This window comes from Lysobacter sp. cf310, from assembly GCF_900114355.1.
Lineage (GTDB): Bacteria > Pseudomonadota > Gammaproteobacteria > Xanthomonadales > Xanthomonadaceae > Lysobacter.
In genome coordinates this window covers 1-113,375 of record NZ_FOSS01000002.1, presented here as the reverse complement: position 1 = coordinate 113,375, position 113,375 = coordinate 1, and the positions used below count along the sequence as shown (strand labels likewise).

At 69.1% G+C, this 113,375-nt stretch carries 100 protein-coding genes and 4 tRNA genes (1 of these 104 running past the window's edge); 65 read left to right on the top strand and 39 right to left on the bottom strand.

The genetic code is table 11. The annotated features are described in order from the left end of the window. The 4 genes from BMZ45_RS07165 to BMZ45_RS07150 form a co-directional block, all read left to right on the top strand. A protein-coding gene (locus tag BMZ45_RS07165) for an acyl-CoA dehydrogenase family protein (protein ID WP_091634420.1) crosses the window boundary here: on the top strand, positions 1-253 show its final stretch. It extends 911 nt beyond the left edge of the window; only the last 253 of its 1,164 coding nucleotides appear in the window; the start codon falls outside the window, past its left edge; its stop codon occupies positions 251-253. A gap of 253 nt (positions 254-506) precedes the next feature. Continuing rightward, positions 507-1,064 (top strand): GNAT family N-acetyltransferase, encoded by a 558-nt coding sequence (locus BMZ45_RS07160; protein WP_091636301.1) that lies wholly within the window; start codon positions 507-509, stop codon positions 1,062-1,064. After that, positions 1,061-1,702: a glutathione S-transferase family protein gene (locus tag BMZ45_RS07155; protein ID WP_091636298.1), complete on the top strand. Its 642-nt coding sequence runs from the start codon at positions 1,061-1,063 to the stop codon at positions 1,700-1,702. The genes BMZ45_RS07160 and BMZ45_RS07155 overlap by 4 nt, the downstream gene beginning before the upstream one ends. A gap of 69 nt (positions 1,703-1,771) precedes the next feature. Beyond that, positions 1,772-4,087 (top strand): thiamine pyrophosphate-dependent enzyme, encoded by a 2,316-nt coding sequence (locus BMZ45_RS07150; protein WP_091634417.1) that lies wholly within the window; start codon positions 1,772-1,774, stop codon positions 4,085-4,087. A gap of 186 nt (positions 4,088-4,273) precedes the next feature. On the opposite strand, the gene BMZ45_RS07145 is transcribed toward BMZ45_RS07150, so the two are convergent. Then, complete coding sequence (locus BMZ45_RS07145; RefSeq protein ID WP_091634414.1) at positions 4,274-5,143, bottom strand: CAF17-like 4Fe-4S cluster assembly/insertion protein YgfZ; 870 nt, start codon at positions 5,141-5,143, stop codon at positions 4,274-4,276. 29 nt (positions 5,144-5,172) lie between these two features. Here BMZ45_RS07145 and BMZ45_RS07140 point away from each other — a divergent pair, with 29 nt between their 5' ends. The 12 genes from BMZ45_RS07140 to lolD all read left to right on the top strand — a co-directional run bounded on the left by BMZ45_RS07140 (position 5,173) and on the right by lolD (position 13,559). Continuing rightward, positions 5,173-5,349: a DUF1674 domain-containing protein gene (locus BMZ45_RS07140; protein ID WP_082611105.1), complete on the top strand. Its 177-nt coding sequence runs from the start codon at positions 5,173-5,175 to the stop codon at positions 5,347-5,349. A gap of 78 nt (positions 5,350-5,427) precedes the next feature. Continuing rightward, a complete protein-coding gene (sdhC, locus tag BMZ45_RS07135) occupies positions 5,428-5,823 on the top strand; it encodes a succinate dehydrogenase, cytochrome b556 subunit (protein WP_091634412.1) in 396 nt (131 codons plus the stop codon). Continuing rightward, on the top strand, positions 5,820-6,212 hold the full coding sequence (gene sdhD, locus BMZ45_RS07130; RefSeq protein ID WP_091634409.1) for a succinate dehydrogenase, hydrophobic membrane anchor protein: 393 nt from the start codon (positions 5,820-5,822) through the stop codon (positions 6,210-6,212). Before sdhC ends, sdhD begins: the two co-directional genes overlap by 4 nt. A gap of 41 nt (positions 6,213-6,253) precedes the next feature. Next, the gene (sdhA, locus tag BMZ45_RS07125) at positions 6,254-8,008 is read left to right on the top strand and encodes a succinate dehydrogenase flavoprotein subunit (RefSeq protein WP_217643186.1); all 1,755 of its coding nucleotides are present in this window, start codon (positions 6,254-6,256) and stop codon (positions 8,006-8,008) included. Positions 8,009-8,086: 78 nt separating this feature from the next. Then, positions 8,087-8,869 carry a succinate dehydrogenase iron-sulfur subunit gene (locus BMZ45_RS07120; RefSeq protein WP_091634404.1) on the top strand — a complete coding sequence of 261 codons (783 nt, stop codon included), beginning with the start codon at positions 8,087-8,089 and terminating at the stop codon, positions 8,867-8,869. Positions 8,870-8,989: 120 nt separating this feature from the next. After that, positions 8,990-9,412, top strand: a complete 423-nt coding sequence (locus BMZ45_RS07115) for an MAPEG family protein (RefSeq protein WP_091634402.1) — start codon at positions 8,990-8,992, stop codon at positions 9,410-9,412. A gap of 74 nt (positions 9,413-9,486) precedes the next feature. Beyond that, positions 9,487-10,104: a hypothetical protein gene (locus BMZ45_RS07110; RefSeq protein ID WP_091634399.1), complete on the top strand. Its 618-nt coding sequence runs from the start codon at positions 9,487-9,489 to the stop codon at positions 10,102-10,104. Continuing rightward, positions 10,097-10,801 (top strand): hypothetical protein, encoded by a 705-nt coding sequence (locus BMZ45_RS07105; protein WP_139215424.1) that lies wholly within the window; start codon positions 10,097-10,099, stop codon positions 10,799-10,801. The genes BMZ45_RS07110 and BMZ45_RS07105 overlap by 8 nt, the downstream gene beginning before the upstream one ends. A 149-nt stretch (positions 10,802-10,950) precedes the next feature. Beyond that, positions 10,951-11,199 carry an FAD assembly factor SdhE gene (locus tag BMZ45_RS07100; protein ID WP_056174303.1) on the top strand — a complete coding sequence of 83 codons (249 nt, stop codon included), beginning with the start codon at positions 10,951-10,953 and terminating at the stop codon, positions 11,197-11,199. After that, positions 11,150-11,596, top strand: a complete 447-nt coding sequence (locus BMZ45_RS07095; protein ID WP_091634394.1) for a hypothetical protein — start codon at positions 11,150-11,152, stop codon at positions 11,594-11,596. Before BMZ45_RS07100 ends, BMZ45_RS07095 begins: the two co-directional genes overlap by 50 nt. Positions 11,597-11,602: 6 nt before the next feature. Then, a complete protein-coding gene (locus BMZ45_RS07090; RefSeq protein ID WP_056174306.1) occupies positions 11,603-12,847 on the top strand; it encodes a lipoprotein-releasing ABC transporter permease subunit in 1,245 nt (414 codons plus the stop codon). Between the two features lie 13 nt (positions 12,848-12,860). Then, positions 12,861-13,559 (top strand): lipoprotein-releasing ABC transporter ATP-binding protein LolD, encoded by a 699-nt coding sequence (gene lolD, locus BMZ45_RS07085; RefSeq protein WP_091634392.1) that lies wholly within the window; start codon positions 12,861-12,863, stop codon positions 13,557-13,559. Positions 13,560-13,596: 37 nt separating this feature from the next. Here the strand turns inward: lolD and BMZ45_RS07080 are convergent, their stop codons facing one another. From BMZ45_RS07080 to BMZ45_RS07060, 5 genes are all read right to left on the bottom strand, one after another. Continuing rightward, positions 13,597-13,851: a CPCC family cysteine-rich protein gene (locus BMZ45_RS07080; RefSeq protein ID WP_091634389.1), complete on the bottom strand. Its 255-nt coding sequence runs from the start codon at positions 13,849-13,851 to the stop codon at positions 13,597-13,599. Between the two features lie 34 nt (positions 13,852-13,885). After that, positions 13,886-14,305, bottom strand: coding sequence for a hypothetical protein (locus BMZ45_RS07075; RefSeq protein ID WP_091634386.1), 420 nt, complete (start codon positions 14,303-14,305; stop codon positions 13,886-13,888). Positions 14,306-14,426: 121 nt separating this feature from the next. Beyond that, on the bottom strand, positions 14,427-14,894 hold the full coding sequence (locus BMZ45_RS07070; protein WP_139215423.1) for a hypothetical protein: 468 nt from the start codon (positions 14,892-14,894) through the stop codon (positions 14,427-14,429). 100 nt (positions 14,895-14,994) lie between these two features. Next, the gene (locus BMZ45_RS07065) at positions 14,995-15,456 is read right to left on the bottom strand and encodes a hypothetical protein (RefSeq protein WP_139215422.1); all 462 of its coding nucleotides are present in this window, start codon (positions 15,454-15,456) and stop codon (positions 14,995-14,997) included. Positions 15,457-15,497: 41 nt separating this feature from the next. Next, positions 15,498-15,887: a GFA family protein gene (locus tag BMZ45_RS07060; RefSeq protein WP_091634378.1), complete on the bottom strand. Its 390-nt coding sequence runs from the start codon at positions 15,885-15,887 to the stop codon at positions 15,498-15,500. A gap of 174 nt (positions 15,888-16,061) precedes the next feature. Between BMZ45_RS07060 and BMZ45_RS07055 the strand changes: the two genes are divergently transcribed. The 17 genes from BMZ45_RS07055 to BMZ45_RS06975 all read left to right on the top strand — a co-directional run bounded on the left by BMZ45_RS07055 (position 16,062) and on the right by BMZ45_RS06975 (position 35,700). Beyond that, a complete protein-coding gene (locus BMZ45_RS07055) occupies positions 16,062-18,449 on the top strand; it encodes a DNA internalization-related competence protein ComEC/Rec2 (protein ID WP_091634375.1) in 2,388 nt (795 codons plus the stop codon). A gap of 28 nt (positions 18,450-18,477) precedes the next feature. Then, positions 18,478-19,140 carry a MotA/TolQ/ExbB proton channel family protein gene (locus BMZ45_RS07050; RefSeq protein ID WP_091634373.1) on the top strand — a complete coding sequence of 221 codons (663 nt, stop codon included), beginning with the start codon at positions 18,478-18,480 and terminating at the stop codon, positions 19,138-19,140. A gap of 12 nt (positions 19,141-19,152) precedes the next feature. After that, positions 19,153-19,602, top strand: a complete 450-nt coding sequence (locus tag BMZ45_RS07045; protein ID WP_056174316.1) for an ExbD/TolR family protein — start codon at positions 19,153-19,155, stop codon at positions 19,600-19,602. Continuing rightward, entirely contained in the window at positions 19,599-21,347 is a 1,749-nt protein-coding gene (gene msbA, locus BMZ45_RS07040; protein ID WP_091634370.1) for a lipid A export permease/ATP-binding protein MsbA, read from the top strand. The genes BMZ45_RS07045 and msbA overlap by 4 nt, the downstream gene beginning before the upstream one ends. Before the next feature lie 3 nt (positions 21,348-21,350). Further along, positions 21,351-22,370, top strand: coding sequence for a tetraacyldisaccharide 4'-kinase (gene lpxK / locus BMZ45_RS07035; RefSeq protein WP_091634368.1), 1,020 nt, complete (start codon positions 21,351-21,353; stop codon positions 22,368-22,370). Positions 22,371-22,547: 177 nt separating this feature from the next. After that, positions 22,548-23,315, top strand: coding sequence for a 3-deoxy-manno-octulosonate cytidylyltransferase (kdsB, locus tag BMZ45_RS07030; protein WP_091634365.1), 768 nt, complete (start codon positions 22,548-22,550; stop codon positions 23,313-23,315). Positions 23,316-23,318: 3 nt separating this feature from the next. After that, positions 23,319-23,804 carry a low molecular weight protein-tyrosine-phosphatase gene (locus BMZ45_RS07025; RefSeq protein ID WP_091634363.1) on the top strand — a complete coding sequence of 162 codons (486 nt, stop codon included), beginning with the start codon at positions 23,319-23,321 and terminating at the stop codon, positions 23,802-23,804. Between the two features lie 386 nt (positions 23,805-24,190). Then, positions 24,191-26,083, top strand: coding sequence for an excinuclease ABC subunit UvrC (uvrC, locus tag BMZ45_RS07020; protein WP_091634360.1), 1,893 nt, complete (start codon positions 24,191-24,193; stop codon positions 26,081-26,083). Beyond that, a complete protein-coding gene (pgsA, locus tag BMZ45_RS07015; protein ID WP_091634358.1) occupies positions 26,080-26,655 on the top strand; it encodes a CDP-diacylglycerol--glycerol-3-phosphate 3-phosphatidyltransferase in 576 nt (191 codons plus the stop codon). Before uvrC ends, pgsA begins: the two co-directional genes overlap by 4 nt. Before the next feature lie 128 nt (positions 26,656-26,783). After that, positions 26,784-26,859: transfer RNA gene (locus BMZ45_RS07010), tRNA-Gly, on the top strand. Between the two features lie 119 nt (positions 26,860-26,978). Continuing rightward, positions 26,979-27,052: transfer RNA gene (locus BMZ45_RS07005), tRNA-Cys, on the top strand. Between the two features lie 162 nt (positions 27,053-27,214). Next, positions 27,215-27,301: transfer RNA gene (locus tag BMZ45_RS07000), tRNA-Leu, on the top strand. A gap of 431 nt (positions 27,302-27,732) precedes the next feature. Further along, positions 27,733-32,763, top strand: coding sequence for an RHS repeat domain-containing protein (locus tag BMZ45_RS06995; RefSeq protein ID WP_217643167.1), 5,031 nt, complete (start codon positions 27,733-27,735; stop codon positions 32,761-32,763). Beyond that, entirely contained in the window at positions 32,760-33,149 is a 390-nt protein-coding gene (locus BMZ45_RS06990; protein WP_091634353.1) for a hypothetical protein, read from the top strand. The genes BMZ45_RS06995 and BMZ45_RS06990 overlap by 4 nt, the downstream gene beginning before the upstream one ends. Positions 33,150-33,375: 226 nt before the next feature. Then, positions 33,376-34,458, top strand: a complete 1,083-nt coding sequence (locus BMZ45_RS06985; RefSeq protein ID WP_175488972.1) for a sensor histidine kinase — start codon at positions 33,376-33,378, stop codon at positions 34,456-34,458. Continuing rightward, complete coding sequence (locus BMZ45_RS06980) at positions 34,455-35,180, top strand: LytR/AlgR family response regulator transcription factor (RefSeq protein WP_091634349.1); 726 nt, start codon at positions 34,455-34,457, stop codon at positions 35,178-35,180. The genes BMZ45_RS06985 and BMZ45_RS06980 overlap by 4 nt, the downstream gene beginning before the upstream one ends. Positions 35,181-35,244: 64 nt before the next feature. After that, positions 35,245-35,700 carry a hypothetical protein gene (locus BMZ45_RS06975; RefSeq protein ID WP_217643166.1) on the top strand — a complete coding sequence of 152 codons (456 nt, stop codon included), beginning with the start codon at positions 35,245-35,247 and terminating at the stop codon, positions 35,698-35,700. 31 nt (positions 35,701-35,731) lie between these two features. Here the strand turns inward: BMZ45_RS06975 and BMZ45_RS06970 are convergent, their stop codons facing one another. The 4 genes from BMZ45_RS06970 to ligD form a co-directional block, all read right to left on the bottom strand. Then, positions 35,732-36,211, bottom strand: coding sequence for an MgtC/SapB family protein (locus BMZ45_RS06970; protein ID WP_254776575.1), 480 nt, complete (start codon positions 36,209-36,211; stop codon positions 35,732-35,734). A 16-nt stretch (positions 36,212-36,227) separates the two neighbouring features. Beyond that, the gene (locus tag BMZ45_RS06965; protein WP_139215421.1) at positions 36,228-37,061 is read right to left on the bottom strand and encodes a hypothetical protein; all 834 of its coding nucleotides are present in this window, start codon (positions 37,059-37,061) and stop codon (positions 36,228-36,230) included. Beyond that, positions 37,058-37,939 carry a non-homologous end joining protein Ku gene (locus BMZ45_RS06960; RefSeq protein WP_091634340.1) on the bottom strand — a complete coding sequence of 294 codons (882 nt, stop codon included), beginning with the start codon at positions 37,937-37,939 and terminating at the stop codon, positions 37,058-37,060. Before BMZ45_RS06960 ends, BMZ45_RS06965 begins: the two co-directional genes overlap by 4 nt. Before the next feature lie 101 nt (positions 37,940-38,040). Then, the gene (gene ligD / locus BMZ45_RS06955) at positions 38,041-40,599 is read right to left on the bottom strand and encodes a DNA ligase D (RefSeq protein WP_091634337.1); all 2,559 of its coding nucleotides are present in this window, start codon (positions 40,597-40,599) and stop codon (positions 38,041-38,043) included. Between the two features lie 490 nt (positions 40,600-41,089). On the opposite strand from ligD, the gene BMZ45_RS06950 reads away from it, so the two are divergent. From BMZ45_RS06950 to BMZ45_RS06940, 3 genes are all read left to right on the top strand, one after another. Continuing rightward, a complete protein-coding gene (locus BMZ45_RS06950; RefSeq protein ID WP_139215420.1) occupies positions 41,090-41,428 on the top strand; it encodes a hypothetical protein in 339 nt (112 codons plus the stop codon). Beyond that, positions 41,422-41,694: a hypothetical protein gene (locus BMZ45_RS06945; RefSeq protein ID WP_091634331.1), complete on the top strand. Its 273-nt coding sequence runs from the start codon at positions 41,422-41,424 to the stop codon at positions 41,692-41,694. The genes BMZ45_RS06950 and BMZ45_RS06945 overlap by 7 nt, the downstream gene beginning before the upstream one ends. A 67-nt stretch (positions 41,695-41,761) precedes the next feature. Beyond that, entirely contained in the window at positions 41,762-42,100 is a 339-nt protein-coding gene (locus BMZ45_RS06940; RefSeq protein ID WP_056174353.1) for a hypothetical protein, read from the top strand. A gap of 10 nt (positions 42,101-42,110) precedes the next feature. Here BMZ45_RS06940 and BMZ45_RS06935 read toward each other — a convergent pair whose 3' ends face one another. Further along, positions 42,111-42,887 (bottom strand): LytR/AlgR family response regulator transcription factor, encoded by a 777-nt coding sequence (locus tag BMZ45_RS06935; RefSeq protein ID WP_091634328.1) that lies wholly within the window; start codon positions 42,885-42,887, stop codon positions 42,111-42,113. Beyond that, positions 42,884-43,993, bottom strand: coding sequence for a sensor histidine kinase (locus BMZ45_RS06930; protein WP_091634326.1), 1,110 nt, complete (start codon positions 43,991-43,993; stop codon positions 42,884-42,886). The genes BMZ45_RS06935 and BMZ45_RS06930 overlap by 4 nt, the downstream gene beginning before the upstream one ends. A 206-nt stretch (positions 43,994-44,199) precedes the next feature. Here BMZ45_RS06930 and BMZ45_RS06925 point away from each other — a divergent pair, with 206 nt between their 5' ends. Then, positions 44,200-44,568, top strand: a complete 369-nt coding sequence (locus BMZ45_RS06925) for a hypothetical protein (protein WP_091634323.1) — start codon at positions 44,200-44,202, stop codon at positions 44,566-44,568. Positions 44,569-44,595: 27 nt separating this feature from the next. On the opposite strand, the gene BMZ45_RS06920 is transcribed toward BMZ45_RS06925, so the two are convergent. Beyond that, positions 44,596-44,835 carry a hypothetical protein gene (locus BMZ45_RS06920; protein WP_091634319.1) on the bottom strand — a complete coding sequence of 80 codons (240 nt, stop codon included), beginning with the start codon at positions 44,833-44,835 and terminating at the stop codon, positions 44,596-44,598. A 192-nt stretch (positions 44,836-45,027) separates the two neighbouring features. On the opposite strand from BMZ45_RS06920, the gene BMZ45_RS06915 reads away from it, so the two are divergent. Together BMZ45_RS06915 and BMZ45_RS06910 are read left to right on the top strand one after the other, a co-directional pair. Then, positions 45,028-45,471 carry a MarR family winged helix-turn-helix transcriptional regulator gene (locus tag BMZ45_RS06915; RefSeq protein WP_091634316.1) on the top strand — a complete coding sequence of 148 codons (444 nt, stop codon included), beginning with the start codon at positions 45,028-45,030 and terminating at the stop codon, positions 45,469-45,471. Positions 45,472-45,692: 221 nt separating this feature from the next. Continuing rightward, positions 45,693-47,219 carry an aldehyde dehydrogenase family protein gene (locus tag BMZ45_RS06910; protein ID WP_091634312.1) on the top strand — a complete coding sequence of 509 codons (1,527 nt, stop codon included), beginning with the start codon at positions 45,693-45,695 and terminating at the stop codon, positions 47,217-47,219. Positions 47,220-47,229: 10 nt separating this feature from the next. Here BMZ45_RS06910 and BMZ45_RS06905 read toward each other — a convergent pair whose 3' ends face one another. After that, on the bottom strand, positions 47,230-48,363 hold the full coding sequence (locus BMZ45_RS06905; RefSeq protein WP_091634309.1) for a fatty acid desaturase family protein: 1,134 nt from the start codon (positions 48,361-48,363) through the stop codon (positions 47,230-47,232). Positions 48,364-48,368: 5 nt separating this feature from the next. Then, positions 48,369-49,484 carry a ferredoxin reductase gene (locus BMZ45_RS06900; RefSeq protein ID WP_091634307.1) on the bottom strand — a complete coding sequence of 372 codons (1,116 nt, stop codon included), beginning with the start codon at positions 49,482-49,484 and terminating at the stop codon, positions 48,369-48,371. 85 nt (positions 49,485-49,569) lie between these two features. On the opposite strand from BMZ45_RS06900, the gene fabR reads away from it, so the two are divergent. Next, positions 49,570-50,223 carry an HTH-type transcriptional repressor FabR gene (gene fabR, locus BMZ45_RS06895; RefSeq protein WP_091634304.1) on the top strand — a complete coding sequence of 218 codons (654 nt, stop codon included), beginning with the start codon at positions 49,570-49,572 and terminating at the stop codon, positions 50,221-50,223. A gap of 162 nt (positions 50,224-50,385) precedes the next feature. Here the strand turns inward: fabR and BMZ45_RS06890 are convergent, their stop codons facing one another. Further along, complete coding sequence (locus BMZ45_RS06890; RefSeq protein ID WP_091634302.1) at positions 50,386-50,658, bottom strand: hypothetical protein; 273 nt, start codon at positions 50,656-50,658, stop codon at positions 50,386-50,388. A 355-nt stretch (positions 50,659-51,013) separates the two neighbouring features. Here BMZ45_RS06890 and BMZ45_RS06885 point away from each other — a divergent pair, with 355 nt between their 5' ends. Together BMZ45_RS06885 and BMZ45_RS06880 are read left to right on the top strand one after the other, a co-directional pair. Further along, a complete protein-coding gene (locus BMZ45_RS06885) occupies positions 51,014-52,291 on the top strand; it encodes a nucleotide sugar dehydrogenase (protein WP_091634299.1) in 1,278 nt (425 codons plus the stop codon). Between the two features lie 70 nt (positions 52,292-52,361). Next, positions 52,362-53,984 carry an FMN-binding glutamate synthase family protein gene (locus BMZ45_RS06880; RefSeq protein ID WP_091634296.1) on the top strand — a complete coding sequence of 541 codons (1,623 nt, stop codon included), beginning with the start codon at positions 52,362-52,364 and terminating at the stop codon, positions 53,982-53,984. A 154-nt stretch (positions 53,985-54,138) separates the two neighbouring features. Here BMZ45_RS06880 and arsC read toward each other — a convergent pair whose 3' ends face one another. The 3 genes from arsC to BMZ45_RS06865 form a co-directional block, all read right to left on the bottom strand. Continuing rightward, positions 54,139-54,498, bottom strand: coding sequence for an arsenate reductase (glutaredoxin) (gene arsC, locus BMZ45_RS06875; RefSeq protein ID WP_091634293.1), 360 nt, complete (start codon positions 54,496-54,498; stop codon positions 54,139-54,141). A gap of 123 nt (positions 54,499-54,621) precedes the next feature. Then, positions 54,622-54,696 (bottom strand) — tRNA-Val (locus BMZ45_RS06870). 74 nt (positions 54,697-54,770) lie between these two features. Next, positions 54,771-55,625 (bottom strand): hypothetical protein, encoded by an 855-nt coding sequence (locus BMZ45_RS06865; RefSeq protein ID WP_091634290.1) that lies wholly within the window; start codon positions 55,623-55,625, stop codon positions 54,771-54,773. A gap of 148 nt (positions 55,626-55,773) precedes the next feature. Between BMZ45_RS06865 and BMZ45_RS06860 the strand changes: the two genes are divergently transcribed. Continuing rightward, positions 55,774-56,178 carry a phasin family protein gene (locus tag BMZ45_RS06860; protein WP_091634287.1) on the top strand — a complete coding sequence of 135 codons (405 nt, stop codon included), beginning with the start codon at positions 55,774-55,776 and terminating at the stop codon, positions 56,176-56,178. Between the two features lie 150 nt (positions 56,179-56,328). Here BMZ45_RS06860 and BMZ45_RS06855 read toward each other — a convergent pair whose 3' ends face one another. Then, positions 56,329-56,955, bottom strand: coding sequence for a TetR/AcrR family transcriptional regulator (locus BMZ45_RS06855; RefSeq protein WP_056174384.1), 627 nt, complete (start codon positions 56,953-56,955; stop codon positions 56,329-56,331). Between the two features lie 54 nt (positions 56,956-57,009). Further along, a complete protein-coding gene (locus BMZ45_RS06850; protein WP_091634285.1) occupies positions 57,010-57,267 on the bottom strand; it encodes an acyl-CoA-binding protein in 258 nt (85 codons plus the stop codon). Between the two features lie 152 nt (positions 57,268-57,419). Here BMZ45_RS06850 and BMZ45_RS06845 point away from each other — a divergent pair, with 152 nt between their 5' ends. Further along, positions 57,420-59,408 carry an SDR family oxidoreductase gene (locus tag BMZ45_RS06845; protein ID WP_091634282.1) on the top strand — a complete coding sequence of 663 codons (1,989 nt, stop codon included), beginning with the start codon at positions 57,420-57,422 and terminating at the stop codon, positions 59,406-59,408. 364 nt (positions 59,409-59,772) lie between these two features. On the opposite strand, the gene BMZ45_RS06840 is transcribed toward BMZ45_RS06845, so the two are convergent. From BMZ45_RS06840 to BMZ45_RS06830, 3 genes are all read right to left on the bottom strand, one after another. Further along, positions 59,773-60,726, bottom strand: a complete 954-nt coding sequence (locus tag BMZ45_RS06840; RefSeq protein ID WP_091634279.1) for a restriction endonuclease — start codon at positions 60,724-60,726, stop codon at positions 59,773-59,775. Between the two features lie 299 nt (positions 60,727-61,025). Continuing rightward, positions 61,026-61,619 (bottom strand): phasin family protein, encoded by a 594-nt coding sequence (locus tag BMZ45_RS06835; protein ID WP_139215418.1) that lies wholly within the window; start codon positions 61,617-61,619, stop codon positions 61,026-61,028. A 323-nt stretch (positions 61,620-61,942) separates the two neighbouring features. After that, complete coding sequence (locus tag BMZ45_RS06830; RefSeq protein ID WP_091634276.1) at positions 61,943-63,193, bottom strand: patatin-like phospholipase family protein; 1,251 nt, start codon at positions 63,191-63,193, stop codon at positions 61,943-61,945. A 118-nt stretch (positions 63,194-63,311) separates the two neighbouring features. On the opposite strand from BMZ45_RS06830, the gene BMZ45_RS06825 reads away from it, so the two are divergent. Next, positions 63,312-64,034: an FFLEELY motif protein gene (locus BMZ45_RS06825; RefSeq protein WP_091634273.1), complete on the top strand. Its 723-nt coding sequence runs from the start codon at positions 63,312-63,314 to the stop codon at positions 64,032-64,034. A 266-nt stretch (positions 64,035-64,300) separates the two neighbouring features. Here BMZ45_RS06825 and BMZ45_RS06820 read toward each other — a convergent pair whose 3' ends face one another. Further along, positions 64,301-64,576 (bottom strand): polyhydroxyalkanoic acid system family protein, encoded by a 276-nt coding sequence (locus tag BMZ45_RS06820; RefSeq protein WP_091634270.1) that lies wholly within the window; start codon positions 64,574-64,576, stop codon positions 64,301-64,303. 104 nt (positions 64,577-64,680) lie between these two features. Between BMZ45_RS06820 and BMZ45_RS06815 the strand changes: the two genes are divergently transcribed. Further along, on the top strand, positions 64,681-65,499 hold the full coding sequence (locus tag BMZ45_RS06815) for an FHA domain-containing protein (protein WP_254776574.1): 819 nt from the start codon (positions 64,681-64,683) through the stop codon (positions 65,497-65,499). Here BMZ45_RS06815 and msrQ read toward each other — a convergent pair. Together msrQ and msrP are read right to left on the bottom strand one after the other, a co-directional pair. Continuing rightward, the gene (msrQ, locus tag BMZ45_RS06810; protein ID WP_091636290.1) at positions 65,468-66,085 is read right to left on the bottom strand and encodes a protein-methionine-sulfoxide reductase heme-binding subunit MsrQ; all 618 of its coding nucleotides are present in this window, start codon (positions 66,083-66,085) and stop codon (positions 65,468-65,470) included. The two genes, BMZ45_RS06815 and msrQ, sit on opposite strands and share 32 nt — an antisense overlap. 67 nt (positions 66,086-66,152) lie before the next feature. After that, positions 66,153-67,121 (bottom strand): protein-methionine-sulfoxide reductase catalytic subunit MsrP, encoded by a 969-nt coding sequence (gene msrP, locus BMZ45_RS06805; protein WP_091634267.1) that lies wholly within the window; start codon positions 67,119-67,121, stop codon positions 66,153-66,155. A 182-nt stretch (positions 67,122-67,303) separates the two neighbouring features. On the opposite strand from msrP, the gene serC reads away from it, so the two are divergent. From serC to BMZ45_RS06780, 5 genes are all read left to right on the top strand, one after another. Continuing rightward, positions 67,304-68,389: a 3-phosphoserine/phosphohydroxythreonine transaminase gene (serC, locus tag BMZ45_RS06800; RefSeq protein ID WP_091634264.1), complete on the top strand. Its 1,086-nt coding sequence runs from the start codon at positions 67,304-67,306 to the stop codon at positions 68,387-68,389. 282 nt (positions 68,390-68,671) lie between these two features. Beyond that, a complete protein-coding gene (pheA, locus tag BMZ45_RS06795) occupies positions 68,672-69,871 on the top strand; it encodes a prephenate dehydratase (RefSeq protein WP_091634261.1) in 1,200 nt (399 codons plus the stop codon). After that, positions 69,868-71,037, top strand: coding sequence for a histidinol-phosphate transaminase (hisC, locus tag BMZ45_RS06790; protein ID WP_217643165.1), 1,170 nt, complete (start codon positions 69,868-69,870; stop codon positions 71,035-71,037). The genes pheA and hisC overlap by 4 nt, the downstream gene beginning before the upstream one ends. After that, positions 71,034-72,353, top strand: a complete 1,320-nt coding sequence (aroA, locus tag BMZ45_RS06785) for a 3-phosphoshikimate 1-carboxyvinyltransferase (protein WP_091634258.1) — start codon at positions 71,034-71,036, stop codon at positions 72,351-72,353. The genes hisC and aroA overlap by 4 nt, the downstream gene beginning before the upstream one ends. A gap of 278 nt (positions 72,354-72,631) precedes the next feature. Beyond that, a complete protein-coding gene (locus BMZ45_RS06780; protein WP_091634255.1) occupies positions 72,632-74,122 on the top strand; it encodes an O-antigen ligase family protein in 1,491 nt (496 codons plus the stop codon). A gap of 136 nt (positions 74,123-74,258) precedes the next feature. Here the strand turns inward: BMZ45_RS06780 and BMZ45_RS06775 are convergent, their stop codons facing one another. Both BMZ45_RS06775 and BMZ45_RS06770 read right to left on the bottom strand, forming a co-directional pair. Next, positions 74,259-74,834 (bottom strand): energy transducer TonB, encoded by a 576-nt coding sequence (locus tag BMZ45_RS06775; protein ID WP_091634252.1) that lies wholly within the window; start codon positions 74,832-74,834, stop codon positions 74,259-74,261. Positions 74,835-74,938: 104 nt separating this feature from the next. After that, a complete protein-coding gene (locus BMZ45_RS06770) occupies positions 74,939-75,595 on the bottom strand; it encodes an energy transducer TonB (RefSeq protein ID WP_091634249.1) in 657 nt (218 codons plus the stop codon). Positions 75,596-75,747: 152 nt separating this feature from the next. Here BMZ45_RS06770 and serS point away from each other — a divergent pair, with 152 nt between their 5' ends. Then, entirely contained in the window at positions 75,748-77,040 is a 1,293-nt protein-coding gene (serS, locus tag BMZ45_RS06765) for a serine--tRNA ligase (RefSeq protein ID WP_091634246.1), read from the top strand. 289 nt (positions 77,041-77,329) lie between these two features. Here serS and pgl read toward each other — a convergent pair whose 3' ends face one another. The 4 genes from pgl to BMZ45_RS06745 all read right to left on the bottom strand — a co-directional run bounded on the left by pgl (position 77,330) and on the right by BMZ45_RS06745 (position 81,918). Beyond that, a complete protein-coding gene (gene pgl, locus BMZ45_RS06760; RefSeq protein ID WP_091634243.1) occupies positions 77,330-78,019 on the bottom strand; it encodes a 6-phosphogluconolactonase in 690 nt (229 codons plus the stop codon). An 87-nt stretch (positions 78,020-78,106) separates the two neighbouring features. Then, positions 78,107-79,093, bottom strand: a complete 987-nt coding sequence (glk, locus tag BMZ45_RS06755) for a glucokinase (protein ID WP_091634240.1) — start codon at positions 79,091-79,093, stop codon at positions 78,107-78,109. Next, positions 79,090-80,514 (bottom strand): glucose-6-phosphate dehydrogenase, encoded by a 1,425-nt coding sequence (gene zwf, locus BMZ45_RS06750; RefSeq protein ID WP_091634238.1) that lies wholly within the window; start codon positions 80,512-80,514, stop codon positions 79,090-79,092. The genes glk and zwf overlap by 4 nt, the downstream gene beginning before the upstream one ends. A 30-nt stretch (positions 80,515-80,544) precedes the next feature. Further along, positions 80,545-81,918, bottom strand: a complete 1,374-nt coding sequence (locus tag BMZ45_RS06745) for a GH1 family beta-glucosidase (protein WP_091634235.1) — start codon at positions 81,916-81,918, stop codon at positions 80,545-80,547. Between the two features lie 122 nt (positions 81,919-82,040). Between BMZ45_RS06745 and ugpC the strand changes: the two genes are divergently transcribed. The 3 genes from ugpC to BMZ45_RS06730 are packed head-to-tail and all read left to right on the top strand — an operon-like array spanning position 82,041 to position 84,112. Further along, positions 82,041-83,153, top strand: a complete 1,113-nt coding sequence (ugpC, locus tag BMZ45_RS06740) for an ABC transporter ATP-binding protein (RefSeq protein ID WP_091634233.1) — start codon at positions 82,041-82,043, stop codon at positions 83,151-83,153. 29 nt (positions 83,154-83,182) lie between these two features. Continuing rightward, positions 83,183-83,677, top strand: coding sequence for a hypothetical protein (locus BMZ45_RS06735; protein WP_091634230.1), 495 nt, complete (start codon positions 83,183-83,185; stop codon positions 83,675-83,677). Between the two features lie 27 nt (positions 83,678-83,704). Next, positions 83,705-84,112 carry an SMI1/KNR4 family protein gene (locus tag BMZ45_RS06730; protein WP_091634228.1) on the top strand — a complete coding sequence of 136 codons (408 nt, stop codon included), beginning with the start codon at positions 83,705-83,707 and terminating at the stop codon, positions 84,110-84,112. A gap of 19 nt (positions 84,113-84,131) precedes the next feature. On the opposite strand, the gene BMZ45_RS06725 is transcribed toward BMZ45_RS06730, so the two are convergent. The 4 genes from BMZ45_RS06725 to BMZ45_RS06710 all read right to left on the bottom strand — a co-directional run bounded on the left by BMZ45_RS06725 (position 84,132) and on the right by BMZ45_RS06710 (position 92,406). Beyond that, positions 84,132-85,397 (bottom strand): MFS transporter, encoded by a 1,266-nt coding sequence (locus tag BMZ45_RS06725; protein WP_254776572.1) that lies wholly within the window; start codon positions 85,395-85,397, stop codon positions 84,132-84,134. 216 nt (positions 85,398-85,613) lie between these two features. Beyond that, complete coding sequence (locus tag BMZ45_RS06720) at positions 85,614-88,013, bottom strand: TonB-dependent receptor (RefSeq protein WP_091634223.1); 2,400 nt, start codon at positions 88,011-88,013, stop codon at positions 85,614-85,616. Between the two features lie 61 nt (positions 88,014-88,074). Continuing rightward, positions 88,075-91,092: a beta-phosphoglucomutase gene (gene pgmB / locus BMZ45_RS06715; protein WP_091634221.1), complete on the bottom strand. Its 3,018-nt coding sequence runs from the start codon at positions 91,090-91,092 to the stop codon at positions 88,075-88,077. Between the two features lie 300 nt (positions 91,093-91,392). Beyond that, positions 91,393-92,406 (bottom strand): LacI family DNA-binding transcriptional regulator, encoded by a 1,014-nt coding sequence (locus tag BMZ45_RS06710; RefSeq protein WP_091634217.1) that lies wholly within the window; start codon positions 92,404-92,406, stop codon positions 91,393-91,395. Between the two features lie 299 nt (positions 92,407-92,705). Here BMZ45_RS06710 and smc point away from each other — a divergent pair, with 299 nt between their 5' ends. From smc to BMZ45_RS06665, 9 genes are all read left to right on the top strand, one after another. Then, positions 92,706-96,209 carry a chromosome segregation protein SMC gene (gene smc / locus BMZ45_RS06705; protein WP_091634214.1) on the top strand — a complete coding sequence of 1,168 codons (3,504 nt, stop codon included), beginning with the start codon at positions 92,706-92,708 and terminating at the stop codon, positions 96,207-96,209. A 200-nt stretch (positions 96,210-96,409) separates the two neighbouring features. Continuing rightward, positions 96,410-97,165, top strand: coding sequence for a cell division protein ZipA (gene zipA / locus BMZ45_RS06700; RefSeq protein WP_091634213.1), 756 nt, complete (start codon positions 96,410-96,412; stop codon positions 97,163-97,165). A 622-nt stretch (positions 97,166-97,787) separates the two neighbouring features. Next, on the top strand, positions 97,788-100,154 hold the full coding sequence (ligA, locus tag BMZ45_RS06695) for an NAD-dependent DNA ligase LigA (protein ID WP_091634210.1): 2,367 nt from the start codon (positions 97,788-97,790) through the stop codon (positions 100,152-100,154). Further along, on the top strand, positions 100,151-101,137 hold the full coding sequence (gene epmA / locus BMZ45_RS06690) for an EF-P lysine aminoacylase EpmA (protein WP_091634207.1): 987 nt from the start codon (positions 100,151-100,153) through the stop codon (positions 101,135-101,137). The genes ligA and epmA overlap by 4 nt, the downstream gene beginning before the upstream one ends. A gap of 104 nt (positions 101,138-101,241) precedes the next feature. Then, entirely contained in the window at positions 101,242-101,979 is a 738-nt protein-coding gene (locus BMZ45_RS06685) for a DUF3011 domain-containing protein (RefSeq protein ID WP_175488971.1), read from the top strand. Positions 101,980-102,191: 212 nt separating this feature from the next. Beyond that, positions 102,192-102,956 (top strand): DUF3011 domain-containing protein, encoded by a 765-nt coding sequence (locus BMZ45_RS06680; protein ID WP_091634202.1) that lies wholly within the window; start codon positions 102,192-102,194, stop codon positions 102,954-102,956. Between the two features lie 114 nt (positions 102,957-103,070). Further along, entirely contained in the window at positions 103,071-104,126 is a 1,056-nt protein-coding gene (mtnA, locus tag BMZ45_RS06675) for an S-methyl-5-thioribose-1-phosphate isomerase (RefSeq protein WP_091634199.1), read from the top strand. 213 nt (positions 104,127-104,339) lie between these two features. Beyond that, complete coding sequence (gyrA, locus tag BMZ45_RS06670; RefSeq protein ID WP_091634196.1) at positions 104,340-107,081, top strand: DNA gyrase subunit A; 2,742 nt, start codon at positions 104,340-104,342, stop codon at positions 107,079-107,081. Between the two features lie 397 nt (positions 107,082-107,478). Then, positions 107,479-108,393, top strand: coding sequence for a hypothetical protein (locus BMZ45_RS06665; RefSeq protein ID WP_091634194.1), 915 nt, complete (start codon positions 107,479-107,481; stop codon positions 108,391-108,393). Positions 108,394-108,463: 70 nt separating this feature from the next. Here the strand turns inward: BMZ45_RS06665 and BMZ45_RS06660 are convergent, their stop codons facing one another. After that, the gene (locus BMZ45_RS06660) at positions 108,464-110,629 is read right to left on the bottom strand and encodes a M4 family metallopeptidase (RefSeq protein ID WP_139215416.1); all 2,166 of its coding nucleotides are present in this window, start codon (positions 110,627-110,629) and stop codon (positions 108,464-108,466) included. 825 nt (positions 110,630-111,454) lie between these two features. Between BMZ45_RS06660 and BMZ45_RS06655 the strand changes: the two genes are divergently transcribed. Then, positions 111,455-112,939 carry an FAD-binding oxidoreductase gene (locus BMZ45_RS06655; protein WP_091634191.1) on the top strand — a complete coding sequence of 495 codons (1,485 nt, stop codon included), beginning with the start codon at positions 111,455-111,457 and terminating at the stop codon, positions 112,937-112,939. A 97-nt stretch (positions 112,940-113,036) separates the two neighbouring features. On the opposite strand, the gene BMZ45_RS06650 is transcribed toward BMZ45_RS06655, so the two are convergent. Continuing rightward, the coding region (locus BMZ45_RS06650) for a proprotein convertase P-domain-containing protein (RefSeq protein ID WP_175488970.1) at positions 113,037-113,375 on the bottom strand (339 nt) is incomplete at its 5' end.

Genomic DNA, 113,375 nt, shown 5'->3' with positions numbered 1-113,375 from the left:
CCAGCTCGGCCGCCTTAAGGACGCCGGCCAGATGCAGCCCACCCAGGTCTCGCTGGCGAAGTGGAACAACTGCCGCATGGCGATCGACATCGCGCGCGAGTGCCGCGACCTGCTCGGCGGCGCCGGCATCACCACCGAGCACGCCGCGATCCGGCATGCGCTGAACCTGGAGTCGGTGATCACCTACGAGGGCACCGAGACGATTCACCAGTTGGTGGTCGGTCGCGAGCTGACGGGCATCAACGCGTTCTAACGAGTTTCCCTACTCCCGCATCGCGGGAGTAGGTGGCCCGAAGGGCCGGATGAGGGCGCGCCATTGCAACAGCGACGCATGCCGCGACGCTCGCGCGGCCCTCTCCGCAACCCGCGGCCCGGCCCGACCGCATGGCGGTCGGACGTTCGCGACAGCGCGAGTCGGTGGCTCGCAAACGCGTTCCTTTAGCCCGCAAGCGGTAGAGGGGCTCATGGAGCGGGATTCGAATGCGCAGGAGGAGTACGCGGCCGTGATGACCATCCCCGACATCGAATTGGAAACGCCGCGGCTGCTGTTGCGTCCGCCGCGTCTGGACGACTTCGAGGATTGGGCGGCCTTCATGTCCGGCGGCGGCGACTACCTGCGCTACATCGGCGGGCCGCAGGCGCGCTCGCCGGCCTGGCGCGCACTGATGTCGGTGATCGGCTCCTGGGCGGCGCTGGGCTATGGCTTCTTTTCGGTGTACGAGAAAGCCTCCGGGCGCTGGATCGGCCGGCTCGGCCCCTGGCAGCCCGAGGGCTGGCCGGGTCCGGAAGTGGGCTGGGGCATCATCGAAAGCGAGGGCGGCAAGGGCTATGCGAGCGAGGGCGCGGCCGCGGCGATCGACTGGGCCTTCGAGCACCTGGGCTGGACCGAAGTGATCCACAGCATCGACACCGGCAACCTCGGCTCCAAGGGCGTCGCGGCCAAGCTGGGTTCGCGCTACCTGCGCCAGGACCGGCTGCCGGCGCCGTTCGACGACAAGGACATCGAGATCTGGGGCCAGAGCCGCGAGCAATGGCGCGCGCGCCGCGCGGGAGCCTCGGCATGATCGCGATCCACGGTTTCTCGCCCTCGGGCAATTGCCACAAGCTCAAGCTGCTGCTGGAGCAGCTCGGCCGGCCGTATCGCTGGGTCGAGGTCGACAGCAGCCGCGGCCAGACCCGCACGCCGCAGTTCCTGGCCCTGAATCCGAACGGCAAGGTGCCGGTGCTCGAACTCGAGGACGGGCGCACGCTCAGCGAATCGAACGCGATCCTGTACTACCTGGCCGACGGCACGCCGTTCCTGTCCGACGATCGTTGGCAACGCGCGCAGACCCTGAGCTGGATGAACTTCGAGCAGTACAGCCACGAGCCCTACGTGGCTGTCGCGCGTTTCATCGCCGGCTGGACGCCGCTGGACTCGCCACGCCGCGCCGAGCTGCCGCGCCTGCGCGAGCGCTCGCACCTCGCCCTGCAGGTGATGGAAACCCACCTGCGCGAGCACGACTGGTTCAGCGCCGGGCGTTACGGCATCGCCGATATCGCGTTGTTCGCCTACACCGATGTCGCCGGCCACGGCGGCGTCGACCTGACGCCGTACCCGGCGCTGCGGTCCTGGCTGGCGCGCGTGCGTGCGACGCCGGGCTTCGTCGCCTTGCCCGAGCCCGACGCGATCGCCGCCGCGCTCATCGCGCAGACCCCATGAACCCGATCCACGCCTAAACGACCCGATCCCCCTACGACTAGCCGGCCCCCGGGGCGGCGGAGCCTCACGATGTCAGCGCAAGCGCAGTCTTCGATCTTCAGCAGCGTCCCCCACTTCAACGCCGTGCCCAGCCCGATTCCGGCCCGCATGAAGGGCCTCAACCGGGCCGAGATCTGCGACCTCAACTTCGTCGAGTTCGTCAAAGCCTGGAGCGGCCGCGCCGACGCGCGCCCGGCCGCGCACGAGGCGGTGCTGGACGGCAGCGCGTTGGACGCGCAGGGCTTTCGCGAGCTGTTCGAATCGCAGCTGATCAGCCGCCATCTGGACCTGATGGCGCGCGTGCTGCGCGTGCAGAACAAGGTCTTCTACACCATCGGTTCCAGCGGCCACGAAGGCAATGCGATGGTCGCGCGGCTGACCCGCCATACCGATCCGGCCTTCCTGCACTACCGCAGCGGCGGCTTCATGGCCGAGCGCTTCCGCAAGCTGCCGGGCATGGACCCGGTGATGGACTCGGCGCTGTCGTTCGCGGCCAGCAAGGACGATCCGGCTTCCGGCGGCCGTCACAAGGTCTGGGGCAGCAAGCCCTTGTGGGTGCTGCCGCAGACTTCGACCATCGCCTCGCACCTGCCCAAGGCGCTGGGCACGGCGGTCGCGATCGAAACCGGTCGCCGCCTCGGCCACGCGCTGCCGATCCCCGACGACAGCATCGCGATCTGCTCCTTCGGCGACGCCTCGGCCAACCACGCCACCGCCCAGACCGCGTTCAACGCCGCGGCCTGGACCGCCTACCAGAAGCTGCCGGCGCCGGTGCTGTTCGTGTGCGAGGACAACGGCATCGGCATCTCGGTGAAGACCCCGGGCGGCTGGATCGGCAACCGCTTCCGCAACATGGACGGCCTGGATTATTTCGCCGCCGACGGCCTCGACCTGGCCAGCGGCTACGCCGACGTGCAGCGCGCCGTCGAACACTGCCGCCGCAGCCGCCGTCCGACCTTCCTGCACCTGCGCACCACCCGCATCATGGGCCACGCCGGCACCGACTTCGAGATCGAATGGCGTTCGGTCGAGGAGCTGTGCGCGGTCGAGGCCAGCGACCCGCTGTTGCGTTCGGCGGCGATCGCGCTGGAATCGGGCCTGATGTCGCGCGACGAAGTGCTCGAACTGTACGAGGCCACGCGCAAGCGCTGCTTCGCCGCGGCCGAGGAAGCCGACCGCCGGCCCAAGCTCGACCAACTCGCCGAAGTGATCGCGCCACTGGCGCCGTACACGCCGGCCGCGGTCGCGCAGGAAGCCCGGCGCGCCGACTACGCGCCGCGCCGCCTGGAAGTGTTCGGCGGCGAAGCCAAGCTGCCCGAGAACCAGCCGCCGCGGCATCTGGCGATCCAGATCAACAACGCCCTGCACGACCTCTTCGCCAAGTACCCCGAGACCCTGTTGTTCGGCGAGGACGTGGCCCAGAAGGGTGGCGTCTACACCGTCACCAAGGGCTTGCAGAAGGCCTTCGGCCCGCGCCGCGTGTTCAATACGCTGCTCGACGAAACCATGATCCTGGGCATGGCCCAGGGCTTCGCCAACGTCGGCCTGCTGCCGATTCCCGAGATCCAGTACCTGGCGTACTTCCACAACGCCTGCGACCAGATCCGCGGCGAGGCGGCGTCGCTGCAGTTCTTCAGCAACAACCAGTACCGCAATCCGATGGTGGTGCGCATCGCCGGCCTGGGCTACCAGCGCGGCTTCGGCGGCCACTTCCACAACGACAATTCGATCACCGCGCTGCGCGACATTCCGGGCCTGGTGGTGGGCTGTCCGTCGCGCGGCGACGACGCCGCGACCATGCTGCGCACCCTGACCGCGCTGGCCAAGGTCGACGGGCGCGTGGCGGTGTTCCTGGAGCCGATCGCGCTGTACATGACCAAGGATCTGTACGAGCCGGGCGACGGCGCCTGGCTGACCGCGTACCCGCAACCCGACGAAGCGATGACGCTGGGCGAGGGCAGGGTGTACGGGGAGGGCGACGATCTGGTGATCTTCAGTTACGGCAACGGCGTGCCGATGAGCCTGCGCGCGGCGCGCGCGATCGAGGCCAAGCACGGCTGGAAGACGCGCGTGGTCGATCTGCGCTGGCTGGTGCCGCTCAACGACGCCTACATCGCCGAGCAGGCGCGCAACGCCAAGCGCATCATCGTGGTCGACGAAGGCCGGCGCAGCGCCGGCGTGGGCGAGGGCGTGATCACCGCGATCGCCGAAGGCGGCTACGGCGCGCGCCCGTTCCAGCGCGTGGTCGGCGTGGACACCTACACCCCGCTCGCGGGCGCGGCCTTCCTGGTGATTCCGGGCGAGGACGACATCGTGGCCGCGGCGGACACGCTGGCCGCGGGCTGAGGCATCGGTGGGCGGAGCGACTCGCTCCGCCCGCTAGCGTCGGCGCTTGGGCGTAGGAGCGGCGTCGCGCAGGGATTTCCTACGCTCACAAGCCGCGACCTTGAGGCATGGCATCGCCGCCGCACGCGGCAGTGCGGTCGCGGCTTGCGCCGCCTCTACCGGAGGTTGCCGCGCGGCATTGGGCGGCTAGCGCGCCAAGCCGTCCAGCAATGCGATCTCGGCCACCGCGTGGCCGTCCAGGCTGAGTCCGCCTTCCGCACGCTCCAACGGCGCGACCGCGAGGGCCAAATGGCGGTCGCCCGCGCTGGCGCTGGCCGCGATCGTGCCCAGCACCGCATCGTGCGAGCGCAGCTCGGCGCCGACCGCCACCGAGTGCGGCGATTCGATCAGCGCCAGCCCGCGTTTGGCCTTGCCCAGGAAATGCGTGCGCGCCACGATCTCCTGGCCCGGATAGCAGCCCTTCTTGACGCTGAAAGCGCGCAGTCGCTCCAGCGACAGCTGCTGCGGGGTCCATTGCTCGGCCTGGGACGGGCCCAGGCGGGGCAGGCCGTGGCGCAGGTCGTCCAGGGCCCAGCGCGCGGCCAGGTCCGGATCTTCCGCGCCCGCCGTGGGCGCGATGCGCAGCGCGCGCGCGCCGCCGTCGCCGCTGCAGTCCAGTTCCACGCCCGTCGCCTCGTCGCCGGCCAGGCTCGCGCCCGCGGCGGCCTGCGGCGCTGCGTAATGCCCAAACGCGCGCAGATCCTCGCGTACGACGATGGTCGTCTTGCTTCTGAACAAGAATCGTTTCAGCGCAGTCGCGACCGATTCCGGGTCGGCATCGGGCAGCAGCAGCCAGATCCGCTCATCGGCCAGACGCAGCAAAGCCATCAGCGCGATCAGCCGTCCTTTGGGCGTCAACCAGCCGCTCCATTGCCACTGGCCGGGGGCCAAGGCGTTGACATCGTTCATGAACTGCGCCTGCGCGAACGTCGCCGCGTCGCGGCCGGAAAGCTCGATCACGCGGTGGCCGGGCAGGGCGAACGCCTGTCCGGACGAAGGCTGCGGGTTGTCATGCATGGGGGCGGGACTTAAGATTTAACGCTGTGATGATAGGCGAAACCACCCCGGAAGCAGCGCCCGACCCCCAGGTCGAGGCTCCGACGACTTCCGTTCCGGCCACCGGCAGCGATGCGCCACCGGGCAAGGAGTACGGCGGCCGCGAGGGTCCCGAACCGACCCGCTACGGCGACTGGGAAAAGAACGGCCGCTGCATCGACTTCTAGCTACGCCCCGCCTTCACGACACCTCACCGATCCTTCCTGCCACGCGGCGCCGCCGCCCAGCCGAGACAGCCATCGCTCATGGCGAACCGCGAACGCCCCTTGTCACCGCATCTGCAGGTCTACGCCTGGCAGATCCAAATGGTGACCTCGATCGTGCACCGGACCACCGGTATCATCCTTGCCGTCGGTGGTCTCCTGATTGCCTGGGCGCTGGTCGCCCTGGCGGCTGGTCCTGACGCCTGGGCCCAGTTCACCGCCTGCGCGCGCTCGCCGCTGGGCTTCCTGATCCTGTTCGGCTGGACCTGGGCCTTCGCCTTCCACCTGATCAACGGCATCCGTCACCTGGTCCAGGACGCCGGCTACGCCTACCGCGTGGCGAGCTTCGTGCGCAACGGCTGGATCAGCGTGATCGGCAGCCTGGTGCTGACCGCCGTCATCTGGCTGGTCGCGATGATGCAGCGGGGTGGCGCATGAGCGGCCGCGGCAAGTTGCGCAATCCGCTCAAGACCGCGCGCGGCCTGGGCTCGGCGAAGGACGGCACCCACCACTTCGTGGTCCAGCGCGTCACCGCGGTCGCCTTGATCTTCCTGAGCCTGTACGTGCTGGGCCTGGTGATTTCCTGGATCGGCGGCGATTACGCCACGGTGCGCGCCTCGGTCGCCCACCCCTGCAACGCCGTGCTGCTGGTGGCGTTCCTGATCGCGATGTTCTGGCACGCCAAGCTCGGCCTGCAGGTGATCATCGAGGATTACGTGAGCCACCACGGGCTGGCGCTCGCCTCGCAGCTGGCCGTCGTTTTCATTTGCGTCCTCGCTGCGCTCGCTAGCGTGCTCGCCGTTATCCGCATCGCGCTGGGAGCCTGACCGTGGCCGCTGCTTACAAGATTCAAGAACACAAGTTCGACATGATCGTGGTCGGCGCCGGCGGCGCCGGCCTGCGCGCTACCTTCGGCCTGGCCCAGAAGGGCCTGAAGACCGCCTGCATCACCAAGGTGTTCCCGACCCGCTCGCACACCGTCGCCGCCCAGGGCGGCATCTCGGCCGCGCTGGCCAACATGGGCGAGGACGACTGGCGCTATCACTTCTTCGACACCGTCAAGGGTTCGGACTGGTTGGGCGATCAGGACGCGATCGAGTACATGTGCAAAGAGGCCATTCCGGCCATCATCGAACTCGAACACCAGGGTGTGCCGTTCTCGCGCACCGAAGAGGGCAAGATCTACCAGCGCCCGTTCGGCGGCATGACCACCAAGTACGGCGAAGGCCCGCCGGCGCAGCGCACCTGCGCCGCCGCCGACCGCACCGGCCACGCCATCCTGCACACCCTGTACCAGCAGTCGCTGGCGCACGATGCGCAGTTCTTCATCGAATACTTCGCGCTCGACCTGATCATGGACGCCGACGGCGCCTGCCGCGGTGTGCTCGCCCTGGACATGGCCGAGGGCACGCTGCACCTGTTCCGCGCCCAGGGCACGGTGCTGGCGACCGGCGGCTACGGCCGCGCCTACTTCTCGGCGACCTCGGCCCATACCTGCACCGGCGACGGCGGCGGCATGGCGCTGCGCGCCGGCCTGGGTCTGCAGGACATGGAGTTCGTGCAGTTCCACCCCACCGGCATCTACGGCGCCGGCTGCCTGATCACCGAAGGCGTGCGAGGCGAGGGCGGCATCCTGCGCAACAGCAACGGCGAACGCTTCATGGAGCGCTATGCGCCCAGCGTGAAGGACCTGGCGCCGCGCGACATGGTCAGCCGTTCGATGACCATCGAAATCCGCGAAGGCCGCGGCGTGGGCGAGCACAAGGACCACATCCTGCTCGACCTGACCCACCTGGGCCCGGAAGTGATCCACGAGAAGCTGCCGGGCATCGCCGAGTCGGCGCGCATCTTCGCCAACGTCGACGTCGAGAAGGAGCCGATCCCGGTCATCCCGACCGTGCACTACAACATGGGCGGCATCCCGACCAACTACCACGGCGAAGTCGTGCAGCTGAAGAACGGCAACCCCGACGCGGTGGTGCCGGGCCTGTACGCGATCGGCGAAGCGGCCTGCGTGTCGGTGCACGGCGCCAACCGCCTGGGTTCGAACTCGCTGCTGGACCTGGTGGTGTTCGGTCGCGCGGTCGCCAACCGCTGCGCCGAGACCGTCAAGCCCGACGCCCCGCAGCCGCGCCTGGCCGCGGACGCCTGCGATGTCGCCCTGGCGCGCCTGGACAAGCTGCGCAACGCCAATGGCGGCACGCCCACCGCGGTCATCCGCGACAAGATGCAGCGCACCATGCAGGCCGACGCGGCGGTGTTCCGCACCGGCGAGACGCTCAGCGACGGCGTGCGCAAGATCCGCGAGATCCACGCATCGTTCGCCGACGTCAAGGTCAGCGACCGTTCGCTGATCTGGAACTCGGACCTGATCGAGACCTACGAGCTGTCGAACCTGCTCGGTCAGGCCCTGGCGACCATCGTTTCGGCCGAGAACCGCACCGAGTCGCGCGGCGCCCACGCCCGCGAGGACTTCCCGACGCGCAACGACGCCGAGTGGCAGAAGCACACCCTGTGCTATGTCGACGAGAGCGGCAAGACCAGCATCGACTACCGCCCGGTGCACAACTACACGCTCACCGACGACGTCGCCTACGTCCCGCCCAAGGAGCGTAAGTACTGATCGGCCCCGCGGCGCGCGCCCGCGCGCGCCGGCACCTCATCCGACCCCAGTACCGACGCTAGCCGAGAGATTGCCAGCATGGCCCAATTCGTCCTACCGAAGAACTCGCAGATCCAGAAGGGCCGCCATTGGGCGACGCCGGGCGCCAAGCAACCGCGCACGTTCAAGGTCTACCGCTGGAACCCCGACGACGGCATGAACCCGCGCGTGGACACCTACGAGGTGGACCTGGCGACCTGCGGCCCGATGGTTCTCGACGCCTTGATCAAGATCAAGAACGAGATCGATCCGACCCTGACCTTCCGCCGTTCCTGTCGCGAAGGCATCTGCGGTTCCTGCGCGATGAACATCGACGGCACCAACACCCTGGCCTGCACGCGCGCGATCGCGGACTGCGGCAAGGCCGAGGTGCCGATCTATCCGCTGCCGCATATGGACGTGGTCAAGGATCTGGTGCCGGACCTGACCCACTTCTACGCCCAGTACGCCTCGATCAAGCCCTGGCTGCGCACCCAGAGCGCGACCCCGTCCGATCGCGAGCGCCTGCAGTCGCCGGAAGACCGCAAGAAGCTCGACGGCCTGTACGAATGCATCCTGTGCGCCTGCTGCTCGACCAGCTGCCCGAGCTACTGGTGGAACGGCGACCGCTACCTCGGCCCGGCGATCCTGCTCCAGGCCTACCGCTGGATCGTCGACTCGCGCGACGAGGACACCGGCGCGCGCTTGGACGATCTGGAAGATCCGTTCAAGCTCTACCGCTGCCACACCATCATGAACTGCGCGCGCACCTGCCCGAAGGGTCTGAACCCGGCGCAGGCGATCGGCGAGATCAAGAAGCTGATGCTGGCGCGTCGCGTCTAAACGCGGCGCCACCGGCCCGTTCGCGGCGACGTGCCCTCTCTCCCGCTTGCGGGGCGAGGGCAGCGCGGCTCCACCAGCCCGGCTACCATCCCCATCTAGCCCGACACCGACAGGCGAGCGATGGACCCCAAGCAGTTGTTCCTGCCCGCCGCCGCGATGGCGGCGCTGACCTGCCTGGTCTGGATCCGCATGTACGTGGTCCGCATCGGCCAGATGCGGCGCGAGCGCATCCATCCGCAGGCGGTGGCGACCTCGGCGCAGGCCAGCGCCAGGCTCACCCACAGCGCGGCCGCCGACAACTTCCGCAATCTGTTCGAACTGCCGGTGCTGCTGTACCTGGCGCTGACCGTGGCGGCCGCGACCTCGCTGGGCGATCGGGTCGTATTGAGCCTGGCCTGGAGCTTCGTGGCGCTGCGCGTCGTCCATAGCGCCATCCATTGCGGCTATAACCGGGTCATGCACCGGTTCGCGGTCTACGTCGCTGGCGCCTTGGTGCTGTGGTCGCTGTGGGCTTATCTGGCCTGGGGGCTGTTGCGCGCATGAAGACTCCGATCCCAAGTTCGGATGCGGGCGCGACGTCGACGCGACCGGGCCCTAGCTGGCGAAGAGGGTGGCTGGTGCTCGCCCTGAGCGCAGCGCTCTGGAGCCTGGCCGCGCCGGCCGCCGACAACGCCCAAACCGACAGGCTGGCGCTGGCGCGCGAGTACGTTGCCAACGCCAAGCCGCACGGCTTCCTCGAGCATCTGCCGCCGCCCGATCCGGATGCCGACGCCGATCGGCAGCGGCTCGCGCGCGCGGTGCGCGCCATGCCGCGCGAGGTCCTGGCGCAATCCCTGGCCGCGGCCTTGGCCGAACGCGCCAGCCTAGAGCAACTGCGCGAGGCCGCGGCCTACGCCCGGTCCGACGCTGGCCGTTTCGCCGCCGACTGCTTCGCGCGCATGCCTTTCGCCGGAGCGCGCGGCGAGGGCTGCTTCGGCAGCGACGAAGACCAGCAGCCCTTGTTCGCGCAGGTGGTAAAAGCCCAGGTGGGCGTGCCCGGACAGGTGTACCAACTGGCGGCGCAGGGCATGCAGGGCGCCATCGCCGATGCGCTGCGCGCCCTGATGGCCAGCGACGACGATACCCGCCGCTTCTTCGACGATTACTGCGCTCGCCAACCGCAAGCCGGTCCATGTCCATCCTTGCGCGCGCCCAGCGGGGCGACGCCCACCGCCGAGAGCCGCATCCATGACTGACCGTACCCAGCCACGCCGCCCGCGCACGCGTCGCGCCAGGATCGCGCTGTTGAGTCTGCTCGCGGTGGCGCTGCCGTGGTCGCTGTCGGCCGCGCCTGCGGCACCGACGGCCGAGCAGTTGGGCGTGGCGCGCGACTACGTCGTGACCGCGCGCTTCGTCGACCTGCTGGACGGCATGGTGAACTACATGGCGGAGAACTCCGCCGGTTCCGACAGCGAGAACGATCTGGCCATGAAGCGCCGCATCGTGCGCGACATGTCGCGCGAAGTGATGACCGATTCGCTGGCGCGCTCGCTCGCGAGCAATGCCCCGATCGAGGTGCTGAAAGCCGGGCTCGCCCACGCCAAGAGCGATATCGGCCGCATCGAGTTCGCCTGCCTGTCGCGCTGGCCGCAGCCGGCCGAAGGCTATCAGGGATGTATCGAGGCCGGCGCAAACAAGACCCAGATCCTGCGCCTGGCCGAACACGGCGAAACCGAATCCGGCTGGCCTCTGGTCGGCAAGCTGCTCAAGGGCGACGCCATCGTCATCGCCTTGACCGCCGCCACTCGCGACCTGGTCGCGCGCGATCCCGAAATCGCCGCGCAGCTGAGCGAGTACTGCCAGCGCAAGCCCGGCGAAGGCATGTGCGGCGCCATCGTCGACAAGGCGCCCGCCACGCCGCCGGCCGCGGGAGGCAGCGATGGCCTACCGTGAAGAGGGGGAGGCGGTCGCCGGCCGCGCCGTGGCCCCTGATGCCGTCGTTATGGCCGGCTACTGCGGCCCCGATGCGGACGCCGGCCTGCGCGCAAGTTCGCACACACCGACCGATGCCAGGACGACACCGTCCCAGGAGGCTGCCAACCATGACTGACGACGTCGAACTGCGGCGCCTGCGCTGGCGCAGCCGTCGCGGCATGCGCGAGCTGGATCAGCTGTTCGGCCGCTACCTCGACCGCGCCTGGGCGCAGGATTCCGAGGCCCAGCGCGGCGTTTTCCTACGCTTGCTGGATTGCGAGGACGATAAGCTCTGGCGCTGGTTCATGGGCTACGACGCTTGTCCCGATGCCGAACTCGACGCGCTCATCCAACGCATCCGCGCCATGCCGGCTTGAATGGCGGCCTTCGCGCTCGCTCGCCTGCGCGCTGGTCGCGATCGGCCTGCTCGCGGCCGGTGCGGTCCTGAGCAGCGAATTGCCGGCGCCCTGGTCGCTGCCCTTGGCCGCGGGCGCCGCGCTCTACGGCGCCTGGCTGGCGGGGAGGGAGCTACGCCGCGCGCCGCAGCAACTGGTGGTCTCGGCTGACGCGGTCGCCCTGGACGGCGCGCCTCTGGACCAGCCGGCCCTGCAATGGCGTGGTCCGCTAGCGTTTCTGCGCTATCGCGACGGCTCCGGCCGGCTCCGGCACCGGATCTGGTGGCCCGACACCCTGGATTCCACCGGCCGTCGTGAACTGCGGCTGGCTTGGCCGGTCCAAACGCCTACGCCCGATTCGCTTTCGATGGCACCATAGCCGGATATGTTCAAACCTATTCCTGTCGCCATCGGCCTGCGCTACCTGCGCGCCAAGCGCCGCAACGGCTTCATCTCCTTCATCTCGCTGGCCTCGATCGCGGGCATCGCCTTGGGCGTGACCGCCCTGATCACCACCCTGGCGGTGATGAGCGGCTTCCAGCGCGAAATCCGCGACCGCATGCTGCAGATGGCCGCGCACGCCACCGTCAGCGCCTATGGCGAGCCGCTCACCGACTGGCAGCGCGCCGTCGACGCCGCCATCGCCGATAAGCGCGTGGCCGGCGCGGCGCCCTACATCGAGAAGGAGACCCTGCTGTCCGGCGCGCGCAACCAGCCCGCGATGGTGCGCGGCGTGCTACCGGCCGAGGAGGGCAAGGTCTCGGTGCTGGCCGAAAAGATGGTCCAGGGCAAGCTCGATTCGCTGACCCCCGGCAGCTACAACATCGTGCTCGGCAAGGAACTGGCGGCGTGGCTGGGCGTCGGGGTTGGCGACAGCGTGGTGATGATGACCTCCGACTTCCGCAGCACCCCGATGGGTGCGCTGCCGCAGCTCAAGCGCTTCACCGTCAGCGGCATCTTCGAGGCCGGCTACAACGAGTTCGACAAGGGCCTGGCGGTGGTCAACCTGCGCGACATCCAGCGCGTGCTGCGCATGGGCGACGGCGTCACCGGGGTGCGCCTGAGGCTGCACGACATGGACCTGGCCTGGGACGTGGCGCGCGATCTCGCGATCGGCCTGGGCGGGCCCTACAACGTCAGCGACTGGACCAGCGACAACGCCAACATGTTCCGCGCGCTGAAGATGGAAAAAACCATCATGGCGATCCTGCTGTCGCTGATCATCGCGATGGGCGCGTTCAACCTGGTGTCCTCGCAGGTGATGCTGGTCACCGACAAGCAGGCCGACATCGCGATCCTGCGCACCCTGGGCCTGACCCCGCGCGGGGTGATGCAGGTGTTCGTGGTACAGGGCACCCTGATCGGCGTGATCGGCACCGTGCTGGGCGTGATCGGCGGCATCGTCCTCACCCTCAACCTCGAACACATCCTCAAGGCCATCGAGAAGGTGCTGGGCGTGCAGTTGTTGCCCGAGGACGTCTACTACATCACCGGCCTGCCCACCGACCTGCAATCCGGCGACGTGGTCGCGATCGCCGCGGTCGCGCTGGCGATGGCCTTCGTCGCCACCATCTATCCCGCCTGGCGCGCCGCGCGCACGGCTCCGGCGGAGGCGCTGCGCTATGAGTAATCCGCAAGCCGAAATGGCCGACGACGCGGTGATCCGCTGCTCCGGCCTGGCCATGACCTACGCCGAGGGCAAGATGCGCACGCCGGTGTTCGACGGCCTGGACCTGGCGGTGGAGCGCGGCGAGACCGTCGCCATCCTCGGCGCGTCCGGCGCCGGCAAGAGCACCCTGCTGCATTTGCTCGGCGGTCTCGACACCCCGACCGCGGGCGAGGTCTTCGTCGCCGGGCGGCGCATGAACGCCTTGTCCGACGCCGCCCGCGGCGCGCTGCGCAACCAGGCGCTGGGCTTCGTCTATCAGTTCCACCACCTGTTGCCCGAGTTCACCGCGCTGGAGAACGTGATGCTGCCGGTGCTGTTGGCGGGCGCGGCCGTGCCCGACGCCAGCCAGCGCGCCAAGGCGCTGCTGGAATCGGTCGGCCTGGGCCATCGTCTCGAACACAAGCCCGGCGAGCTGTCCGGCGGCGAGCGCCAGCGCGCCGCGGTCGCGCGTGCCCTGGTCAACAAGCCCGCCTGCGTGCTCGGCGACGAACCCACCGGCAATCTGGACGAGAAGACCGCCGCGACGGTGTTCGAGCTCATGCTGGCCTTGAACCGCGAGCAGGGCACCAGCCTGGTTCTGGTCACCCACGACCGCCGCCTCGCGCGCCGTCTGGATCGCGTGCTGGAGCTGCACGAAGGTAAGCTGCGCCAGCTGGCCGCCAGCGAGGTCTGATCGCGGATAGGTCCAGTCCGCCGGACCTGAGCTTCGCTCAGATTTCTTCGGGACGCGGCGCGCGCACGCGCGGCAGGAAGCGCCTGTGGCACGCACCGAACTGGCCGTAGTTGAGTCTGGCCAGGCTCAAACTGAGCTCGCCATTCGGCCCGCCGCGGACCTCATCGGCGTTGGTGGTGTCCTGGCCGTCGTCCTCCCAGCAGCACACCGCGCAGATCTCGTAGGCGCGACGCTCATCCAAGGTCTTGCAGCCGCAGCAGGGGCAGCGCAGCGGTAACTCGTTTGCGGCCATGCGGGTGATCTTGGCTCTAAGCGTGTGCTGGATTCTAGCTGTCCGTGTCCCGCCGGTGCTCCAGGGCGTTCATCGCCGCGCCGGCGCCGACGAAGGCCAGCAGGCCCGCCAGCACCAGTTCCCAGGCTTCGCTGCCGGCGATGCCGTTCCTGACGAAGAAGATCGCGCCGCCGATGCAGAACAGCAGCAGCACCAGGTCGGCCCAGGGCAGGGGCTTGCGGCCTTGCCCGGACTGTTCGCCGTAAACCCGATCCATCCGCCGCCCGACCGCGGCCCGCACCCGATTCGTGCGCTCGTCCGTCTCGCCGAACAGGTGCCTCGACTTTTCGAGGATCTCCAGGTCGAGCTTGATCTTGTCGCGGCGCGACTTGGTGCGCAGCTGATGCAGCCAGGCGATCGCGCCGCCCAGCAGGGCCAGCGCGGAGAGAATCGCTTCCATGTTGACGTCGGACAAAGAGCCTCCTCGATGCTGCGCGCGTATCAAACGGAATCGTCGGCGAGGTCGGCGCGACCCTGTCGCCACGGAGCGGTGTTCGAATCTTCGGTTTGCCGTCGCCGACGGGTGGCCTGCGCGCTCATATCTCGTAGCGATAGTGGCAGGACATCTTGATGTCGCGTACGTAGTCGTCGTAGAGGTAGCTGGCGCCGGCGGCCGCATGGCGCGAGGGACGCAGCGCGGTCAGTTTCGCGACGAAGCGGGCGTCGGTGCCGTAGGGCAGGGGCGTGGCCTTGACCGTGGCGGGAATGGCATACAGCGTGGTATCGAAGCCGCGCGACCTGATGTTCAGCGCGAACACGCCCTCCGCCAGGGACTCGATCACCGTGGTTTCGGAGCCCGCGTCGCTGAGCGTGTAGCGGTGTTCGCGGCTGGAAACGACCAGGGACAGGGTTTCCTCGCTCGCCGGAATCGTGCCGTCGAGCTGCATGCTCGATCCCTTGGTCAGCGGCGTGCAGGTCAGGCTGGCGGGGGCAGAGCCGGCGAGGGCTTGGCCGTGGCAGGCGTATGCGAGTAGCGAGAATGCCAACAGACTGCCAAAACGCATGGTGTATCTCCGGCTGACGACGAACTCGTGTCGGCTGCAAGGATTCGCAATTCGGTCAAATCGTCGTCCGACCAGATCCTGGAGAGCGAGATCGCGCCGCTCATCCATTCGAGCCGGAGGCGGGATCGCCATCGCCATCGCCACGAATCTCCTTTAGCAGCTGATTGCAGCTATTGGTCTGCTGTTCCTTCGGCGCCGCGCGCAAGCGTTCGTCCAGCCAGATCTGGTTGTCGCGAATCATGCCGATGGTGTCGACGCCGGTGCGTCGCCCCTCTTCGGCGATGATGCCGCGGCCGGCCTTCACCTTGTCGACGTTGGCGGCCTTCCATTCCTTCAAGGCGGCGTCGTAGGCGTCGCTGTGTTCGGGAAACAGCTGTTTGCAGGTCTTCATCCCGAGCGGATACGAGGTCGAGTTGCCGAAAGCGATGACCGAATCCAGGTTCGAGTCGGGCGGCAGGCCGCAGGTTGCGGCGGCCAACAGAATCGGGAGCAACATGCGGGTTCCCCTGAGCGATCCGGCATTCTGGCGCAGTGTAAGCAACGCGAACAGGGCTGCGGGCAACGGCGTCGCCGGCTAGCCAGGCAGGTCGATCCGCACATCGGCTAAGTCGTTTGCGATCCGCCGCGCAGGGCCCGCGCGGCATCCTCCCAGTGCTCGCCATCGAACCCGTGCACGGGCAGCGAGGCCAGGTCCACGCCTTCCAGGCAGCGGATGTTCACCACCCACACGCTGGGGTCCAGGCGCGGGCGCGAGAACGGCGAGATGCCGCAATGCCGGCACGAATAGTGCTTCGCGGTCATGGTGTTGAACCGATACAGGGTCAGCTCGGACTCGCCGCTGAGGATGCGCAGGCTGGCGTCGGCGGTGCCGTGCCAAAGCGCGCCCTTGCGGCGGCAGATCGAACAGTTGCACTCGATCGCGTATTTCACCTCGCCGTCGAGCTCGAAGCTCACGCGGCCGCAATGGCAGGAACCGCGGTAGGTCTGCTGCATGGTGTCTGCTCTCCTTGGCCGCCCCGCCGCCAGCGCCGTTCATGGCGATCATACGGGAGGCTGCGATGCCGTCGGCATTCGGATTAATCCTAGGTCGCATCGGGCATGACGCCGATAGTGGCGCGCCGACGCGCTTCCTAAGCTGGGTGCCGACGATTCGGTGCGGACGAGGCGATGGCGAAGGGCGATGGGACCCGTGCGACGACGGTAGCCGCCTTCGGCCCGGCCGCGGCGATCGGCTTGCTCGCGGGGGGCGCGCTCTGCCTCTCGGCGCCCGCTCTGTGGCCGGTCCTGCTGCTGTTGCCCCTGCTCGCGGTCGGCGCGCTGGTCTGGGGCCGCTGCGGCGGCGCGCGGCGTCTGTTGGGTGTCGCGCTGGTGGGATTCGCCTGGACCGGACTGCACGCGGCTTACGCCTTGTCCCGGCAGTTGCCGCCGGAGTGGGAACGGCGGCAGGCGACGGTGTCCGGGCGCATCGTCGAAATGCCCGTGCACGAACTCAGGCGTACGCGCTTGCTGTTCCGCGTCGACGATAGCGACGATCAGGTACCGCCCTTGCGCGGACGCCTGCTGCGCCTATCCTGGTACAGCGACGATCGCGTCGAGCGAGAGGTGCTGCGCGCGGGTCAGCGCTGGCGCTGGAAACTGCGGTTGCGCGCGCCGCGCGGCTTGCGCAATCCAGGCGGGCCCGACGCCGAGAAGTACGCGCTGATGCAGGGCCTGAGCGCGAACGGCTATCTGGTCGCCGCCGAGCGAGCGCAACTGCTGGCGCCGGCGGGCGGGCTGGAGGCCTTGCGCGAACGCTTGTCCGACCGCATCCGCGACGCGGTGGCGGTGCCCTCGTCGCGCTACGTGCGCGCGCTCGCGTTGGGCGACACCCGCGCCTTGGGCGAGCGCGACTGGGAGGTGCTGCGCGCGAACGGGCTCACCCACCTGATCGCGATCTCCGGCTTCCACGTCGGCCTGGTCGCGGGCTTCTTCGCCTTGATCGTGCGCGGCCTGTGGCGCCTGCGGCCGGAGTTGGCGCGGCGTTGGCCGCGGCCGATCGCGGCGGCGTCGGCGGCCGCTGTCGGTGCCTTGCTGTACGCCGCGCTGGCGGGGTTCGCGCTGCCCACGGTGCGTACTTTGCTGATGATCGCGGTGGTCGCCGGCGTGCGCCTGTCGCGGCGACCGTTCGAGGGCGCCGGGGCGCTGGCGCTGGCCGCGATCGCGGTGCTGCTGGTGGATCCGCTGGCGGTGCTGGGCGCGGGCTTCTGGCTGAGCTTTCTGGGGGTGGCCTGGCTGCTGTGGTGCCTGCCGCGCAGCGGACCACGGCCTTCGCCGCTACGCGAATTCCTGTCCGCGCAGGGCGTGGCCACCCTGGGTCTGTTGCCGGCCTGTGTGGCGCTGTTCGGCCAGGCCTCGCTGGCCGGTCCGCTCGCCAATCTGCTCGCCGTGCCCTGGTGGAGCCTGGTAGTGGTGCCGCTGGCCTTGATCGGCACCGGCCTGGACCTGCTGTGGACGGGGGCGGGCGAGGGCGCCTGGCGGCTGGCCGCGTTCTGCTTCGACCTGAGCTGGCCCTGTTTCGAACGCTTGGCCGCCGGCCGCCTGGCGCTGTGGTGGTTGCCCGAGCCGCCCTGGTTCGCCCTGCCGCTGGCCCTGCTCGGCGCGTTCTGGCTGTTGCTGCCGCGCGGGGTGCCCGGCAAGCCCTTGGCCCTGCTGCTGTGGCTGCCGTTGCTGTGGCCGGACCGGCACTTGCCGCAGCCCGGCGAGGCCGAGCTGACCGTGATCGACGTCGGCCAGGGTCTGTCGGTGCACCTGCGCACCGCGCACCACGAGCTGCTGTACGACTTCGGACCGGCTGTGGCCGACGGTTACGACGCCGGCGAACGCGCGGTGCTGCCGACCCTGAGAGCGCGCGGCGTGCGCTCGCTGGACCGGCTGATCGTCAGCCACGGCGACAACGATCACGCCGGCGGGCTGGAGGCGGTGGCGCGGGCCTTTCCGGGCGGCGAGCGGCGCGCGCCTGAGGGCGCCGGAATCGCGCAGGCCCGGCCCTGCGTCGCCGGCGAGGCCTGGACCTGGGACGGGGTGCGCTTCCGCTTCCTGCACCCGCCGCCTCATTTCCCGTACCTGCGCAACGAGTCCAGTTGCGTGCTGCGGATCGACACGGCGCACGGCGCCGTGTTGCTCACCGGCGACATCGGCGAAGTGGTCGAACGCGATCTGGTCCGTCGCGACCGCGAAAGCGGCCGCCGCGACCTGCGTGCGGAGGTGGTCCTGGTCGCCCATCACGGCAGCCGCAGCTCCTCGGATCCTGCTTTCGTGGCCGCTACCGGCGCCCGCCACGCCCTGATCTCCAGCGGCTACGGCAACCGCTACGGCCACCCCAAGCCGCAGGTGCTGGCGCGCTGGCGCGCGGCCGGCGCCCGCGTCTGGGACACCAGCCGCGGCGGGGCCCTGCGGCTGCGGCTGGCGGCGGGCGGGCCCGCGCTGGAAACGCGACGCCAGGCACATCCGAGGCTGTGGGACGCGGCCAGGCGGGTGGAGGCCGCGCCGCCTGGGCTATCCTATCGGCCAGATTGACGCGGCCGAATGGGCCGGAGGTTCGCGAGTGCTGGAACTGATCAAGGCCGGCGGTTGGCCGATGATCCCGCTGTTGCTGCTGTCGGCCGTCGCGCTGGCGATCATCATCGAGCGGTTGTGGACGTTGCGGCGCAAGGCCGTGCTGCCGCCCGAACTGGGCAAGGAAGTCCGTGCCTGGGCCGGTCGCGGCAAGCTGGACCCGGCCCACATCGAATCCCTGCGCGCGACCTCGCCGCTGGGCGCGCTGCTGGCCGCGGCCCTGGACGTGCGCGGGCGCCCGCGCGACGAGATCCGCGAGCGCATCGAGGACGTGGGCCGCCACCTGGTCCATCGCATGGAGCGCTACCTCAATACCCTGGGCACGATCTCGGCCGCCGGTCCGCTGCTGGGCCTGTTCGGCACCGTCGTCGGCATGATCCAGATGTTCCTGGGCATCCTCGATCACGGCATCGGCGACGTGAACCAGCTCGCCGGCGGCATCGGCAAGGCCCTGGTCTGCACCGCTGCCGGCATGATCGTGGCGATCCCGGCGCTGATCGCGCACCGCTGGTTCCGCGGCCGAATCGCCGAGTACATCGTGGCGATGGAGCACGAGGCGATCCAGCTGCTGGACACCCTGGATACGCGCACGCCCGCGCGCCCGGTCGCCGCCACGCCGGCGGCGCCGGTGCAGCAGCAGGCCGCGGGCTGAGGCAGGGCCGGCATGCGCATACGCGACCACCGCGCCGACGACGAGCCGGAGATCAACCTGGTCCCGTTGATCGACGTGATCCTGGTGCTGATCATCTTCTTCGTGGTCACCGCCACCTTCGACGCGCGCTCGGTGCTCAAGCTGGAGCTGCCGCGCGCCAGCGGCGAGCCGGTCAGCGACGCGTCCAAGGCGCTGATCGTGCTGGTCAACGCCGACGGCCGCTACTTCGTCGACGACCGTGAAGTGCTGCGCGACGACCTGGAATCGCTGAAGACGACCATCGCCGAAGTCGCCGGCAGCGACCGCGAGCGCCCGGTGATGCTGCGCGCCGACGCGCGCACGCCCTACCAGGCGGTGGTGACCGTGTACGACGCCCTCGGCCAGCTCGGCTTCCGCCGCATCATGAGCGCGACCGCGCCGCCGGCCGGCACGGGCGCCGCGCCCAGCGAGGGCAAGCGGTGACCGCCCAGGTCTCGCCCTGGCAGACCTACCGCCGCCTGCTCGGCTTCGCCCGTCCCTACGGCGGGCTGTTGTGGCTGGCCCTGATCGGCATGCTGGTCGAGGCCGCCGCGGCCGGCATCTTCACCACCCTGATGACGCCGATCATCAATCTGACCTTCATCGAGAAGGAAAAGAACCTCAGCACCTTGCTGCCGCTGGCGATCGTCGGCCTGTTCCTGCTGCGCGGCGTGGCCGGCTACGTCACCGACTACCACATGGCCAAGGCCGGCCGCAGCATCGCGCGCGACCTGCGCGTGAACGTGCTGGGCAAGTACCTGCGCCTGCCGGGTCTGCGTTTCGACACCGAGCCGGTGCCGTCGATGCTGGTGCGCCTGGGTTCGGACAGCGACCAGGTCGCGCAGGCCGCGGTCGACGCGATGAAGGTGATGCTGCAGCAGAGCTTCCAGGCGATCGCGCTGCTGGGCGCGATGCTGTTCGCGAGCTGGCAGGTGACCCTGGCGGTGCTGTTGATGGCGCCGCCGCTGGCGTTCGTGATGGACAAGATCGGCCGCCGCTACCGCCGCATCAGCCACCGCATCCAGGAAAGCGCGGGCGCGCTGCTGCAGTCGGCCGACCAGGCCCTGGGCAATCATCAGGAGGTCAAGGTCTACGGCGCCCAGGACGTCGAGCTGACGCGCTACGGCGCGATCGCCGACAACCACCTCAAGCTGAGCATGAAGGTCGAGTCCACGCGCAGCATCGCCTCGGCGATGGTGCAGCTGATGGGCGCGGTCGGCCTGGCGCTGCTGCTGTTCGTGGCCGGGCGCGAAGCCCTGGCCGGGCGTCTGGACGCGGGCAAGTTCGTGACCCTGATGACCTCGATGATCGCGATCATCCCGGCCCTGCGTCAGCTCACCAACGTGCAGAACATGCTGCAGCGGGGCGTGGCCTCGGCCGAGCGACTGTTCTCGGTGCTGGACGCCGACGACGAGCCCGACAACGGCAACCGCCCGCTCACCCGCGCGCGCGGCGAGCTCGAATTCCGCGACGTGGTCGCGCGCTATCCGGGCCAGAAGGATCCGGCCCTGGCCGACATCAGTTTCAGCGCCCGCCCGGGCACGGTCACGGCCATCGTCGGCCGCTCCGGCAGCGGCAAGTCCACTCTGATCAAGCTGATTCCGCGCTTCTACGAGCCCGAGTCCGGCCAGATCCTGCTCGACGGCCACCCGGTGCAGGACTATCGCCTGCAGGATCTGCGCCGCCAGATCGCCCTGGTCGGCCAGCAGGTGATGCTGTTCGACGGCACCGTGGCCGCCAACGTCGCCTACGGCGAGTTGCAGGAAGCGGCGCCGGAGGGCCTGGAGCGGGCGGTGCGCGGCGCCAACGCGATGGAATTCGTCGAGCGCCTGCCCGAAGGCGTGCAGACCCACATCGGCGCCAAGGGCGGCAAGCTCTCCGGCGGACAGCGCCAGCGCCTGGCGATCGCGCGCGCGATGCTCAAGGACGCGCCGATCCTGATCCTGGACGAAGCCACCGCGGCGCTGGACACCGAGTCCGAACGCCTGGTGCAGGACGCGCTGGACCGCCTGATGCCCGATCGCACCACCCTGGTGATCGCGCACCGGCTCTCGACCATCGAGCACGCCGACCAGGTGCTGGTGCTGGATCAGGGCCGCATCGTCGAACGCGGCACTCACGCGCAGTTGCTGGAGCAGGGCGGCTTGTACGCGCACCTGCACCGCATGCAGTTCCGCGAGGCGGAGTAGGGCATGGCCGGCAGTTCCCACGAACGCCGCGCGCGCCTGCCGGCGTATTGGTACGGCGACGCTCCGATTCCGATCGGCGCACGCCTGCTGTCGGCGCTGTACGGCAGCGTCAGCGGCCTGCGCCGCGCCCTGTACCTAAAAGGCTGGTTGCGTCGTCGCCACCCCGGCGTGCCGGTGATCGTGGTCGGCAACATCACCGCCGGTGGCGCCGGCAAGACCCCGATGACGATCGCCCTGGTCGAGCGCCTGCGCACCGAGGGTTGGAATCCGGGCGTCGCCAGCCGCGGTTACGGTCGCGAGCGTGCGGCGCCGCCGATGTGGGTGGAAGGCATCACCGACCCCGCCGTGGGCGGCGACGAGCCGGTGCTGATCGCCGCGCGCACCGGCGTCAAGCTGCGCGTCGATCGCGACCGTTACGCCGCCGCGCGTGCGCTGGTCGAGGCGGGCTGCGACGTGGTGGTCTGCGACGACGGCCTCCAGCACTACCGCTTGGCGCGCGACATCGAAATCGAGGTGGTCGACGGCCGCCGCCGTTACGGCAACGCGCAACTGCTGCCCGCCGGCCCGCTGCGCGAGCTGCCAGAGCGCGCCGCGCGCTGCGACTTCCGCGTCGTCAACGGCGGCGAGACCGGTTTCGGCGAGTGGCCGATGCGGCTGGTCGCCGACCAGGTTCTGCCGGTGCTGGGCGGGCGCGGGCGCAAGCTCAGCGGCTACTCCGGCCAGCGCGTGCATGCGGTCGCCGGCATCGGCGATCCCGAGCGTTACTTCGCCATGTTGCGCGGCTTCGGCATCGCCGTGGTGCCGCACGCGTTTCCCGACCACCACCGCTACAGCGCCGCCGATTTCGAGTTCGGCAGCCAGCTGCCGGTGCTGATGACCGAGAAGGACGCGGTCAAGCTGGCCGGCGTGGGCGAGGGCTCCTTCGTCACCGAACAGTTCTTCAGCGTGCCGGTGCGCACCGAACTGCCGGAAGCGTTCTGGGTGTCGCTGCTGGCCAAGCTGGCGGCGCTGAAAGGGCGATAGACGCGCGCAGCCGCACGCGATCCGGCGATCGAGCGCCGTGGGCTTGGCGACCCGCAGGCATGCCGGCCGACCGCCACGCGCCTGCGCCGGCTCCGCCGTAAGATGCGGACAGCGCCGCGGCTCCGGATTCGCGGCTCGGCCCCCAGCCCCGCGGCCCGTCCGCGCATCGGAACGCCCATGTCCCAGGATTTCGTCGTCGCCATTCCCGCCCGTTACGCCGCCACGCGTCTGCCCGGCAAGCCGCTGCGCCTGCTCGCCGGCGAGCCGCTGGTGCTGCATGTCGCGCGCCGCGCGCTCGCGGCCGGTGCGCGCGAGGTCTGGGTCGCGGCCGACGACGCGCGCATCGCCGAGGCCTTGCGCGACAGCGGCGTGCGGGTGGCGATGACCTCGACCGAACACGCCTCCGGCACCGATCGCCTGGCCGAATGCGCGCGCATCGCCGGTTGGTCGGACGACACCGTGGTGGTCAACCTGCAAGGCGACGAGCCGTTCGCGCCGGCCGCGGGCGTCCGCGCCTGCGCCGAGGCGCTGCGCGCGAGCGGTGCCGAGATGTCGACCCTGGCCGCGCCGGTGACCGAGGTCGAAACCCTGCTCGATCCCAATGCGGTCAAGCTGGTGCGCGCGGCCAACGGCGACGCGCTGTACTTCAGTCGCGCACCAATTCCGTGGCCGCGCGACGAGTTCGCGCGCGACCGCGAACGCATGCCCGAGCAGGGCCAGTGGCTGCGCCATATCGGCATCTACGGCTACCGCGCCGGCTTCCTGCAGCGTTTCGCGGCGATGCCGGCGGGGCGGCTGGAACGGATCGAATCGCTGGAACAGCTGCGCGTGCTCGAGGCCGGCCATCGCATCGCGGTCGCGCTCACGCCAGAGCCGTTCCCGCCCGGCGTGGACACACCGGAAGACCTGGCGCGCGCCGAGGCGCGCCTGGCCCAGGGCGCCTGAGCCGTGCGCCTGCTGGTGGTCTGCCTGGGCAACATCTGCCGCTCGCCGGTGGCCGAGGGCGTGCTGCGCGCGCGCATCCAAGCCTCGACCCTGGCCGGCCAGGTCGAACTGGATTCGGCCGGCACCGGCGACTGGCACGTGGGCCAGCCCCCGGACCGGCGCGCGATCGCCAACGCCGCCGAGCACGGCATCGATATCTCCGGCCTGCGCGCGCGCCAGCTGCAGGCCGCCGACTACCGCGACTTCGACTGGCTGCTGTGCGCCGACCGCGCCAACCTGCGCGACGTACAGGCGCGCGCGCCACGCGGCGCGCATGCGCAGGCCGCCCTGCTGCTGGATTGGACTGGCGTGGAAAGCCAGGGCGAGGTGCCCGATCCCTACACCGGCGGCCCCGCTCAGTTCGAGCACGTGTTCCGCCTGCTGGACCGCGCCGCCGACGGCGCGATCGCGCGCTTGCGCGAGGAACTGGGGCTGCGGGGGCGCCAGTAGCGAATCCCCGCGATCCGTCCCGCCGGCGCGCACCACCGGCGTTCAGGCGCGCGCGCCCCCTGGGTTCGTAAACGCATGCCTACACAAAAGGGCGGCACCGTCGGTCGCGTCGATGTGCATCGCCGCCGTATCGAGCCGCAACGCGCGCGGATCCGCCCGCTCGGGCCGCTCCCCATCGAATGGGCGGCGGTGGGATTTGCTTCACCGGTCCGCAACCCCCATTCCAGCGCCGCCATCTTGCCTTCACGCATAATCGGCCCAATCCAGTAGCCGATGTTCGCGACCGTGACCGCCCGCACCCCGCCTGCCGTTCCGCCCGCCGTGCGTCCCGACGGTTCGCGCACGGCCGCGCGCGTGCGCGGCCCGATCGCGGTGGAGCGGGGCGCATGAGCGCGCCGCCGCCGCCGTTCGACGGCAAGTCCTTCGTCAAGAAGCTCAGCACCGCGCCGGGCGTCTACCGCATGATCGGTGCCGACGACGGCGTGCTCTACGTGGGCAAGGCCGGCGCTCTCAAAAACCGCGTCTCCAGCTATTTCAACGCCACGCCGAAGTCGGCCCGGATCATGGCCATGCTGGCGCAGACCGCGCGCATGGAGGTCACGGTCACGCGCACCGAGGCCGAAGCGCTGATCCTGGAAAACCAGCTGATCAAATCGCTGAAGCCGCGCTACAACGTGCTGCTGCGCGACGACAAGAGCTACCCCTACGTGCTGATGACTCAGGAGGCCTGGCCGCGCATCGCCATGCACCGCGGCCCGCGCGCGATTCCGGGGCGTTATTTCGGGCCCTACGCCAGCGTCGGCGCGGTACGCGACAGTCTCAACCTGATGCACAAGCTGTTCCGCCTGCGCAGCTGCGAGGACAGCGTGTTCCGCAACCGCTCGCGGCCCTGCCTGCAGCACCAGATCGGCCGCTGCAGCGCGCCCTGCGTGGGCCTGGTCGGCGCGCGCGACTACGCCGAGAGCGTGCGCCGCGCCGGGCTGCTGCTGGATGGTCGCAGCGACGAGCTCACCGACGAACTCGGTCGCGCCATGGAGGCCGCCAGCGCGCGCCTGGATTTCGAGGAGGCCGCGCGCATGCGCGACCTGGTCACCTCGATCCGCACCCTGCAGGCGCGCCAGTACGTCGACGGCCGCGCCGCCGACCTGGACGTGCTGGCGGTGGCGATGCAGGGCGCGGCCGCCTGCGTGCTGCTGCTGGCCTTCCGCGACGGCCGCAACCTGGGTACCCGCGCCTTCTACCCCAGGACCAACGGCAGCGACAACGCCGAGGAAGTGCTGGCCGCGTTCGTCTCGCAGTACTACGCCGAGCAGACCCCGCCGCGCGAGATCGTGCTCGACCGCGATATCCCCGACCGCGAACTGCTGGAGCAGGCGCTGTCGGCCGCCGGCGAGCGCAAGGTCCAGATCCGCAGCAACGTGCGCGGCGAGCGCGCCGGCTACCTCGACCTGGCGCGCCGCAACGCCGAACTGTCCCTGGCCGCCGAGCGTACCAGCCACGCCGCCCAGCACGCGCGCGCCGCGGCCCTGCGCGAGATGCTGGGCATGGCTGCGATCCCGGCCCGGATCGAATGCTTCGACATCAGCCACACCATGGGCGAGGCCACGGTGGCCTCGTGCGTGGTGTTCGACGCCGAAGGCCCGGTGCGCGGCCAGTACCGCCGCTACAACATCGCCGGCATCGTCGAGGGCGACGACTACGCGGCCATGAACCAGGCCATCGAGCGGCGTTTCCGGCGCGCGGTCGAAGAGAACGGAGTGATGCCGGACGTGCTGTTGATCGACGGCGGCGCGGGGCAGGTCGAGCAGGCGCGCGCGGCCCTGGACGAACTCGGGGTCGAGGGCGTGATCCTGGTCGGCGTGGCCAAGGGCCCGGCGCGCCGTCCCGGCGACGAGGAACTGCTGCTGCCGGACGGGCGCGTGCTGCACCCGGGCGCCGAGTCGCCGGCCCTGCAGCTGGTCCAGCAGGTCCGCGACGAGGCCCACCGTTTCGCCATTACCGGCCACCGCGGCCGCCGCCAGAAGGCGCGCAATACCAGCCGGCTGGAGGACATCCCGGGCATCGGCCCGCGCCGCCGCGCCAGCCTGCTGCGCCATTTCGGCGGCCTGGGCGGCCTGAAAGCGGCCGGAATCGAGGAAATTTCGCGGGTCGAGGGCGTGAATGCCGCCCTGGCCGAGCGCATCTATGCGACCCTGCACGGGCTGGAGACGCCGGATCCCGGCGCCCCGGCCAAGGCCAACCCGAAAGCGGCCAACGGCGGCACGCGGAGCGAAGGATGAAGTTGACGATACCCACCATGCTCACCCTGGCGCGGATCGTGCTGATCCCGGTACTGGTGGTGGTGTTCTATCTGCCGTTCCAGTGGACCAACTTCGCCGCGGCCTTCATCTTCGCGTTCGCCTCGGTCACCGACTGGCTCGACGGCTGGATCGCGCGTCGTTACAACCAGTACTCGGCCTTCGGCGCCTTCCTCGATCCGGTCGCCGACAAACTCATGGTCGCGGTGGCGCTGCTGCTGATCGTGCAGAAGCATCCGACGGTGTGGATGACGCTGTGGGCGGCGGTGATCGTGGGCCGCGAAATCGCGGTATCCGCGCTGCGCGAATGGATGGCCGAACTGGGCCAGCGCGCGGCGGTGAAAGTGGCCACGATCGGCAAGATCAAGACCATCGTGCAGATGGTCGCGCTGGTATGCCTTTTGTATCAAGAACCTGTATTCGGTTTGCCGATCTTCCGCATCGGCGAATGGCTGCTGGCCGGCGCCGCGCTGCTGACTTTGTGGTCGGGGCTAGCGTATTTGCGCGCGGCATGGCCTATAATGCGCGAGGACGCGAAGGGGCCCTCGGGCTGATCGCGGTATCCGTCTCCGGGGCACTGGGGGCCGGATGCACCGGGGCTGAAGCCCGGGTCCGGGGCTGTAAGGAAAACGAAATTGGGTGTTGACAGTTTTGTTTCCATGCCTAAAATGTTGGTTCCTCTGCGGGAATAGCTCAGTTGGTAGAGCACTACCTTGCCAAGGTAGATGTCGCGAGTTCGAGTCTCGTTTCCCGCTCCAAATTCGAGGAGTCATCCTCAGAAACAAAGCCCCGCATGCGGGGTTTTGTTTTTTCGGCGATAGCCCACGCGCGACGTGTGCAATCGCCACCGCAAGCGGTATGCTTGCGACCAGTCACCGGCCGGGTGGCAGAGTGGTTATGCAGCGGACTGCAAATCCGCGTACGCCGGTTCAATTCCGACCTCGGCCTCCAATTTCGGACCCTGCTTGCAGGGTCCGGCTTTATCGGAACTCCGAAGCCCCGCGCAAGCGGGGCTTTCTTTTTTGCGCGCGCGACGCGTCGATGCTCCGCGCCGCCGGGACTTTCCGCGCGGCCGGCGCCGTGTCGTAAGCTATCGCCGCAGTCGCGATCCAGGCCCGGGTGGCGAAATCGGTAGACGCATCGGACTTAAAATCCGCCGGCCGCGAGGCCATGCCGGTTCGAGTCCGGCCCCGGGCACCACCACCACCTGATTCGGGCGATCCGCCCATAGCCGCCTTCGGCGCGCCCTTGGCTGCGCCGGAACAGGCGACCCGCACGCGCTTGCCCCCAGCAAGAATCGCCGCCGCCCGTGGCCCGTGTATCGCGGCGATTCCGCGCGGCCGCGTACGTTCGCGTACCCATTCGTGCGCTTCGCCCCTGCGCCGTTGTCGCGGTGGGGGCCTTGGCATTGACTGAGCCTGGGGACTCCCGTGGTCGAACCCGTGTCGCGACGCCTGGCTGGCGCCGCGCCCGGGCGCGCGCCGCCGGAGATCGAGCCCACATCGCACAGCCCCGAGCGTCGGGGCGGGGTCAGGAGGCCGGATATGCGTGCTGTTGCAACTAGGCTGTCGTTGTTGAGATTCATCGCCGGATCGAGCACGGTTCGAACGCCGAACCATGCGCTCGCATCCTTGCTCTGCGCGATCGCGCTGGCGGGCTTGTGCTTCGCTCCGGGCCTGAGCGCGCAGACGGCGAGAACCGAAGTAGAGGATTACGACAACGCCATCAAGGGCGCCCAGAGCCTGAGTCGCTCCGGCCCCGACCAGTTCGGCGAATCCGTCGATCTCAAGGACGGCGCCACCGCCTTCGACGCGACCGATATCGAACTGCGCACCAACAGCGGCCTGGCGCTGGCGGTGAAGCGTTCGCTGCGCATCAACTCCCGGGACGCCGGCCAGTACGCCGATCCGGCCAACGACGGCGAGTTGTTCGGCAACTGGCAACTCGACGTGCCCTACATTTCCGGGGTGTTCGACGAGCGCACTGGCTGGGTGTCCAGCATGCCCAACGGGCAGCAGCGATGCAGCATCTCCGGATGGGGTGCGGCGGGCCCGCCGACAGTCAAGAGCGCCTACACGTCTTGGAATACCTACTACCTGCCGGAGGAATACTGGAGCGGCAACAACGTGAATATTCCGGATGTCGGGCGCTATCCCTTGCTGTATCTGCCGCCCGAGCGCTCGCGTCCCACCGATGGCCGCGCCTACTACTGGACCACGCGGGGCGATTGGCGCGTGGCCTGCGTCCCGACGCTGAAGAACGGCACCGGCGAGGGCTTCCTGATCGTCCTGCCCGACGGGACCAGGTACACCTTCGACTGGATCTCCTCGCGCAAGTCGGCGCCGCTCAAGAGCAGCAACTGCGTGTCGACCGCCTTGTACGAAAGCCTGTTCGCGCAGCGCCCGTCGGCGCCGGCGACCGTGCAGTTCGGGCGTCCGCCGCTGACCTGGGAGAGCGGCTTCAATACCCACTACGCGCATGCGTTCGAGGGCGGGGGCGGGTCGCTGGGAGGCTGCGCCCTGAGCAAGCAGATCGTCGTCAACCGACGCGAGTACTTCCTGCACGCGACCAAGGTCGAGGACCGCTTCGGCAACTGGGTCGCGTACCAGTACGACCCGGCGCGGCCGCGGCGTTTGACCTCGATCACGTCCAACGACGGCGTGTCGGTATCGTTCCAGTACGGCGTCAACGGCAAAATCGTGTCGGCCACGACCGGCGATCGCAGTTGGCAATACCAGTACGCCGATGCCGGCGGTCGCGCGCTGGCCGCGGTGGTGCAGCCCGATGGTGGCCGCTGGACGTATCAGTACGGCGACCTGGAGCGCATGCTGAATCCGGAGAATCAACGGGTCGTGTGGATCGATTGCGACCCCGTCATCCTGGCCGACGCGACCCAGTCGGTGACGATCGGGCATCCCGCTGGAGCCAAGGGCGTCTTCACCTTCAAGACCTTGCTGCACGGCACCGACCGCACCCCTGGCTCGTGCTCGGTTCCCAATCCGAACCGGCCGCTGCAGGTCGATCTCAGTCCGACCCTGATGGTCTACAAGGTCGCTTCGTTGATATCCAAGCAGGTCAGCGGCCCGGGGCTGGCCCCGATGGCATGGAGCTATCAGTACCAGCCCAGTTGGAGCTGGAACCCGACCGGCTATTCCGACGACTGCACTTGGGCCGGCGCGAGCTGCAACGCGACCTCGTCCACCCAGGTCGTGGGCCCGGATGGAACCGTCACGCGTTCGACCTTCGGAAACGACTATTACCGCAGCGCCGGCCAATTGCTGCGCGTGGATGTCGTCAGCAACGGCACAGTCCTGCGCAGCGTCGCCCACACCTACATGGCCGACGCCAACGGACAGGCGTATCCAGACCGCGTGGGCTGGGACCCGAACCTGACCAACAACCGCTACGAGACCGAGCGCTTGCGTCCCCTGCGCGCTACCGCAATCACGCAGGATGGGGCCACGTTCGCATGGGAAGTGGAGGCCTGCGCCGGCGCGGCTTACTGCTTCGACGGCTATGCACGGCCCACGGTGGTCAAGAAGCACAGCAGCCTGGGCTACAGCAAACGCGAGGAGATCGCCTACCACGATGATCCGGCGCTGTGGGTGCTGGGCCAGATGCGTCGGCGGGCCGACCTGGGCACCGGCATGCTCGAGTTCGATATCCGCTACAACGACCGTGCCTTGGCCGCCGAGGTCTATTCGTTCGGAGCGCTGCAAAGCTCCATGACTTATGCGGCCGACGGCACCCTGGCCGCCAGCTCGGACGGGCGCGGCAACACGACCTCCTTCGAGAGCTACCACCGCGGCATTCCGCGCCTGACCCGTTATCCTGCGACGCCCGAGGCGCCGTCGGGCGCAGTCAAGTCGGCGTCAGTGGACGACAACGGCCGGATATCCTCGTTGACCGATGAGATCGGCGCGAAGACCTGCTACGGCTACGACGCGATGGGGCGGCTGGCCAGCATCACGTATCCGTCCGAGACCGCTCTCGGCGTCTGCGACGCCTCGCGTTGGCAGCCGGTCACGCTCGCGCTTCAGTATGTCGATTCGGAGGAGCACGGAATCGCGGCGGGCCACTGGCGCCTGGCCAGGCGCATCGGCACGAACGCGCACATCAACACCTACTACGATGGACTCGCGCAGCCGCTGCTGGAGGAGTCCATGGACGCCAACGATGTCGCCGGTACCCTCAAGCAGGTGGTCAAGCGTTACGACGCCGACGGGCGCATGACGTTCGAGTCCTATCCGACCCGAGGCGTCGGCAGTTTCGCCGAGGTGACCGAAGGCACGCGTACCTACTACGACGCCCTGAATCGCGTCACCAAGGTGGAACAGCACAGCGAGCTTGGCCCGCTGAACACTGTGACGGAGTACTTGCCCGGCTTGCAGACCCGGGTCACCAATCCGCGCGGCGCGCAAGTCAGCAATCGCTACATGGCCTGGGACCAACCGCGCTACGACCTTCCGGTGCAGAGCCTGCAGCCGGAAGGCAAGGTCGTGGAAATCTCGCGCCACGCGCAATTTGGCTGGCCGCTGCAGCTCAAGCAACGCAGCGCCGACAATACGTTGCAGGCCAGCCGCTACTACGCTTACGACGGCAATGCGCGGTTGTGCAAGACGGTCGAGCCTGAAACCGGCGCGACGGTGATGGGTTACGACGCCAGCGGCAATCTGGCCTGGTCCGCATCGGGCCTGGACACGACGGCCTTCGGCCCGTCCTACGACTGCCAGCACGTCGCTGCCTGGAACGCGGGGCGTCTCGCACTGCGTAGTTACGACGCGCGCAATCGGCTGTCGCGTTTGAGCTTCCTGGGCGACGGCCGCGGCAACCAGGTATGGACCTACACCCAGGACGGGCTGCCGGCCACGATTACCGCCTACAACGAGGCCAACGACACGGCCGCGGTCGTGACCGGCTACACCTACAACAACCGACGCCTGTTGGAAGGCGAATCGTTGACCCAGCCTGGCTGGTACACCTGGGGCATCGGCTATCACTACGACGCCCGCGGCCATATGGATTGGCAGACCTATCCGGGCGGGGTGGCGATCGACTACGCCCCGAACGCGCTGGGTCAGGCGACCAAGGCCGGCGCGTTCGCCGGCGGCGCCAGCTACCACCCGAACGGTGCCCTCAAGCAGTTCACCTACGGCAACGGCCTCGTCTACACGATGACCCAGAACGCGAGGCAGCTGCCGCAACGCATCGCCAGCAGCGCAGGCGTGCTGGACCTGGGCTACCACTTCGACCAGAACGGCAATGTCACCCAGATGGTCGATGGCCTGCGCGGCGACCATTACGGGCGTTGGATGAGTTACGACGGCCTGGATCGCCTCACCGACGCCGGCTCGTGTTCTTTCGGCGGCGACTGCTGGCATCGCTTCCGCTACGACGCGCTGGACAACATGAAGTCGTGGAAGCTGGCCGGGGTCAAGGACTATGCCGAGTATCTGTACGACGGCCGTAACCGCCTGAGCAATATCCGCAACAGCGCGGGCGCTTCCGTGGTCGGTATCGCCTACGACGTGCACGGCAACCTGGAGAACAAGAACGGTCAGACCTACGAGTTCGACCAAGGCAATCGTTTGCGCGGCGTGACAGGAAAGGAGTACTACCGTTACGACGGCCTGGGGCGCCGGGTGACGAGCTGGCGCCCGGTGGCTGCGGACGGCGCGGATCTGTTGGTGTCGCACTACAGCCAGAACGGTCGGCTGATGTTCCAGCACGAAGCTGGAAAACTCGATCTCTCGCACATCTACCTGGGCGACCGCGTGGTAGCGACGTTGGACGGTGCGGGTCAGGCCAAGTACCGGCACACCGATGCGCTGGGTAGCCCGGTGGCGACGACCAACCAGGCCGGAGCGGTGATCGAGCGCCAGGAGTACGAGCCTTACGGTGCGATCGTCGGTCAGCCTAGTCCCAATGGCTTGGGCTATACCGGCCACCACATGGACGGCGCCACCGGCCTGACCTACATGCAGCAGCGCTACTACGATCCGCAGATCGGGCGATTCCTGTCCGCTGACCCTCTGGCGGTCCGGCCGGCTGGCGACAATTTCAACCGCTATTGGTACGCGAACGATAATCCGTATCGATTCAAGGACCCGGACGGACGCGATTGCGTTTCCGCCAACGGGAGAACCAGGTGCACCATTAAGGGGGCTGACGGAAAGGGCCTGCCCACTGTATCGTTCCCAACGCCGCGAGGGTGGCCAGCGCGGATGAACAGTGGCAGCAGTTGGTTTCACCATTCGTATAGAAAGGCCGCTTCGATAGGAAGCAAGTCCGCGGACAGCGTGCGGACGTCCGTAGTCAACGACCCGACCCCAAACGACAAGGACAACCCGGCGACTCCGGCCGGCACTCCCAACGACGCCACCCCCTCGACCGGTGCAAGATCTCTCGTCGCCGCGCGCGTCAACAACGACGTGTTCAGCTACTCGGTGACCGACCAAAGCGGCAATGCCTGGGTTGTGAATGTCACCCGGCCCTCGCATACGCTGTCTCCCGGTTATGTCATTCGCGGAGTTGTGGGCAACGAGTTGATAAGCGCAGGCGAAGGATTGGCCAAAAAGCAGGGCATATGGGGCTTCTCGGACGTAACGATCAATGACGCATGGCTGGATCAGAATCAAAAGAACGTAGAAGAGGCGGAATGAGGCATCTTGGAAGAATTGCCGTCGGCGTACTGGCTGTCCTGGCCTTACTGCTGCCATCCGGGCTGCAGGCCATGGTATGGACTCCAATCAACTTGTGGGTCGCGCTGACGGCGATCCTGGTGTTCGTGGTCCTGGCTGTTCTTGTCCCTGGGCTGAAATGGCCAAGCGCAGCGGTCGCTTCGCTTCCCATTGCCGTTGCGCCTTACCCGAACTGGATTTGGGCCAGCAACGGCAGAGGGTGGCATTTGCACATTGGCTACAAGTTGCAGCACCTGCAAGACTACGCAATCGAGTTTCTGGTTCTCTATCTCATCGTGCTTATGCTCTTCTTGAGTCTCTTTTGGGCCGTCCGAAAACGGCCCGATGGGACCAAAGGCGAAAGCTGAGGCATGCCAACGTACAAGCTGTCGCGGGCAGGGGGTGCCGTCGGTCCGCGGTCGAAAAGATATAAGCGGACTCATCGGTCGCCGAGGCCGAGCGTTGAGCCAGCCAGTCGCAGGACTGGCTGGCTATCGGCCTTCAAATGCAGGGGAAACCTGGCAGACTCGCTATGCAAAGCACGGCCATCTCGCCGCATTGGCAGTCGTCGATATGTTTAGACGCATTCCCTCGGTGTTCTGGATCATCCTGTTCTGGTGGGCGTTCTGTTCTCTCGTTCTGAGCGGCCAGACCGTGCGCATGAATCAGGCGCTGGGCACGCCCGTCAGTTGGGCCGACTCCTTGGTCAGCACCTTCGCGGGCTGGATGACCTGGGTGCCTCTGACGCTGGGCCTGTATTGGCTGATTCGGCGCTATCCCGTCGAGCGCGGTCGGGTCCTGCGCTCGGGTCTGGTGATGGCGGCGGCGGTGGCGGTGATCGTGTTTCTGCGCGCCGCCTACGTCTACTCCACCGACTCGATCTTCGACTGGTACGGCGACAAACCGCTGCCCGATTTCGGCGGCGTGCTGTTGGCCAGCGTGGACAGCAATTTTTTGATGTCCTGGATCGTGGCCGGCATGGTGCACGCCCTGGTCTTCTACGAGCGCATACGCGAACGCGAGAAAAAGGTGGCGGAGCTGGAGACCAGCCTGGCGACGACGCGGTTGGAAGCGCTGCGGGCCCAGCTCAATCCGCACTTCCTGTTCAACGCCCTGAACTCGGTGGCGGAGATGGTCCATCGCGATGCCGAGCAGGCCGATCGCATGTTGGTGTCGCTGTCGTCGCTGTTGCGAGACAGCCTGGCTTTGGATCGGGGGCAGCAGCGGCCCTTGCGCGAAGAGCTCGCGCTGGTACGCCATTACCTGATGATAGAAGCGATACGGCTCGGCGATCGCCTGCGCGTCGAGTGGCAGGTCGCCGCCGATTGCCTGGAGGTGCCGGTGCCGGCGCTGATTCTGCAACCGCTGGTGGAGAACGCCATCATTCATGGCATCGCGCGCCGGCGTACGGCCGGCACCTTGCGCTTGAGTGCGAAAATCGTCGACCGGCAACTGGTGCTGGAGGTCGAGAATAGCGCCGCGCCGCAGACGGACATGGTTCCGGGCACGGGTATCGGCTTGCAAAGCACCCGCAGCCGTCTGCAGTTGCTGTACGGGGCGGAGGCGGGCCTGAGCCAGGCCGTTACCGACGCCGGGCGTTATCTGATGCGTCTGAACATCCCGGTTGTGCGGATGGATCGGGTCGCGACGCCGAGCGCACGCGAGGCGTTCTCGTGAACGCTCTACGCGTGGCCATCGTCGATGACGAGCCGCTGGCGCGCGCGCGCCTGCGCCGTCTGCTGGGGAAAGTCGGCAACGGTTCGCTGGAGGTAGTGGCCGAATGCGTCGATGCCGAGGAACTGATCGCGATCGCCGACAGCGCTAGGCTGGACGTGCTGTTCCTGGATATCGAGATGCCCGGGGTGGGCGGGTTCGGCGCGTTGGCGCGCTGGCAGGGGCCGCGGCCGCAGGTGGTGTTCGTTACCGCGTATCCGCAACACGGCGTGCGTGCCTTCGATGCGCGCGCCACCGATTATCTGATGAAGCCGGTTTCGGCCGAGCGCTTACGCGACACGCTCAAGCGGGTGCGCGAAAGCATGCCGGCGCTGGCTGCATCGATGCCGGTCACCGGCCAAGGTAAACGCCTGTCGCTGCAGGTCGGTCAGCGCACGCACCTGGTGCCGGTCGAGCAGATCGATCTGGTGCTGGCCCAGGGCAACTACCTGGATGTGCATGCCGCCGGCGCCGTATACACGGTTCGCGGCACTCTGACCGAATTCCACGGCGGTCTGGAGGCGCAGCGTTTCGTGCGCGTGCATCGTTCGGCGGTGGTGCGCGTCGCTGCGGTCCGCGAGATCCGTCCGATCGGTTCCGGGCGCTTTCGCATCAGCTTGTGGGGCGGCCAGCATCTGCATTCCGGCCGGCATTACCGCGATCAGATGCACGAACTGATCGGTTGACGATGCCGAGAGCGGCACAGCGCGGCCACCTGTCGCAGCGCGAGTGCGGTTCGTCGACGCGGTAATGGCGTTCGTCCCCGATGCGCACGCAGCGATGGCCGAATGGGTTTTGATCGAGTCTCTTCCATTCGCCATGGAGCGAGACATGAGCATAGGCAACAAACCCTCGACCCGGTTCGTCATCGCAGCGATCGCGGCGTCTGCGCTGCTGTCGGCCTGCGCGTCCTTCGCAGTCAGCGACGACGCACTGGTCCAGCGCACGGGCTTCGCCTTGGGCATGGAGCCGGGCGAGTTCACGATTTCCAATCGCATGGACGAGGGCACCACCACGCGCTACCAGGTCAAGGCGAGCGGCGGGCGCACGTTCAACTGCTTCGTCGGCGGATCGGTATCGGTACTGGGGAAGTCGGTGTCCGAAGCGGTATGCACCGAAACCGGCAAGGGCGCCAGGCAGTCGGCTCCCAAGTCTCAGCGCTCCGGCACCTGCAACGCGCTGCTGAAGGCTGCCGGTAAGTGCTGAGGCGGCCGCAACGATGCGCGGGACGCCGGGTTCAGCGATCGGGCCGCTCGTCGTGGGTCTTAGCGCGGCGTTCCAGGACGTTGAGCACGGCCAGTACCAGCAAGGTCAACAGGGTCGCGGCGAAGGCAAGGGCCTGGTAGCCGAAGCCGCAGGCGACGCCGATCACCGCCACCATCAGCAGCGAAGCGGCGGTGGTGATGCCGGCGACGGCCTGGCCGCGGCGGTGCGAAAAGATCGTGCCGGCGCCGATGAAGGCCACGCCCGCGATCACCGCTTCGACCAGGCGCAGCGGATCTGTGCTGATCTGCCCTGGCGGCGCCAGGCGCGCGTCGCCCAGGCTGAGCTGGCCGATGCCGACCAGCAGGGCCGAGGCGCCCGCGACCAGCATGTGGGTGCGAAAGCCGGCGGGGCGGTCTTTCAACTCGCGCTCCAGGCCGATCAAGCCGCCCAGCGCCATGGCGTAACCGGTGTCGACGATCACCCACAGCTGCTCCATCCAATCCATGCTCATTCGCGCTCCTCGCGTTTCATGCGGCCGCTTCGATCCGGTAGGGGCTGCTGATGCGATGCGGCTGCGCCAGCGAGGCGGCCGCCAGCGCGCCGTACGCGCGCACCGCGTCGATGCGCAACTCGTTCAAGGCCGGTGGTTCGCCGACGACCAGCGCCGACATCAACAGGCCCGGATCGTCGGCGTGCGGGGTGACCCAACCGGCGATGCCGGCGACCGGTTCATCCTCGCCTATGTCCCAGAAACAGCCGGTCACGGTGTGCAGTCGGCGATGCGTGGGGCGCGACGCCGCGGCATCGGCGCGGTACCGCGCCGCACCGATCAGCAGCACGGTGCGGGCGGCAGCCGCGCAGGTGAGGTAATCGGCCCAGGCGTGCAGGGGCACCTGCGCGATCGGCCCGTAGTGATGCAGGGCGAGGAAGGCATGCAGGCAACGCTCCACCAAGGCGGTCGCGCCGCGGCGATCGAGCTGGATCGCCGTCGATAGCAGGGCCTCGCGATGGTAAGGCGGTGCATTGCGTTGCCGTACCGCCTGACGGAAGCAGGCGCCGACTTCGGCAACGATGTCGACCTGCAGGGACGCGAGCGCGTCCAGCGCCTGCGGCGGGCCGCGCGCGGGGCGGGCCTGACGAGCCTCCAGGCCCGCGAGCAGGAGCAGCTCGGGGACCGGCGGATAGTACTCGCGGCTGGCGAGCCGCAGGGCGGCGTCGATGGACATCGGAAAGTGGACTCGGCGTGTGTGACTGTCCAATACGCCTGCGCGAGTCAAGCGCGCGTCATGTGCGCCCGCGCGCATTGACCCCGCCGTCACCGACGTGAACCGTTCGCCATCGGCGAGATGAACCTCGTTCAAGACGCTCGCTTGCTGACACGGCGCTTGGTCGCCTTCGCGGCCTTCTTGGCGGGCGCGGCCTTCTTCGCCGCGGGCGTGCGCTTCTTGGACTTCAGGCTCTGCTCCAGCAGGGCCATGAAGTCGACCACGTTGGTCGCGGCGTGCTCGTGCTCGGCTGGCTCCTCGACGATCTTGGTGGTCTTGCCTTTGGACTTGATGCGCTTTTGGATGATCGCCGACAGGCGCTTGCGGAACTCGTCGTGATAACCGTCGGGCTTCCACTGCGAGGTCATGGACTCGATCAGCTGCTTGGCCATGGTCAGCTCCTTGGGCGCGATGCGGTAGCGGCCGGTGGCGGCATGGGGCAGCTTGTACTCTTCGGGATCGACCAGCTCCTGCGGATAGCGCAACAGCATCAGGATCAAGGCATCGCCCTCCGGGATCAGCGCGCACAGGTATTCGCGCGTGCGGATCACCACCCGCGCCACCCCGACCTTGTCGGTTTCCCTGAGGGTCTCGCGCAGCAGCACGTAGCCTTTTTCGGCCTTCTTGCCGGGCACCAGCACATAGGGCTTCTCGTAGTAGCGGGTGCCGATCTCCTCGCGGCCGACGAAGGCCTCCACGTCGATGGACTCGTGGGTCTCGGGCGCGGCCGCGGCGATGTCTTCCTTCTCGATCACGACATAACTGCCCTTGTCGTATTCGAAGGCCTTGACGATGTCCTTCCAGGGCACCTCCTCGCCGGTGTCGGCGTTCACGCGCTCGAAGCGGATCGGCTTCTTGTCGCGCGAGTCGAGCATGCGGAAGCTCAGGTCGGTACGGCGCTCGCCGGGCATCAAGGACACCGGAACATTGAGCAGGCCGAAAGAGAGAGTGCCGGTCCAGATGGGGCGTGCCATGGCGTTTTCCTTGCGTAGACGAAGACGCTGCCCACCGACGATACGGGCCCGCGCGTCAACGCCGTTTCATGCGGCTGAAGGCGCGCCGAACGAGCGCGGGCTCAGGCCTGCCGATGCCGCGCGAGCAGCGCGTCCACCCCGTTCAGGTCCTGCGACACGCGCTCGATGCCGTCCCAGGGATGGGCCTTGAGGCGCTTGAGGCGTCGCAGCGCGGAGTCGATGTCGAAGGCGTCGCCGGCCTTGACGCGCCCCAGCTCCTCCCAGCGCAGCGGCATCGCCACCGGCGCGCCGGTGCGTGCGCGCAGCGAGAACGAGGCCACGCTGGTGGCGCCGCGGCCGTTGCGCAGGTAGTCGATGAAGATCTTGTCGCGGCGGAATTTCTTGGTCGCCGTCGCCACGTACTTGAGCGGTTCGGCCGCCGCCATCGACTCGGCGAAGCCGTGCGCGAACGGCTTCACCTGCGACCAGTCGCAGGCCGGCGCCAATGGCACGACCACGTGCAGACCCTTGCCGCCGGAGGTTCGTACATAGCTGCGCAGTTCCAAGGCCTCCAACAGCGCGCGGATCTTGCGCGCCGCGGCGACGATCTCGGACCAGGCCACGCCCGGACCCGGATCCAGGTCGAAGACCATGCGGTCGGCGCGGTCCGGGGTTTCGGCGAGGGCGCCCCAGGGGTGGAACTCCAAGGCGTTGAACTGCACCAGCTCCATCAGACCGGAGGCGTCGCGGATGACCAGATAGTCGGCGCGCGCGCCGGACTCCTCCTTCAGCGCGACCGCATCGACGCGCTCCAGGCCGGCGATGCGGTGCTTCTGGAAGAAGCAGGGCCGTGCCGCGCCCTGGGTGCAGCGGATCACCGAGACCGGACGATCGACCAGTTCCGGCAGCAGCCAGTCCATCACGGCCTGGTAGTAGTCGGCGACATCCTGTTTGGTGGTGCCGCGATCGGGGTAGACGACGCGGGTCGGGCTGGTGAGTTGCATCTCGTTCTCCGCTGTCGCGGCCTTGCGCTTGGCGCCGGCGCGCGTGGGGACCGGGGCCTGCGCTGCGGGTCGCGCGCGCGGGCGATCGGAATCGGCCAGGTCGGCCGGCGTCTTGTCCGAACGCAGGCCCTTGAGCGAGGGCTGACGCAGCAGGCCGTAGCCGCCGTAGCCGCGGTAGTAGACCTCGACCACCGCGCGCGGCTCGAACCAGCGCGCGCCGCGCAGATCGGTGCTGTGCGGCGGCACATGCACGCTGGGGCTGTCCTGCGCGCCGCGTGCGAGCAGCGGCGCGAGTTGTCGGATCAAGCCTTCCGAAAATCCGGTGCCGACGCGGCCCGCATATACCCAGCCGTGGCGCGCGTCCGGGCGCGCCAACAGCAGCGCGCCGAAGCCCTGGCGCCGGCCCTTGGGCGCGGTGTAGCCGACCACCGCGAACTCGTCGCTGCTCAAGCGTTTGGTCTTGCGCCAGTCGTCGCTGCGGCCGGCGTGATAGCCGCCGTCGGCCCGCTTGGAGAGGATGCCTTCGTAGTGTCGGTCGGCGGCCAGCTCATAGGCGGTTTCGCCGTTGCCGGCGATGTGCGAACTCAGGCCCAGCCGTGCGGGCGGCGGCTCGAGCAGGCGCGCGAGCAGGCGCTTGCGATCGAGCAGGGCGGCCTTGCGCAGGTCGACGCCTTCCAGGTGCGGCAGGTCGAACAGCATCAGGGTGAGAGCGCCGGTCTTCTCGCCGGACAGGATGCCCTGCAGCAGGTTGAAGTCCGCCTTGGTGCCTGCGCCGGCGATCAGTTCGCCGTCGAGTTGGGCCTGGGTCAGGCGCAGGGATTCCACCGCCGAGACGATCTCCGGCAGGCGCTGGGTCCATTCCAGGGCGCTGCGCGACCACAGCCTGACCACGCCGTCGACCACCGTCGTCAGCAGGCGGTAGCCGTCCCATTTGATCTCGTGCACCCAGTCGTCGCCGCTGGGCGGACGCTCGTGCAGGCGCGCGAGTTGGGCGTCGAAGGCCTGGTCGCGGATGCGGGCTGGCTTGGCGCCGTCGATCGCCAGCGCCAGCGCATGCCAATCGACGCGTCGTCGTCGGGTCGGCGCGTCGACGGCGCTCAGGCGGCGCTTGTGCGGTTTGCCGGTACCGGCGCGTTTGCGGTCCGCCGCGGGCGCGGGCGTGACGTCGCCCAACAGATCGTCGGCTTCCAGGGTGCTGGCATACTCGTCGGCCTCCTTGAACAGCAGCCACTGCGGCTGCCGCGCCGGCTTGCTGGAACGCACCAGGTGCCAGGAACCCTTGAGTTTTTTCCCGTGCAGGGCGAAACGCAGATGGCCCTTGGCCAGCTGGGTCTCGACGTCGTGGTCGCTGGTCCAGGCGCCGTGATCGAATTGGGCGACGTGTCCGGCGCCGTACTCGCCTTCGGGAATCTCGCCTTCGAACGCGGCATAGCTGAGCGGATGGTCCTCGACCTCCACGGCCATGCGTTTGACCTTGGGGTCGTAGGACGGCCCCTTGGGCACAGCCCAGCTTTTCAGCACGTCGCCCACTTGCAGACGGAAGTCGTAGTGGCGACGCCCCGCATGGTGCAGCTGCACGACGAACCGCGGCCGATCGCCGTGCCGCGATCGCGCCTTCGCCGCCGGCTCGCGGGTCTTGTCGAAGCGGCGTTTACGCTGGTATTCGCTCAGGCTCATGTTCGCGTTCGCGCAGCGACGGATGCAGCCGACCCCGCATGGGCTTTCCTGAAGTAGTGCCGAGATCGGATGGTGCGCACCGAGGCGTGGAGAACGCGTCAGCGGCGGATCCGATCAAGATCCTGAACCGTTAAGCGCTTGCATCGGTGCGTGCGCGATGGCGGGCCGAACGCGGCGCCGACCGCCGGTCCGAAACTTCGGCGGGTCAGGGCGGTTGGTGCTAGTTTGTAAGGGCCTTCAAGGGCTGCGGCACAGCATGTGCTACGGGATCTTGTCCGCTCCAGCGAGACGATCTCATGAACCCGGTCAAGCGTCACCGCGTCGTCCGCCACACCGTTCCGGCCGCGCGCGAGTCCGACCCGTACTCCCGTCCCGCCATCGAATCGGCGGAGAACGAAGGTTGGCCGCCGCGCCGCCTGAACGCGCTTGTACGGATCTTGCGCGCGCCGTCGGCGCTGGGCCCGCGGTGGCGGAGAAAGCAGGCCGCGCCATGCCGATGAGCGGTGGCCTGACCTTGTTGGCCCTGGGCTTGTTCGCCTTCGCCATGGCGCTGGAAAGCGCGGTGTCGCTGCGCTTTCTGCATCGCCTGCGGCGCAAACATCCCAAGCAATGGGCGCACGCGGCGCAGCCGCCGCTGTGGCAGGACCGCACGCTGTTCAGCGCGCGCGAGACCATGCTCTACCTGAAGGACTACGCCTTCGTTTCCAGCCAGGACGCCAGTGGCATCCGCTATTGCGAGCGCCATCGCGCGGCGATGCTGGCGGCCTACTGGATCACCGCCGTGGCCGGCGTGGCGTTCCTGGTCAGCGTGGCGACCAACGGATGGTAGGGCGCGCCGTCGAAGCGGGTGCGGACGCCAGGATCAGCAATGAGCGCCTGTTCGAGCGTTATCGTGGGGTGCCCTACGAAATCGGCATCGCCGGACACCGCGGCGGCCGCTTCGATCCCGAGGCCTGGGTGGACGGGAGCGCGCTGGCCATCGTCGGCGCCGGCGGCGCAAGCCATGCCTTGGCGCTGGCCGACATCCGCGCCCGGGTCGAGCAGCGGATCAGGTGGATGCTGCTTGCACTGGAATGCGCGGACGAACCCCTGTAAACCGGAGTGTGGCGATGCGGCGATCCAACCCCCATTCCTACGCAATCGCGGCCAACAGGGGCTAGCCATGTTTCAGAAGAACGACGGCGAGTTTCAATTCGCCTTCGCGGGCTACGGGTCCTCGCGTGAGGACAAGCTCGCGCCGATGGTCGAAGTCGGCGATCAGGTCATATTGCGCGTCGACGCGGGCGACGAGCTCGATCACCAGTTGATCGTGCGGGTGCGCACCGCCGCGCCCGGACAGGACTATCTGGGCGCGGTCGAAGGCTTCGAGGAGCTGTCCGAGCGCGTGGCGGGTTTTCCGCGCGGACAGATGGTCCGGTTCGCTCACGACGAGATCCATTTCTGCGACAAGTCGGGCATGCGCTCGCCGGATCGCGGACCCAACAAGCGCGAGCGGGCCTAGGGCGGCTCGCTCATTCCTGGCGCGTCGTCGCCAGGCGCAGGAAGGCTTCGTGCTGGTAGCGGCTCATGCGCAGCTGCTGGCCGGTGTCCATGGTGACCACGTGGTGGCCGTTGAACCAGGGGTGGATGGCCTGGACGCGGCGCACGTTGACGATCGCCGAACGGTGGACGCGGGCGAAGTGGCGCGGGTCCAGGCGCGCGGCCAGCGCGGCCATGGTCTCGCGCAGCTCGTGCACGCGGTCGGCCAGATGGAGCTCGACGACGTTGCGATTGGCCTTGATCCAGACGATGTCCTCGACCGGGATGAACACCAGGCGCTCGTCCACGCGCACCGGGATGCGTTCCAGGTAATCGTCGCGGCGGCGCAGGGCCTCCAGCGCCTGCAGGATCTGCGCCGAGGCCAGGGCGCCGCCGTCGCTGGCGGCGCTCAGGCGCGCCTTGGCGCGCTGCAGGGTGGCGGCGAAGCGCTCGCGGCTGAAGGGCTTGACCAGGTAATCGACCGCGTTGGCCTCGAAGGCGCGCACCGCGTATTGCTCGTAGGCGGTCACGAAGATCGTGGCCGGCATGCGCTCGGCGCCGATCGCGGCGACCACGTCCATGCCGGTCATAGCCGGCATCTGGATGTCCAGGAACACCAGGTCGGGCCGCTGCGAGCGGATCGCGACCACCGCCGAGGCGCCGTCGCCGCACTCGCCCAGCAATTCGATCTGCGCATCGTCGCGCAGCAGGCGCACGATCGCATGGCGCGCGATCGGCTCGTCGTCGATCACCAGCGCGGTCAGGCTCATGCGACCACGTGCTCCGGCGCCTCGTCGGCTTCCTCGATCTCGCGGTAGGGCAGGCGGATGCGGCAGGCCACGCCGCTGGGCCAGATCATGTCGAGGCGGATATCGGCGACTTCGCCGTAGAGCTCTTTCAGGCGCAGGCGGGTGTTGGACAGGCCGATGCCGTGACCGAGCGGATCGCCGCCTTCCTCCAGGCTGCTGTTGCGGTTGCGCACGTCGATGCAGAGCTGGGCGTCCTCGCGCCGGGTCTCGATCTCGATGCAGTCGTCGCCCACCCGCTGGCCGATGCCGTGACGGATCGCGTTCTCGACGATGGGCTGCAGGACCAGGCTGGGCACCGCGCAGTCGAGGGTATCCGGGGCGACGTAGATGCGCGTGCTCAAGCGGTCCTTGAAGCGCATGCGCTGGATGCCGAGGTAGAGATCGAGCAGGGCCAGCTCGCGGCGCAGGGTGATTTCCTGGCCGTCGTAGTCCTCCAGGAACGCGCGCAGCAGATCGCTCAGGCGCAGCAGCATGTCCTCGGCCGAGACCTTGTCCTCGTCCAGCAGGGTCACGATCGCGTGCAGGGTGTTGAACAGGAAATGCGGCTGCAGCTGGGTCTTGAGCACCTGCAGGCGCGACTGCGCCAGTTCGGTCGCGAGCCGGCTGGCCTCCAGTTCGCGGCGCGCCTGCTCGGCGCGGAAATGCAGGGCCTGCTGGACCGCCAGCAGGGTCCAGTAGGTGAGCAGGCAGGTGGCGGTGTGCTTGCCGACGAACTGGCCGAACTGATCGGCGAAGGAGCTGGATTCGGTCACCATCGAGACCGTCGCGCCGATCACCAGCGCCAGCAGGGTCACTCCGGCGCTGGCGAGCAGCTGGGTGCCGAACGAGGCCAGGCGGAACGGCGGCTGGATCGGGTAGCGCTCGGCCAGGCGGAACACCAGCGGCGCCAGCGCGGCCCAGGTGTACCACTGGATCGCCGACCAGCGCAGATAGTCGAACATCGACCAGGTGTGGCCGCCGATCGCATCGTGCATGTAGCTCTGCAGCGCGAACACCAGCACCACCGCCGACCACAGCCAGAGGTAGCGGGACAGGGCGATTTCGGTGCTGCCGAAGCGGATCGTCATCGATGCCGGCCGTAGGGGATGTCCGCATCCTAGGCGCAGCGCGGGCCGGCTGGAAGCGCCGTCGGCGCCGACTACGATTCGCCATCGCGCTGCGACGATTCGTCCCGAATCGCTTTCGCCAACCGCGTCGGACTGCCCTGATGTGGGCGCCGACGGCCACGCGCAGACGCGGACCGTGGCATCCCTCCCTCCGTCGGAGTTCCGCCATGCGTCCGATCCGTTGCGCCGTCGTCGCCTTCATGCTGTGCGTGGCCGCCATGACCGCCGCGAACGCCCATGCCCGCACCCGTTATCTGGAACTGATCAACCGAGCCCACGACAGCGTGATCGCCGTGGCCATCGCCGACGCCGGTCAATCCGCGTTCCGCGACGCCGCGTTGGGCCAGTCGCTGCGTGGCGGCGGCGGTTCGGCCACGATCGAACTGGATGGCGAAGCCTGCCTGCGCGATTTCCGGGTCGCGTTCCGCGACGGCCGCAGCCAGCTCTACCGCGACGTCGACGTATGCCGCCGGCAGCGCCTGCAACTGCGGCCGTTCCCGCGCGAGCGCGAAGCCGGGGCCGCCGCTCACGAGTGAGTGCGGCCGCGCGGCGTGCGCACGGGCCTAGACCATCAGGCCCGTGCTGATCAGCGGCGTGCGCGCCATGCGGACGCTCAGCAGGCGTTTGAGCTCGTCCAGGCTGCTGTTGCTGTAGGCATAGGCGAAATCGTTGAGGGTGCCATGGTAGTACTCGTAGCGCGCGTGGTCGGCGCTGCGGCGGATGCAACCGACGTGCACGCCGCGGTAGCGCACCTCGATCTGCCAGCCCTTGTCGGTAACGACTTCCAAGTAGTCCAGGTCCATGCTTACCTCATGCCATCGTGGCGACGGCGGCACCTTGCCTGTGCCTACATGAACGTACCGGGTCTCGCGCGGGCGGCGCGCGGGAGCGGTATGGGTTTGTGAACGTCGCGTCAGTGTCGCGCCCGCGAGGCCGATTTGACGTTTGCGTGGCGCGGGTCCAACAATCCGCCGGCCTTCCTCTGCGCGAACCTCATGCCGGCCAGCCGCGACGTCGAGATACTCAACCTGGTCAACGCGATCGTGCATCAGGCCACCGCGCGCATGCAGCGCTCGCTGCGCGACGCCGAGGTCGGTCTGGCCGCGATGGAAGCGCGCACCCTGCGTTTCGTCGCCCGCCATCCGGGCTGCACCCAGAGCGACATCGTGCGCGAGAGCGGGCGCGACAAGGCCCAGATCGCGCGCGTGATCAAGACCCTGCTGGAGCGCGACTACGTGCGCCGGATGCCGGACCAGGCCGGCGAGAAGCGCCAGCGCCTGCGCCTGACCGCGAGCGGCGCGGCTACCCACGAGACCGCCGAAGCGCTGCGCACCACGGTCGCGCAGGACCTTCTGGCCGATCTGGGCGCGGCCGAGCGCGCGCAACTGGAGAAGCTGCTCAAGCGCGTCGCCCAGGCGCCGCCGCCCGAGTCGGATTGACACCGTGGCTGCGCTGGTAGCGGCGCGGTCAGGGCCGGGCAAAGCGCAGGCCCGGTCCGTTCGATCATCGGGCAGACCACGCTGGCATTCGGTCGCGCACGAAGCTGCGATTGGAAGCGGTGTGAAGTTGACTTTATCAACCGTGTCCGGCATCGTTGACATTATCAACTTATAGCTCGCGCCCGGGCCCCGGTGCGTCGAGCACAGGACAGGCCAATCCCATGAATACCCCCCATCGCGGCGCAGCGGCGACGCTCGAGCACGGCCAGGCCTTGGCGAAGCTGCGCGCGGAACTGGCCGCGCAAAGGCCGATGCTGTTGATCGACGGCCAATGGCAGGCCTGCGCCTCGGGTGCGACGCTCGAAGTCGACGATCCCGCCACCGGCGAGACCATCGCCCGCATCGCCGCAGGCGAGGCCGACGACGTCGATCGCGCAGTGGCGGCGGCGCGGCGCGCGTTCCGCGACGGCCCTTGGCCGCGTCTGCCGGCCAGCCGGCGCGCCGCGGCCCTGTTCGCCCTGGCCGATGCGATCGAGCGCGAACACGACGAGTTCGCCCTGCTGGAATCGCTGGACGCCGGCCACAGCCTGGCGTCGATCCGCCGCGGCGATCTGCCGCTGGGCCTGCGTTCGCTGCGCGACTACGCGGGCTGGGCGACCAAGATCGCCGGCGAGGTGCCGATGCGCGCCAGCGACCAGGCTGGCATGGATTACTTCCTGCGCGAGCCGATCGGGGTGGTGGCCATCGTCACGCCCTGGAACGCGCCGTTCCTGATGGTGCTGCAGAAGCTGGCGGCCGCGCTCGCGGCCGGCTGCACGGTGGTGATCAAGCCGGCCGAACTGGCGCCGCTGTCGGCGCTGCGCATCGGCGCGTTGTGCCGGCAGGTCGGCATCCCCGACGGCGTGGTCAACATCGTGACCGGCACTGGCCCCGCGGCCGGGCAGGCGCTGGCCGAGCATGCCGACGTCAACCTGATCAGCTTCACCGGCTCGACCCAGGTCGGACAATCGATCATGGCCGCGGCTGCGCGCAGCAATCTCAAACGCATGGTGCTGGAACTGGGCGGCAAGTCGCCGGTGCTGGTGTTCGCCGACGCCGACCTGGACAAGGCGGCGCGCGCGATCGTCGGCGAGATCGCGTTCAAGAGCGGGCAGTACTGCGCGGCCGGTTCGCGGCTGTTCGTGCAACGCTCGGTCCAGGACGCCTTGCTGGAGCGCATGCGCACGGCGATGGACGGCATCCGCATCGGCGCCGGCTACGACGAGGGCAGCGACATGGGGCCGATGATTTCGGCGCGCCAACGCGAGCGCGCCCAGGCCATCGTCGACCACAGCCTGGCCGAGGGCGCGCAGGCCTTGCGTGGCGGGCATGCCAGGCCGGGGCCGGGCTACTTCTACGAGCCGACCCTGTTGACCCAGGCCACGCCGCGGATGCGGATCGCGCGCCAGGAGATCTTCGCGCCGGTGCTGACGGTGATGGCCTTCGACGACGACGCCACGGCGGCACAGGTGGCCGCGCTGGCCAACGACTCGCACTACGGCCTGTCGGCCAAGCTGTGGGCGCGCGACCTGGGCACGGTGCACGACTTGATCGGCCGCCTCGAAAGCGGGCAGGTGATCGTCAACGGCGGTGGCGGCGAGGCCACGCTGCCGTTCGGCGGGGTCAAACAGTCCGGCTACGGCCGCGAGAACGGCCACGTCGGCCTGGCGGCCTACACCGAGATCAAGGCGGTGCGGCTGGGCTACTGACGGCGCCGGATCAGGCCGGCGTGCGCGCCAGCCGCGCGCGCTTGGCCGGCGGACGGCTGGGCAGGGCGTGGCGCAGGATCCGCCACACCACCTGACCGAACTGGCGCGGCAGCGAGCCGGTGTTGTAGTGCTGGCCGTAGCGCGCGCAGATCTCGCGCACGTCCACCGCCATCGCGGCGTAGCGGTGCGCGGGGATGTCGGGATAGAAGTGGTGCTCGATCTGATGGCTGAGGTTGCCCGTCATCAGGTCCATGAGCCGGCCGCCGGTGAGGTTGGACGAGCCGCGCAGCTGGCGCAGGTACCAATGCCCGCGCGATTCGCCGGCCACCGATTCCTTGGAGAAGGTTTCGGCGTCGGCGGTGAAGTGGCCGCAGAAGATCACGGTGTAGGTCCACAGGTTGCGCAGCACGTTGGCGACCACATTGCCCAGCAGCACCGGCAGGAAGAACGGACCGGCCAGCAGCGGGAAGAACACGTAGTCCTTGAGCACCTGGCGCGCCATCTTGCGGCCGACCGGGCGGAAGTGCTGGCGCAGCTGCGCGGTGCTGGTCTTGCCGATCCACCAGCGGCCCAGGCGCAGGTCCTGGATCGCCACGCCCCATTCGAACAGCAGGGCGAAGATCACCGCGACCAGCGGCTGGAACAGGTAATAGGGCTTCCAGCGTTGCTCCGGGAACAGACGCAGCAGGCCGTAGCCGATGTCGTCGTCCATGCCGCGCACGTTGGTCCAGGTGTGGTGCTGGTAGTTGTGGGTCTTGCGCCAGTTGTCGCTGGTGCCGGCGATGTCCCATTCGTAGGTCTTGCCGTCCAGATGCGGGTCGCGCATCCAGTCGTACTGGCCGTGCATGACGTTATGGCCCAGCTCCATGTTCTCCAGGATCTTGGACAGCGCCAGCAGCGCCACGCCCAGGATCCAGGCCGGTATCAGCAGCGCGGGCAGGAAGGCGCCGCCGATCGCGCCGACCATCAGCGCCAGGCGTCCGCCCAGGCCGGTCCAGCGCACGGCGGCGACGATGACGCGGATGTAGTCGGCGTCGCGCTGGCCGAGCTGGGCGGCGGTGCGCGCGCGCACGCCGTCGAGTTCCACGCCGAAGCGTTCGAGTTCGTCCGGGCTGAGCGCGCGATTGCGGGGTGTCGTGGGCATAGGGGTCACAGATCGAGGACGAGGTCGCTGGTGGCGCTGTTCACGCACAGGCGCAGCGCGGACACCGGTTCGTGTTGGACATCGCCGGTGTGCAGATGGAGGGTGCTGCCCGAGCGCTTGCCGCAGGCGCAGGTGTTGCAGATGCCCATGCGGCAGCCGGAGGCGGGCTTGAGACCTTGCGCTTCCAGCGCGCTGAGCAGGGACTGCCCGCGCGCCACGGTGAAGCGGCGCGCGCTCGCGGCCAGGGTGATCTCGACCGTGCCTTCGGTTTCCAGCGTGCGCGGCGGCGGGCTGAAGGCCTCGGCCTGGAACGAGCGCGCCTGCGTGGCGAGCAGGGCGCGCGCCTGATCGACGAAACCGCCGGGGCCGCAGGCGTAGACCTCGCGCTGCGCGAGGTCGGCCAGGCTGGCCAGCTGCGCGGCGTCGATCCGGCCTTCGCCTTCATCGCTCGCGAGCGCGGCCTCGCCGGTGAGCAGGAAGCGCACCTGGAACTGCGGATGCGCGGCCGCGTAGCCGCGCAACTCGTCGACGAAGCACAACTGCTCGCGCTTGCGCGCCCAGTACAACAGGCTCAGCGGCGCCGGCATGCCTTGCGCGGCCAGGACGCGGGCGAACGCGATCATCGGGGTGATGCCGCTGCCCGCGGCCAGCAGCAGGCGCGGGACGGGGGCGGTCTCGTCCAGGCGCAGGTCGCCGAACGCCGGGCCCAGGTCGAGCACGTCGCCGACCCTGGCCTGTTCGCACAGGTAACGGCTGAGCTTGCCGCCCTCGACCGCCTTGACCGTGATCGCGATGCGGCGGTCGCGGCCGGGCAGGCCGGTGGGGCTGTAACTGCGGGTCACCCGGCAGCCGTCGATCTCGGCGCTCACATTGAGGTGCTGACCGGGCCGATGGCCGGCCCAGTGGCGGTTCGGGCGCAGCACCAGGGTCACCGCGTCGGCGGACTCGGCGCGGCGCTCGACGATGCGCGCCAGCGGGCGTTCCCAGGACCAGGTCGGGTGCAGGCGCGAGGCCCAGAAGTCGAACACGCCCGGCGACAGCCAGGGCCGTGCCAGGCGCCTGAACGGGCTGTCGGGGCGGGTAGGCGTACGGGCGGAGACGGGGCGGGGACGGGCGCTCATGGGCGACACTATACACGTGAGAGCACAAGTGTATAGACACATGTATATTGACCGCCGTCGTTATGATGCAGGCCCGATCCCGTCCATGCTCGTCTCCGTGACCCAACACCCCGTAGCTGCCGACGACGATACGACCTCCGCGCGCAAGGCCGCGATTTCGCGCGACGACCTGCTGGCGGCGGCGCTGCGCCTGATCGGGCCGCACCGCAGCGTGTCCAGCCTGAGCCTGCGCGAGGTCGCGCGCGAGGCCGGGATCGCGCCCAACAGCTTCTACCGCCAGTTCCGCGACATCGACGAGTTGGCGGTGGCCCTGATCGATCTGGCCGGGCAGTCGCTGCGCAAGATCGTCGGCGCGGCGCGCCGGCGCGCCGCGACCAGTCACAGCATCGTGCGCGACTCGGTGACCGCCTTCATGGAGCAGGTGCGCGCCGACGACAAACTGCTGCACGTGCTGCTGCGCGAGGGCACGGTGGGCTCGGACGCGTTCAAGCAGGCGGTGGACCGCGAGCTGACCTTCTTCGAGGAAGAACTGCGCATCGACCTGGTGCGCCTGTCGGCGGCCGACGGCGTGAGCCTGCTGGAACCGGCCCTGGTCGCCAAGGCGATCACCCGCCTGGTGTTCGCGGTCGGCGCCACCGCCATGGATCTGCCGCCGCACAAGGATGCCGAGCTGATCCAGCAGCTGACTCAGATGGTGCGCATGATCCTGGCCGGCTCGCAGGCGATGGCCCGCGATTGAGGCGGAGGCGCCGCAAGGCCGCGCCTCGAACAATGCGATCGCCGCACGCCGTGGACGCGACCTCCGGCGGTTGAGGCGTGGTCGCGGCGAATGCGCCGCAGGCGGTCGCTGATCCAGTGGGCGGGAGCGCGAACGGCGCGAACGCCGTTCGCGCGAATGCGCTCAGCGCGCGCTGGCGACCAGGGCCAGATGCGGCCGCTGCCGCGCCGACGCGGCGACTTCGAAATGACGCACCTGGGTGCCCATGGCGAGCTGGCCGGACGGTGCATAGATCTGCACGCGCACGTCCACCCGATAGGCCTTGGCGTGCTCGACCGCGTCGCGGTGCGCGGCGACGCCGGCGGCCTGCAGATCGCGGTGCGGCTCGATCGTGGCCGGACTGCAGATCGGGCTGCCCTGGTTGTGCTGTTCGCGGAGTTCGACTCGGTACGGCATGGCGCAGGTCCCGTGGGCGTGGGCGGTGGCCGGCCGGGGTGGGCCGGAGGTCGGGCGGGCATCCATGGCCGAGCGTGGTCCAGATCCGCGGAGGCTGCCAGACCGTGCCAGTCTGCGCCTATGCCGGGAGTCGTGCAGTCGGCGCAGGCCTGACGGGCGTGTAGGAAAAATCCGAATCGGCCCCTTGCCGCGCTCGCCGCCCGTGGCGCCGGCCGCTCGCGACGGATCGCGGTGGATACTGGCGCGCGCCGATGACAGCCGTGCGTTCGTGCGCGCGGGCGACCCTATAATCGGCCGGCGCCTGGCCTGGGCCTACCGGGGACGATGGCGGTTCCTCACTACGTCAGGGCAGGGCATGCAGGATCTGGCAAGCGCACGCATCGCGGTCATCGGGCTGGGCTACGTCGGGCTGCCGCTCGCGATCGAGCTGGGCAAGCGCTACGACACCCTGGGCTACGACATCGACGCCGCGCGCGTGGCCGCGCTGGCCGCGGGCGAGGACGGCAACGGCGAGACCGGCGCCGACGAGATCGCCGCCGCCACCCGCCTGCGCCTGAGCGCCAACCCCGAGGACCTGCGCGACCGCGACGTGTTCGTGGTCACCGTGCCGACCCCGGTGGACGAGCACAAGCGTCCCGACTTCGGCCCGCTGCTGCGCGCCAGCCTCGGCATCGGCGGCCTGATGCGGCCCGGCGCCCTGGTGATCTACGAATCCACCGTGTACCCGGGCGCGACCGAGGAAATCTGCGTGCCCGAGCTCGAGCGCGCCTCGGGGTTGCGCTACAACCAGGACTTCCACGTCGGCTACAGCCCGGAGCGGATCAATCCCGGCGACAAGCAGCGGCGTCTGGTCGATATTCCGAAGGTGACCTCGGGGTCGACGCCGGAGGCGGCCGAGTTCGTCGACGCGCTCTACCGCAGCATCATCCTGGCCGGCACCCACAAGGCTTCCAGCCTGCGCGTGGCCGAGGCCGCCAAGGTGATCGAAAACAGCCAGCGCGACGCCAACATCGCCCTGGTCAACGAATTCGCGCTGATCTTCCAGCGCCTGGGCATCGACACCACCGAGGTGCTGGAGGCCGCGGGCACCAAGTGGAATTTCCTGCCGTTCCGTCCCGGCCTGGTCGGCGGGCACTGCATCGGCGTGGACCCGTACTACCTGATCCAGAAGGCGCAGGCCGCCGGCTATCACCCGGAGATCCTGCACGCCTGCCGTCGCATCAACGACGCCATGGGCGAGCACGTCGCCGCCGACGTGATCAAGCGCATGATCCAGCGCGGCTTGGCCGTGGCCGGTGCGCGCATCCTGATCCTGGGCCTGGCGTTCAAGGAAAACTGCGCCGATCTGCGCAACACCCGGGTGATCGAACTGGCGCGCCAGTTCGGCGAGTACCGCGCCCAGGTCGATATCCACGACCCCTGGGTCGACGCCGCGCACGCCTTGCGCGAGTACGGCGTGGAAGTGGTGGCGCAGCCGCAGGCAGGCGCCTACGACGCGGTGGTGCTGGCGGTCGCGCACGACCAGTTCCGCGCGCTGGGCGCGGCCGGCGCACGCGCCTACGGGCGCCCCGGCGCGCTGCTGTACGACATCAAGAGCCTGTACCCGCGCGATCAGGTCGACGCCCGGCTCTGACGGCGGGCTGCGACCCGCGCGACGCGCGGCCGCGTTATGCTCGCCGCAGCCCGCGATCGAACCGCCCGCCATGCGCTATGCCGTCTACATCGCCAGTGTGATCCTGCTGCTCGCATCGGTAGTGATCGCGACCTTGTGGGAACCGGACTGGTGGTGGGGCGCGCTCGCGTTCGGCGCGATCGCCGCGCTGGGCACCTGGGATCTGCTGCAGACGCGCAGCACCCTGCGCCGCAACTATCCGGTGCTCGCGCATTTCCGCTACGGCCTGGAGTCGATCGGGCCGGAGATGCGCCAGTACTTCATCGAGGCCGATACCGCCGAGGTGCCGTACTCGCGCCAGCAGCGCGCCCTGGTCTATCAGCGCGCCAAGTCGGTCAACGACGTGCGCCCGTTCGGCACCCAGCAGGACGTGTACGGCCACGACTACGAATGGATCAACCATTCGATGTCGCCCACGCCGCATGTCGAACACGATTTCCGCATCGCGATCGGCGCCGCCAGCGCGCAGCCGTACTCGGCCAGCGTGTTCAACATCTCGGCGATGAGCTTCGGTTCGCTGTCGGCCAACGCGATCCGCGCGCTCAATCGCGGCGCCAAGCTGGGCGGCTTCTACCACGACACCGGCGAGGGCTCGATCTCGCCGTATCACCGCGAAAACGGCGGCGACCTGGTCTGGGAAATCGGCTCGGGCTATTTCGGCTGCCGCGACGAGCAGGGCCGCTTCGACCTGGCGCGCTTCACCGCCGCCGCGGCCGACCCGCAGGTGAAGATGATCGAGATCAAGCTGTCGCAAGGCGCCAAGCCCGGCCACGGCGGGGTGCTGCCGGCGGCCAAGGTCAGCGCCGAGATCTCGGCCACGCGCGGCGTGCCGATGGGCCAGGACTGCGTCTCGCCGGCCAAGCACAGCGCCTTCGATTCGCCGCGCGGGCTGCTCGAGTTCGTCGCGCGCTTGCGCGAGGCCTCGGGCGGCAAGCCGACCGGCTTCAAGCTCGCGATCGGGCATCCCTGGGAATGGTTCGGCATCGCCAAGGCCATGCACGAGACCGGGCTGCTGCCGGACTTCATCGTGGTCGACGGCGCCGAGGGCGGTACCGGCGCGGCGCCGGCGGAGTTCATCGACCACGTCGGCGTGCCCATGCACGAGGCCTTGATGCTGGTCCACAACACTTTGGTGGGGCTGGAGCTGCGCCACCGCATCCGCATCGGCGCGGCCGGCCGCATCACCAGCGCCTTCGATATCGCGCGCACCCTGGCGATGGGCGCGGACTGGTGCAACGCGGCGCGCGGCTACATGTTCGCGCTGGGCTGCATCCAGGCCCAGAGCTGCCACACCGACCGCTGCCCGACCGGCGTGGCCACCCAGGACCCGCGCCGCTGGCGGCGCCTGGACGTGCCAGACAAGGCCACGCGCGTGTTCCATTTCCACGACAACACGCTCAAGGCGCTGCGCGACCTGCTGTGCGCGGCGGGGCTGTCGCATCCGGAGCAACTGGGGCCCGAGCACATCCTGCGCCGGGTATCGGCGACCGAGGTGCGTTCGCTGGGCGCGCTGTACAACTTCCTCGCGCCCGGCGATCTGATCGGGCGCATTCCGCAGCACGCGGTGTTCCAGAGCTACTGGGCCGGCGCGCGCAGCGATTCCTTCGCCGCGCCCGACAAGGTGGCGTCGCTGCGGACCAGCAAGTCGTTGTGAGTGGCGGGCGCGCCGCGGGACCCGCTGCTTTCTGTGGGAGCGGCGTGAGCCGCGATTGAGCCCGCACACTGCAGCGCGAGCCCGACAGCCGTTGGAGTTCAATCGCGGCTCACGCCGCTCCCACAGAAATCCAAAGCGGCCAAGCGGCGAGCGGTCAGAGCAACTCCAGCACCCGTTCCGGCGGTCGCCCGATCACCGCGCGGCCGGCGTGCACGAACAGCGGGCGTTCGATCAGCTGCGGGTGCGCGGCCATCGCCGCGATCAGGCTCGCCTCATCGAGCGCGGGGTCGTCCAGGCCGAGCTCGGCGTAAGCGTCCTCGCCGCTGCGCAGCAGGGCGCGCGCGGGCAGGCCGAGCAGGTCCAGCAGGCCGCGCAGTTCCTCGGCGCCGGGCGCGCGCTCCAAATAGGCGACCAGCTCCGGCTCGATGCCGCGCTCGCGCAGCAGCTCCAGGGCGCCGCGCGACTTGGAGCAGGCGGGGTTGTGATAGAGGCGGGTAGGGGACGAAGGCTGCATCGCGCGCTCCTGACGGCGGGAGTGCCGGCCGCGATCGCGCGGCGCCGGCTCCACGGTACGGGCTCCGGAGGATCGGGCCTCGGAAAAGACGAAGGCCGGCTTGCGCCGGCCTTCGTCCGTATCTGGTGGGCGGTACAAGTTTCGAACTTGTGACCCCTGCCGTGTGAAAGCAGTGCTCTACCGCTGAGCTAACCGCCCAAATACTTGGGCCGCAGATTGTAGGGGGCGGGCGCGGACTAGGCAAGCCTTGGTTCGTCGGCGCGGCCCGGGCCTCATTCCAGCTGGGCGCGCGCGTAGGCCCCGTCCAGCGCCTCCATGGCGTCGATGGGCTTGAGTTTCGCGGCTTTTTCGTAAGCCGCGGCGGCCGCATCCTCCTGCTTGTCGCCGTGCAGCAGCATCAGCACGTTGCCCTGTTCGATGTAGGCGATCGGCGAATCCGGGGTCAGCTTGAGCGCGGTCTTGATGTGCTTGTCGGCCTCGGCCGCCTTGGCGCCGTAGGTCAGGCCACCGATCATCGCGCCGACCTTGCCGATGATCTCGGCGTGGTACAGCGCCATCGCGGTATGCGCTTCGGCGTGCTTGGGCGCCAACTCCAGGGTGCTGTCCAGGGCGGCGCGGACCTTGCCGGCGATGCCGGCCTTGAGCGCCTTGGCGATGCTCAGACCCTGGCTATAGCGGCCCAGCGCGAAGGCGTGGCGGTAATGGCTGTTGGCCTCGTCGGGCAGGGCCTTGACCGCGGCTTCAGCGAGCTTGGCCGCATGTTCGTAGCGCTTGAGCTTCTCGGCCTCGTCGTCGACCAGATAGGTCGCGTGGATGCCCAGCGCCTTGACCGCGACCGAGGCGCCGACCGGGCCCAGCGCTTCGCCGGCATCGAAGGCGGCCTTGAAATCGCCGCGGTGGAAGGCGCGCCAAGCGTCCTGCAGCGCGCTCGCGAGCGCGTCGGCATCCAGGCCCTTGGGCGCGGCCTTGCCGGCGGCGGCGATCAGCGCGGCCGCGCGCTTGGCGTCCGGATAGGCTTCGGTGTCGCCGGCGTGCAGCTTGGGCCAGGCTTTCTTGAGGGCGTCGCCGGCGTAGGCGTAGCCCTTGGCATCGTGCGGAAAAGCGGCCCAGGCGGATTTCGCGGCCATCTGCAGTCCTTGTCGTAAGTCGGTAGCGCAGCATCCCGCCACCGGCGGTGTTCTGGCAAGGGCCGGCGCCTAGTGTGATTGCTCCATGGCGCTTGGCCACAGTGGCGGTCGAGAAACCGGCCCTCCGGCCGGTCAGCGGAGCACTCAGATGGCAACCGTCAAACGCAAGACCCGCGCGCCCAAGGAAACCACGCTGCGCCACCTGTGGCTGGCCGGCCTCGGTCTGGTCGCGATCGCACGCCGTGGCGGCTTCGACGCCGCCGGCCGCGCGGTCGAGCGCGCCGATGCGCTGCAGCGCCGGGCGCAGAAGTTGGTGCGCGAAACCCGCCAGAACCTGCGCGCGCAGTTGGACAGCGTGCGCGGCCAGGTCGAGCCGCGGGTGGTGAAGTTCAGCGCCGAGGTCGAGACCCGTCTGGCGCCGGTGCTGGACAAGCTGGGCCTCAAGCCCCAGGCCCAGCGCAAGGCGCGCAAGCCGGCCAAGGCCAAGAAGAAGCCGGCGCCGGCGCGGCGCGCGGTGCGCAAGCCGGCCAAGCGGGCTGCGCGCAAGGCTTGAGGCCGTGCGTCAGCGACGAGAAAGGGCGCCGATCGGCGCCCTTTTTTGTGCCTGGCGTCGATGGTGGCGTCTCGTGCTGCGGATGGAAAGCCGATCGCGGCCTACGCCGCTCCCACAGGGACGCCTCGTCCGGTAACGACGGATTCGCGGTCAGTCCAGGTAGGCGCGGGTCAGCGAGTTGAGGTGGACGCGCTCGGCGTCGCGCAGGAACGGCGCCATCAGCATCATCACCTGGACGATGCCGTCGCGGATCGCGGCGTGCTCGTCCTTGTCGCCGCGCGCGGAGGCGTAGTTGAGCCAGAAGGTGGCGATCACCAGCACGTTGGTGGCGGTAGCGGCCAGTTCGTCGCTGGAGGCGCGCATCACCCCGGCCTGCGACAGGCCGCGCATGACCGTATGCGCCTGCTCGTCGGCGCGCTTGAGGATGCGCGCGAAGCGCAGGCGCAGGCGGCGGTTGCGGCTGAGGATCTCGACCAGGTCGCGGTACAGAAAGCGGTAATCCCAGATGCACTCGAACACCAGGTGCAACTGCAGCCAGATGTCCTCCAGCCCGGGCAGGCGCCCCTGCGGCGCGGCGAGCGCGCCGTCCATGCGCTCCTCGTAGCGCGCGAACAGCTGCTCGATGATGTCGTCCTTGTTGCGGAAGTGGTAGTACAGATTGCCGGGGCTGATCTCCAGCTCGTCGGCGATGTGGTTGGTGGTGACGTTGGGCTCGCCCTGGGCGTTGAACATGGTCAACGCGGCGTCGAGGATGCGCTGGCGGGTCTGCTTGGCCACGGGGTCAACCCGCCCTGGATCGTGACGCCGTCGGTCGGCGCGCCCCGCGCGGCATCAGCCGCGCAGCTTCTTCACGAGGTCGACGTACTTCTTCATCGCCTCTTCCTGGCCGGTGCCCTTGAGCTTGGCCCAGGCCTCGTACTTGGCGGTGCCGACGAAATCGAAGAATCCCGGCTTGGCGCCGCTGACGTCGCCCTCGGCGCCCTGTTTGTACAGCGCGTACAGGCGCAGCAGGGTGTCGTTGTCGGGGCGCTCGGACAGCGACTGCACATCCTTTGCGGCTTGCTCGAAACTGGATTTCAGATCGGACATGGTGTGCCCCTCCCGGCGACCAAGGTGATGCGGCATTACCGCACGCACCGGCGGGGTGGTCAATACGGAAGGGAATTGTCCGCGCGCCCGGGCTCTGGCAAGTTAGGCGGGTACAGCCGCCGCGCGGCCGACTTGGGGTCAAGGAGAGGGGCATGAGTTATTTCGTTACCGGCGCGACCGGGTTCATCGGCCGGTTCCTGGTCAGCAACCTGCTCAAGCGCAAGGGCACGATCCACGTGCTGGTGCGTAAGGATTCGCAAAAGAAGTTCGACGCCACGGCCAAGAAGATGGGCTGGGACCTGAAGCGGGTGATCCCCGTCTACGGCGACATGACCGCGGCCAAGTGCGGGCTCAGCGCGGCGCAACTGCGCGCGCTCAACGGCAAAATCAAGCATTTCTTCCATCTGGCGGCCATCTACGACCTCACCGCCAGCGCCGAATCGCAGCGCGCAGCCAACATCGACGGCACCCAGCACGCGCTGGACCTGGCCGCCGCGATCGGCGCCGGCTGCTTCCACCACACCAGCTCGATCGCCGCCGCCGGCATGTACCAGGGCGTGTTCCGCGAGGACATGTTCGACGAGGCCGAGGGCCTGGACGATCCCTACCTGCGCACCAAGCACGATTCCGAGGGCCTGGTGCGCGCCGAGAAGCGCGTCAAATGGCGCATCTACCGGCCCGGCATGGTGGTCGGCCACTCGCAGACCGGCGAGATGGACAAGATCGACGGCCCCTACTATTTCTTCACCTTCCTCAAGAAGCTGCGCGAGATGCTGCCGCCGTGGATGCCGACCCTGGGCATCGAGGGCGGGCGCATCAACATCATCCCGGTCGATTACGTGGTCGACGCGATGGACCACATCGCGCACAAGCCCAAGCTGGACGGGCATTGCTTCCACCTGACCGATCCGGAGCCGCAGCGCGTCGGCGAGGTGCTGAACACCTTCGCCCGCGCCGGCCACGCGCCGGAAATGACCATGCGCATCGACGCGCGCATGTTCGCCTTCGTGCCGTCCGGCATCCGCGGCGCGGTCGGCAACCTGCCGCCGGTCAAGCGCTTCATCGGCATGCTGCTGCGCGACTTCAAGATTCCCAAGGAGGTGATGAAGTTCATCACCTATCCGACCCGCTTCGACAACCGCGAAACCGAGCGCGCTCTGCGCGGCAGCGGGATCAAGGTGCCGCATCTGGAAGGCTACGCCTGGCGCCTGTGGGATTACTGGGAGCGCCACCTGGACCCGGATCTGTTCATCGACCGCACCCTCAAGGGCAAGGTCCGCAACAAGGTCGTGGTGATCACCGGCGGTTCCTCCGGCATCGGCCTGGCGACCGCGGAGAAGGTCGCCGCGGCCGGCGCGATCACGGTGATCGTGGCGCGCGGCGAGGAGGAACTGTTCAAGGCCCGCGACGCGATGAAGGCGGCCGGGGGCAAGGTGTTCGCCTACACCGCGGACCTGGCCGACATGGCCGACTGCGACCGCCTGGTCAAGCAGATCCTGGGCGAGCACGGCCACGTCGACATCCTGGTCAACAACGCCGGCCGTTCGATCCGGCGCTCGATCGAGCTCAGCTACGACCGCTTCCACGATTTCGAGCGCACCATGCAGCTCAACTACTTCGGCAGCCTGCGCCTGATCATGGGCTTCATGCCGAAGATGACCGAGCGCCGCAAGGGCCACATCATCAACATTTCCTCGATCGGCGTGCTGGCCAATTCGCCGCGTTTCTCGGCCTATGTGGCCAGTAAGGCGGCGTTGGACGCGTTCAGCCGCTGCGCCCAGGGCGAGCTGTCGGGCAAGGGCATCAGCTTCACCACCATCAACATGCCGCTGGTGAAGACGCCGATGATCGCGCCGACCAAGATGTACGACAGCGTGCCGACCCTGACCCCGGACGAGGCCGGCGACCTGGTGGTCAAGGGCATCATCGAGAAGCCCAGCCGCATCGCGACCCGCCTGGGCATCTTCGCCTCGGTGGTCAATGCGCTGGCGCCCAAGGCCTACGAGGTGGTGATGAGCACCGCCTTCGAATTGTTCCCGGATTCGGCCGCGGCCAAGGGCGATCGCAAGGGCCTGAAGGACGAACACGCGAGCAACGAGCAGATCGCGTTTGCGGCCTTGATGCGCGGCGTGCACTGGTAGGCGCGCGGCGTATCGTCGTTACGGAATCGGCCGCCTTGCGCGGCCGATTCTTTGTCTGGGGTCGGGGCGGAACGCTGGGCGGTCGCGATGCGGTTCCTCCGGTTCACCGCATCCTACGCATGCGATTCCCCTCTTTGAAAAGGGAGCAGGGGGATTTGCTGTAGCCGGTGCTTTGGCGGCCGCGATGCGGTTCGCCTTCGGCTCACCACATCCTACCTACGCGATTCCCCCCTTTGAAAAAGGGGGGCTAGGGGGGATTTGCTGTTGCTTTGTGCTTTTCGAGCGAAAAGCAAATCCCCCTGGCCCCCTTTTTCAAAGGGGGGGCAGAGCTTCAAAGGGAGGCGCTTCGAAGGGGCGACAGCGCTCAGTAAGTCTTGCACTGCAGGAAGCGCACGCGCTTGTTGCTGCCCGGCGGCGGCTGCAGTTGCAGGCGCGAGGAGCGCAGGAAGGCGTAGCGCTCCAGGATGGCGCAGATCTCCTTGGCGTCGGTCTGGTCGTCCTCGCGCAGCTGGTACACCAGCAGGGTCGACGAGGTCGACCACAGGGCGCGTTCCACGTTCGGCAACGAGGAGACCATCCGCATCACTTCGGCGCGCTCGTACTGCTCGCGATTCGGGTCGGCCGGCGCCGGCGCGGTCAGCACGGGCTCGGCCGCGGCGGCCGGGGGCGTTGGGGCGACGGCGGCGGCGACCGGCGCGACCGGCGCGGCTTCGGCGTTGCGCGGCGGGTCCGGCAGCAGCAGGCTCACCAGCGCGCCCAGCACGATCGCCGCGCCCCAGCCGAACAGGGTCTCGCGCATCACCCGCTTGCGCGTGCTCGCGGTCAGGTCGTTGCGCAGCGACTCCGGCAACAGCGGGCTGACCAGGGCCCACAGCGCGGGGCCGTCGTAGCGTTCCAGTTGGATCCCGCGCACCTCGGCGTCGGCGATCCGCCCGGGCGTGGCCAGGACGCCGCCGCTGGCGCCGGCGAAGCGCACCGCATTGGCGAACTCGGCGACCACCGCGGCGCTGACCTGGTAGTCGGCGTGGCCCTGCTTGCAGGCCAGCAGCCAGGGGCGGCCGTCGCGCTGCAGGCGCAGTTCCTCGGGCTGACTACCGCGCTCCAGGCTCTGTTCGACCGATTCGGGTTCGAAGCCGCGCGGCTGCAGGGCCTCGACCACCAGGCGCGAGAACTCGCGCCAGCGCATGTTCGCCAGCGCCTCGATGCCGGCCATGGTTTCGGCGCGGCGACGGCGGTACAGCCACAGATAGGCCGTGATCGCGCCACCGGCCAGTACGGCGATCAGGAGCGCGGTCAGCAGCGAAACAGCATGGGACATGCAGGCCTCAGGCCGGATGTGGGGCGCAAAATATACGCCACTCGGCACCTGGAGCTGCGGCCCTGGCTCACGCTATGCGCGAATGGCCACACCGCGAACACGGATCGGCGCCGGTTTCCACAGAAACGCGGACGCCCGCGGGCGGCGGACAAAGAAAGCCCGCCAGTCCGAAACCGTAAGGGGAGGGGAGCATACGGAGCGACGGACTGGCGGGCTTAGCGGGTCGCGCGACCGGCGTTCAGGCGCGCGCGCTGGAGCGGGTACTGCGACCGGGCGGCGGGCCGCCCGGCGTAGCTGGATCAGGGAGCGACCGGCGGTTTGGGCTTGGCGATCGACTTGCGCGGCGCCTTGCTGGCGGCTTTCTTGGCGACCGGCTTCTTGGCCGGCGCCTTCTTGGCGACGCTGGCCTTCTTGGCCGGAGCGGGCTTGGCGGAGGCGCTCTTGGCGGCGGGCTTGCCGCCCTGGCGGCGCAGCTCGGCGGTCAGGGTGTCGACGCGCTGGCTGAGGCCGGCGAGGTCGTCGCGGCCGGGCACGCCCAGCTTGACCAGGGCGCGCTGCACGCGCTCTTCGAACACCTTCTCCAGGCGGTCCCAGGTATCGGCGGCGCGTTCGCGCGCGTGACCGACCTTGGACTCGACCACGTCGCGCAGGGCGTCGGCCTGGCCACCGGTGAACTTGCGCGCGGTCTGCTCCAGGTTCAGGCCTTCCTTGACCAGGCCTTCGAACAGCTTGGTGCCTTCGGCCTGGGCGCGACCGAACGCGCCGACGCCGGCCAGCCAGATCTGCTGCGCGGATTCGCTCAGGGTCTTGGACAGACGCTCGGCCTGCTCCTGGGCGCTGCTGCTGGCCTTGCCGGCCGTCGTTTTCTTAGCGTTCTTCTTGAACTTGGCCATGTGCCCTCCAAGCGGGCGTGAATTCGATGTCACTGCACGATGGGCGCGCTGTCTAGAGTTTTCACACCATTGGACGGGACGCGCAGCCCAGGCCGACGGAATTCGGCGAAGCCGGTACCGCCAGCCCGTAGGATGCGATGAGCCCAAGGCGAACCGCATCGTTGCGCCGCGTCGGTGCGGTGGTCACCGCACCCTACGGTCCTGTCTGGCGTTTTCACGCTATTGGGAGAGCGAGGAGCCAGGAAACAGGAAGTAGGAAACAGAACGAGTGGGGGCCTTTGAGGCCTCGTCACTCGTTCCTGCGTCTACTCGTTACCTAGCGCTTACTTGGCCCTGGCGCGCTTGCGACGGCTCGCCACCCAATGGTCGACGTCGTCCAGCGCGCGGCGCAGGCGTGCGGTGGTCTCGGTGTCGCGCGAGGGCGGCGCGATGCCGTCCAGGACCGAACGTTGCGGATCGGCCAGGACTTCCTCGCGAATACGGATGCCGTGCGCGGCCAGCACCGGGCGCAGGGCGTCGGCGCGCTGGCGCAGGTCGGCCAGGGTGTTGCGGTAGGCGATCTCGCAGATCCGCCGCCGCGCCGAGAAGCTGAAGGCGTTGGTGAAGAACAGCTCGCCGTCCTCGGCGTTGGGCTCGAACACCAACTGGTCGATGTTGGGGTACTGCTGGGCGTAGCGCGCCAGGCCGACCTGCATGCGCGACTGCAGCAGGGTGCGGAAGGTCTGCGACAGCACCGCCGGCAGGCCGCCCGCGGCCAGGCTGTTGTCCTCGGCCACCGGCGCGTCGCCGTGGTTGTGGTTGAACGGCACCAGCGGATTGATGCCGATCAGCAGGTCGATGCCCTGTTCCAGTACCAGGGAGGCGTGCATGGTCCGGCGCAGGGCGCCGTCGACGAAGTGGCGGCCGCGGATGTTCACCGGCGGGTACAGGCCGGGCAGGGCGGCGCTGGCCTGGACCGCCTTGGAGATCGGAATGTCGTTCCAGTCGTCGCCGCCGAAGCGCACCGCGTCGCCGCTGTCGATGTCGACCGCGACCACGTACAGGCGCGCATCCAGTTCGCGGAAATCGTTGCTGCGGCCGCGGCGGGTGAAGACCTCGCGCAGAAAGCGTTCGACTTCGCCGTTGTCGAACAGGCCGTTCGGGATCAGGCCGCCGAAGCGGGTGATCAGGTCCGACCAGCGCGCCTCGCGCGGCGAAAACAGCAGCTCGCGCCACCATTCCGTGGCCAGGCGCGGGAAGCTCGCGGCGCGCTTCATGTATTCGAAGAAGGCCGGCCGCATGAAGGTTTCGGGCCGGAACTGGACGTCGTCGCTGTCGCCGGTGATGAAGATCCGGCACATCTCGGCGGTGTCCATGCGGTTGGCCAGGCCGGCGGCCAGGAAGGCGCCGCTGCTGACGCCGACGTAGCAGTCCAGCCGGGTCAGGTCGAGGCCCTCCAGGGCTTCGTCCAACGCGCGCAGCGCACCCAGTTCGTACATGCCGCCGATCGGACCGCCGCCGGCGATGGCCAGGCCGATCTTGGCCGGCGAGCCGGTGCTACGCGCCCGTTGCTGGGCGGAATGGAGTGACAGCATGAGGTGGGCGGCGACCGTGCGGAGGAGTATCCCCCCGAGTGTAGCCGACCGCGCCGGCCGCGCCAGACCGGTCGGCCCGCGGTTGCGGGCATCGGCCGCGGCCGCGATCATGCCCGCAATGTCCCGGACGACCGACCTTTCCGCCCGTCTCAGCGACCTGCTGGCGCGCCACCAGGCCTTGCACGATCCCAAGCAGGACGGCCGCAATGGCCTGCGCTGGCTGCCCGAGCTGCGCAGCTGGCAGGCGCGACGGCTGGAGGCCAGCTTCGACCGCTTCCTGCGCGATCCGCGCCGGCGCCCGGCCGCGCAATTCTTCCTCAGCGACGTCTACAACGACCACGACTTCAGCCGTCGCGACGCCGACATCGCGCGGGTGCTGCCGATGATGCAGCGCCTGCTGCCCTCGGCGCTGTTGAGCACGGTCGCCGACGCGATCGAGTTGGGCCTGCTCACTCACGCCTTCGACCTGCGCATGGCCCAGCGCCTGCAGACCCTGGCGCCGCGGCGCCGGCGCCTGGACTCGGCCTTGTATGCGCTGGCCTACCGCGACTGTGGCCTGCCGCGCCTGCGCGGGCATCAGATCGACCTGATCGGGCGCGTCGGCCTGGGCCTGGGGCGGGCGGTGCGCATGCCGGGCGTGGCGACCTTGCTGAAGCTCTCGCGCGGGCCGGCCAAGGCGGCCGGCTTGGCGGAGCTGCAAGGGTTTCTGGAGCGCGGCTTCGCCGCCTTCGGCCAGTTGGGCGACGTGCGCGAGTTCATCGCCGAGATCGAAGAGGACGAGCGCGAGGTCGCGCAGCGTCTGTTCGAGGGCGATGCGGACCCGTTTCCGGGGTTGGAGTAGGGCGGCCCGCCGGGCGTGTCGGTACGGGAATGGGCCGAGCTGCGCGCTTAGGACGTCGCTCTCTCGATTCGTCAGTCGCGCTTTTACGGGAACGACGAATCGGAGCAGCGCGGGCGATTGCGGTCTCGGCGCCTGCGCAAGATCGGTGGACCGCCCAGCGCGGAGTTCGTCGAAGCCAACACGGTGGACACGCCACTGGAATCGAGCAACGTATTTCGAGGGCAATTCCCCGAGTCCTGGTCGCGCGGCGCCGCAGGCGCCCCGGCTTACTTGAAGCGCTCGTCCAGCACCCGCCGGATCTCGCTTTCGATCGGGCCCTTGAGCGCGCCCAGCAGGAAGCCCAGGCTCGCGGTCACGCGCAGTTGCTTCGGGCCCAGCGCGATCTTGCCGTCGACGCCGCTGCGGGCGAAGTTCAGCGTGTCGCCGGCCCAGTCGTATTCGATGCCGAAGCGCTCGGCCAGCTTTTCCGCCACCTCTTCGACGGCTTTGCGGGCCTTGGCCGGCGTCAGCGAATGATCGTGGCGGATATCGATACTCGACATAAACGTTCCCTCCCAGGGTCCGCCTATTGTGCGGGCGTGGCGCGCCGCATCCAAGAGTGTGCCGACCATCGCCGTCGACGCGGTGTGCGTGATGGCCGCGCAGCATGCTAGATTTCCGCTGCGTGGAAAGCCTAAGACTGCGATACCCCAACCGCGAACATGCCGACCTGGCCCTGAGCCCGGGCGTGCATGCGATCGGCCGCGACGCCGACGGTCGCACTGCCCTGGTCCGCGACGGCGCGGACGCGGTGGCGCAAGTGTGCGTGGACCGCCGCGGTGTGTGGCTGCAGGTGCGCGAAGGCGTGCGTGGCCTGCACGTCAACGGCCGCCCGGTGCGGCGCATGGCGATGCTGCGCGCGGGCGACGCGATCTTCCTGGACGGGGTCGAACTGCTGCTGCTGGCCGGCGAGCCCGCGCCGGCGCCGGCCGACTATGGTTTCGGCGAAGCGCCGGAGAGCCGCATGGTGATCCGCGGCATCGCCGGCCCGCATCACGGCCGCTGCTATCCCCTGGACAAGCCGCGCACCATCGGCCGCGCCAGCGAATGCGACATCCGCATCGACGACGCCTCCTTCGCCGAACGCCACGCGCGTCTGGAAGCGCATGCCGACGGCGTGGTGCTGCGCGACATGGGTTCGGTCGAGGGCAGCCTGGTCAACGGCCGGCCGGTGCGCAACGCCTTGCTGCGGCCGGGCGATCAGCTGGTGCTGGAATCGCAGCACCGCTTCGTGATCGAAGCGCCCAGCCGCGGCGGCGGCGGCGAGCCGCCGCATACCCCGCATCCGGTCGAATTCGAGGCCGAAGAGCGCACGCGTCCGGCCGCGGCCCTGCCGTCGTCGGTGCGGCGCATGCCCTGGCTGTTGTTGGCGGCCGCGTTGCTGGCCGCCGCGCTCAGCCTGCTGCTGCTGTACGGCGCGAGCTGAGCGCGCGCAGCTTCTTCCACGCCCGCCAGCCCAGCAGCGCGGCCAGGATCGCCGCGTACAGCAGCGGTTCGCGGATGTCGGACTTCACCAGCCACCAGAAGTGCAGCACCGCCAGCACGGCGATCGCGTAGATCAACTGATGCAGCCGGCCCCAGAGCCGGCCGAGCTTGCGCATCGCCGCCTGGGTCGAGGTCAGCGCCAGCGGCACCAGCAGCAGCCAGGCCAGGAAGCCGACGGTGATGTAGGGCCGCTTGATGATTTCCTCGAAGATCTGGGTCCAGTAGCCGCGCAGGTCCAGCACCAGGTAGGCGGCGAAATGCAGGCAGGCATAAAAGAACGCGTACAGGCCGAGCAGGCGCCGGAACCGGATCAGCACCGGCTGGCCGCTGAGTTGGCGCAGCGGCGTGATCGCCAGGGTCAGCAACAGCAGGCGCAGCGCCCACAGGCCCAGGCGGTGCTCAATCTCGGCGACCGGGTCCGCGCCCAGGCCGCCGCTGCCGGTCAGGAACTCTTCGCGGATCTGCCAGGCCAGGATCGCCGCCGGGGTCAGCGCGAGCAGATGCACCAGGGTTTTGGCCGCGATCATGGCCTTGGATGCGGCGCGGCGCGGCGCCGGCCGCGCGGTGGCGGCCGGGGTGCGGTCGTTCATGCGCTCAGAACCACTGCTTGAGGTTCATGCCAGCGTACATCGACGCGACCTGGTCGCCGTAGCCATTGAACAAGCGGGTCGGGATGCGTTCGGCGAACAGCTTGCTGGCGGTGCCGGCGATGCGGCGTTCGCTCTTCTGGGTCCAGCGCGGGTGGTCGACGTTGGGGTTCACGTTGGAGAAGAAACCGTACTCGCTGGACTGGGCGTCGTTCCAGCTGGTGAACGGCATTTTCTCGACGAAGGTGATCGCGACGATCGACTTGATGCTCTTGAAGCCGTACTTCCACGGCACCACCAGGCGCAGCGGCGCGCCGTTCTGCTGCGGCAGCGGTTTGCCGTACAGGCCGGTCGCCAGCAGGGTCAGCGGGTGCATGGCCTCGTCGATGCGCAGGCCTTCGCGGTACGGCCAGTCCAGCGCGGGGTAGGCCAGGCCCGGCATCTGCTTGCGGTCGGCCAGGGTGGTGAAGGCCACGTACTTGGCCTTGGAGGTCGGCTGGAAGCGCTTGAGCACCTCGCCCAGCGGCACACCCAGCCAGGGGATCACCATCGACCAGCCTTCCACGCAGCGCAGGCGGTAGATGCGCTCCTGCGGCGTCAGGCCCTTGAGCAGATCGTCCAGGGCCAGGGCGCCGGGCTTGGCGCAGGCGCCGCCCACCGCGACCGTCCACGGACGGGTGCGCAGGGTCTTGGGGGCCTTGCCCGGGTCGGCCTTGCCGGTGCCGAACTCGTAATAGTTGTTGTAGCTGGTGACGTCCTCGTAGCGGGTCAGGGTTTCGTCGGTGCGAAAGCCCGAGGCCGCCTGCGCGGGCGTGATCGCCGTCTTGGGCGCGGGCGGGGGTTCGGCGTCGGCGCAGCCGGCCAGGCCCAGCGCGGGCGCGGCCGCGAATGCGGCCAGCAGGCGCCGACGCTCGCGGTACACGGTTTCGTCGGTGATTTCGCGGGCGGGGAGGTTGAGAGCGTCGCGTAGTGACATCGGGCCGAACTCCTGCGGGAAACGGGCGCGGCGGGGGCCGTCGCGGGGCCGTAAGGGAGATACGGCCGGCTTACCCACATAGAGGCAGCCGGAGGGGCAAAAGTTGCGCGGGTAACCAAGGCGCGCGCAAGTGTTGCACTGCGGCATACTTGGGCTCCAACCCCACTCCCACGGAGCACCCGATGTCCCGCGCGTTCAACTTCAGTGCCGGCCCCGCGACCTTGCCCGAAGCCGTCCTCCAGCAGGCCCAGGCCGAAATGCTGGACTGGCATGGCGTCGGCGCCTCGATCGTCGAGCTGAGCCACCGCGGGCCGGAGTTCCTGCAGGTCGCCCAGGAGGCCGAAGCCGACCTGCGCACGCTGATGTCGATCCCCGAGGATTATGCGGTGCTGTTCCTGCAGGGCGGCGCGACCACCCAGCAGGCCTTGATCGCGCTGAATTTCGCCGCCCCGGGCCAGACCGTGGACTACGCGGTGACCGGCCACTGGGGCAAGACCGCGCTCAAGCAGGTCAAGCCCTATGTGAACGCCAAGGTGGTCGCCGACGGCGAAGCCGGCGGCTACCGCGACATCCCGGCCTACGGCGAGTGGCAGCTGTCCAAGGACGCCGCCTACGTCCATTACACCGCCAACGAAACCATCCACGGCGTCGAGTTCCGCGACATTCCGCAGACCGGCGACGTGCCGCTGATCGGCGACTTCAGCTCCAGCATCGTGTCCGAGCCGCTGGACGTGTCCAAGTTCGGCGTGATCTACGCCGGTGCGCAGAAGAACCTGGGCCCGGTCGGCGTGAGCGTGGTGATCGTGCGCCGCGACCTGTTCGAGCGCACCGGCCAGCCGCGCGCCGAGATCCTCGACTACCGTGCCCACGTCAAGGGCGAGTCCATGCTCAACACCCCGCCGACCTGGAACTGGTACCTGGCCGGCCTGGTGTTCAAGTGGATGATCGCGCAGGGCGGGGTGACCGAATTCGCGCAGCGCAACGCGCGCAAGTCGGCGCTGCTGTACCGGACCATCGACAACTCCGGCGGCTTCTACCGCAACGAAGTCGCGGCGTCCGCGCGCTCGCGCATGAACGTGCCGTTCTTCCTCAAGGACGAAGCGCTGGACAAGCCCTTCCTGAAGGAAGCCGAGGCCGCCGGCCTGATCTCGCTCAAGGGCCACCGCGCCCTGGGCGGCATGCGCGCTTCGATCTACAACGCGATGCCGGAGGAGGGCGTGCAGGCGCTGGCGTCCTTCATGCAGGACTTCCAGCAGCGGAATGGGTGAGCGGTCGCGCTTAGCCGATGCCCTATCGGCATCGGCATCGGCTGCGAACGCGAACGCCCGGCCATGGGTGAGCAACCGTGCTCAGTCGATGCCCTATCGGCATCGACTACGGTAGCGAACGCACGGCCATGGATGGCCGGGCCGGACGGTCCCCAGGCGAGCCGGTCTCGCCATGGACGGCAGCCTTGAACTCCAGCTTGCGTCGTAGGTTTTCGTAAGCTCTCAAACATCTTCGCTACCTCTGCACCACCTCCGGCCGCCCCCCGGACCCACGAGACCACCATGGCAAAGAAACCCACCCAGCCCGCAGCGTCGAAGCCGAAGCAGGCCGCCGCCAAGCCGAGCAAGGCCGCGAAGCCCAAGGCCGCGAAGCCCAAGCCCGCCGCCCCCGCGGCCGAGCCCCCCGCGCTCGACCTGCCCACCCTACGCACCCGCATCGACGGCATCGACCAGCACATCCAACAGCTGATCGCCGAACGCGCCCAGTTCGCCAACCAGGTCGGCAAGGCCAAGGGCAAGCTGGCCGCGGCGGTGGACTACTACCGTCCCGAGCGCGAGGCCCAGGTGCTGCGCCGCGTGGTCGACCGCAACGACGGTCCGCTCAACGACGAAGTGCTGGTGCGGCTGTTCCGCGAAATCATGTCGGCCTGCCTGGCCCAGCAGGAGCCGCTCAAGATCGGCTTCCTCGGCCCGGAAGGCACGCATTCGCAACAGGCGGTGTTCAAGCATTTCGGCCACTCGATCCACGGCCTGCCGCTGGCCAGCATCGAAGAGGTGTTCCAGGAGGTCGAGGCCGGCAACGCCGACTTCGGCGTGGTGCCGGTGGAGAACTCCACCCAGGGCACGATCCAGTCGACCCTGGACATGTTTCTGACCTCCAAGCTCAAGATCTCCGGCGAAGTCGAGTTGCGCGTGCACCAGCACCTGCTCTCGCGCAGCGGCCGCATCGAGGACATCGAGCGCGTCTACTCGCACCCGCAATCCTTCGCCCAATGCAAGGCCTGGCTGCGCCAGTACCTGCCCAAGGCCGAGAAGATCGCGGTGGCCAGCAACGCCGAGGCCGCGCGCCGCGCGCGCAACGCCGACGACGCGGCCGCGATCGCGGGCGCCAGCGCCGGCAACGTCTACGGCCTGAAGAACGTGGCCGGCCCGATCGAGGACCGCCCCGACAACACCACGCGCTTCCTGGTGATCGGGCGCGAGCTGTTCACGCCCTCGGGCAACGACCGCACCTCGCTGCTGATCTTCATCAAGGACCAGCCCGGCGCGCTCTACAACGTGCTGTCGCCGTTCGCCAAGCGCGGCCTGAGCATGAACCGCATCGAGTCGCGGCCGGGCCACACCGGCCGCTGGCAGTACGCGTTCTTCGTCGACATTGGCGGCCACGTCCAGGAACAGGCGATGCGCGAGGCGCTGGAGGAGCTCGAAGAGCTGGCGCACGAAGTCAAGGTGCTGGGCTCCTACCCGGTCGCGATCGCGTGAGCGCGGCGCCGTCCTTGCCGGCGGCGACGCCGGCCTATGACGAGGCCTGGTTCGCCGCGCGCGCGCAAGCGGGCGTGCAGCGCCTGCGCGCCTACGACCCGGGCCACGATCTGGTCGCGTTGCGGCGCAAGTTCGGCACCGCGCAGCTGGTCGAGCTGGGCTCCAACGAAAATCCCTACGGCCCGTCGCCGCGCGCGCGCGCGGCGGCGCTGGCGCAGCTGGATCAGCTGCATCGCTATCCCGATCCGCTGGGCGCCGATCTCAAGCGCGCGCTGGCCGCCAAGCACGGCGTGAGCCGCGAGCGGATCCTGCTCGGCAACGGCTCCCACGAACTGCTGATGCAACTGGCACAGGTGTTCGCCACGCCGGGCGGCGAGGTGGCGTTCTCGCGCTACGGCTTCGCGGTGTTCGCGCTCGCGACCCAGGCCGCCGGCGCGGACATGCGCATCGTCGAGGCGCTGCCGCGCGACGCGGCGATGCCGGCCGGCCACGATCTGGACGCGATCGCCGACGCGATCGGGTCGCGGACGCGCCTGGTCTACCTGGCCAATCCCAACAATCCCACCGGCACCTGGTTCGGTCGCGCGGCGCTGCAGGCGTTCCTGGCGCGGGTGCCGGCCGAGACCCTGGTGGTGATGGACGAGGCCTACGCCGAGATGGTCGACCGCGGCGAGGCCGGCGATTTCGCCAGCGCGGTCGAGTTGCTGGACGCGCATCCGAACCTGATCGTGACCCGCACCTTCAGCAAGGCCTACGGCCTGGCCGGACTGCGCGTGGGCTATCTGCTGGCGGCGCCGGGCCTGGTCGCGGTGATGGAACGCCTGCGCGAGAGTTTCAACGTCAACGGGCCCGCGCTGGCCGCCTGCGAGGCCGCGCTGGCCGACGAGGCGTATCTGGAGTCGGCCTGCGCGCGCAACGCCGAACAGCGCGCCGCGCTGAGCGCCGCATTGCGCGAACGCGGCTTGCGCGTGTTCCCCTCGCAGACCAATTTCGTCCTGGTCGAGTTCGGCGCCGACACCGCGCGCATCGAATCCGAACTGATCGCGCGCGGCGTGGTGCTGCGCCCGATGGGCGGCTACGGCCTGGGCGACTGCCTGCGCATCACCGTCGGTGACGCCGACGAGAACCGCCGCTTGCTGGCCGCGCTGGACGCGGTGCGCGCATGAGCGCAGGCCAGGCTTGGGTCGCCGCGCCCGGCGCGCCGCTGCGCGGCAGGCTGCGCGTTCCCGGCGACAAATCGGTATCGCATCGCGCGGTCATGCTGGGCGCGCTGGCGCAAGGCGTCACCCGCGTCACCGGCTTCCTCGAAGGCGAGGACACCCGCGCCACCGCGCGCGTGTTCGAGCGCCTGGGCGTGCGCATCGAAACCCCCAGCGCCAGCGAGCGCATCGTCCACGGCGTCGGCCTGCACGGCCTGCGCGCGAGCGCGCAGGCGCTGGACTGCGGCAACGCCGGCACCGGCATGCGCCTGCTCGCGGGCGTGCTGGCGGGGCAGGGCTTCGATTCGGTGCTGATCGGCGACGAGTCGCTGTCCAAGCGTCCGATGCGGCGCGTGACCGAGCCGCTGGCGGCGATGGGCGCGCGCATCGACAGCGAGCCCGGCGGCTTGCCGCCGCTGCGCATCCATGGCGGGCGCGGCCTGCACGGCATCGACTACACCCTGCCGGTGGCGAGCGCGCAGGTGAAATCGGCGCTGCTGCTGGCCGGCTTGTATGCGCAGGGCGAGACCGTGGTGCGCGAACCGCATCCGACCCGCGACTACACCGAGCGCATGCTGTCCGCGTTCGGTTGGCCGATCGAATTCTCGCCCGGCTACGCACGCCTGAGCGGCGGCCACGCCTTGCGCGCGACGGACGTCGCGGTGCCCGCGGATTTCTCCTCGGCCGCGTTCTTCCTGGTCGCGGCCAGCGTGGTGCCGGGCTCGGAACTGCTGCTGGAAGCGGTGGGCATGAACCCGCGCCGCACCGGCCTGCTCGCGGCCCTGCGCCTGATGGGCGCCGACATCGCCGAGGAGCATGCGCGCGAGGAGGGCGGCGAACCGGTCGCCGATCTGCGCGTGCGCTACGCGCCGCTGCACGGCATCGAGGTGCCCGAGGCGCTGGTGCCGGACATGATCGACGAGTTCCCGGCCCTGTTCGTGGCCGCGGCCTGCGCGCAGGGGCGCAGCCGGATCTCCGGCGCGGCCGAATTGCGGGTCAAGGAATCGGACCGGATCGCGACCATGGCACAAGGGTTGCGCATTATTGGTGCGCAGATCGAAGAGACGCCGGACGGCGCGATCATCGACGGCGGCGCCTTGCGCGGCGGCTCGGTCGACAGCCACGGCGACCATCGCATCGCCATGAGCTTTGCGGTGGCGGCGCAGCGCGCGCGTGACGAAGTGCGTATCGGCGATGTCGAGAATGTGGCCACGTCGTTTCCGGGTTTCGATCGGTTGGCGCGCGACTGCGGTTTCGAACTGCGCACGGCGTTTGGTTTGTAGACAGGCAAGGCCGCCGGGTTTCGCTAGACTTCGTCGACTGATCGCGGTGCGCCTTTGGCGCGGCGCGAACAGCCGATGTACGGACAAGGATGTGCGAACAAGGAGGTAACGGCCGTCGTCCACCGCCCCCGCGGCGCGACGGTCATCACGTGGTTCGCGCCAGGCCCGGCGCGATTTGCGAGAGGACTCAGCGATGCAGCAACCCCGATGCGGCTTGACGACGCCGGCGACGTGCGTGCGCGCGCCGTCGTTACGCGACCCTGCGATGGCGATCGCGCATGGCTGAGGACGCGCTCGCCATGAACCACGCCGCGCGCGCACCAGCGCACCGCACGGGTTCGAACTGGTACTCCGAGGCCGCCGCCGATCTGCCGCCGTGGCTGCGTCGGGTCGCGCTGTTTGCCTTGGCCTATCAGGCCTTCTTCGCCCTGACCGATGTCGGCCTGTATCTGCGGCCGGAACTCGGCGCCGGCGTGTTGCTGCTGCTGATGTGCGGCGCCGGCCGTCGGCCTTGGCGCGAACTGGCCGCGCAGCCGGCGGTGCGCGCGCTGCTGGTGTTGATCGTGTTCGTGATCGCTCAGGCCGTGTATGTGGCGGTCAGCGTGGTGCCGGGCATACCGCTGTCGGCGCAGTTGTCGACCGCCAGCAAGCTGGTGCGGCTGGCCGTCTTCACCTGCGTGACGGGCTGGTGGCTGTCGCTGATGCCGCGCGCGATTCCGCGCCTGGTCCTGCTGATGGCCGCCGGCCTGTTGCTGTCGGCGCTGATCTACCTGCCATGGACCCAGATCGACGCCCTGTGGAGCGGCCGTATGCGCTCCGATCTGGGAATTCCGGAAAACTTGAACGGCCAGCTCGCCGCGATCGGCGGATGGCTGGCGCTGTGCCTGTCGATGGCGCTGTGGGCGCAGCGGCGCGAACGTGGACGCGGTCTGGTATTGGCGCTGGGTTTCCTCGCCTACGTCGGCTGCTTCTGCCTGCTGCTGTTCTCGCAATCGCGCGGCGCCTGGTTGGCCTTCGCGGCGGTGCTGCCGCCGGTGGTCCTGGGCTATGCCTGGTACCTGCGCCGCGCCCGTGGCGGCCTGGGCGCGTTGGTGCCGGCGCTGGCGGCGGCGCTGGTGTCGGGCCTGTTGCTGTTCGCCGCGCGCGATCTGATCGTGCTGCGTTTCGCCGGTTCCGAGACCGTGGTCAGCGAGGCCCAGCAGGCCGCGGCCGCGGGCACCGTCGCGATCGCCAGCACCCCGGCGCCGCCCGCGGTCGCGCCTGGTGCGCCGACGGGTCCCGCCGCCGCCGCGATCACGGCCCAGCAGACCCAGGTCAACAACAAGGCCGTGAGCGTGCGCATGGCCCTGTACAAGCTGGGCATGGAGAAATGGCTGGAGCGGCCACTGTTGGGCTGGGGCCTGCGCACCACGCCGTCGCTGATCGCCGAGAGCCGGCGCGACATGGCCGGCCAGCACCACATGCATCTGCACAACACCTATTTGGACGCGCTGGTCGGCCTGGGCGCGCTGGGCACGCTGCTGCTGGCGGCGGCGTTCGCGCTGCTGCTGCGCGAGGCGCTGCTGGCCTGGCGCCGCGGCCTGATGCCGCTGGCCGGCTTCTGGGCGCTGGCCGGCAGCGTCGGCATCGTGCTGATCGCCAACAACTTCGATTCGCTGTTGTGGCGTTTCGAGTACGGCCGTGCGCCGCTGGAGTTCCTGTTCGGAGCCTGCCTGGCCTGGGGCCTGATTCGTCGGCGCCGCGATGCCGGGCAGGGCGCACGCGACTGAGCGGGTCTCGCGTCGCGTCGGTGACCGTTCCTGGCCGTTGTTTGCATCGCTCCGGCCGCCCTCGTGGCGGCCGGAGCCCGCTCTCCCCCGATTGCGCGGTCCTACAGGCGAGGACCGATTGGGTCTAGCCTTGCGTTCAAGCCTGCGGCTTGAACTCGATCGGCACTTCCACCACCGCCGGCACGGCCTTGCCGTTGCGCGTGGCCGGTTCGAAGCGCCAGCGGCGCACCGCGTCCTGGGCGGCGCGGTCGAGTTCGCGCGAACTGCTGCGGCGGACGAAGTCGATCTCGCCCGGCACGCCGTCGGCGCTCACGTTCACCCGCAGCAGCACGTCGCCGCCTTCGCCGCGACGCAGCGCGGTGGCCGGGTACTCGGGTTCGGGGCTGCGGCTGGCGATGCGTTCCGGCGCGGTCTCGCGCGGGGTACCGATCGCCGGCTTGGTCGGCTTGGGCTTGGCCGCGTTCGCGACCGGCTTGCGCGCGTCGCCTTCGGGTGTCGTCGCCGGCGTGGTCTCGGTCGGGACCGGCGTGATCGAGGTGTCCGGCGCCATCGGCACCGCTACCGGCGTGCGTTGGCTTAGCAGGTACCAGATCAGCAGGATCGCAGCCAGCAGCACCAGCAGCCAGAGGCCGGTACGGTTGCGCGCAGGCTCGGCGGCGTCCGCGGTGGTTTGCGGTTGAGTGTCGCGATGGTCCAGCGTGTTGTCCGTCATGTTGTCCCTCCTCGGGTCGTCCCCGGTGTTCCGGGTGGCGATCCGACTTTCCCCACGCCGGTGTTAGCGGCGAGTGAGGCGGAGGGGGTCAGGGAGTTACCCGTTCAGCGACTGGCATCGAATGTGATCGGGACCATCACGGTGCCGCTGACCGGCTGGCCGTTGGCCAGGGCGGGGCGGAAACGCCAGCGCCGGACCGCGTCCTGGGCCGCGCGGTCGAGCAGGCGCGAGCCGCTGGTGGCGCCCACGCTGACCTCGGTGGGCACGCCATCGGCGCCGATCTGCACGCGCACGGTGACGGTGCCGCTCTCGCCGCGGCGCAGGGCCTGGGGCGGGTAGCGCGGCGCGGGGTTCTGGCCCGCGATCGGCTTGGGATCGGAACTGGCGACCGCGCCCGGCGGCGGCGTCTGCGGACGCGCCGGGATCGCGGCATCGGCCGGCGGCGGAGGCGGCGCGGTCTCGACCAGACGCGGCTTATCGGCGCCCGGCGCGGGCGCGGCCTGAGGCGCGGGACCGACGCCGCTGCCCTCGTTGCCCGACATCGGCGCCGGCAGCGGCGCGTAATTCGGGCCGGCCGCGGTCGGCGGGGCGACCCCGTCGGCGCGATAGAAGTCGTGTTCGCCGCTGCGCGACCAGACCAGGGCGAACAGGATCAGGCCGAGCGCGAACGCGCCCAGCACCCACCACAGGGCCCTGCGCGAGGGGCGCCAGGCGGCCAGATCGAGGACGGGGCGGGACGGTGCGGGGGACGGTGTCGACATGCAGGATCCGGCGGCGGCGGGGAGCGGGGCTGACCGCATTCTGCCTCTAACCGGGTTAATCCGTCGGCAACCGGTCGCGGTTTGCAGCCGCGATTGGCCCTGAACGCGTTAAGCACGCGATAATCGCGCTCCGCTTCCCCACCGGTTCCGCCATGCTCGATCCCATTCTGCTGCGCCAGCAACCCGCCGAACTCGCCGCGCGCCTGCGCGACACCCGCGGCTACGTCCTCGACCCCGGCGCGCTGGAGTCGCTGGAAAGCGAGCGCAAGCAGATCCAGATCCGCACCCAGGAACTGCAGAATCTGCGCAACACCCGCTCCAAGGCGATCGGCCAAGCCAAGGCCAAGGGCGAGGACGTGGGCGCGCTGATGGCCGAGGTCGCCGGTTTCGGCGACGAGCTCAAGGCCAGCGAGCTGCGCCTGGACGAAATCCGCGGCCAGATCGAGGCGATCGCGCTGGGCATCCCGAATCTGCCGCACGAGTCGGTGCCGGCCGGTCAGGACGAGAGCGGCAACGTCGAGCAGCACCGCTGGGGCGCGCCGCGCGCGTTCGATTTCGCGGTCAAGGACCATGTCGAGCTGGGCGCGCGCAAGGGCTGGCTGGACGGCGACACCGCCGCCAAGCTGTCGGGCGCGCGCTTCACCGTGCTGCGTGGCCAGCTCGCGCGCCTGCACCGCGCGCTCGCCCAGTTCATGCTCGACCTGCATTCCAACGAGCACGGCTACGAAGAAACCAACGTGCCGCTGCTGGTCAACGCCGATTCCATGCGCGGCACCGGCCAGTTGCCGAAGTTCGAGGACGACCTGTTCGCGACCACGGTGGGCGAGGGCGAGACGGCCAGCAAGCGCTACCTGATCCCGACCTCGGAAGTGCCGCTGACCAACATCGTGCGCGACGCGATCGTCGAGGACGCGGCGCTGCCGCTGCGCATGACCGCGCACTCGATGTGCTTCCGCGCCGAGGCCGGCAGCCACGGCCGCGACACCCGCGGCATGATCCGTCAGCACCAGTTCGAGAAGGTCGAGCTGGTCACGATCGCGCGCCCGCACGAAAGCTACGACGAGCACGAGCGCATGACCCGCTGCGCCGAGGTGGTGCTGGAGCAGCTCGGCTTGCCGTACCGCCGCATGCTGCTGTGCACCGGCGACATGGGGTTCTCCGCGACCAAGACCTACGACCTGGAAGTCTGGCTGCCCAGCCAGGACAACTATCGCGAAATCTCCTCGTGCTCGAACTGCGAGGCCTTCCAGGCCCGCCGCATGCAGGCGCGCTGGCGCAACCCGGCCACCGACAAGCCCGAGCCCGTGCACACCCTCAACGGCTCCGGCGTCGCCATCGGCCGCGCCCTGATCGCGGTGATGGAGAACTACCAGAACGCCGACGGCTCGATCACGGTGCCCGCGGCGCTGCGTCCGTACATGGGCGGGGTCGAGCGCATCGAGTGATGTCGCGGTGGATGCAACGACCGAGGCGAAGGTCGTTGTAACGACGCGACGCGCTGGTGGGCGTGGCGTCCGTAGGGTGCGGTAAGCCGCAGGCGCACCGCACCGCCTTACGTATCCCTCGATGCGTCATTCCCGCCAAGGCGGGCTCCGCTTTGCTTGGGCGCAGCCGAACATCCAGCGACTTGGACGGCATGGTCAACGACGAGCGAAAGCGATGCGGTTATCGCCGCATCCTACGGTGGTCGGATCCGGCCGGCGCCAGCCCGATCGTCGACGCTAGGAGCCGCCGCTACTCGCACCAATGCACATGCAACGGCGCGCCATGCCCCGCCTCCAGCGCGGCCAGCACCGGATAGCGCGTGACGTCGCCGCTGCGTAGCGCGGCTTCGAAGACTTCGCGCTTGCGTTCGCCCTGGATCAGCAGCAGCCGGGTCTGCACGCGCGCCAGTCCGACCGGGGTCAGGCTGATGCGGCGCGGCCATTGCTGGGCGCCGGGCGCGTCCTGAGCGTCGACGGCGACATAGGCCTGGCGGCTTTCCAGCGCGCGCGACAGGTCGCGGCTGTTGGGGAACAACGAGGCGGTATGACCGTCCTCGCCCATGCCCAGCACCGCGGCGCTGGCGCCGAGCTGGGCGTGGGCGTTGGCGGCGGCGACCGCATCCTCGATGCGGCGGCCGGCCAGGGTCAGCGGCTCGAAGCGCGCGGCGGCGGCGTGGTCGTGCAACAGATGGGTGCGGACCATGCGCGCATTGCTGTCGGGATCGTCCGGCAGCAGCCAACGCTCATCGACCAGGCCGATATCGACCCGGCTCCATTCCAACGGCGCTTTCGCCAGCGCGCGATAGACCGGCCCGGGCGTGCTACCGCCCGACAGCAGCAGGCGCGCGCGCGGGCGCAGCGACAGGTCGCGGCGCAATTCGGCCGCGATCGCGACCGCGCAAGCCCAGGTCCACACATCGCGGCCGCGATGCGCGTGCATTACGTAGCGTGCGGTTTCCGGCTCCGGAGGAGCGGCCGAGGCGGGCGACGTATCGTCGAGCATCTCCCGATCTTCGCACGAACAACCTCAACGTGGCGTGTGCCTGGCCAGAGCCGCCGCACCCAGCAAGCCCGGCTGGGGATGGGTGACGGCGAGAGTGGGAATGCGCGCCATCGCCGGCGAGAAACGGCCCTTGTGCTCGAAGCGCTGGCGGAAGCCGGAATGCTGCAGCCAGGGCATCAGGCGCGGCACCAGCCCGCCGGGCAGGAACACGCCGTCCCAGGCGCCCAGGGTCAGCACCAGATCGCCGGCGGCGGCGCCGTACACGGCGCAGAACACGTCGATCGCGCGCAGGCAGCGCGCATCGCCTTCACGCGCCATCGCGGTGATGTCGGCCGGTTGCAGTGGGCCCGGGTCTTCGCCGGCGATCTGGCTCAGGGCACGATGCAGATTGACCAGGCCGCTGCCGCTGACCAGGCGCTCGTTGGAGACGCGGCCGAACTCGCCCGACAGGCGTTGCAGGATTTCGATTTCCTCGGGCGTGCCGGGCGCGAAACTGACGTGGCCGCCTTCGGTCTGCAAGGGGTAGTAACGGCCGTCGCGACGGATCAGACCGCCGACGCCCAGGCCGGTGCCGGCGCCGATCACCGCATAGGTGCGGTCGCCTTCCTCATCGGCGCCGCGCCAGGCGTTGCCGCCGATCGCGACCACGTCCTGCGCGCGCAGCAAGGACACCGCCATCGCCTGCGCGGCGAAATCGTTGACCAGTTGCAGGCGTTCCAGGCTCAGGGCCTGGCGCGTGCGCGCGGCCGAGATCACCCAGGGATGATTGGTGATGCGCGCCTCGTCGCCGTCGACGCGGCCGGCGACCGCGAACACGGCCGCGCTGGGCGTGGCGCCGATGCGGTCGAGATAGTGGCGCGCGGCGTCGGCCAGGGACGGAAAGTCGGCGACGGAGAACACCTGCACGCTGTCCTCGCGCAGCGGTTGTTCGAGCTGCGGCGCGGCCAGGGCGAAGCGCGCATTGGTGCCGCCGATATCGGCCAGCAAGGTATCCGGGGTGGACGCGTTCACGGCTCGCCTCCACGGCCCTGGCGCAGCGTCGCCGGCAGGAAATCGGCGGCCTCGTTCGGGCCCCAGGAGCCGGCCGGGTACTCGAGCGCGGGCTGAGCGGTGCCGCTCCACGCGCGTTCGACGCTGTCGATCCATTGCCAGGCCGATTCGACCTCGTCGTCGCGCACGAACAGGGTCTGGTTGCCGCGCAGCGCGTCCACCAGCAGGCGTTCGTAGGCGATGCGGCGTTGCGGCGAACCCGACATCGACAGGTCCAGCGACATCGGCCGCAGTTCCAGCGCGCCCCATTCGGGCGCGGCCAGGCTGCCCATCAGTCCCAGCTCCACGGTTTCGTCGGGCTGCAGGCGCATGCGCAGGCGGTTGGGGCGCTCGCGCCCGCGCGCGGGGCGCTCGAACAGCCAGTGCGAGACCGGTTTGAACGAGACCACCACTTCGGTCGCGCGCGCCGCCAGGCGCTTGCCGGTGACCAGCCGGAACGGCACGCCCGCCCAGCGCCAGTTGTCGATATAGGTGCGCAGGGCGACGAAGGTTTCCACCGGTGCGTCGTGGACGAAGCCCTTGACCGCGCGGCCCTCGACCACGCCGGCGCCGTAGCGGCCGCGCACGGTGTCGCGCGCGGCGTCGGCGGCGCTCATCGGGCGCAACGCGCGCAGCACCTTGCGCTTCTCCTCGCGGATGCTGTCGGCGTCCAGGTTGGACGGCGGCTCCATCGCGATCAGCGCCAGCAGCTGCAGCATGTGGTTCTGGACCATGTCGCGCAGGGCGCCATAGCCGGCGTAGTACTCCTCGCGGCCGTCGACGCCGGCGGTTTCGGCGACCAGGATGTCGACCGACTCGATCCAGCGGTGCTGCCACACCGCCTCCAGCAGGGTGTTGCCCAGGCGCAGCGCCAGCAGGTTCTGCACCGCGGCCTTGCCCAGGTAGTGATCGATGCGGAATATCCGCGACTCGTCCAGGCAGGCGCGCAGTGCGGCGTTGATCTCGCGCGCCGAGGCCAGGTCGCGGCCGATCGGTTTCTCCAGGACCAGGCGCGAGGGCTCGGCGAGCACGCCGGCCGCGCTCAAACCCTGCGCCACCGACACGAACAGATCCGGCGGCGTGGCCAGGTAGCTCACGCTGGGACGGTCGGCGTAGCGCGACAGCGCGGCCGCGATGGCGGCGGTATCGCGCAGGTCGACCGCGGTGTAAGTGATACAGCGCAGCAGACCGTCCACGGACGCGGCGTCGTCGGCGGCCTCCGAGGCCATGCGTTCGCGCAGCCAGGCGCGGAAATCCTCGTCGCTCAGCTCCTGCCGCCCGACCGCGATCAGGCGGAAGTCGGGCGGCAGCAGGCGGTCGCGCCAGAGGTGGATCAGCGACGGGAACAGATAGCGCTGGGCGAGATCACCCGTGGCGCCGAACAGCAACAGGGTGTCGTGCATGGCGCCGCCGCCTGGTCGGGATCGAAGCGCTTAAGGTAACGGCTCGGACAGCGAACGGCCATGCGTGGCGATCACGTTCGAGTACCACTTCGCGCTGTCCTTGGGCGTGCGTTCCTGGGTCGCGTAGTTCACATGGACCACGCCGAAACGCTTGGAGTAGCCCAGCGACCATTCCAGATTGTCCAGCAGCGACCACACCATATAACCGCGGATGTCGCAGCCGGCCTGGATCGCGTCGTGGATCGCGCTGAGGTGTTTTTGCAGATAGTCCATGCGCAGCGGATCGCGCACGCGGCGCTCGCCGCTGGCATCGGGCTCGGCCACCGGCGGATCGAAGAAGGCCGCGCCGTTCTCGGTCACGTACATCGGGATGTCGCCGTAGCGCTGCTTGAACCAGGTCAGGGTGTCGGTGAGGCCCTGCGGGAACACCTCCCAGCCGGTTTCGGTGTAGGTGCCCGAGGGCTGGCGGACCACGCCGGTGTTGAGCGGGTAGCTGACCGCGTCCTTGGTGACGCTGCGGGTGTAGTAGTTGATGCCGACGAAATCGAGCTTCTGCTGGATCAGCGCGTAGTCCTCGGCCGGCCATTCCGGCCAGGCGTCGCCGAAGATCTCGCCCAGCTCCGGCGGGTAGGAGCCGAGCAGGGCGGGGTCGAGGTATTGCTCGTTCATGTAGGCGTGCGCGCGCTTGACCGCGGCGGCGTCGGCGGCCGAATCGGTGGCGGCGTACTTGGGTTCGATGTTCACCACCAGGCCGATCTCGTGCTGGCCGATCGCGCGGTAGGCCTGGACCGCGGCGCCGTGCGCGCGCATCAGATTGTGCGAGGCGATCGGCGCCTCGTAACGGCTGCGGTGACCGGGCGCGAGCGCGCCGTGCAGGTAGCCGCCGTCGGTGATCACCCAGGGTTCGTTGAGGGTGACCCACTTCTTGACCCGGCCGTCGAGGGCGCGATACAGCACGCTGCCGTACTCGGCGAACCAGTCGGCGCAGTCGCGGTTGAGCCAGCCGCCGCGGTCGTCCAGCGCAGCCGGCATGTCCCAGTGGTAGAGGGTGAGCAGAGGTTCGATGCCGTTGGCCAGCAGTTCGTCGACCAGGCGCGAATAGAAGTCGACGCCGGCCTGGTTCACCCGGCCGGTGCCCTCGGGCAGGATCCGCGACCAGGACACGCTGAAACGGTAGGCCTGCAGGCCCAGGCGCTTCATCAGCGCGACGTCGTCCTTCCAGCGCCGGTAGTGGTCGCAGGCGACGTCGCCGGTGTCGCCGTTGAGGGTCATCCCCGGCGTGTGGGCGAAGCGGGTCCAGATGCTGGGACCGGCGCCATCGGCGAGCGGGGAGCCCTCGATCTGATGGGCGGCGGTGGCCGCACCCCACAGGAACCCCTCGGGAAAGACACGAACTTGGCTCATCGCTGCTTGGCCTCCGCTGCGGCGCTAATGTGAATGCTGGCGTGCATGTAAACGGTTACATGGCAGAATAGCCCAGGGCGGCGACAATTGCATCGTCGCCGGGGCCACGATTGGGAGAATTCATGGCGAAGGTCACGCTTGAACGTCTGCGCAAGGTCTATCCGAACGGGTTCGTCGGCGTCGACGAGGCCAGTTTCGAGATCCGCGACGGCGAGCTGCTGGTGTTGGTGGGTCCCTCGGGCTGCGGCAAATCGACCCTGCTGCGCATGATCGCGGGGCTGGAGACGATCAGCAGCGGCGAGCTGCGCATCGGCGAGCGCCGGGTCAACGACGTCCCGCCCAAGGACCGCGACATCGCCATGGTGTTCCAGAGCTACGCCCTGTACCCGCACATGACCGTGGCCGAGAACCTGGGCTTCGGCCTCAAGCTGCGCGGCGCGTCCAAGGCCGAGATCGAGACGCGTGTGAACGAGGCCGCGGCCACGCTGGAACTGGGATCGATGCTGCAGCGCAAGCCGGCCGCGTTGTCGGGCGGCCAGCGCCAGCGCGTGGCCCTGGGACGGGCGCTGGTGCGCCAGCCGCAGGTGTTCCTGCTCGACGAGCCGCTGTCGAATCTGGACGCCAAGCTGCGCATGGGCATGCGCGTGGAGATCGCGCGCCTGCACCGTCAGCTCGGCACCACCATGGTCTACGTCACCCACGACCAGATCGAGGCCATGACCCTGGGCCAGCGCATCGTCGTGCTCAAGGACGGCAAGATCCAGCAGATCGACACGCCGATGGCGCTGTACCGGCATCCGGCCAATCTGTTCGTGGCGACCTTCCTGGGCAGTCCGAAAATGAACTTGCTGTGGGGCGAGGTGATCGAACGCGACGGTCTGCGCCTGCGCATCGCCGAGGGCGTGGAGCTGCCGCTGCAGCCCGACGCGGCGCTGCGCGAGAGCGTGCGCGGCTACCTGGGCCGCCAGCTCACCGTCGGCCTGCGTCCGGAGGACATGCACCTGGCCGAGGCCGCACCCGAGCGTCTGTCGGCGCGCGTGGAAGTGGTCGAGCCGGTCGGCAACGAGGCCTTCCTCAACCTGGGCTGCGGCGGCTGCGACCTGGTGCTGCGCCTGCCGCCTTATGATCTGCCCACGCCCGGCGATACCGTGCACCTGGGGTATGCGCCCGAGCGCATGCATTACTTCGATCCCGAGACCGAGCGCAGCCTGCGCGCGCCAACGGCCGCCGGCTGAGCGCGGCCAGCCCACCCAAGGAGCGGCGCATGCAGATCGATCAGGCCACGGCCATCTCCGAAGGCGCGATGTTCTGCGTGCCGCTGGCCGCGGGCGCCGGTTACGGCTATGGCTACGTCGCCCTGGCGCGCAAAGGCTGGGGCTATCTGTACGACGTGTACGACCGCATCGGTCAGGACGAGACGCCGCCGCACGACATCGAGGACGCCGGCCTGGCGGTGCGCAACCTGCTCGGCAGCGGCGGCGAATTCCTGGCCGCGACCTACAACCCGCGGCCCTGGCGCCTGCTGGACCGGCAGGTGCGCGCGATCGCGCCGCTGGGGCCGGCGCTGTTCCAGGTCGGCAGCAAGATCCTGGACATGCGCGACGGCGAGCCGGTGATCGATGCGTCCATCGACCGTACCCGCCTGCCGTACAAGGAATACCCGACCGACGACGAGCACTCCTATCTGATCACGGCGCGCCTGCTGGGCTGCGAGTATCGCTACGACGATGCGCGCGCGGGCTACGAACTGCTGCGCTGAGCGCGCCGCCGGCGGCAGGAGACGGCTTTGCTCACGATCGATCGCGCACGCCTGTCGGCCCGGTACGCGCTGAACCCGGGTTGCGACGCGCAGGCGATCGCCGCCATGCAGGCGCGGCTGGCGTTCCGTCTGCCGCCCGACTACGCGGCCTTGCTGCGCCTCAGCGACGGCCTGTCCACCCAGGGCTGCCTGATGTTGCTGGCGCTGGATGCGATCGGCCCGCGCAACGCCGACTACGAGGTGCAGATCTATCTGCCGGACTACGCGATGATCGGCGACGACAGCGGCGGCCGGGCGCTGCTGATGCGCGCCGACGCGCCGACGGTGTACGAAGTGGGTATGGGCAGCCTGGAGGAGGACGAACTGGCGGTGTCGGCGCGTTCGCTGGAACAGCTGCTGCTGGAGTTCGGCGGGCGCACGCTGGGCGAGCGCTAGCGCCGAGCGCGAGCGGCCTTCAGGACACGCCGTGCGCAGCCAGGGCCGCGTCGGCGCGCAAGGACTGGCGCTTGAGCCCGACGATCGCGATCAGCAGCAGGGCCATCGGCGCCAGCGACAGGTAGAACGCGGTCTCGCCGCCGGTGCGCGCGAACAGCTGGCCGGTGATGAAGGAGCCGGTGGTGCCGCCCAGCGCCGAGAACACCACGATCAGCCCGGTCATCGCCGCGTGCCGCGACTTCGGCAGTGCGCTCAGCACCACCGAATTGATCGCCGGGTAGATCGGCGCCATGAACAAGCCGATCAGCGGGAACACATAGGCCGCGACCGGGGCGTGGGTCCAGCTGGCGTTCGGATCCGGGCGCAGACCCGCGGCCAGCGGCAGCGCCAGCAGCACCAGCGCGCCCATCGCCAGCACGCAGGCGATCAGCAGCCAATGCCAAGGCACGCGCCGCAGCAGCAGGCCTGCGCCGAGCCGGCCCAGCGCCAGCGAGACGGCGAAGATGCTCGCGGCCTGCACGCTCATGGTCGTGGGCAGGTGCAGGATCTCGCGGTTGAAGGTCGGCAGCCAGGTGCCGATGCTCTGTTCGATCAGCACGTACAGGAAGGCCGAGACCAGGAACACGCCGATCAGCGGCTGCGCGATCAGGCGGAACATGTCGAAGAAGGCCTGGCCCGGCGCATGCCCGTCGCGCGCGGCGGATTCGTCCAGGCGGCTGCCCGCCAGCAGCAGCGCGGTCGCGGCGGCGACCGCGGCGATCACGTAGTACACCCGCAGCCAGCGCGGATCGGCGGGCGATTCGGGATTGATGAAGCTCGCGAACAGCCAGTAGCCGGCGAGCACGCCGACCATGAACCAGCCCTCGATGGTGCTGGTCAGGCTGGCGTGCTGCTGCTTACCGTCGGTGAGCAGGCCGATCGAGGAATACACCGCGACCTTGGCCAGCGCGAACGAGGCGCCCACGGTCGCGAACAGCAGCTTGCTGGCCCAGAACGCGTGCACCAGCGGCATCAGCGCGCAGGCCGCGGCGACCAGGCTCAGGCCCAGGATCATCGCGCGCCGATAGCCCAGCCGCGGCAGCAGGGAGGCGGTCAGGAACGACACGATCGCGATCGGCAGGTCCTTGAACGCCTCCAGGAAGCTGGCCTCGGCCTTGTCCACGCCGAAGCCCTGGATCGCCTGCAGGATCACCGTGCCGACGCTGTTGAGCAGCACGGCGAACACCATGTAGGTCAACACCATCGCCAGGATCATGCGGCCACGGTGGCTGCCGGTAGGGCTCATGCGCTGCTCCTGCGCGCGGCCGCGACGGCCGTGCGCTGTGATGAAAAAGACCGCTCGCGACGGTCGCGGAGGCCGCCTGCGCCTGGGGGGAGGGCTTGCGCAGGCGGCGGTCCCGGGATCGCGTCGCGAACGGGCTTCGAAAACCGCGCGCCGGGCGGCGCGTGGCGGTCGAAGGCGACGGAGCGAGCATCGCATGCCGCTCCGTCGCCGCCGCGCTCACCAGCGGTAGGCCGCCGAGAGCTGGTAGGAACGGCCCGCGATCGGCCGGCCCAGGAACACGCCGCCAGTGGCCGCGCCGGGCACCCGCACGTTGCCCTCGGTCAGGCCGAGTTCGTCGCTGACGTTGCTGCCGCTGGCGGTGAATTCCCAGTGCTCGCCCACGTGCAGGTTCGCGCCCACGTCCAGCGTGTGGTACGAGGGCAGCTGTTGGGTGTTGGCCAGGTCGGCATAGCGATCGCCGATGTGCGAATAGGTCGCGAACAGCTTCAGATCGCCGACCGGCAGGGTCCAGTAGTAGCTCGGGGTGATCCGGAACTGGGTCTTGGGCTGGCGCATCACCTGGTTGCCGGTGAACTCGCGGTAGTTCTCGTACTGGGCGTCCAGCCATACCCCGGTCGCGCGCAGCTCGAAACCGCCGAAGGGACGGATCGCGCCTTCCAGCTCGACGCCGTAGGCGCGCGAATCGCCGACCGTGGTGAAGTTGGTGCCGTCGTCGAGGAAGGCCTGGAACGGCGAGTTGGTGAAGCTGTTGTAGAACGCGGTCAGGTACAGGTCGTAGACCGAGTTGCCGGACTTGAAGCCCAGCTCGTACTGGTCGACTTCCTGGACCTTGGTGTTGCCGTCGCGCAGGTTGTCGAAGGCCGGCAGCTTGTAGCCCGAGTTGGCGCGCGCGAACAGGCTGGAGGTCTCGTTGAGCTTGAAGTTCAGGCCCAGGGTCCAGGAGAAATGCTTGTCGTCCTGGTCGATGCGGCGCGTGCTCGGCAGCGAGATCGAGGTGTTGTTGTCGTAGAGCGTGTTGGGGTTGCCGTCCAGATCGACCGTGGCGGTGTTGTGCACGGTGCCGTCGACCTGCTGCCATTCGTAGCGGATGCCGCCGTCCAGGCGCAGGCGGTCGTTGATCTGCCATTCGTCGGCCAGGAACACCGCGGTGTTCTGGCCGTCGTAGTCGCCGCGCAGCGAGAAGAACGAGGTGCCGACGAAGCCGTCGCGGGTGACCTGGCGGCCGTCGGCCAGGGTCACGTCGATGCGGCGCGCGTTGTTCTGCGCGGTCAGCAGCATGTTGTTGCCCAGGTACCAGGTGTCCTTGGAGGAATAGCGCGCGTAGTAGACGCCGGCGGTGAGGGTGTTGCCCTCGAACAGGTCGCGGCTGAAGCGCAGGTCGTTGGTGAAGGACTCGATCTGCTTGTCGACCACCCAGAAGCCGGCGGTCAGCACCTGCTGGTTCGGATCCACCGCGCCGCCGCCGTTGGTGTAGGTGGCGTTGCCGGGGCTGCCGAAGGAAGCGATGTAGGAACTGATGGTCTGCGGGCTGGCGCCGGTGAACAGGCCGTTGGTGGGCGCGCTGCCGTTGACGTAGTTGACGCGGTCGCTGATGGTCCAATCGCCGACGTAGAAGTCCATCGAGGCGCCGAACACGTCGAGGTTGATGCCGCGGCCGTCGGCGAGATCGCGGCTGATGGTCTGGCCGTTGGGACCGGTCGGAATGGTCACGCGGCGGAAGTCGTTGCCCAACAGGGTGCCCGATTGCGCATTCAAGCCCGGGAAGCTGGACAGGTCCTTGCCGTTGTTGCGCGACAGCAGCGGGATCGGGGTGAAGAAGGCGTTCTTGTCGTCGGTGTGGCGCGCGTACAGGGTGATCTCGCCGCTGTCCCAGCTGCGGGTGAGGGTGGCGCTGAACTGGCCGCCCTTGTCGGCCGGGAACTGGGTGTCGCGCACGCCGTCGGTGACGCGGTAGAAGCCGCCGATGCTGTAGTACCAGCCTTCGCCGAGCTTGCCGCTGTTGAATACGTCGACGCGGCGCAGGTTGTCGCTGCCCGCGGTCACGCGCAGGCTGCCTTCGGTCTCTTCGCCGCCCTTCTTCTGGATGAAGTTGACGGTGGCGCCGGGCTGGCCGTTGGAGAAGATCGGGCTGGGGCCGCCGCGCAGCACTTCCATGCGGTCGATGGTGTCGTCCATCCGGAACAGGGTGGAGTTCTCCAGGAACGACAGGGTCGGCGGCGGGAACAGCGGCGCGCCGTCCATCTGCACGGTCACGAACGGGGCGTCGCCTTCGGAGGGCATGCCGCGCACGAAGATATTGGCGCCGGTGCTGCCGCCGGCCGATTCGGCCCAGATGCCGGGCACCACCTTGAGCGCGTCGGCCGTGCTCAGCGGCACCGCCTCCTGCAACTGCTCCAGCGAGGCGGTGGTGATCGAGAAGCTGGCGTCGCGCTTGCGCACGCCCTTGAAGCGCGCGGTACCGGAGACCACCACCGCGTCCAGGGTGGTGGCCTCGCTTTTGCCGGCGGGCGGCGCGTCCGCGGCCGGCGCGGCGTCCTGCGCGCGCACCAGGCCCGGGCTCAACGCGGCGGCGATGGCCATCGACAAGGCGTAACGGATCAAAGACGGCTGCTGCATGGTGTTCTCCCCACTCCTCAGAATGTCAGGTTGCGTACGTCGCGCCGAGTGCCGGCGCGGCTTAGGGCTTCACGAAAGCGTCCAGGTCGAAAGCGGCGATCTCGGGCAGGTGCGCGTCGGCGCCGGGCAGGGCATCGCCCGCACCGATGCCGACCGCGGGCATGCCGGCGGCGCGGATCGCGACGATCCCGGCGGCCGCGTCCTCGATGCCGATGCAGCGCTCGGGCGGCACGCCCAGGGCTAGCGCCACGCTCAGGAAAATGTCCGGCGCCGGTTTGGCGCGCGCGATCGTCGCGGCGTCGGCGATGTAGTCGAAGCGGTCGGCGATGCCCAGCCGCGCCAGCAGCGCGGCGGCGTTCTTGCTGGCCGAGGCCAGGCCGAGCTTGAGGCCGCGCGCACGCGCCGCGTCCAGCAGGTCGGTCACGCCGGGATACAGGTCCTGCGGGCCCACGCTTTCGATCGCGGCGCGGTAGTAGCCGTTCTTGCGCGCCGCCAGTTCGCGTCGCTCGGCCGCGTCGTAGGGCCGGTCCGCGCGCTCCAGGATGATCGCCAGCGAGGCCTCGCGGTCCACGCCCTTCAGGCGCAGGTTCACGGTCTCGTCGAAGGGCACGCCGATCTCGTCGGCCAGGCGCTTCCAGGCCAGGTAATGGGTGTGCGCGGTGTCGGTGAGCACGCCGTCCAGGTCGAAGATCAGGGCCTGGACCGGGCGCGGAAACCTTGCGGACGCGGCCGTCTCGGCCGCGAGCGCCACGGTCTGGGCGGCGTCCGCGCTCAGGCGCAGGCGCCGTCCGGCGTGCACGATTTCCAGCGGCGCGCCCTCGAGCAGGCGATACGTCGCCTGCGCGCCTTCGACGCCGACATGCAGTTCGCGGCCGCGCCAGCGCAGGCCGAAACCGTAGCCGTTCCAGCGCGCCGGCAGGGTGGGGGCGAAATGCAGCTCGCCCTCGATCGCGCGCAGGCCGGCGAAGCCCTGGGTCAGGGCCAGCCAGCTGCCGGCCATCGCCGCCATGTGCACGCCGTGGTCGGTGTTGCCGTGCAGATCGTCCAGGTCCACGCGCAGGCTGGCGTCGAAGTAATGCAGCGCGCGATCGGCGTAGCCGACTTCGCTGGCGAGGATGCCGAACATCGACGCCGACAGGGTCGAGTCGTGGGTGGTCACCGCTTCGTAGTAGTCGTAACTGCGACGCTTGCGCGCCTGGTCGATGTCGGCGCCGGCCAGCACCAGGGCCATCACCACGTCGGCCTGCTTGCAGACCTGGTAGCGGTAGAGCGTGAGCGGGTGGTAATCCAGCAGCAGCGGGCGGTGTTCGCCCTGGCGCGGAGGAAACGGCCAGCGCGGTTTGTCGAGGAAGCCGTCGTCCTGCGCGTACACGCCCAGGGCTTCGTCGTAAGGCAGGTACATCGCTTCGGCCGCGCGCTCCCAGTTCGCGACTTCGTCGGCGTCCAGGCCCAGGCGCGCGGCCAGGGCGACGGCCGCTTGCGGCCGCTCCTCGTGCAGGTGCCGCCATACCGCGACCGCGCGCCGCAGATGCTGCTGGGCCAGGCGGTTGGTGTAGTAGTTGTTGTCGACCATGGCCGTGTACTCGTCCGGCCCGGTGACTTCGTGGATGCAGAACGCGCCGCCGCGGCGCGGGTTGTAGTGGCCGATCTGCGGCCAGATGCGCGCGGTCTCGAACAGCATCTCGGCGCCGCCCTCGACCAGGAAACCGAGGTCGTCGCTGGCGTCCAGGTACAGGCCGATCGCGTAGGCGATGGCGGCGTTGATGTGGTACGCGGCCGAGCCCGACGGGTAGTGCGCCGAGCACTCGCCGCCGCCGATGGTGCGCCAGGGGTAGAGCGCGCCGGCGGCGTGGTTCATCTCGCGCGCATGCGCCCGCGCGGCCTCGAGCATGCCGTGGCGCGCCTGCAGCATCGCGCGCGCGACGTCCGGTGCGGTGTAGGCCATCACCGGCAGCACGAAGGCCTCGGTGTCCCAGAAGCAATGGCCTTCGTAGCCTTCGCCGGTCAGGCCCTTGGCGGCGGTGCCGGACACGCCGTCGCGGCCGGCGGACTGCCACAGGTGGAACAGGTTGAAGCGCAGCGCCAGCTCGCTGTCCGGGTCGCCGTCGATGGACAGTTCGGCGTCGCGCCAGAACTCGGCCATGGCGCCGGACTGCAATGCGGCCAGGGCCTCGTAGCCGGCTTCCACCGCCGCCGACAATGCGCTGTCGACGCGCGCGTCCAGCCCGCCGGCGTCGGCGGCGCTGGCGTAGGCGACGAATTTCTCCAGCACCACGCTGGCGCCGGGCGTGAGCTGCGCTTCGTAACGCTGTGCGGCGCGCGTTTCGTCGGCCACGGCGTCGGCGTAACGCAGGCTCGCTTCGCCCGAGGGCAGGCGATGGCGCTGGCCGCACAGCACCGCGCCGGTGCCGTGGCGGGTGCGTTGGCCGTAGCGGGCCTGCACCGCATCGGCGCGCGCGCCGTTGGCGAGCAGGCCTTCGCTGCCGGACACGCCGATGCGCGGATCGTCGCCCTGGGCCGCGGCCTGGCGGCCGCTTTCGATCGCCGACACCAGCGCGATCGGGCCGGTGTAGTCGATCGAGCTCACGCGGTAGCGGATCGCGAGCAGATCGCAGCCGCCCGGGTGCACGTTCAGCGGCACCACGCGTTCAGCCTGGATCTCGACGCTCGCGCCCTGCGCATCGCGCAGGCGCATGCGCCGCCGCAGCGCGCCGGCGTGCAGGTCGAGTTCGCGTTCGAACGCCAGCACCTCGGCGCTTTCCGGATCCAGGCGCTGCTCGCCCAGCCAGACCTCGATGCGCTTGCCGTCGGCGACCGGCACGCGGGTGTCGGTGCTCAGGGCGAAGCCGCGGAAGCGCTCGTGGTAGTGGATCGGGTGGTGTTCGTAGACCGCGGCCAGGTAGCAGCCGTCGCCGTCGCCGCGGCCTTCCTCGAAGCCGCCGCGCACGCCCAGCGAGCCGTTGGCCAGCGCGTACAGGCTGGCGTCGCGCTGCCGGCGCGCCGGCTCGTAACGGTCCTGGCGCAGGCGCCAGGCGCGCGCTTGGGGGTCGGGGCGGGGCGGGGGATTCGTATCGGTCACGCGGGTTCGGCCTGCTCTCTGGACCGCCGGTCGGCGGCTTGGAGGCGGACCCTAAGAGCGCATTGTTATCGATGTCAAGTTATCGATAACAAAAGCCGCGCAGCGAAGGCCGAAGGGCGTAGAAGTGCCACCCGTGCGGGCACTGGATAGCAACCGGGCGCGAGCCTAAGCGACTGACTCCGCGCGAGTTTCCTGCCGTTCGACGCAGCCATAGGCCGCCGCGGTGCAGGCCGACGGGGATCGCGGCGGGAGCGAATCGCGTTGCGGCGCAGCACGCGCCTGCGCCGGGCCTCTGCGGGCTCAGGTCACCCGCACCACCAGGTTGGTGGGCAGGATTTCCGACGCCGCCGGCTGGCCTTCGATCAGAGCCAGGATCTTGCGCGCCAGCAGCACGCCGGCGTCGGTGAAGTTCTGATGCACCGAGCTCAGCGGCGGCAGGTAGGTCGCGCCCAGGGGGGTGTCGTCGTAGCCGATCACCGACACGTCCTCGGGCACGCGCCGGCCGCGTTCGATCAGGGCCCGGATCGCGCCGATCGCGAGCAGGTCGCTGGCCGCGAACAGGGCGTCGAACTGCGGATGCTCGTCGAGCAAACGATGCACCGCGGCCGCGCCGGCGCTCACGGTCAGGGCCGGCACCGTGGGCGTGAGCGGGGTCATGTCGTGTCGGGCGAGGGCGCGGCTGTAGCCGTCCAGGCGTTCGGCGAATTCGCCGTGGGCGGGATCGCCCAGGAAAACCGGCCGGCGCCGTCCCAGGGCGATGAAACGCTCGGCCGCGAGCGCGCCGCCGCGCTGGTTGTCGCTGCCCACCACCACCTGCGATTCGTGGCGGCTGACCGCGCCCCAGACCACCATCGGCCGGCCCCAGCGCTCGACCTGATGCATGGCGTCCTCGTGCGCGCCCTGGCCGAGCAGGATCACGCCGTCGGCGGCCTGCACGCTGGGCAGCGCGCCGCCCTGCAGCGAGGTCAGCAGCACCGCGTAACCGGACGAGGTCAGCTCCTGGCTGATGCCGCCCAACAGGTCCAGGGGATAGGGCCCGGACATCTGGCGTTCGATGGTCGGGGTCATCTCGACCACCACCGCCACGGTCATGCTGCGGCGCAGGCGCAGGTTGCGCGCCGAGATGTTGAACATATAGCCCTGGGTTTCGGCCAGCGCCTTGATCTGGGCGCGGGTCTCGGGATTCACCAGCGGGCTGTCGCGCAGCGCGCGCGAGACCGTGATCGCCGAGACCCCCGCCAGCTTGGCCAGGTCGGCCATGGTGGGGCTGTCGCCGGGTGCTTTCTTGCGGCGTTGGGCGCGGGGTCGGCTCATCGGCCTGGCTACCTTGCGTTGCGGATGGTCGCGGACCGCGTCCGGGTCCGTGCGTCATCAATAGCATGACCGCCGTTGCGGTTCGTCGTCCCGATCGCGGCGAAAGCCTGCGCCGAACCGGGCGATCGCCGGGCCGCCGGCGGGCGCGGCGGGGCCGGCCCGGGCCCGTTATACTCACGAGGCTGTGCGGCGTTTTCGCCGTATATCGTCTATAGTAATCAGTAATTTAGACGAACTACTTCATCTTCCTTGGTATCTACGGCAGCGCCCTCGCGGCGCGCCAGAGGCAACCCCGCCGCATGCGTCTGTCCACGATCAAGCTCTCCGGTTTCAAGTCCTTCGTCGATCCGACCACGTTGCACCTGCCCACCAACATGACCGGAGTGGTCGGTCCCAACGGCTGCGGCAAGTCCAACATCATCGACGCGGTGCGCTGGGTGATGGGCGAGAGCTCGGCCAGCCGCCTGCGCGGCGACTCCCTGACCGACGTGATCTTCGCCGGCTCCTCGGCGCGCAAGCCGGTGTCGCAGGCGATGGTCGAGCTGATCTTCGACAACTCCGACCACACCATCACCGGCGAATTCGCGGCCTTCAACGAGATCTCGGTCAAGCGCACGGTCAGCCGCGACGGTACCAGCCAGTACTACCTCAACGGCGGCAAGTGCCGTCGCCGCGACATCACCGACCTGTTCCTCGGTACCGGTCTGGGCCCGCGCAGTTACTCGATCATCGAGCAGGGCATGATCAGCCAGATCATCGAGGCCAAGCCCGAGGAACTGCGCGTCTACCTCGAAGAGGCCGCCGGCATCTCCAAGTACAAGGAGCGCCGCAAGGAAACCGAGACCCGCATCCGCCACACCCGCGAAAACCTCGACCGCCTCAACGACCTGCGCGAGGAAGTCGGCAAGCAGCTCGAACACCTGCGCCGCCAGGCCCGCCAGGCCGAGCAGTACCAGGCGATCCAGGCCGAGCGCCGGGTCAAGGACGCCGAATGGAAGGCGCTGGAGCACCGCGCCCTGGATCAGAAACTGCAGTCGCAGCGCGAGAAGCTGTCGCAGCAGGAAACCCGCCTGCAGCAGTTGATCGCCGAACAGCGCGAGGCCGAGCGCGAACTCGAGACCGGGCGCGTGCGCCGCGAGGAAGCCGCCGAGGCGCTCAACAAGGCCCAGGCCGCCAGCTACGAAGTCGGCGGCGCCTTGGCCCGCATCGAGCAGCAGATCCAGCACCAGCGCGAGATGACCACCCGCCTGCAGCGCGCGCGCGACGAAGCCGCCGCGCAGCTGGCCGAGCTCGGCAGCCACATGGGCAGCGACCAGGAACGCCTGGATGCGCTGCGCGCTGCGGTCGAGGACGCCGAGCCGCGCCTGGAAGCCCTGCGAGACAACGACGAAGCGCGCCAGGAAGCCCTGCGCGACGCCGAGACCAAGCTCAACGACTGGCAGCAGCGCTGGGACGCGCACAGCCGCGCCCAGTCCGAAGCCGCGCGCGCGGCCGACGTCGAGCGCACCCGCATCGAGGGCCTGGACCGCCAGAGCCTGGACGCCGAACGCCGGCGCGAGGCCCTGGCCAACGAGCGCACCGGTCTGGACCTGAGCGCGCTGGCGGCGGCCTTCGAACAGATCCAGAGCCAGCACGACGTCCAGAAGGAATCGCTGGAAGGCCTGACCCACGAACTCGAAACCCGCAAGGGCAGCGTCACCGAGCTGCAGGAACAGCAGCGCGGCACCCAGTCCGAACTGGCCGAGGTGCGCAAGCAGGCCCAGGCCGCGCGCGGCCGTCTGTCCTCGCTGGAAACCCTGCAACACGCCGCGCTGGGCCAGGAGCAGGGCGCGGCCGTGAACTGGCTCAAGAGCCGCGGCCTGGACAGCGCCGCGCGCGTGGGCGAGCGCCTGGACGTCGACGCCGGCTGGGAGAACGCGGTCGAAAGCGCGCTGGGCCAGCTGATCGAGGGCGTGCTGGTCGAGGCCCCGGAATCCCTGGTCGACGCGATCGGCGAACTCGCCGACGGCCGCCTCAGCCTGGTCTCGCCCGAGGCCGACGACAGCGCGTATGCGCCGACCTCGCTGGCCGCCAAGGTGCGCGGCCCGCGCGCGATCCGGCGCCTGCTCGCGCGTCTGCACACCGCCGAGGATCTGACCGCGGCGCGTGCCCTGCAGCCCAGCCTGGATGAAGGCGATTCGGTCATCACCCGCAGCGGCGAGCGCCTCGGCGCGGGCTGGGTGCGGGTGCTGCGCTCCGGCGCCGCCCAGCAGGGCGCGCTGCTGCGCGAGCGCGAGATCCAGACCCTGCGCGGCGAGATCGAAACCCTGCTCAACCGCGAGCGCGAACTGGAATCGCTGCTGGTGCAGCTGCGCGACCGCACCCTGGCCGCCGAACAGCAGCGCGAAGACGCCCAGCGCGGCCTGTACATGGCCCATCGCGGCGTGTCCGAACTCGCCGGCCAGTTGCAAAGCCAGCAGGGCCGCCTCGACACCGCGCGCGGCCGCATCGAGAAGATCGAAGCCGAACTGGAACAACTGATCCTCACCCTCGACGGCAGCCGCGACCAGGCCCGCGACGCGCGCGCGCGCCAGGAGGCCGCGGTCGAGCGCATGGGCGAGCTGGAAGACACCCGCCAGGCGCTGGAGTCCGAACGCCGCAGCCTGGGCGACGCGCGCGAGGCCGCGCGCAACGCCGCGCGCGAATCGCGCGACATGGCGCATGCCCTGGCCCTGACCCTGGAAGCGCAGCGCACCCAGATCGTCGGCCTGTCGCAGGCCCTGGACCGCATGGGCGGCCAGCGCGGCCAGCTCGACAGCCGCCTGGGCGAACTCGCCGCGCAGTTGGCCGACGGCGACCAACCCGTGCAGTCGCTGGAAACCCAGCGTCAGGTCGCGCTGGAACAGCGCGTGCTCGCCGAGCAGAGCCTGACCAGCGCGCGCAGCCACCTCGACGGCATCGACAACGACCTGCGCCGCTACGAGCAGACCCGCCACCAGCGCGACGAGCAGGCCCTGCAGCAGCGCGAGGCCATCGGCCAGCGCCGTCTCGAACAGCAGGCCCTGGTGCTCAAGGCCGAGACCCTGTCGGCGGCGATCGCCGAGGCCGGCTTCGTGCTCGAGGACGTGGTCAACACCCTCACCGAGGACATGCAGCCGCAGGTATGGGAGCGCACCGTCGCCGAACTCGACGGCAAGCTGCGCCGGCTGGAGCCGGTCAACCTGGCCGCGATCGCCGAGCATGCCGAGGCCGCGACCCGCAAGGACTACCTGGACGCGCAGTACACCGATCTCACCACCGCGCTGGAGACCCTGGAAGACGCGATCCGCAAGATCGACCGCGAGACCCGCGGCCGCTTCAAGGACACCTTCGACCGCGTCAACTCCGGCGTGCAGGAGCTGTATCCGCGCCTGTTCGGCGGCGGTCACGCCTATCTGGAGCTCACCGGCGAGGACCTGCTCGACACCGGCGTGGCGATCATGGCGCGCCCGCCAGGCAAGCGCGTGTCCAACATCTCGCTGCTGTCCGGCGGCGAGAAGGCGATGACCGCGGTGGCCCTGGTGTTCGCGATCTTCCGCCTCAACCCGGCGCCGTTCTGTCTGCTCGACGAGGTCGACGCGCCGCTGGACGAAGCCAACGTCGGCCGTTTCACGGCGATGGTCAGCGAGATGAGCGAGCAGGTACAGTTCCTGTTCGTAAGCCACAACAAGGCGACCATGGAAGCCGCGCAGCAGTTGTCGGGCGTGACCATGCGCGAGCCGGGCGTGAGCCGCCTGGTGTCGGTCGACTTGGCCGAGGCGACGCGTCTGGCGGGTGCGGCCTGAGTCCGGGCACGGCGGTGCGCAGCCGTTCGCGCGCCGATGCCATGACTGCGGCCTGTATCGAAGCGGCTTCGCCGCGTCGCGTTTGTCGTTGGAACTGATTATGGTGTGGGCAATGGATCGGGCAGGCGGCGGCGACGCAAGCGTTTGGGCGACTCGCGCAATCCCGAACTTCCTACTCCGCACCAACTAAGGAGCAATCGATGTCCGAAGTGACCCTGCTGCGGATCGGCATCCTGATCGCCGGCTTGATTCTGATCGGCGCGATCGTGTTCTTCGGCCGTCCGCGCAAGCCCGGGCAGGGCAAGCGCGTGCCGCGCGAGAGCGGCGCCGATGCGCGCAAGGCCGAAGGCGGCCGTCGCGAGCCCACCCTGGGCGAGCTGATCGAAGGCGAGAACGACGCGGCCACGGCCGGCGAAAGCACGCGCCAGGCCGAACTGGAACTGTTCGATCGCACCCTCGAGGGCGGTGCCGCCAACAGCGAACTCGGCCGCCGCGCCACCGAGGAGTTCGACAAGATCGTCACCCTTTATCTGGCCGCGCGCGCCGGCGCCAAGCTGCATGGCCCGGACATCGTGGTCGCGGCCGAGAAAGCCGGCCTGGTCTACGGCCACATGGGCGTGTTCCACCGCCTGGTCGAGGGCCATCCCGAGCGCGGCCCGGTGTTCAGCGTGGCCAACATCATGAAGCCCGGCAGTTTCGACATGGCCCAGATCCAGGCCCTGGAAACCCCGGCGATCGCGTTCTTCCTGACCCTGCCGGCGCCGGTGCCCGCGCTCGACGCCTGGGAAACCATGCTGCCGACCGCGCAGCGCATGGCCGAACTGCTGGACGGCGTGGTCCTGGACGAGCAGCGCAACGCTCTGGGCCGCCAGCGCATCGCCCACCTGCGCGACGAACTGCGCGCCTACGACCGCCAGCGCGAAGCGCCGCCGCTGACCCGGCCTACGCGCTGGTAAGCGATCCCGCGCGCTGGCGCGGGTGCGCCGCGACGACGTCGCGGCTCGAAAAGCAAATCCCCCTCGGTCCCCCTTTTTCAAAGGGGGAAGACAATCGAGCGTGTGAGGCCGGGGGTATAGGCTGCGACGAAGAGCGTTACGGCTGCCGTCGCTGCCGTGCCGCAACCGCCGTTGCCGTTACCACCACCGATGCCGCCGATGCCGCCTCTGCTGTCGGTGCCGATGCCGATGCCGATGCCGATGCCGATGCCGACGCCGATGCCGATGCCGACGCCGATGCCGATGCCGATGCCGATGGTGATGGCGATGGCGATGGTGATGGCGATGGCGATGCCGATGGCGCCGGTGCCGGTGCCGCCGGCGCTGCCGACGCTGCTGGCGCTGCCGGCGCCAGTGCCGCCGATGCGTCGACGTGCCCATGCCCCCGACGCGCCGACGCGCCGACGCGCCTATGTCGCCGTTGCTTTCGCCGTTGCCGTTGCTGTTCCCCCCTTTGGAAAAGGGGGGCAGGGGGGATTTGCTCCACCCCGCGCAAACTCACAAAGCCAGCATCCCCAGAATCGTCCAAACCGTTCAAAATGGCGCCATCGCGCTGCGACCGCAGCGCCCTGGATCGCCCGCGATGACCGATTCGAGCAAAGCCGCGCAACGTGCCGCCGCCCTGCGTCAGCAGTTGGAAGACGCCAACTATCGCTACCACGTGCTCGACGATCCCAGCATCCCGGACGCCGAGTACGACCGCCTGCTGCGCGAGCTCGACCAGCTCGAGGCCGCGCATCCCGAGCTGCTCACGCCCGACTCGCCGACCCAGCGCGTCGGCAACGCGCCGTCCTCGGCCTTCGCCGAGGTCCGTCACGCGATTCCGATGCTGTCGCTGGGCAACGCCTTCAGCGACGAGGAAGTCGCCGACTTCGAACGCCGCATCGAGGAACGCCTGGAGCGCAGCTCGCCGAGCTTCTCGGTCGAGCCCAAACTCGACGGCCTGGCGATCAGCCTGCGCTACGAACACGGCCGCTTCGTCCAGGGCGCGACCCGCGGCGACGGCGCCACCGGCGAGGACGTGACCGCGAACCTGCGCACCGTCAAGGCGATCCCGCTGCAGCTGCGCGGCAAAGGCTGGCCGGAAGTATTGGAAGTGCGCGGCGAGGTCTACATGCCGCTGGCGGCGTTCAAGGCCTACAACGAACGCGCGCTCAAGGACGGCGGCAAGGTCCTGGCCAATCCGCGCAACGGCGCGGCCGGCTCGCTGCGCCAGCTCGATCCGCGCATCACCGCCCAGCGCCCGCTGGCGTTCTACGCCTACGCGGTCGGCATCGTCGAAGGCTACGAGCTGCCTGCCACGCATTCGGCCACGCTGGCGCAGTTGCGCGAGTGGGGCTTCCCGGTCAGCGCCGAAAGCGATGTGGTCGCCGGCACCCAGGGCCTGCTCGGCTACTACCGCCGCATCGGCGAAAAGCGCGACAAGCTGCCGTTCGACATCGACGGCGTGGTCTACAAGCTCGACGACTACGCCGGCCAGCGCGAGATGGGCTTCGTCTCGCGCGCGCCGCGCTGGGCGATCGCGCACAAATTTCCGGCCCAGGAGCAGTCGACCACGGTCGAATCGATCGAGATCAACGTCGGCCGCACCGGCGCGGTCACGCCGTGGGCGCTGATGGCGCCGGTACAGGTGGGCGGCGTGGTGGTGACCCGCGCCACCCTGCACAACGCCGATCAGGTCGCGCGCCTGGACGTGCGCAACGGTGACACCGTGATCGTGCGCCGCGCCGGCGACGTGATCCCCGAAGTGGTGCGGGTGGTGATCGAACAGCGTCCGCCCGGCACCCAGCCCTGGGCCATGCCTGAGACCTGCCCGCAGTGCGGCTCGGAGCTGGTGCGCGAGGAGGGCGAGGTGGTCTGGCGCTGCTCGGGCGAGCTGATCTGCCCGGCTCAGCGCAAGGAGGCGATCATCCATTTCGCCTCGCGCCGGGCCATGGATATCGAGGGCCTGGGCGAGCGCTACGTCGAGGTGCTGTCGGACCTGGGTTATGTGCAGTCGGTGGCCGATCTGTACAAGCTAGGTCTGGACGATCTGCTGGAGATGAAGCGCCGCGCCGACGAGCGCGACGGCACCACGCCCGAAACGGTCAAGGCCGGCAAGGTCGCGACCAAGTGGGCCGACAATCTGATCGAAGCCATCGACCGCAGCCGCGCGACCACGCTGGAACGCTTTCTGTTCGCGCTCGGCATCCAGCACGTCGGCGAGAGCACCGCCAAGGCGCTCGCGGTCTGGTTCGGCGATCTGGCCCTGATCCGGCATCTGCCCTGGCCCTTGTTCAAGCGCGTGCCCGACATCGGCGGCGAAGTCGCGCGTTCGCTCGGACATTTCCTCGACCAGCCCGGCAACCAGCAGGTGATCGACGACCTGCTCGCGCGCGGCGTGACCATTACCGACACCCACGAGCCTTCGCCCAAGCTCGCCCCGGATCTGAATCTGGCGACCCTGCTGGTCGATATGGAAATCCCCAAGGTCACCCGCATCCGCGCCGAACAGCTGGCCGCCGCGTTCGCCGATGCGGCCAAGCTGGCGGCCGCGCCCGAGCACGCCTACGTGACGGCCGGTCTGCCCGCCGACAGCGCGCAGGCCTTCGCCCTGTGGCGCGACGACGCCGACAACGCGGCCCTGCTGCAACGCGTGGGCGCGGCCTTGGCGCAACTGCAGGCGCGCCTGCCCGATGCGGCCGCGGCGGCCGCAGCCGCCGGCCCGCTGGACGGCCAGACCGCGGTGCTCACCGGCAGCCTCAGCGCCTTGTCGCGCGATCAGGCCAAGGACCATCTGGAAGCGCTGGGCGCCAAGGTCGCCGGCAGCGTGTCCAAGAAGACCAGCTTCGTGGTCGCCGGCGAGGCCGCCGGTTCCAAGCTCGACAAGGCCCAGGAACTGGGCGTGCCGATCTGGGACGAGGCGCAGTTGCTGGCGTTCCTGGCCGAACACGGCCGCTCGGTCCCGTGAGCGAGGCCCGCGCGCGCGATTGGCGTCCGTCGGCGAGCTTCGAGGCGCTGCGCCTGCGCGCCGCGCTCAATGCGCGCATCCGCGCGTTCTTCGCCGAGCGCGGCGTGACCGAAGTCGAGACCCCGGTGTTGTCGGTGGCCGGCAACACCGACCCCAACATCGCCTCGTTCTCGCTGCAGTTCAGCGGTCGCACCGACGGCGCACCGCGCACGCGCTGGCTGCGCACCTCGCCCGAGTACCCGCTCAAGCGCCTGCTCGCGGCCGGTTTCGGCGATTGCTACGAGCTCGGCCGAGTGTTCCGCGACGGCGAGGCCGGCGGCCGCCACAACCCCGAATTCAGCATGCTCGAGTGGTATCGGCTGGGCTACGACCATCAGGATTTGATCGCCGAGACCGCCGAACTGATCCAGGCCGCGCTGGCCCTGGTCGGGCGCGAGGCGGCGCTGGAACGCGTGGCCTATCGCGAGTTGTACCGACAGCGCCTGGGTCTGGATCCGCTGAGCGCCGACGAAACCGAATTGCGCGCCGCCTTGGGCGAGCTGGTGATCGATCCGGAGGGCCTGGGCCGCGACGATTGGCTGGATCTGCTGATGACCCACCGCCTGCAGCCCGGCTTCGCGTCCGATCGTCTGCTCGCCGTCTACGACTACCCGGCCTCGCAATGCGCACTGGCGCGCGTGCGCCCCGGCGAGCCGCCGCTGGCGGAACGCTTCGAGCTCTACCTCGGCCCGCTGGAGCTGGCCAACGGCTATCACGAACTCGCCGATGCGGACGAGCAGGGCGCGCGCTTCGGGCGCGACCTCGCGCTGCGCGCGCAGCGCGGCGCGCCCACGCCGCCGCGCGACGACGCACTGCTGGCCGGCCTCGCCGCCGGTCTGCCGGACTGCGCGGGCGTCGCGCTGGGTGTCGACCGTTTGTTGATGGCGATGCTGAACGTTCCGCGCATCGCCGATACCTTGGCCTTCGATTTCGCGCGCGCATGACAAGCCTGAACGCAGAGCGCAAGTCGGCGCAGTTGCAGGATCTTTTGATTGACCATTCAGGTGCGCGGGGTAGAGTGATCGCGTATCGCAAGGGGGAGGTCGCAATGCGCACAGGTTCTGCCGCGGCACTGTCGTTGGCGCTGGCTCTGATGGCCTGCGCGGGCGCCGCCATGGCCCAGGCCGGCGGCGAACGGCTGTACGGCGACCGCGTGCTGCGCTGCGAATCCGAAGGCGAAACCCCGCGCCAATGCCCGGCCGACACCAGCGGCGGCGTGCGCCTGGCGCGGCGCCTGTCCGACAGCGACTGCGTCGAGGGCAAGAGCTGGGGCGTGAACCGCAGCGGCGTCTGGGTCGCGCGCGGCTGCAGCGCCGACTTCCTGCTCGGCCAGGGCGGCAGCGGCCGCGACAGCCGCAGCGGCGATCGTGTCATGCGGTGCGAATCCAAGGGCGGGCGCTGGAATCACTGCCGCGGCAACAGCGCCAATGGCGTGCAGCTGGTGCGCCAGTTGTCCAAGCGCCCCTGCATCCGCGACCAGAACTGGGGCGTGGACGCCCAGGGCCTGTGGGTGTCCGGCGGTTGCCGCGGCGAGTTCCAGATGCTGTCCGACGGCGCCACCGAGCCGGTGGCCGTCGCGCCTCGCGGCAAAGTGGTGCTGTGCGAATCGATCAAGAGTCAGGCCCAGCGCTGCGCGGTCGAGACCGGCGCGGGCGTGCGTCTGCATAAGCAGCTATCGCGCTCGCAATGCGTGGAAGGGCGTAGCTGGGGCTTCGACGGCAACGGCATCTGGGTCGAGGACGGCTGCCGCGCCGAGTTCGAAGTCGACGCGCCGCGCGGCGGTTGAGGCCCCGCGACACCTGCCATCGGTCAGGGCGACCGGCGACCCGGTCGCGCGGCATACTTGTACCCACGCGCGCCCTGTCCGGCCGCGGCCCCGGGACTCGTTAAGCGGCAGATAAACGCATCCGTATCGGGCCCGGCGCAGCGCCGAAATCTTGAGCTCGCGTTAAGCGGACGTGGATAGAGTTGCAGCCAACTGACAAAGGAGTGACGGACATGTTCGTACGCATCGTTTCCTGTTTCGCCCTGGCGCTGGGTTTCAGCGCGACCGCACAGGCGGCGCCGCAATACGATTCCGGTTACTACGGCGGCGGTCAGCAGACCATCCGCTGCGAGTCCGACGACGGCCGCAACCGTCAGTGCTATGCCGACACCCGCGGCGGCGTGCGCCTGGTGCGCCAGCTGTCCAAGTCGCAGTGCATCCAGGGCAGCACCTGGGGCTACAACCGCGACACCATCTGGGTCAGCGGCGGTTGCCGCGCCGAGTTCGAACTGGGCCGCGGCGACGGCGGCTGGAACGGCGGTGGCGGTTGGAACGGCGGCGGCAACAACGGCGACACCGTGCGCTGCGAATCCGACGACGGCCGGTACCGCACCTGCGCCATCGGCGGCAACCGCGCGCGCCTGGTGCGCCAGCTGTCCAAGTCGCCCTGCGTGGAAGGCCAGAGCTGGGGCTCGCAGCGCGGCAGCGTGTGGGTCAGCAACGGCTGCCGCGGCGAATTCAGCAGCGGTCGCGGCGGCGGCGGCGGTTGGAACGGTGGCGGCTGGAACGGCGGCGGCAACCAGTGGCGCACCGTGGTCTGCGAATCCAACGACGGCCGCGAGGGCCGCATGCGCCGCTGCAACACCAGCATCCGCGACGGTGCGCGCCTGATCCGCCAGAAGTCCAAGGGCGCCTGCATCGAAGGCCAGACCTGGGGCTGGGACCAGAACGGCATCTGGGTGCAGATGGGTTGCCGCGGCGAGTTCAGCGTGCGCTGATCGCCCGCATTACCGGCTGAGCACGACGGGCCCCGCGGCGACGCGGGGCCCGTTTTCGTTGGCGCCGTCGCGGCCCGCGACCAGGGCCTGGCGCGGCTGCGATAAACTGCGGGCATGAACGATATCGACTTCGACCGCTACGACCGCATCCGTCCGATCCGCTGGACCGGCGACGCCCTGGAACTGCTGGATCAGCGCCGCCTGCCGTTCCACGTCGAGTACGTGCGTTGCCAGGACAGCGACGCGGTCGCGGCCGCGATCCACGCCCTGACCGTGCGCGGCGCGCCGGCGATCGGCATCGCCGCGGCCTGGGGCGTGGTCCTGGCCGCGCGCGATATCCAGGCCGACGACGGCGCCGGCGCGCTGGCCGCGTTGGAGCCGGCGCTGCAGCGGCTCAATGCTGCACGTCCGACCGCGGTCAATCTGGCCTGGGCGCTGGCGCGCATGCGCCGCAGCCTGGGCGGGGCGGGCGCCGACTGGCGCGAGCGGCTCGCGCGCGAGGCCCAGGCGATCGCCGACGAGGACCTGGCCGCCAACCGCCGCATGGGCGCGCTGGGCGCGGCCCTGATCGTGCCCGGCAGCGGCGTGCTCACTCATTGCAACACCGGCTCGCTGGCCACCGCCGGCTTCGGCACCGCGCTAGGCGTGATCCGCGCCGGCGTCGCCCAGGGCCGCATCGAGCAGGTCTACGCCGGCGAGACCCGGCCCTGGCTGCAGGGCGCGCGCCTGACCGTGTGGGAGCTGCAGCAGGACGGCATCGCGCCGATCCTGATCGCCGACTCCGCCGCCGCCCATCTGATGAAGAGCGGGCGCGTGCAGTGGGTGGTGGTCGGCGCCGATCGCATCTGCGCCAACGGCGACACCGCCAACAAGATCGGCACCTACCAGCTTGCGATCGCCGCGCGGCACCACGGGGTCAAGTTCATGGTCGCCGCGCCGTCCTCGACGGTGGACATGGCCACCGCCTCGGGCGAGGCGATCGAGATCGAGGAGCGCGATCCCGGCGAGCTGTTCGCGGTCGGCGGCGTGCGCACCGCGGCCGAGCAGGTCGGCGCCTGGAACCCGGTGTTCGACGTCACCCCGCACGAATTGATCGACGCCATCGTCACCGAGCGCGGCGTGATCGAGCGCCCCGACGCGCAGGCGATGCGGGCCGCGTTCGGGGCCTGATCGCCGCGCCTCGCGCGCGGCTGCGCCAAAGCCTGGAAAAGCACCCGCAAGTGCTTGTTTCTGCGTGGGAATCGGACTGCTGTCCGACCCCGTTTCGTGCTATCATTTCCTGTCCTTTTGATGCCGCCTTGAGCGAGCTGCAGAACAGGCCCGCACGGGCAGGTTTCGCCGCCGTCCGGGGCGCCTAGCAAAACCGCTCAGCACGGAACCCTGATGGCCGAACTCGCCAAGGAAATCATCCAGATCAATCTCGAAGACGAGATGCGTCGCAGCTATCTCGATTACGCCATGAGCGTGATCGTGGGCCGCGCGCTCCCCGACGTCCGCGATGGTCTCAAGCCGGTGCACCGTCGCGTCCTGTACGCGATGAGCGAGCTCGGCGCGCACAGCAACAAGCCCCACTTCAAGTCGGCGCGTATCGTCGGCGACGTGATCGGTAAGTACCACCCGCACGGCGATCAGTCGGTCTACGACACGCTGGTGCGCATGGCCCAGCCGTTCTCGCTGCGCTATCTGCTGGTCGACGGCCAAGGCAACTTCGGTTCGGTCGACGGCGACTCCGCCGCCGCGATGCGTTACACCGAATCGCGCATGGCCAAGCTCACCCACGAGCTGATGGCGGACATCGACAAGGAAACCGTCGACTTCCAGCCCAACTACGACGAAAAGGAACTCGAACCCACGGTCATGCCGACCCGGGTGCCGAACCTGCTCGTGAACGGCTCAGCCGGTATCGCCGTGGGCATGGCGACCAACATCCCGCCGCACAACCTGTCGGAAGTGATCAACGCGACCATCGCCCTGATCAACGATCCGGAGCTGGACGTCGACGGCCTGATGGAATACATCCCCGGCCCGGATTTCCCGACCGCGGGCATCATCAACGGCACCGCCGGCATCATCGCCGCCTACCGCACGGGTCGCGGCCGCGTGCGCATGCGCGCGCGCGCCGAGATCGAGGTCAACGAGGACACCGGTCGCGAGGCGATCGCGGTCACCGAGATCCCGTACCAGGTCAACAAGGCGCGGCTGATCGAGAAGATCGCCGAGCTGGTCAAGGAGAAGAAGCTCGAGGGCATCAGCGAGCTGCGCGACGAGTCCGACAAGGACGGCATGCGCATCTTCATCGAGGTCAAGCGCGGCGAATCGGCCGAAGTGGTGCTGAACAATCTGTATCAGCAGACCCAGATGGAGTCGGTGTTCGGCATCAACATGGTGGCGCTGGTCGACGGCCGCCCGCAGTTGCTGAACCTCAAGCAGATCATCGAGGCCTTCATCCGTCACCGCCGCGAAGTGGTGACCCGCCGCACCATCTTCGATCTGCGCAAGGCGCGTCAGCGCGCGCACATCCTGGAAGGCCTGACGGTCGCGTTGGCCAACATCGACGAGATGATCGAGCTGATCAAGACCTCGGCGAATCCCAACGAAGCGCGCGAGCGCATGCTGGCCAAGACCTGGGAACCGGGCCTGGTCGGCGCGCTGCTGGCCGCTGCCGGCGCCGAGGCCTCGCGTCCGGACGATCTGCCGGCCGGCGTCGGTTTCGCCGACGGTCGCTACCAGCTCACCGAGGCCCAGGCCAGCCAGATCCTGGAAATGCGCCTGCACCGCCTGACCGGGCTGGAGCAGGAAAAGCTCACCGACGAATACAAGCTGCTGCTGGAGACCATCCGCGGCCTGATCGAGATTCTCGAGAATCCCGACGTGCTGCTGGAAGTGATCCGCACCGAGCTGCTGAACCTGAAGGAAGAGTTCGGCGATGCGCGCCGCAGCGAAATCCGCGCCAGCGAAGAGGATCTCGACATCCTCGACCTGATCGCGCCGGAAGACGTGGTGGTCACCTTGTCGCATTCGGGCTACGCCAAGCGCCAGCCGGTCAGCGCCTACCGCGCCCAGAAGCGCGGCGGCAAGGGCCGCAACGCGGCCGCGACCAAGGACGAGGACTTCATCGACAAGCTGTGGCTGGTCAACACCCACGACACCTTGTTGACCTTCACCAGCTCCGGCCGCGTGTTCTGGCTGCCGGTGCACCAGTTGCCGGAAGCCGGGCCGAACGCGCGCGGCCGTCCGATCATCAACTGGCTGGCGCTGGAAGCCGGCGAACAGGTCCAGGCCGTGCTGCCGGTGCGCGAGTACGACGATCAGCACTTCGTGTTCTTCGCCACCCGCAAGGGCATGGTCAAGAAAACGCCGCTGACCGAGTTCGCCTATCGCCTGGCGCGCGGCAAGATCGCGATCAACCTCGACGAGGGCGACGCCCTGGTCGACGTGGCCCTGACCGACGGCCAGCGCGAAGTGATGCTGTTCGCCAGCAACGGCAAGGCCGTGCGCTTCGCCGAAAGCGGTCGCGAGGACGAGGTCGAGGCCGGCGACGAGTCGGCCGAGGTCGAGGGCGCCGAGGACGGCCTCGAGATCGAGGCGGCGGGCGAGGGCGAGGGCGCCGACAAGTCCAAGCGCGGCAAGGGCGGCGTGCGTTCGACCGGCCGCAACAGCCGCGGCGTGCGTGGCATCAAGCTGGCCGCGGGCGAGGCGGTGGTCAGCATGATCGTGATCGACGGCGACGGCGACATCCTCACCGCCAGCCAGCGCGGCTACGGCAAGCGCACTCCGGTCGAGGAGTATCCGTGCAAGGGTCGCGGCACCCAGGGCGTGATCGCGCTCAAGACCACCGAGCGCAACGGCGCCCTGGTCGGCGCGATCCAGCTCAGCGATCACCACGAAGTGCTGATGATCTCCGACGGCGGCACCCTGGTGCGTACGCGTGCGGCGGAAATCTCCCAGGTCGGCCGCAACACCCAGGGCGTGACCCTGATGCGCCTGGCCGAGGACGAGACCCTGCAGACCATCGAGCGCGTCGACGCTTCGTTGGAAGACGACGCGGACGAGGCCGGCGACGGTCTGCCGCCGGTCGCGGATGCGGGCGACAACGCCGGCGATGCGCCCAGCCCGGAAAGCTGATCCGCGCCACGCAGCGTCGCGAAAACGCCGCCTTCGGGCGGCGTTTTCGTTTGCGTCGTTCGAACCCCACGCGCCGCTGCGCGGCCGCGCACGCGATCGCTTCGTTCGCGCAGGCATCGCGCCCGCGTGAAGATCGCGCGCGATCCGCCGCAGCCCATGCACGCGTCGTCGCAGTGCGTTTTTCGCCGAACCGGTTGGGCGCGCCGTTGGCCGCAGCACGCGCACGCCTCGTCGCAAACGCATCTTGTCGCGTTGATCGGCGTTGGCGGCGCTACCTAAGGTCGAAACCGGACACGGACGTCGATACAGGGGCGACGCCGGTCCGAAACCTTCCGCGAAGTCTTGCCCACCCGCAGGCGCCTCGCGTTTCGACTCAATCGACTCTGGAGCCTCCCCCATGAAACTTGCCACCACCGTCCTGGCCAGCGGCTTGTTGCTGCTCGCGCAGAGCGCGCACGCCGGCCAGCCGCAATACTTCGGCTACTACGCCAACAGCGGCAACACCGCCGACAACGGCGACCACACCAACATCACCTTCATCCAGACCTATTCGATTCCCAACCAGCAGGACGCGATCAATCTGATCTTCTCCGAGCTGGCCCAGGCCAAGGCGCGCAATCTCAAAGCCGTGATCGACGTGCACAAGCTGCTGTTCACCACCGGCGCCAACGACAGCTGCCCGTACAAGCCCAATCCCAGCCGCGTGCTGCACTGGAACCAGTTCGTCGATCAGCTGATCAACCAAGGTTATCTGGTCCCGAACAATCCCGGCGCCAGTACGGTGGCGGCGTTCTATCCGGTCGACGAGCCCGAGCTGTGCGGCCTCAACGACACCAAAGCCCCGGACGGCTGGAGCACCCAGGCCAATCCGACCTTGAGCGATGCCTTGTCGACGGTGCGCTGGAACGCCTCGACCGCGAACGTGCCGATCGCGGCGATCGTGAGCAGCCGTTACAGCAAGCCCGGCATTTCCGGCCTCACCTTCGGCGTGCGCTTGTTCAACTGGGTCGGCCTGGACAACTACGGCGCCAACGACAACGAGTACCTGGCCCAGATCGGCCAGCTCAAGACCCGCATCGACACCAACTGGCAGCGCGTGATCCTGGTGCCGCAGGCGGCCACCAACGCGCCCGGCCTGGACGGCTGGCCGCACACGCCGCAGGTGATGTACGACGCCGCTCGCGCCGATCCGGCGGTGGTGATGCTGATGCCCTTCCTGTGGTTCCACCCGCAGGGCCTGGGCACGCGCGACATTCCGTGGATGCGCGCCGAATACACGCGCATCGGTAGCGAGATCAAGTACGCGCCTTGATCCAAAGAGAGAACCCCGGCTCGCGCCGGGGTTCTCGGTTTCAGCGTTGCGATCGCGGCCTAAGCCAGGATCAGAACGTGATGCTCCAGCTGTTGATGTAGCCCACATCGATGGCCGCACGGTCGCTCACGCGCAGCTTCCAGGTGCCGTTGAGGGCTTCCGTGGTCAGGTTGCGGCTGTACGTGGTCACGATGTTGTCGGCGCTGCCGCCGCTGCGGTTGTGCAGGTTGTAGACCGAGCCGTCCGGCGCGATCAGGTCCACGATCAGGTCGCCCTTGTAGGTGTGGACGATGTTGACCGCGATCGAGGCGTTGCTCGGCGCATTGCCCGTACGTCCCGACACCGTGATGCTGCTGGTCACGCCGGTGGCGTTGTTGTCGGGAATGTTGACGTCGGTGCCGTTGGTGTAGGTCTGGGTGCCGCCGGTGCCGCCGACCGTGACCGACGAGGTCTTGGTGTTGGTGGCGCCGTTGTTGTCGGTCACCGTCAGGGTCACCGTGTAGGTGCCGGCGGTCGTATAGGTCTTGCTGGGGTTGGTGGCGGTGGAGGTGGTGCTGTCGCCGAAGTTCCAGCTACGCGAGGCGATGGAGCCGTCGCTGTCGGTGGAGGTATCGGTGAACGCCACCGTCAGGCCGCTGACCGACGAGGTGAAGTTCGCCACCGGCGGAACGTTGCCGCCGCCTGGGCAGTCGACGCCGACCAGGGCGAAGGCGGCGCTCACGTCGGCGACGGCATAGCCCAGATCGGTGGCCGCGGTCTCGACGCCGCAGGAGCCCTGGATGAAGTTGGTGCTCGCGGTCCAGTACAGCTGGTTGGCGCGGGCGAAGGCCTTGAACGCCTTCTGGGTATCCCAACCGGAGGTGGTGGCGAGCTTCCAGAACGCCTTGTTGTACACGCCGGACGAGTAGTGCACGTCCATGCCGTTGGTGTAGTTCGAGGCGTGGCCGATCGAGCTGCCGTCCTGCGGCGGATTGGCCATGTAACGCAGGGCGCCGCTGGCCTTGAAGATCTGCGCGCCGACCAGGAAGTCGTTCGAGCCGTTCATGTAGTACTCGGCGGCTTCGCCGGCCATGTCGGAGAACGCTTCGTTGATGCCGCCGGACTGACCGGAGTAGGTCAGGTTCGAGTTCTGCTCGGTGAAGCCGTGCGAGACCTCGTGCGCCGACACGTCCAGGCTGACCAGCGGGTAGAAGGTCGAGCCGCCGTCGCCGAAGGTCATCGCCGAGCCGTCCCAGAACGCGTTCTGGTAGCTGTTGCTGTAATGCACGCGCATGGTCAGCTGGAAGCTCAGCGGCGGCACGCCCACGTAGGCGCCGTACATGTCGTAGACGACCTTGCCGAAGTAGTGCGCGTCGTTGAGCGGCGAGTAGGCGCCGTTGATGGTCTTCACGGTGTTGCGCGGGCAGGTGTAGGAGAACGCCGTGCTGCCGCTGGTGCCGTGATTGAGGTTGACCGTCTTCACGTTGGCGTTGTTCATGGTGCAGGTGCTGCCGCTCTGCGCCACGTCGAGGAAGCCGAAGTTGGTGCCGTATTCGTACTGGCCGGTCTTCTGGTTGCCGCCGGGGCCGGTGCCGTTGGCATGCGCCAGCGCATCCCACTGCTTGAGCACGCGACCGCTGTTGGCGTCGACGATCACGAACGGACGCGTCGGCGAACCGCCCTTGGCGGCGTCGGCGAAGTAGGACACGACATAGGCCAGATGCGCGCGGCCGCCGTCGTCGACGTAGATGACCTGCTCGGTCTTCTCGTCGCGGGTGCCGAGCAGGCCCTGGCGGTTGCCCAGGCCGGCGCGCTTGCCGACGCTCAGCGCCTGCGACTTGGCCAGCTTGGGCGTGACGCTGGGCAGGTCGGCGTCGAGGCCGTTGATCATCTGGCCGAACAGGGTGCGCACGTTGCCGTTGGCGTCCTCGCTGACCACGACCTGTTCGCCGAAGATCGGCACGCCGCGATAGTTCTGCTGATAGCGGTAGTGGCGGGTGCCGTTGCGATCGGCCTTGGTCGCGACCGCCTTGAGCGTGGACTGCGTGTCCAGCGCTAGCATTTCGGCATGACGGGCGCCGGCATCGGCGCTGACGCCGACGCTGGCCGTGGCGGCACGGTACTGCTGATTGACCTGGCTGACGCTGCGCTGCTGGTGCAGATCGACGCGTTGCGCCGCATCGGCCGCGCCAGCGACCAGGACCAGGGCGGCCGCGGCCGCGAGTGCGTGCAGTTTCGGTACGGAATGACGATTCACTGGTGGTACCCCCGAAGCTAGTGTTGTTGGTCGGGCCGCGTACGCGGCCGGCTCACTGCAGGTGGTGCATCCGCCCCCTGTCACCAACACGCCCTGGCCCTGCGCACTCGATCGTCCTTGTGCGTGCGGTAGGTCGTGGGTCTATCGGATGCCGCCGCGATGTCCTTCGCGACGGCGGAGCGACGCTAGGCCGGCGTTCAAATTCGGGTCAAAGCAGTGGACCTAAGTCACATTCGTTAAGGAATGAAAGCGTACTGATGCGGTGCACGGCGCTTGCATCTGAAACCGTTTTTTTGCCGTATTTGGCGCGTGAATCCTGTTTTCACGAGACCGCAATGGCCTTGTAATAATGTTTTAAATAATATGCTGCACCGCATCATGATTATGCGCGGTTCGGGTAGGGGTTTAATCGCCTGAATGCGTTGATCATCTTATTCAGCCAAATCAATGGCTTTCATGCTCACTAACGTGAACGAATGGGGTTTCCTTGATTATTTTCATGAAGATAATCAATCGCCGAATGTGACCGAATTCCGCGCATAAGCGTGGGCACTATTCCAGTTACCACCTGGGGCGACCGGCGGGGCCCGATCTGGATAAAGTCCAGGCCAGGGCGCGCCACCGCCGCACGGCGACGCCGGCCCGAAACCTCGCGTCCCCACGGCCTTCCGCCGGCGTCTCGGCGAATCTGGCGTGCCTTCCGGACGCTCGCTAACCTGATCGCATGCCCGACACGAACCTGGCGTCGATCGAACCTCCCGCGCCGACCGGCGCGCGGCGGCGTGGCGGGCGCGGCGTCCACCGCGGCGGAGGCGGCGCTCGCTGATGGGCCATAACGACAACGACAGCGCCGTCGACGAAACCGACAGTGCGGGCCGCGCCTGCGCCGATCCCGGGCGGCGCGAAGCGTTGCGGCGGCTTGGCGCCTGCGCGGCGCTGGGCGTGTCCGGCTGCGTGCGCGAGTCGCCGCAACGCGACGAACGCTGGTTGCGCGATATCAGCGGCATCGACGAAACCCGGGTCGGCCGCGTGCTCAGACCCGCCTCGGTCGCTGCGGTGACGGCCGCCTTGCGGCGCTATCCCGGCGCGGTCTCGATCGGCGGCGCGCGTTGCAGCATGGGCGGCCAGATCGCCGCGGACGGATCGCTGCATCTGGACATGCGCGGTCTGAACCGCGCGGTCCGGCTGGACCCCGCGCGCCGGCGCGTGCGCGTGCAGACCGGCATGGCCTGGCGCGAGTTGCAGGCGCTGATCGACCCGCACGGCCTGGCGGTCTCGATCATGCAGAGCTACAGCAACTTCAGCATAGGCGGCTCCCTGTCGGTCAATTGCCACGGCCGCTACGTCGGCAAGGGCAGCCTGATCCACAGCCTGCGCGCGCTGCAGCTGGTGGACGGCGACGGCCAGGTGCATGAGCTCAGCCGCGAGCGCGATCCGCAGCTGTTCCACGCGGCCGTGGGCGGCTACGGCGGGCTGGGCGTGATCACCGAGGCCGAGTTCGATCTCAGCGCCAATCACCGCATCGTGCGGCGCGCCCAGCGGGTAGCCCTGGACGAGTACCCGGCCTGGTTCGCCGAGCGCGTGCTCGCCGATCCGGCCAGCGTGCTGCACAACGCCGACCTGCTGCCACCGCGCTTCGACGCGCCGGTGGCGGTGACCTGGACGCGTTGCGAAGAGCCCTTGACCGTCGACGAGCGTCTGATCGCACGCAACGGCGACTACCGCCGCGACCGCAAGCTGATCTGGAGCGTGTCCGAGCTGCCCGGCGGACCCTGGATGCGCGAGCGGTATTCGGTGGAGAAGCTGCTGAGCGAACGCGAGGTCGTCTGGCGCAATCGCGAGGCCAGCCTGGACATCGCCTCGCTGGAGCCGAGCACGCGCCGCTACTCGACCTATCTGCTGCAGGAATACTTCGTGCCGGTGCCGGCCTTCGCCGAGTTCGCGCGGGCGATGGCGCGGCTGCTGCGCGACTTCGAGGTGCACGCGCTCAACGTATCGATCCGGCACGCGCCCGCGGACCGACAGTCGCTGCTGACCTGGTCGCCGACCGATGTGTTCTCGTTCGTGCTCTATCACAAGCAGCGCAGCGGCGAGCGCGCCGACGCGGTGGCCGGCCAATGGACGCGGCGGCTGATCGACCTGGCATTGGACCACGGCGGCCGCCATTACCTGCCGTATCGCCTGCACGCGACGCGCGAGCAGTTCCTGCGCGGCTATCCCGCCGCGCCGATCTTCGCGGCGCTCAAGCGGCAGATCGATCCGCACGGGCGGTTCCGCAATCGGATGTGGGACAAGTACCTGCCGACCTGAGGGCGCCGCAGCGCTGCGTCCGCAAAAAAGGAAACCCCGGCCGAAGCCGGGGTTTCGCTGGAATCCGAGCCCGGGCGCAAGGCCCGGACGCGAGGCATCAGAAGGTGATGCTCCAGTTGTCGATGTAGCCCACGTCCTGGCCGGCCCGATCGGCGGCGCGCAGCCGCCAGGTGCCGTTGAGCGCTTCGGTCGACAGGTTCTTGACGAAGGTGCCGCTGACGTTGTCGGCGCTGCCGCCGCTGCGGTTGTGGATGTTGTAGACCGAACCGTCCGGCGCCAGCAGGTCCACGATCAGATCGCCCTTGTAGGGATGGACGATGTTGACCGAGATCGAGGCGTTGGTCGGAGCGTTGCCGGTGCGGCCGGAGACCACGATCGAGCTGCTCACGCCGGTGGCGTTGTTGTCGGGAATGTTGACGTCGGTGCCGTTGGTGTA

What these genes read in the sequence shown, in the direction of transcription:
- BMZ45_RS07160 (WP_091636301.1), top strand. Translation starts at nt 507, where the DNA reads ATGACCATCCCCGACATCGAATTGGAAACGCCGCGGCTGCTGTTGCGT.
- BMZ45_RS07155 (WP_091636298.1), top strand. Translation starts at nt 1,061, where the DNA reads ATGATCGCGATCCACGGTTTCTCGCCCTCGGGCAATTGCCACAAGCTC.
- BMZ45_RS07150 (WP_091634417.1), top strand. Translation starts at nt 1,772, where the DNA reads ATGTCAGCGCAAGCGCAGTCTTCGATCTTCAGCAGCGTCCCCCACTTC.
- BMZ45_RS07145 (WP_091634414.1), bottom strand. Translation starts at nt 5,143, where the DNA reads ATGCATGACAACCCGCAGCCTTCGTCCGGACAGGCGTTCGCCCTGCCC.
- BMZ45_RS07140 (WP_082611105.1), top strand. Translation starts at nt 5,173, where the DNA reads ATGATAGGCGAAACCACCCCGGAAGCAGCGCCCGACCCCCAGGTCGAG.
- sdhC (WP_091634412.1), top strand. Translation starts at nt 5,428, where the DNA reads ATGGCGAACCGCGAACGCCCCTTGTCACCGCATCTGCAGGTCTACGCC.
- sdhD (WP_091634409.1), top strand. Translation starts at nt 5,820, where the DNA reads ATGAGCGGCCGCGGCAAGTTGCGCAATCCGCTCAAGACCGCGCGCGGC.
- sdhA (WP_217643186.1), top strand. Translation starts at nt 6,254, where the DNA reads ATGATCGTGGTCGGCGCCGGCGGCGCCGGCCTGCGCGCTACCTTCGGC.
- BMZ45_RS07120 (WP_091634404.1), top strand. Translation starts at nt 8,087, where the DNA reads ATGGCCCAATTCGTCCTACCGAAGAACTCGCAGATCCAGAAGGGCCGC.
- BMZ45_RS07115 (WP_091634402.1), top strand. Translation starts at nt 8,990, where the DNA reads ATGGACCCCAAGCAGTTGTTCCTGCCCGCCGCCGCGATGGCGGCGCTG.
- BMZ45_RS07105 (WP_139215424.1), top strand. Translation starts at nt 10,097, where the DNA reads ATGACTGACCGTACCCAGCCACGCCGCCCGCGCACGCGTCGCGCCAGG.
- BMZ45_RS07100 (WP_056174303.1), top strand. Translation starts at nt 10,951, where the DNA reads ATGACTGACGACGTCGAACTGCGGCGCCTGCGCTGGCGCAGCCGTCGC.
- BMZ45_RS07095 (WP_091634394.1), top strand. Translation starts at nt 11,150, where the DNA reads ATGCCGAACTCGACGCGCTCATCCAACGCATCCGCGCCATGCCGGCTT.
- BMZ45_RS07090 (WP_056174306.1), top strand. Translation starts at nt 11,603, where the DNA reads ATGTTCAAACCTATTCCTGTCGCCATCGGCCTGCGCTACCTGCGCGCC.
- lolD (WP_091634392.1), top strand. Translation starts at nt 12,861, where the DNA reads ATGGCCGACGACGCGGTGATCCGCTGCTCCGGCCTGGCCATGACCTAC.
- BMZ45_RS07080 (WP_091634389.1), bottom strand. Translation starts at nt 13,851, where the DNA reads ATGGCCGCAAACGAGTTACCGCTGCGCTGCCCCTGCTGCGGCTGCAAG.
- BMZ45_RS07070 (WP_139215423.1), bottom strand. Translation starts at nt 14,894, where the DNA reads ATGCGTTTTGGCAGTCTGTTGGCATTCTCGCTACTCGCATACGCCTGC.
- BMZ45_RS07060 (WP_091634378.1), bottom strand. Translation starts at nt 15,887, where the DNA reads ATGCAGCAGACCTACCGCGGTTCCTGCCATTGCGGCCGCGTGAGCTTC.
- BMZ45_RS07055 (WP_091634375.1), top strand. Translation starts at nt 16,062, where the DNA reads ATGGCGAAGGGCGATGGGACCCGTGCGACGACGGTAGCCGCCTTCGGC.
- BMZ45_RS07045 (WP_056174316.1), top strand. Translation starts at nt 19,153, where the DNA reads ATGCGCATACGCGACCACCGCGCCGACGACGAGCCGGAGATCAACCTG.
- lpxK (WP_091634368.1), top strand. Translation starts at nt 21,351, where the DNA reads ATGGCCGGCAGTTCCCACGAACGCCGCGCGCGCCTGCCGGCGTATTGG.
- kdsB (WP_091634365.1), top strand. Translation starts at nt 22,548, where the DNA reads ATGTCCCAGGATTTCGTCGTCGCCATTCCCGCCCGTTACGCCGCCACG.
- uvrC (WP_091634360.1), top strand. Translation starts at nt 24,191, where the DNA reads ATGAGCGCGCCGCCGCCGCCGTTCGACGGCAAGTCCTTCGTCAAGAAG.
- pgsA (WP_091634358.1), top strand. Translation starts at nt 26,080, where the DNA reads ATGAAGTTGACGATACCCACCATGCTCACCCTGGCGCGGATCGTGCTG.
- BMZ45_RS06990 (WP_091634353.1), top strand. Translation starts at nt 32,760, where the DNA reads ATGAGGCATCTTGGAAGAATTGCCGTCGGCGTACTGGCTGTCCTGGCC.
- BMZ45_RS06975 (WP_217643166.1), top strand. Translation starts at nt 35,245, where the DNA reads ATGGCGTTCGTCCCCGATGCGCACGCAGCGATGGCCGAATGGGTTTTG.
- BMZ45_RS06970 (WP_254776575.1), bottom strand. Translation starts at nt 36,211, where the DNA reads ATGAGCATGGATTGGATGGAGCAGCTGTGGGTGATCGTCGACACCGGT.
- BMZ45_RS06960 (WP_091634340.1), bottom strand. Translation starts at nt 37,939, where the DNA reads ATGGCACGCCCCATCTGGACCGGCACTCTCTCTTTCGGCCTGCTCAAT.
- ligD (WP_091634337.1), bottom strand. Translation starts at nt 40,599, where the DNA reads ATGAGCCTGAGCGAATACCAGCGTAAACGCCGCTTCGACAAGACCCGC.
- BMZ45_RS06950 (WP_139215420.1), top strand. Translation starts at nt 41,090, where the DNA reads ATGCCGATGAGCGGTGGCCTGACCTTGTTGGCCCTGGGCTTGTTCGCC.
- BMZ45_RS06945 (WP_091634331.1), top strand. Translation starts at nt 41,422, where the DNA reads ATGGTAGGGCGCGCCGTCGAAGCGGGTGCGGACGCCAGGATCAGCAAT.
- BMZ45_RS06940 (WP_056174353.1), top strand. Translation starts at nt 41,762, where the DNA reads ATGTTTCAGAAGAACGACGGCGAGTTTCAATTCGCCTTCGCGGGCTAC.
- BMZ45_RS06935 (WP_091634328.1), bottom strand. Translation starts at nt 42,887, where the DNA reads ATGAGCCTGACCGCGCTGGTGATCGACGACGAGCCGATCGCGCGCCAT.
- BMZ45_RS06930 (WP_091634326.1), bottom strand. Translation starts at nt 43,993, where the DNA reads ATGACGATCCGCTTCGGCAGCACCGAAATCGCCCTGTCCCGCTACCTC.
- BMZ45_RS06925 (WP_091634323.1), top strand. Translation starts at nt 44,200, where the DNA reads ATGCGTCCGATCCGTTGCGCCGTCGTCGCCTTCATGCTGTGCGTGGCC.
- BMZ45_RS06920 (WP_091634319.1), bottom strand. Translation starts at nt 44,835, where the DNA reads ATGGACCTGGACTACTTGGAAGTCGTTACCGACAAGGGCTGGCAGATC.
- BMZ45_RS06915 (WP_091634316.1), top strand. Translation starts at nt 45,028, where the DNA reads ATGCCGGCCAGCCGCGACGTCGAGATACTCAACCTGGTCAACGCGATC.
- BMZ45_RS06910 (WP_091634312.1), top strand. Translation starts at nt 45,693, where the DNA reads ATGAATACCCCCCATCGCGGCGCAGCGGCGACGCTCGAGCACGGCCAG.
- BMZ45_RS06905 (WP_091634309.1), bottom strand. Translation starts at nt 48,363, where the DNA reads ATGCCCACGACACCCCGCAATCGCGCGCTCAGCCCGGACGAACTCGAA.
- BMZ45_RS06900 (WP_091634307.1), bottom strand. Translation starts at nt 49,484, where the DNA reads ATGAGCGCCCGTCCCCGCCCCGTCTCCGCCCGTACGCCTACCCGCCCC.
- fabR (WP_091634304.1), top strand. Translation starts at nt 49,570, where the DNA reads ATGCTCGTCTCCGTGACCCAACACCCCGTAGCTGCCGACGACGATACG.
- BMZ45_RS06890 (WP_091634302.1), bottom strand. Translation starts at nt 50,658, where the DNA reads ATGCCGTACCGAGTCGAACTCCGCGAACAGCACAACCAGGGCAGCCCG.
- BMZ45_RS06885 (WP_091634299.1), top strand. Translation starts at nt 51,014, where the DNA reads ATGCAGGATCTGGCAAGCGCACGCATCGCGGTCATCGGGCTGGGCTAC.
- BMZ45_RS06880 (WP_091634296.1), top strand. Translation starts at nt 52,362, where the DNA reads ATGCGCTATGCCGTCTACATCGCCAGTGTGATCCTGCTGCTCGCATCG.
- arsC (WP_091634293.1), bottom strand. Translation starts at nt 54,498, where the DNA reads ATGCAGCCTTCGTCCCCTACCCGCCTCTATCACAACCCCGCCTGCTCC.
- BMZ45_RS06865 (WP_091634290.1), bottom strand. Translation starts at nt 55,625, where the DNA reads ATGGCCGCGAAATCCGCCTGGGCCGCTTTTCCGCACGATGCCAAGGGC.
- BMZ45_RS06860 (WP_091634287.1), top strand. Translation starts at nt 55,774, where the DNA reads ATGGCAACCGTCAAACGCAAGACCCGCGCGCCCAAGGAAACCACGCTG.
- BMZ45_RS06850 (WP_091634285.1), bottom strand. Translation starts at nt 57,267, where the DNA reads ATGTCCGATCTGAAATCCAGTTTCGAGCAAGCCGCAAAGGATGTGCAG.
- BMZ45_RS06845 (WP_091634282.1), top strand. Translation starts at nt 57,420, where the DNA reads ATGAGTTATTTCGTTACCGGCGCGACCGGGTTCATCGGCCGGTTCCTG.
- BMZ45_RS06840 (WP_091634279.1), bottom strand. Translation starts at nt 60,726, where the DNA reads ATGTCCCATGCTGTTTCGCTGCTGACCGCGCTCCTGATCGCCGTACTG.
- BMZ45_RS06835 (WP_139215418.1), bottom strand. Translation starts at nt 61,619, where the DNA reads ATGGCCAAGTTCAAGAAGAACGCTAAGAAAACGACGGCCGGCAAGGCC.
- BMZ45_RS06830 (WP_091634276.1), bottom strand. Translation starts at nt 63,193, where the DNA reads ATGCTGTCACTCCATTCCGCCCAGCAACGGGCGCGTAGCACCGGCTCG.
- BMZ45_RS06825 (WP_091634273.1), top strand. Translation starts at nt 63,312, where the DNA reads ATGTCCCGGACGACCGACCTTTCCGCCCGTCTCAGCGACCTGCTGGCG.
- BMZ45_RS06820 (WP_091634270.1), bottom strand. Translation starts at nt 64,576, where the DNA reads ATGTCGAGTATCGATATCCGCCACGATCATTCGCTGACGCCGGCCAAG.
- BMZ45_RS06815 (WP_254776574.1), top strand. Translation starts at nt 64,681, where the DNA reads ATGCTAGATTTCCGCTGCGTGGAAAGCCTAAGACTGCGATACCCCAAC.
- msrQ (WP_091636290.1), bottom strand. Translation starts at nt 66,085, where the DNA reads ATGATCGCGGCCAAAACCCTGGTGCATCTGCTCGCGCTGACCCCGGCG.
- msrP (WP_091634267.1), bottom strand. Translation starts at nt 67,121, where the DNA reads ATGTCACTACGCGACGCTCTCAACCTCCCCGCCCGCGAAATCACCGAC.
- serC (WP_091634264.1), top strand. Translation starts at nt 67,304, where the DNA reads ATGTCCCGCGCGTTCAACTTCAGTGCCGGCCCCGCGACCTTGCCCGAA.
- pheA (WP_091634261.1), top strand. Translation starts at nt 68,672, where the DNA reads ATGGCAAAGAAACCCACCCAGCCCGCAGCGTCGAAGCCGAAGCAGGCC.
- aroA (WP_091634258.1), top strand. Translation starts at nt 71,034, where the DNA reads ATGAGCGCAGGCCAGGCTTGGGTCGCCGCGCCCGGCGCGCCGCTGCGC.
- BMZ45_RS06780 (WP_091634255.1), top strand. Translation starts at nt 72,632, where the DNA reads ATGGCTGAGGACGCGCTCGCCATGAACCACGCCGCGCGCGCACCAGCG.
- BMZ45_RS06775 (WP_091634252.1), bottom strand. Translation starts at nt 74,834, where the DNA reads ATGACGGACAACACGCTGGACCATCGCGACACTCAACCGCAAACCACC.
- BMZ45_RS06770 (WP_091634249.1), bottom strand. Translation starts at nt 75,595, where the DNA reads ATGTCGACACCGTCCCCCGCACCGTCCCGCCCCGTCCTCGATCTGGCC.
- serS (WP_091634246.1), top strand. Translation starts at nt 75,748, where the DNA reads ATGCTCGATCCCATTCTGCTGCGCCAGCAACCCGCCGAACTCGCCGCG.
- pgl (WP_091634243.1), bottom strand. Translation starts at nt 78,019, where the DNA reads ATGCACGCGCATCGCGGCCGCGATGTGTGGACCTGGGCTTGCGCGGTC.
- zwf (WP_091634238.1), bottom strand. Translation starts at nt 80,514, where the DNA reads ATGCACGACACCCTGTTGCTGTTCGGCGCCACGGGTGATCTCGCCCAG.
- BMZ45_RS06745 (WP_091634235.1), bottom strand. Translation starts at nt 81,918, where the DNA reads ATGAGCCAAGTTCGTGTCTTTCCCGAGGGGTTCCTGTGGGGTGCGGCC.
- ugpC (WP_091634233.1), top strand. Translation starts at nt 82,041, where the DNA reads ATGGCGAAGGTCACGCTTGAACGTCTGCGCAAGGTCTATCCGAACGGG.
- BMZ45_RS06735 (WP_091634230.1), top strand. Translation starts at nt 83,183, where the DNA reads ATGCAGATCGATCAGGCCACGGCCATCTCCGAAGGCGCGATGTTCTGC.
- BMZ45_RS06725 (WP_254776572.1), bottom strand. Translation starts at nt 85,397, where the DNA reads ATGAGCCCTACCGGCAGCCACCGTGGCCGCATGATCCTGGCGATGGTG.
- BMZ45_RS06720 (WP_091634223.1), bottom strand. Translation starts at nt 88,013, where the DNA reads ATGCAGCAGCCGTCTTTGATCCGTTACGCCTTGTCGATGGCCATCGCC.
- BMZ45_RS06710 (WP_091634217.1), bottom strand. Translation starts at nt 92,406, where the DNA reads ATGAGCCGACCCCGCGCCCAACGCCGCAAGAAAGCACCCGGCGACAGC.
- smc (WP_091634214.1), top strand. Translation starts at nt 92,706, where the DNA reads ATGCGTCTGTCCACGATCAAGCTCTCCGGTTTCAAGTCCTTCGTCGAT.
- zipA (WP_091634213.1), top strand. Translation starts at nt 96,410, where the DNA reads ATGTCCGAAGTGACCCTGCTGCGGATCGGCATCCTGATCGCCGGCTTG.
- ligA (WP_091634210.1), top strand. Translation starts at nt 97,788, where the DNA reads ATGACCGATTCGAGCAAAGCCGCGCAACGTGCCGCCGCCCTGCGTCAG.
- BMZ45_RS06685 (WP_175488971.1), top strand. Translation starts at nt 101,242, where the DNA reads ATGCGCACAGGTTCTGCCGCGGCACTGTCGTTGGCGCTGGCTCTGATG.
- BMZ45_RS06680 (WP_091634202.1), top strand. Translation starts at nt 102,192, where the DNA reads ATGTTCGTACGCATCGTTTCCTGTTTCGCCCTGGCGCTGGGTTTCAGC.
- mtnA (WP_091634199.1), top strand. Translation starts at nt 103,071, where the DNA reads ATGAACGATATCGACTTCGACCGCTACGACCGCATCCGTCCGATCCGC.
- gyrA (WP_091634196.1), top strand. Translation starts at nt 104,340, where the DNA reads ATGGCCGAACTCGCCAAGGAAATCATCCAGATCAATCTCGAAGACGAG.
- BMZ45_RS06665 (WP_091634194.1), top strand. Translation starts at nt 107,479, where the DNA reads ATGAAACTTGCCACCACCGTCCTGGCCAGCGGCTTGTTGCTGCTCGCG.
- BMZ45_RS06655 (WP_091634191.1), top strand. Translation starts at nt 111,455, where the DNA reads ATGGGCCATAACGACAACGACAGCGCCGTCGACGAAACCGACAGTGCG.